This is a genomic window from Pseudomonas lini (genome assembly GCF_964063345.1).
GTDB classification, from domain to species: domain Bacteria; phylum Pseudomonadota; class Gammaproteobacteria; order Pseudomonadales; family Pseudomonadaceae; genus Aquipseudomonas; species Aquipseudomonas lini_B.
This window is the reverse complement of record NZ_OZ061318.1, coordinates 459,642-574,272: the sequence shown is the minus strand read 5'-3', so window position 1 is coordinate 574,272 and position 114,631 is coordinate 459,642. Positions and strand designations below refer to the sequence as shown.

The window sequence follows — 114,631 nt, the reverse complement described above, 5'->3', positions numbered from 1 at the left end:
GGCGGCGAAGACTGGCAGATGTGGATCGATGCCCTGCACGAAGCGGGTGTTTTGGCTGATGGGGCGAAAACGACCGCGTTCACTTACCTGGGCGAAAAACTGACTCATGACATCTACTGGAATGGCTCCATTGGTGCGGCCAAGAAGGACCTGGATCAGAAAGTCCTTGGTATCCGTGAACGGTTGGCTGTGCTGGGGGGCGATGCGCGGGTCTCGGTATTGAAAGCGGTGGTTACCCAGGCAAGTTCAGCTATCCCGATCATGCCGCTGTATCTGTCATTGTTGTTTAAAGTCATGAAAGCGCAGGGCACACACGAGGGGTGTATCGAGCAGGTCTACGCGCTCTACAAAGACAGCTTGTACGGCCATTCTCCAGTTATGGATCAAGAGGGTCGCCTGCGCGCGGACTACAAGGAGCTGGCTCCCGAAATCCAGAATCGCGTCAAGCAACTCTGGGATCAGGTCAGCAATGACAACCTTTATGAACTTACTGACTTTGTCGGTTACAAGACGGAGTTCCTGCGTCTCTTCGGTTTCGGGATCGAAGGGGTGGACTACGAGGCTGAGGTCGATCCGGACGTCAAGATCTCCAACCTGGTTCAGGCTTAGGTCGCAAGTGTGGAAAGCTGCCTCGACGCCTCTGAGGCAGTTGCTGTCGTGGAGGGCTGTAAATGGATGTCTGCTTCTGGCCGATTTCTGCCTGTCATGAAGGGCAGCTATCGAACCTATGGGGACATTGAGACTGAGCGACGGCGCTTGCCTATGCCCACCAGAAAACCATAGCGCCCAATGCTGTGGCGCAATGCCGACGCTTTCAGAGACTTCGAGATGATGGTCAGGGCAGAGGCTGGAGGCTGGTTTTGATGGTAGTGACCACGCGGTTACGGCCTTCGTGTTTAGCGTGATATAGGCGTTGATCGGCTGCACGCAGAATTGCCTCGATGGTGTCGCCGTCGCGACCAAATTGCGATACGCCGATGCTTACTGTGACCACGGTTAACCGCTGCAGGCCATGAAAAGAATTATTTGCAACGGTGCTTCGCAGACGCTCGGCAATTACGTGCGCGCCTTCAAGTGAAGTCTGAGGTAGCAGTATCATGAATTCTTCTCCGCCTACTCGGGCTACGCCGTCATACGGCCGGATGGAATCGAGGCATTTATCCACGAAACTCTTCAGGATGTCATCGCCAACCTGATGCCCGAAGCGATCGTTGATGGACTTGAAATTATCCAGATCGAGTGCCAACACGGAGAACGGCTCACCGCCGCGCTTGGCCCGACCAATTTCGATTTCGACCCGCTCCATGAACCGACGCCGATTATCAGCGCCAGTCAGTGGATCGGTCGCCGCAAGGTGCCCGAGTTCTTGATTGGTGCGCTGGAGCTCCTGCAGGGCGTTCTCGGTATACGCCATCGCTTCGGCAAGACGCACCATCAACTCCTCTTGGCTGTAAATCTTCGAGAACGACCGCGTGGTGAGGAACGCTTGCACTACCCCATAGCTCAACATGAAGAATCCACCGGCGAAGATCGCATGAGCGAGCCACCACATGTGGTTCCACGGACGGGCAAGGATGAAGGCAAGAGATGACAGCGCAAACGCAGTAACCGAGATGACAAAAATCATCATCAGCGGCGAACGGATACGACGCAGCAGGAGCATTGCCACGGTCAACGTGGAAAGAACGAGGGCACCACCTTCCATCGAGAGCCGCACCGCGAGGTTACCGGCGATCGGCGAATTTGCGACGTACGCCACTGCCACGTCAACCAGCAGGAATAGTCCTATCCAGGTCAGCCACGGGCGGGACTTCATTCGTTGGTCCGCGGCATCAGGTGGGCGGTGGTACGACAGCATTCCAACTAACAGCAGAGTCGCCATGACCAGTCGAGAGGCCGGACCATAAAGCAGGAAGAGCCAGATATTGTGGTGTGCGAGCCCGGTGAACACACCATGCAACGCGTAGATCAGCACAAAACCGAGAAAGCCAAGCGTCATCCAGCGCAGCAGCGGGTCTCCCGATGACTGATAGCAGCGCCACGTTACGTACGTCACAAACAATCCTTCCAAGGTGGCTGCCGCGATCGCAATGATATGGAACAGGTGGTTCTCGAATATAAGTGTGGGGTCTTGAAAGACGTATAAGTAGCCAATCAAAAAGGCCGGAACAAACGCAAATCCGACGAGCAGCAAGTAGGCGTAAACCTTGACCATGACGCGAACGGCTTCAGGTGGCTCGCCGCTGGCGATGAGATTGCTCATGGTTCCCTCCAAGTTCAAATCCATTTAGCCAACACCGGTCCGGTGTTGACTCCAAAGCCACCTACATGCCAACGGTCCCTCGCATCATTACGCAGATATGGGATGGAACCGATCTATGGCATTTCAATTTTAGACTCCCTACCAATTTCTGCTGCAGAAGCAGGTAAAAATGTTCACGCGAGCGCAACAAACGAATAACGAATGTCTCGTTATTCTCATCGACCAAGGGTTAGCTGTCCTTTCTCAAAATCAGGTGGACACCATGGCTGGACAGCGGAGTTAGCTAGATGACTTTGCCGGACGCATACAGGTAATTGCCCCAGTCTCGCTAGACATAGGAAGATGTCTGATGGGGCAGCTTTGGGTTGTGGATTTCGGTCAGTCGTGAGAGGCAGGAATTGGCCGATAGCGGTCTGTCAGGAAGAGCTGCAACCGACCCAAAGCTAACTGTCGCCACAAGGCTGAATCAGCTTAAACAGACGAGAAAAATGGTTGGGCTATATATTCCTTACGGGAATGCAATACATAAAATTAATGAATTTTTATTATTGCTGGGTATGACGTAGCTTGATTCAAGGACATGGAGAACCGCCTTGAAATCATACCCTCTCAACGCTGCTGAAAAATTTGATACCTCACGAGCCAATGAGTACGGACGACAGAGCCGTATTGCACTAGCCGGATATGACGCTTGCCAAGACTTGGCGGCGTGCATGCTGGCGGCAAGCCTTGGCAATACAAGCATGGCAAAAATACTGGTAGTTGGCGCTGGGGGCACGGCGCAGGAGATTATTGCTATGGCCAAGCTTGAGCCGGGTTGGCGCTTCACTGCCGTTGATCCATCCGAGCCGATGCTGGAGGCAGCAAAGCAGCAGTTAGAGGCGAACAACTTGCTTGAAAGAACGACCATGCATCTTGGGCATGTTGAAGACCTGGCAGCAGACGAATCATACGACGCAGCCACCTTGATCGGTGTACTCCATCATCTCGATGGGGATGATACCAAGCGACAAATTTTACGATCCATTCGGGCTCATCTAAAACCGGGTGCACCGCTGATTGTCGCGGGGAATCAATATGCTTATGCCAGCCAGCCGTTACTGCTTGCTGCCTGGGGGCAACGGTGGCGGCAGCATGGAGCCAGCCCGGATGAAGTGAAGGTCAAGCTTGGGAAAATCCTTCAAGGTGCGGACCCTCCACACTCCGAGGCGGCGGTTCAAAAGCTGTTGCATGACGCCGGATTTGGGGACGCCACCCGTTTCTTCAGCAGTCTTTTCTGGGGGGCGTGGTTGACGTGCAAAGCGGCCTGAACATGGAGGCTTTTTGGCCGATATCTGCCGGTTACAGTTTTTCAGTCCCGTACCCGGCTTCAGCACCGGCCACATCCGATAGGTCCAGCGCCTAACCCCAGGCACCGCTGGTTAACCCTTCAGAGCCGCTTCGATCGCAGCGATGTCGATCTTTATCATCCCCATCATGGCGTCGAACGCGCGCTTGGCCGCCGCTCGATCAGGATCGGTTATTGCAGCTGTCAGAACGCGTGGGGTGATTTGCCATGACAGTCCCCACTTGTCCTTGCACCAGCCGCATGCACTTTCCTGGCCGCCGTTTTTGACAATCGCGTTCCACAAGCGGTCTGTTTCGGCTTGGTCGTCGGTCGCAACCTGGAACGAGAAAGCCTCGTTGTGCTTGAACGCCGAACCCCCGTTCAGTCCAAGGCAAGGAATGCCCATCACCGTGAACTCGACCGTCAAGACATCGCCCTGTTTGCCCGCCGGATAATCGCCCGGTGCGTGAAAGACAGCTCCCACAGCGCTGTCCGGGAACGTCTCGGCATAGAACGTCGCAGCATCCAGCGCGGTGCCGTCGTACCAGAGACAAATCGTGTTTTTGCTGATCATCTCGGTTCTCCAAAATAGGGACTGATGCATACATTTTAGTAGCGTAGGCAACCGGGTTATTTTGGCAACTTGCGGAGGGTGGCTGGCCAGCGCAAATCAGTCCGCTGAACGGAGCCAAGGGCAGGCACAACACCGTCTAATCTGAGTAGTACACGAGCACAAACGTGGCTCATGCCTCTTGCTACAGGGGAAACGGGATGACCGGAACAACAGCGTGCCAATGCTCGTCATGGGTCCTACTCTCCCTGTTAGTCATCAACCTGGCGCTGACGGCGGGATGTTCAAGCAAGGCTGCCACGGCGCGTTATTCGGCCTCAAACACAGGTTCAAGCTGCTATGCAAAAGCGCTCCCCACCGCTGGCGAAGGTGGCCTGGCTTGGGGCTCTACCTTGAGCATGGCGCGCGAAAAATCCCTGGCTAATTGCATACGCTATGCCGGCCGATCCGGTGGCACGCCGGATACCTGCCACGTGGTTTTGTCGGAGTGCAAAAATTAGAAAATGGCTCGTTAGATGGAACGAGCGAGTAATGTCAGGCCCGATATCCGACACGCTCGGCCTGACACGCGGTTCAAGCGGAAACGACGCCGACGAAGGATAGATCGACCCAGTCTGAGCCGATCTATCAACGTTGGTCAGAAGTGCCAGTTCTCAGCGTGAACGACACGACAGAATGGGCCCGCCAGGGTTGCATTGTGATGAGCGACGATATTTTCGGCCGTCAACGCAGGGGTGTAGGTGCAGGTATGACCGTCGGCGATCAGCACTGCATCGAACCCAAGATCTCGTGCGGCGCGACAGGTGCTGTCGACACAATACTGGGTCTTCATTCCGGCAATAACCACACCTTGAGATCCACAAGCTTTTAACCGATCGGCCAGATCAGTCATGGCGAAAGCGTTGGGTCGGCTTTTTTCGAAGATCACTTCGTCGCCTTGTAGCAGCAGTTCCTGCACCAGTTGTGTCAACGGGCTCGCAGGCTCGATAGGCGAGCCAGGCGGACCCACATGGCGAGCCAGGAAAACTGGCGCGTCTGCCTTCCGGGCTTTGCTCAGCAGGCTATTCAAGGTATTTAACAGCGCTTCGCCAGCCCAGGGTTTATCCGGGCCATGAAACAATCCAACCTGCATATCGAGAATCAACAGTGCATGCATAGTGCTTTTCCTTGCGTTTGGACCAGTGACACAAGGGCAAAAGAAAAGGCCCTCTCCATCACTGGCGGGCCTTTGAAGTTCGTGCGTTATTGGCTCACGACACCTCTCACGACCCGCCCTGGGCGGTCGTGGTTGTGGTGGTCGAGGCAATGCGTGGTTGATTCATGAAGCTGACAGTATCTGCACGGTGCCTGGTTGGCAAGGGCGCGTATCCGTGCGCCAAACATCGTGATGCCACGGGTCGCTTTGAGGAGTAGGCCGCAACCGTTTGACGCTATTTATAATGCTGCTCAAACACCGCTACCTGCTCCGGCGTGATCAGCTGAAAGGGCACCCAGACATCCGTTTCGACCGGCTCCCCTTTGATCATTTTGATGGCCGCTTGCAGCGCGCTGGTCGCCTGCGCTTTGGGGTCTTGAAAGACCGAGGCTACGAGCATTCCGCGCTTGATGGCCGCGAGGCCGTCAGGCAGGCCGTCGATGCCGACAATTGCAATTTCGCCCTTGGCTTTGCCAGCTTGCTGCAGTGCCATGGCGGCGCCGATGGCCATCTCGTCATTGTTGGCAACGATGGCATCGAAGCCGGTGCCGGCCAGCAGCCAGTTGCTGGTCAGGTCCATCCCTTTATTGCGCTGCCACTCGGCACTTTGTTGTTCGACGATCTTGATCCCGGGATAGTCCTTGAGCACCTGTTTGACGCCTTCGGTGCGGTCGTGCGTGGAGTTTTGCGCCAGGTCGCCCATGATGATTGCGATGTTGCCTTTGCCCGCCATTTTGTCAGCCAGGTAGCGCATTTGCAGTTGCCCGGCCTCAACGTCGTTGGACGCCACCGTGACTACGCCTTTGGGCAAGACGCGTTCGTCCGGATGGCGGTTGACGTAGACCAGCGGTATTTTCGCTTCGACGGCGGCGCGCGTCATGTTGGCGGTGGCGGCGGTGTCCACGGGCAGGACGATGACGGCATCCACCTTCTGGCCGAGAAAGCCCTGAATCTGATTGAGCTGGCGAACCACATCGCCTTGGGCATCCTCGAACTGGATCTGGACGTTCTCCTTCTTGGCGGCATCTTCCAGGCCGCTGCGCACATAGGTCATGAAGTTGTCGTCAACCCTGGCAATGCTGACACCGATGCGATAGCTGGCGGCGGCCCATTGGCTGAAGAGGAATAACAGCGTGGCAAAAAGCAGTGTGCAGCGACGCATGATGGTTTTTCCTTTTTTGTTATGAGTTGAAATTCATCAAGATCAAACGTGAGGGTTTCTGGCGCTCTCTGAATCAAACCCGCCGAGAGCGCCAGCGTCATCAATCCAGCGTGAAGGCTTGCCGAAAGCGTTCAAGTGCCGCTTCGCTGTCGCCGCTGGCCCAGCCCTCCAGCCCGACGACACCGGTGTATCCCATGCGGAACAAGGCTTTGGCAATGGCCGGATAATGGATTTCGCCGGTGCCGGGTTCCATGCGGCCGGGGACATCAGCGACCTGGATTTCCCCGATGGCGCTGCCGGCGCGCTGGATCAGTTCGATCAGGTTTCCTTCGCCGATCTGGGCATGGTAAAGGTCCAGGTTCATCTTCAAATGAGGGCTGCCCACGGCCTCGATCAGCGCCAAGGTATCGTCGGCGCGAGCGAAGGGCGTGCCGGGGTGGTCCACCTCGGTATTGAGGTTTTCCAGCAAGAATACCCGGCCTGCGTCTTCTCCCAGGCGAGCGATTTTTTCCAGGGTCTTACAGGCGCTCAGCCACATGCGTCCGGTGGTGTGGGCCACGGGTTTGACCGGCAGGCCTTGGTCACCCAAACCGGTGCCATGCAGGTTGAGGCTCGGGCAATTCAGTTGTGCAGCGACGGCCAGCGATTCTCGTGCGCTGTCGAGCAGGTGCTGGATGTCTTCGGGGTCGGTCAGGTTGCCCGAGATGTAGCCGGTCATCGAGGTGAAGTCAGCGCCCGTGGCGACAAGGGCCGCAATGTCTTTCTTCGTCCAGTCCCAGAGTTCCGCGCTAAAACCCAGCGCGTGGATGCGTTTGACGCGCTCTGTGAACGGCAAGTCGAGGAAGACCATCTCGGCACTGATCGCCAGTTTGAACGGTGTGAAACTCATGAATGGGCTCCTTGCACGCGCACAGGTTTGCCCTGCTGAAAGGACTCGATACACGCGCGGGCAATGGCCAGTGCCGCCCGGGCATCTTCACCGCTGGCGAGTGGTTTTCCGCCGGTGCGCAGGCAGTCGACAAAGTGATTGAGCTCGGCCACATAGGCATCACGCAGCAGGTCGGTGTCCATGCGTTGGGTGTCGGCCTGGATGCCATTGGCCAGATAGCGCACCAGGTCAGAGTCATTGAGGCTGCCCATGGTCAGCATGCCGGCGCTGCCGAACACTTCCCCTCGAACATCGTAGCCATACACGGCCTGGAAATTGGCCTCGGCCGTCGCGATGGCACCGTTGTCGAAACGGATCGTGACCACTGCGGTGTCGAGGAAGCCCTTGGCCTTGTAGTCCGGTGCGATCAGGGCATCGGCCATGACAAAAACTTCGACCGCTTCTGCGCCGGGATTGAGGTAGCGCAGGGTATCGAAGTCATGGATCAGGGTTTCGAGGAAAATCACCCACTGCGGTGAGGCCGCCGGATTGTTCAACGCCGGGTCGCGGGTCAGCGAGCGCAGCAGTTGCGGCGTACCGATACGGCCGGCGACCACGTCCAGATGGGCAGCCCTGAAGCTTTTGGCAAAGCGGCGGTTGAAGCCGACCTGTAGCGGCACGCGCGCATCGGCAGCTGCGGCGATGGCGCGGTCGGCCTCGTCGAGGGTGATGGCCATGGGTTTTTCACAAAACACGCCTTTGCCGGCGCGGGCCGCACTGATCACCAGTTCGGCATGGCTGCGGGCGGGGGCGGCGATCAAGACAGCGTCGATTTCCGGGTCATCGAGCAGTTGCTGTGGATCGGTATAGACCCGTTGCACACCCAACTCTGCGGCCAGGCGGGCGGCTTGACCGGGTGTAGGGTCGGCGATGGCGGCCAGGCAGGCGCCGGGAATGTGTCTGGCGGCAGTCAGGCCGTGAAAGCTGCCCATGCGGCCGGCACCGATGAGACCCAGGCGGATGATCTTGGACGTACTCATGAAATGACTCCCTTTTATTGTTGTTCAATGACTCACAGCAGGAATGTCCTCGCTGGCGTCAATCAAGGGAGCAAGGGCTGTGCCAATATTTAAGTCATTGATATTTAAGGAGTTAATTAATACACATTGAAAAGTGTGTTCATTCGCATGACATGTCTACACTGACATGTCTAAAACGTGAACATAGAAGCGTATCGATGATGGTGAATCCACAGCTGACAGCCTTCAGCGCGCAAGACCTCGATTACATCACCGCGCTAGGGCCTGCATCGTTGAACGAAGGGCCGATCGCCGAGCTGGACCAGGCTTGGCTGGCTTGCCTGAAAGGGCGCATCGAGCGACCGGCCGGCGTCCGGCAGGTTATCTGGGACTCCTGGCTGCGCAGCGTCAGTGCCGGCCTCGATCCTGAGGATGGCGAATACCGGTTCGTCGCCCCGGCCGTTCTGACCGCAACGCTGGCGGCCAATCGCGCCTTGATCGCCGCGGCGGCGGAGGTCATGAAGGGATTGCTGGCTTACAACCCCAGGGGCCATATCAATCTGACCGATGCCGCAGGCACGACCCTGTATTTCTGTGGCCTGGACCTCACGCCTGTGGGCAGTCGGCTACTGGAGTCGGTGCAGGGCACCAACTGCACGGGGCTGGCGATTGCCGAAGATCGATTGGTGTATGTGCTGGCCGAGGAGAATTTCGGGATCGGCCTGCGTCGCCGGCGCATGCATTGTGCCGCCGCGCCGATCAGGGATGCGCAGGGCAGGACGCTGGCCATGCTGACCTTGACCGCCGAACCGGGCTGGTTTCATTTCCATACGCTGGGCACCGTCCAGGCGGCGGCCGAAGCGGTCTCGCGACAGATGGCGCTGCAAGCGCTGCTGGAGGAACAACAAACCGTCCTCGAAGTGCTCAACGAGGGTCTTGTGGTGCTGGATGAGCGGGGTTGCATCAAGGCGCTCAACCGCTATGCCCGCCAATTGTTCCGCGTCGGTCGGGACCTGTTGGGCAGCCCGTTCCAGCGTCTGGGTCAGAGCGAACTGACCGATGAGATTCTGCTGCGTGGCGGGGAAGGGCAGCCGTATGAAGGGATAAGGGATCTGGATTGCACCTTCGAGTTGCATGATCGCAGCCTCTTGGCGTGTCTGGTGTCGGTGTGCCCACTGGAGCAGGGTGGGCGCATTGTTTCGTTGCGCGAGAACCGGCGCATCCGGGAAATTACCCGGCGGATTATCGGCACTCAAGCCAGCTACACCTTCGAGACCATTCAAGGCAGTTCGCGAGCCATACAGGACGCGTTACACCTAGGGCGGATTGCTAGTCGCAGTGATTCGACCACGCTGATCCTGGGTGAAAGCGGTACCGGTAAGGAGCTGTTTGCCCAGGCAATCCATAACGCCAGCGATCGTTGCAGCGGTCCGTTTGTGGCCGTCAATTGCGGGGCCATTCCGCGAGATCTGGTGCAGAGCGAATTGTTTGGTCATGTCGAGGGCGCCTTCACTGGATCGGCCCGTGGAGGCTCTGCCGGGAAGTTCGAACTGGCCGATGGCGGAACGATCTTCCTCGACGAAATCGGTGACATGTCTTTCGATGCCCAGGTCAGCCTGCTGCGCGTCCTGCAAGAAGGCGAGGTGACTCGCGTGGGCGCGAAAAAATCGCAGCAAGTGGATGTACGCATCATCGCCGCCACCCACCGTAACCTGAGCCAGGCGGTTGCCGATGGCGCCTTCCGTGAGGATCTTTACTACCGGCTCAATGTGCTGAACCTGACGGTTCCGCCGCTGCGGATGCGCCGGGAAGATGTTCCATTGCTGGCGCGACATTTTCTAGATCGTTGCACCCGGTCGCTGCGCAAATCGGTGCAGGGCATCTCGCCAGAGGCGTTGGATATTCTTTCGGCCTACAGCTGGCCGGGTAATGTTCGTGAATTGGAAAACACCATCGAGCGCGCGACCAATCTGGCGGTGACCGAACTGATCCAGCCAGCTGATCTACCGCTTGAAATCAAGCAAAGGCTACGTCAGCCGGCGCCGGGAAGTGTGCCCGAACCCCGAGTTGCCCTGGACCTTGGCACCCATGAAATGAATGCGATCATCGCGGCCCTCAGGGATACCCGTGGCAACATCCGCCTGGCCGCGAGGCAGCTGAATGTTTCTCGCGGTGGGTTGTACAACAAGATGAATCGGTTCGGGCTGAGTGCCGATGTTTTCCGTTCGGAACCCGACCTCTGACAGGCTGAAAACGATCTTGTGGCGAGGGAGCTTGCTCCCGCTGGGTCGCGCAGCGGCCCCAATAAGGCTGCCGCAGTTTTTCAGAAAGAACTCACTGATTGGTTTTGGGGCTGCTGCGCAACCCAGCGGGAGCAAGCTCCCTCGCCACAGGTTTAGTGTGTCTGCGAAACTCGGTACCACTCACAGGTTCAGTGTCGGGCGTTCTCTGAGGTGATGATCTGCAATGGAATATGGATTCGATGCCGGATCGGATCGAAGTCCGGCGTGGTCTGTAGTTCGACCAGCAAATCGACCAGCGCGGTTGCCAGTAATTGCGGCTGGGAGTCGATCACCAGACTGATCAATCCCTGATCCAGGGCTTGTCGCGACAGCTCGGTCGACTCCTGCAGAATGCAGCACAGCGACGGCTGCTTCGGCAGTTGCGACAGGGCATTGATGACCCCGTCGCCGCCACCACCGACCACGCACAAACCGCGCAAGTCGTCATGCCGCGCCAGCAGGTCCAGCGTCGCCTCTTCGGTGATGTCGCAGTTGTCCAGATTGATCACCGCTTCCAGCAGCCGCAACCCTGGGGCGCGTTCCGCCAGGTAGCTGCGCAACCCCTCGACCCGCGCCTGATGGCCAAGAAAACGGTGACCGCCGAGCAACACCCCGACACAGCCTTTGCGGGCGCCACAGGTGTGCGCCATCAGCCAACCCATGGTACGTCCGACCTCGTGATTATCCTGGCCGACGTAAGGCTCATCCGCCGCCTCATGAATGTCGGACAGCAGGGCGATCACCGGCACGCCGGCCTCTCTGATCTGCGCGATGGCGGCATTGATCAGCGGATGCGCGAAGCTGACCACCGCCAGACCATCGCACTGCACCGCCAGTTGTTCGATCTGGGCAATGATCGCGCTGGGCGTGCGATCGAAAACGTACTCGAATTGAATGCTCAGGTTGGCGCCGGCCTGACGCTGCGCCGCCTCGGTGATGGCGGCGGCCACGTTGCCATAAAACGCCTGGGCGGTACCGAGCAGCAGGATGCCGAAACGATAGGTGGGACGCCGTTCGCGGATCCGTTGACCGATCAGCCGGGCGGCGAAATAACCGACCGCTTCGGCGGCCTGGAATACCTGCTCGGCAGTGTCCGGGTTGACCGGAGCCCTGGCGTTGAGTACGCGGTCCACGGTGGCGACACTCAGGCCAGCGTGTTCGGCAACAGTGGCTATGGTTGGGCGTTTAGTGTTGTTCATGGCGGGCCCCGCAAGCGCTTTGATAGAAAACTATCAAGCTTCAATGGGCCTGGATGATAGCTTGATAGGGAATGTATTCAAGGGCTTGAGGGTGATTTCTGCGCTCTCTATATTTTCTCCAGCGATGAGATCCCGCGTCGAAAAGTGCCTAAAACAATCAAGCTTGCGGAGAACAATAAAATGCCTGAACAAAACGCAGCCTTTGAAAACCCCGGTAAACCCATGCCTCGGGATTATCGATTGACCGGTCCCGAAGCCGCCCGAGCGGCGCAAAAAGGCCTGGTATCGGCAAGCTGGTACCAATCCCCCATTTCTCGTAAACGCATGAAGGAATTGATGCAGCGCCGCGATGGCCCGGCCTTGCTTGATACCGCGATCTGGCTGTCGGCGATGGTCGTCACCGGGTTCGGCGGTTACTGGTTCTGGGGCTCCTGGGCCTGCGTTCCGTTCTTCTTCGTCTACGGGATGCTCTACGGCACCGCGTCCAATGCCCGTTGGCACGAAGCGGGTCACGGTACAGCGTTCAAAACCCGCTGGATGAATGATGCGGTCTACCAGCTGTCGAGCTTCATGTTCATGTTCGAGCCCCAAGTCTGGCGCTGGAGCCATGCACGGCACCACACCGACACCGTTATCGTCGGCCGCGATCCGGAGATCGTCGAACCACGTCCGCCAAGCCTGATCAATATGATGCTGAGCCTGTTCAGAATGCCTTACGCGTTGAAGACGATGGGGTCAGTCTGCAAGCATGCGGTAGGGCGGATGGGTGAAGAAGAACAGACGTTCATCCCTGAGTCCGAGTGGCCTAAGGTTGTGAGGGACGCACGCGTCTGGCTAACGATTTATGCGCTTACCGTGGGCACTGCGCTTTATCTGCAGAGCTGGTTGCCGCTGATGTTTATTGGTCTGCCGACGCTCTATGGCGGTTGGTTGTCCTACCTGTTCGGCCTGTCGCAGCATGTTGGCCTGGCTGAGGACGTACTCGATCACCGCAGCAACTGTCGTACGATTTACATGGGCCCGGTGCTGCGGTTCATGTACCTCAACATGAACTATCACCTTGAGCACCACATGTATCCGATGGTGCCTTTTCACGCGCTGGCGCAGCTTCACGAGGAGATCCGCAACGACTGCCCGCCGCCTTACACCAGCCTGTTCGAGGCCTTCAAGGAAATCCTCCCGACCATCTGGAAGCAGCGCAAAGCCCCGACTTATTTCGTCTCTCGTCCTTTGCCACAAAGCACCAAACCCGCCGCAACCGTCCGGGCACAACCTGAAGCAATGCCCGGCTGACATCCAATAGGCGCAACCCCTGTGGGAGCGGGCTTGCTCCCACATGACACCTTCCTGTCTGCACCACTACAAGAGAAAACGCCATGACCGAGCAATGGATCGATGTATGTGCCGTGGGCGATATCGACGACGAAGATGTCATTCGTTTCGATCATGGCCAGCACACCTATGCCGTCTACCGCTCCGCCGACAGCGAGTTTTTCGCCACCGCGGGCCTGTGTACCCATGAGTCCATCCACCTGGCCGATGGCCTGGTGATGGAGCACGTCATCGAGTGCCCCAAGCACAACGGACGTTTCGACTACCGCTCCGGCAAAGCCCTTGGCGCACCGGTGTGCGTCAATCTCAAGACCTATGAAGTCCGGGTCGAGGCGGGGCGTGTGCTGCTCGCTATCACGGTTTAACTGAGCGGAGTCTGTGCCATGAATCCTGCCAATGCACCATTGATCATCGTCGGCGCCGGGCATGCGGGTGGCCGCGCGGCCCTGACCTTACGGGGCGAAGGTTATAGCGGTCGCCTGATTCTGATAGGCGATGAGTCCCATCCTCCCTATGAACGTCCGCCGCTGTCCAAGGGGCTGTTGCAGGGTACGGTCGATCTGGCGGGTTACAGCCTGTGCGACACCGCTCAGCTCGCTGATCTGGACATCGAACACCTGGCGGGTAACCCGGTGAAATGGCTGGATCCGCAGCAGCATCGTCTGCAGTTGGCCGACGGCAGCTGGCTACATTACGCCCGGCTGTTATTGGCGACGGGAGGGCGGTCGCGCAGACTCGCCTCGGTGCCCGAGTATCTGGGCAATGTGCTTTATCTGCGCACCCATGACGAGGCCTTGGCACTGCGCGCTTCGTTGCAGCCGGACGCGCGGGTGGTAATCATCGGCGGCGGCTTTATCGGACTCGAAGTTGCCGCCACCGCCCGGGCCTTGGGTTGCACCGTGACCTTGCTCGAGGCCGGGCCGCGTCTCGCGGGGCGGGTATTGCCGGAGCAACTGTCCAGTGTCCTGTTGGAACTGCATCGCAGTCAGGGCGTGGATGTCCGACTGAATGTGGCCATTGAGGCGGTGCAGGGCGCTACTCATGTTGAGTCCGTGCAACTGGTCAACGGCCAGTTGCTGCCCTGCGACTTGGTGGTGGTGGGTATCGGCATGCAACCCAACACTGAACTGGCCGCGGCCGCAGGACTCGAGGTCGGCCAGGGCATCCGCGTCGATGCCCAACTGCGCACCAGTGCGCCGGACATCTTTGCGGCGGGCGATGTCTGTGAGTTTCGGCTGCACCCGCAAGGCGTTTTCCAGCGTCAGGAAACCTGGCGCAACGCCGAGACCCAAGGTCGTCACGCCGCCCTGAATCTGTTGGGCGGCGAGTTGCCCTTCGAGGTCACTCCCGGTTTTTGGTCCGATCAATACGACTGGGGTTTGCAGACCGTGGGCGTGATCGCAAACACACAACCCACCGCGAGCCGGCCAACCCCCGGTGGCGGTTTCCTGTTGTTCTACCTTGATGCAGAGCAATGTCTGCAAGGCGCTTGCGGCTGGGGGCTGGGGAATAGCGTCGCCAAGGACATCAAGTTGTGCGAACGGCTGATCGCTCACCGTAACTTCCTTTCGGTGAACGCTCTGGCTGACGCCGATGTACCGCTCAAACAACTGCTGAGGAACTGACATGCGTGAATTCCTGGTCTTTCAGTCCCAGTGGGCCATGCAAGATCACCGCGGCCAATGCGACCTTCCCCTGGAAGCGCAAGTGGAGAAAATCGCCGCCGCCGGTTTCGACGGCATCACCGACCATTTCTGGGTCGCGCCACATGCCGCACGCCTGCATGCCGCCGCCAAGGCGCAGGGCCTGCAAATCGAAGGGCAGGTGTTCCCTCGCACCGTGGATGATCTGGCGGCAGCGATCGATATCGCGTCCCGCTACGGCTGCCACCACCTCACGCTGCAAGCAGACGTAAGGCCGCGCACGCTGAAGCATGCTATCGAACTGATCGAAGGCTGGCAGCGTCTGGCCGAGCAGGTGGACTTTCCCGTTCTGCTGGAAACCCACCGTTATCGCCTCACCAATGACCTGTTGTTCACCCTCGACATTCTCGCTGAAATGCCCGATCTCAAACTGTTGGCCGACTTGTCCCACTATGTCGTGGGCCGCGAACTGCCAGAGCCGGCCACCGCCGAGGACGACGAACAGATCCATACCATCCTGCGCCACAGTTGGGGTTTTCATGGTCGTGTCGCCAACAGCGAACAGGTCCAGGTGCCCCTGAGCTTTGCTCAGCATCGACCTTGGCTGGAGCGTTTCCTGGGCTGGTGGCGTTATGGGATCAAAGATTGGCTGGCCCGACCGAACACGCCCGACAGCCTGTCCTTCACCTGTGAACTTGGCCCGCCACCTTATGCCATTACGGGTGCCGACGGACGCGACATCACCGATCGGTGGGCGGAGGCGCTGATGCTTAAGGAGGTGATGCGTGAGGTTTGGAATGACTGTCGGGCAGGGTCAAACGATGAGGGTTGATTTAACGCAGGAGTGGTGTAGGGGCGGACAGCTTTCGGACCCATAGCTGGCGGTGGCGAAAGGCAGAAAACGGCCAAAAGCGGTCTTTCACGACGGCCATTTAAGACGTGCGGACGACCCATCAATGCCAGAGCTCACGATTGTTCCAGTAAGGCAAACCATCTATTGATAGTGCACCCAAAAATGTTTTGGTCACTTCAACATCACAAGTACCCGGAAATATCAGCTTACGCCTCCGCTTACATCCGGTGATGTTCCAGCAAGAAGTCCACGAACAATCGCACCCGCGCCGGCATTGTCGCCCCGCCGACGAACACCGCATGAATCGGTTCCTGGTCCCCGGGGTTCCAGGCTTCCAACAGCGGAATCAGGTCGCCGCGCTGCAGATCCTCGCTCACGCTGAACTCACCGATACGTGCAATGCCGGCACCTACTCGCGCGAGTTGTGCCAGCGCTTCACCACTGCTGCATTCGATGTTGCCGCTGACCTTTAGGGAAAACTCTTTTCCATCGCGGATGAACGGCCAGTTGGGTTCGGCACGCCGGAAGTTGAAGCGCAGGCAGTTGTGCTGTAACAGGTCTTCCGGTTCCTGGGGGATGCCGTGGCGCTGCAGATACTCGGGCGATGCCACCACTACCTGGCCGGTGTCGCCGATCCTGCGCGCGGTCAGCGGGCTGTCGGGCAGATGGCCAAAGCGGACCGCGACGTCGGCCTGCCCGCCGAGAATGTCGACCACTTCGTCGCCGAGGGTGAGGTCGACGACGATGTTCGGGTAACGGGCGCTGAATGCTGCAACCAAGGGAACGATGGCCAGCCGCCCATGGCCAAGGGCGGCACTGACCCGCAATCGCCCCCTGGGTACGCCCTGGTCGGCGATGGCTTCTTCGACCTCGTCCATGTCGGCCAGGATACGCCGGGCGCCGCGCAGGAACGCTTCGCCCTCGGCAGTGAAGGTGATCGCTCGGGTGGTGCGCAACAGCAGGCGGGTGCCAAGACGTTGCTCGGTACGCGCGATGATCCGACTGACTGCCGAGGGTGTCAGGCCCAGTGCACGCGCGGCGGCCGACAGGCTGCCTTCCTGTGCCACGGTGGTGAACACGCTCATTTCACCTGACCTGCCGTTGAAATCCACTTGTGCCTCCTGCGCAAAGGTGATTGCCGAAAATACTATCTACCGTCTGAAAAGACTGGATCGTAGCATTAGCGGCATAGATAAGGAGCCTTCCATGCGTATCAACCCACCACTTGTCGCGCTCGCCATCGGTGCCTTTGGCATCGGCGTAACAGAATTCGCCCCCATGGGCATGTTGCCGGGTATCGCTGCGGATCTGGGCGTTTCCATTCCCGCCGCCGGTTTGCTGATCAGTGCTTATGCGCTGGGCGTATTGCTCGGCGCACCGCTGATGACCCTGACCACCGGCAGGATTCCCCGGCGCTATCTGCTGATCGGGCTCATGGCGATTTTTACCCTGGGTAATCTGATGTCAGCCCTGGCCACCGATTACTACAGCCTCATGGTCGCCAGGGTGGTGACCTCACTGAACCATGGTGCATTTTTTGGCGTTGGCTCCATCGTCGCCGCCAGCGTGGTCGCCCCGGAGAAACGTGCCGGGGCGGTTGCGGCGATGTTCATGGGCCTGACCCTGGCGACCATCGGCGGTGTGCCGCTGGCCGCCTGGTTTGGTGAACTGTTCGGTTGGCGCACCGCTTTCTGGGGAATTACCGGCCTCGGCGTGGTGACCATGGCCGCGTTGTGGTTCGCCCTGCCTAACCTGAAGACGCCGCAAAGCGTCGGTGTAATGGCCGAAATTCGGGTACTGGGGCGTGGTCCGGTGCTGGGCGCGTTGGCCCTGACCGTAGTCGGATCGAGCGCAATGTTTACCGTCTTCACCTACATCGCGCCGATCCTCAGCAGCGAGACCAATAGTTCCACCGCCTACATCACCGCCATGCTGGTGCTTTTTGGTGTGGGGTTGACGCTGGGCAATATGTGGGGCGGCAAGGCCGCCGACCGCTCGATAGATCGCACCTTGATCGTCTCGCTAAGCGTTCTGATTCTCGTCTTGCTGGCGTTCACCCTGCTGATGCGTTGGACGGTGCCGGCTGCTCTGGCCATCCTGATATGGGGTATCGCCAGTTTCGCCCTGGTGCCGCCGCTACAGATGCGCGTCATGGAAGCAGCGAAGGACGCGCCCAATCTTGCCTCTGCGGTGAACATTGGCGCCTTCAATTTTGGCAACGCGATTGGCGCAGCGCTGGGCGGAGCGGTGATCAACGCTGGTCTGGGTTATCCGGCGATTTCCTTGGCCGGAGCGGCGATGGCTGCTCTGGGGCTGCTGATGGTGTTGGCTTATGCCTGGCGTTCCAGAACGATTGAAGCAGCAGTGGTGTGACGAAGATGAGGGGGAGTGGTTCGTTACCAACGATGAGTGGCGGCAAGTGGTCGAAAGCCGTCCTTCGGGATTGACTGCTTCTGGCCGTTTTCTGCCTGTCGAGACCGGCTGAAAACGACCCAAACCGGTCGGTCGTGGCGGGCAGGAATTGGCCGCTAGCGGGTCCTCAACCAAATGGCAAAACGGCCAATAACCTAGCTTTGACCGCACGTCGAACGCCTTCGCAATTGCGCTGGACTGACTCCAAGGCGTCGCTTGAAAGCGGTCGTCATGTGCGCTTGGGAGTTAAAGCCGCAGGTGAGTGCGATCTCCGACAGGCTGGCGGTTGAATCGCGCATCGATGCCCGGGCCTTGGCCAGGCGTCGGTCGATTAGATAGCTATGGGGGCTCTTGCCCGTCGCGTTCTTGAATGCGCGCATGAAATAACCTTCGGACAATTCAAGCAACCCCGCCATTGCCTGTATACCCAGTGGGCCGTCGAGGCCAGCATCTATGAATTCATCGAGCAGGCGCATCCGGCTGCCGGTTATAGAGCCTTGGGGCGGCGCCGACGACGCGTCGATGCCCTCCGCCTGTTCAGCCAATGCGAGTGCCCAGGCTTCACAGTCGTCCTCCACGGAAGCCTGCAACAGCGCGCGGCGCATTCGCAGGGCGAGGTTAACGGCTGGCTGATCAATGCGATTGTTGAATGCCCGGTCACCCAGCAATGAAATACCGTCGGTGCGCATGACCCGCAGGTATTCACCGCCCGTGGGTGACTCGGACAACACATCACAGCCAGCGGGGATGAACGCCAAGCCATTGGGCATGGCATCGAAGGGGCGCACTCGGTCGCTGCCGATGGCGTGCAAGCCTCGTTGGCTGTCGAAGGCAAAGCCGATCGCTGCCTGGGTCGCAACATATCGGGTCGCGTAGGCGGCGCCGGGTAGCAATTCGATCGCCCACGGCCCTGCCTCGACACGACGAATCGGTTCAGGTACGAGCGAGGGCGGCAGGCGGTTTCGAAGGCTCATGAACCATAGTAGTGAAGAGGGGGCGTAAAAGTCAGGTCAGTTTTTTGAAAGCCGGCGTGACCTGCCCATGCCTAGACTGGGAAAAGCCTCAGGAAGACAGTTCATGCACAAACTGACTCGCGATGATCTCGAACAAGCTGCCCGCCACGTGTACCAAGTCATGCCTGCCACCGCCCAATACCCTTGGCCATTGCTGGCTGAGCGGTTAGGTTGCACTGTCTGGGTCAAACACGAAAACCACACACCTACAGGTGCTTTCAAAGTGCGGGGTGGCATTACCTTCTTGCACTGGCTGCGGCGCGAACACCCGGGCGTGAAGGGCATTGTCTCCGCTACGCGCGGCAACCATGGTCAGAGCCTGGCGCTAGCGGCAAGCACGTTGGGTTTGAGGGCTTTGATTGTCGTGCCGGAAGGTAATTCGCTGGAAAAGAACAATGCCATGCGCGGCTTTGGCGGCGAAGTGGTTGAGTGTGGTCGCGATTTCGACGAAGCCCGTGAAGAGGCCGTGCGTCTGGCGCAGGTGCATGACCTCTACCTGGTGCCACCGTTCCACACCGAGTTGGTCAAAGGTGTGGCCACGTATGCGCTGGAGCTGTTCATCGCTGCGCCGGATCTGGATACCGTCTACGTGCCGATTGGCTGTGGATCGGGGATTTGCGGGGTGATCGCCGCCCGCGATGCGCTGGGCCTGAACACCCAAGTGGTGGGCGTGGTTTCCAAAGAGGCAGCGGCGGCGAAGTTATCGTTTGAAGCTGGGGCAATCTGCGAGACCGCTTCGGCAAACACCTTTGCTGATGGCTTGGCCGTGCGTAAGCCAGTTCCCGATGCGTTCGCCATCTACGGGGCCGCTTCGGCGCGAATCGTCTCTGTCAGCGAGGGCGAGATTGCCGAGGCCATGCGCGTGTATTACACCGATACCCACAACCTCGCTGAAGGGGCAGGTGCGGCAGCGCTGGCAGCGCTGATTCAGGAGCGTGAAATGATGCTGGGTAAAAAGGTGGGTGTGATTCTGTCCGGCGGGAATGTTGATCGGTCGGTGTATGCGAGCGTGATTGCGAGCTGATTACTCCGACCCGCCTCGCGACGTGGCCAGAGCTTCAACTCTGTTTCTGATCTGAACTAACGCTGACTGGAACAGCCTGTGACAGGGTTCAGGAAAATCAAGCTTGAGACCGACGCCATAAGCCCATCGATAAACGGTGCTTTCTGTGCCAGGTATTCACCTATGCCGCCGGTGTTGCTTGCTTCCAGTTCAAGTTTGAAGTCTTGATACTGCTGGCGAATCACAGGGGCGTCCCTGAGCAGGTCACGAAAACGGAGCATTCTTTCGATTTGATCGTGGCCGGTGATACAAACGTGGGCCTTATGTGTTCGCACAGGATTGATGAAGACGCGTTGAAGACGCTGATTCGTGCGGCGGTGGCGCTCAATACATCGACGTAAAAATTGTTCTGTACGGCTAACCGATCGTTTCCAGAGCTTTCGAATAAAAAATCAGCACTGTTTAGATCGATTATTTCTTTAGGTTCTTTATATAGCGCTGGGTCGAATATCCGTAACTGATAAAACCATGTCTTAATTTCGATTCTGTCTGCGATGAAGCCGATATCGCCGCTATAACAGGCAACGCCGTACCGACCGCGACACTAAAGCGGTTTCAACATCAAAACCTGCTGCTCGGCCATCATCTTGTCGTCCCTTCGCCAGTCCTTAGAATCCGCCCCCATCAGCTTCGTCCAACTATCGAATCGCTTAGGGAGTTACACCATGATGAACGCCATGCAGATGCCAATGCCGATGATGAACGCCAACATGCCGATGATGCCAATGATGGGCATGCCGATGATGATGGCGACCATGAGCTGCGAAATGATGGACGACGGCATGATGTGCAAAATGATGCCGGCCGCGGGCATGGACATGGCCATGTTCAAGAACAGCGCTGAAATGATGCAGATGATGATGAACTGCGGCATGCCGATGATGATGCATTGCGGCAACATGAGCATGATGTGCATGTCCCAGGCGAGCATGGCCATGCCGATGATGAACATGATGATGCCAATGCCGATGATGGGCATGCCGATGCCGTCGATGAAGTGCGTGATGGAATGCACGATGATGGCCGACTGCATGATGTGCAAAATCATGCCGATGGCCGGCATGAACATGGACATGATGAAAAGCTGCTGCGACTTGATGATGAAAATGATGAACGATTGCAGCATGCCGATGATGATGAGCTGCAATGGCATGCCGCTGATGTGCTGCACCTGCTGATCCCTGACAACACAAAAAAAGCCCCCGCGACCTTACGGTTGCGGGGGCTTTTTCATTCCGGCAGACACTGCAGTTCCCTGTAGGAGCGAGGCTTGCCCGCACATTGGATGTTCATTGCTCTTTCAGGCGATTAATCCAGGCGTTCCGGGTAAGTCACCACCAGATAAGCCACTGCCTCACTGTCGGCGGGGTTGCGGTAGCGGTGGGGCTGGTCGGCGTAGAACAGGATCGAGTCGCCGGTAGACAGCAGGTAACGTTCATCGTTGACGCTGATTTCCAGTACGCCCTGCGACACCACCAGGTTCTCCTGAACACCGGGGCCATGCCCCTCGCTGTGGTCTTCGCCCAAAGGGCTCAGGCGCAGTTCGTAAAATTCCGATTGGCGTGCCACATCAAACGGGAACAGGGCGCGGCTGACGAAGGCTCCGTTGGCGCTGACCAGACGTTTGCTCTCACGTGCCGACAGCACGGCTACACCTTCAAAGGCCCGATGCTCAAGAAAGGCGGCCACCGAGACCTTCAGGCCTTTGGCAATTTTGCACAACACTTTGATGGATGGCACGCTGCGTCCGGACTCGATCTGCGCCAGCATTGCCCGGCTCACACCGCATTGCCGGGCCAGCGCGTCGAGGGACAAGTGACGCTTGCCCCGCAACCGTTGCAGGTTCTGTGCGACTCGCTCGCAGATCGGGTCTTCTTCCAGTGGCTCCAGATTATTCAAGTCCGTCACGGGTTCGTCTGCGCTCGCCAGAAATCGCGAGGGTTGCTGCGCGTTCATGCGTGTCGGGTCTCAGTCGAATGGGTGGCCTGGACCCATTGATAAGCCTGTAAACCAGCGTTACGTGCATACATCTCCCACATGGCCCGTGCCCGTTGCTGAGCCTGTTTGCGTTTGCGGTAACTGGCGAAGTCGATGAGGTTGTCAGTCGGATTCATGGGGCACTTCACTGTGGTGATGAATGACGGGATGAGCTGAGAGTACTTGGATATTTTTATAACGATAAATACTGATTTTGTATTTATTAATTCTATTTTGTTCTTATTGATTGCGATGTCAAAGCTGCTATGTGCCTAGGCAAATGTCGACGCGTTGAGAGGATTTGTAGGGGCTATGGGCTAGGGCTTACGCCACAGAAGCAACAGCAGCGCCGCAGCCGCCAGCACCGCCCCGACGATGAAGGTGCTGGCCGAGCCCGAGGTCTCCCACAGCGCGCCAGCCAGTACACTGGCGATCAACAGGCACACGCCGCTGATCAGATTGAACAGGCCGAATGCCGTGCCCCTCAGATGCTCGGGCGCGGTGTCGGCAATCAGCGTTGCAAGAATCCCTTGGCTGAAGCCCATGTGCAGGCCCCACAGAGCCACGCCCGCCAGCAGGGTCATGATCGAATCCGCTTGCGCCAATAACAGGTCCGCCAGGATCAGCAGGACGATGCCGACACACAGCACTTTGGTGCGGCTGATCCGGTCGGATAACCAGCCGGCCGGGTAGGCAGACACGGCATAAAGCAGCGACATGACCACCATCACCATCGGCACCCAAGTGGCCGTCAGGCCTGTTTGTTGCGCCTTCAACACCAGAAAGGCCTCGCTGAAACGGGCCAGTGTGAAGAGCCCGCCGACGATCACCACCCACCAGTAATCACGGGAAAAATCCCGCAGAACCTTCCAGTGAATAGGTGAGCGAAAGGTGCGTTCACCAGCGGCAGCGGTCGGTTCTTTTACCCCGCCGACAATCAGCGCCACCGATATCACCGCCGGGATCACCGCAAACCACAACACCAGATGGATCTGCCCGAGCCAGAGCATCAGCACAATTGCCAGAACCGGACCCAGAATGGCGCCCACCGTGTCCATTGACTGGCGCAAGCCAAAGCAGGCACCACGGATTTCGGCGGGTGCGATATCGGCGACCAATGCATCTCGCGGCGCGCCACGAATACCTTTGCCAATGCGATCCAGAAAACGCGCGGTGAACACCACCTCCACCGAATGCGCGAGGGGAAACAGTGGTTTCGACAAGGCTGCCAGACCATAGCCCATCAACAGCAGGCCTTTGCGTCGGCCGATAAAGTCGCTGATGGCGCCGGAGAATATCCTGGTCAGCATCGCGGTCGCCTCGGCGATGCCCTCGATCACCCCGACAGTCAACGCGCTCGCGCCCAAGGTCGTGACCAGAAACACCGGCAGCAGGCTATGCACCAGCTCTGAAGACAGGTCCATGAACAGGCTGACAAAACCCAGGGCCCAGACCGTGGAGGGGATACGCAGTGATGCCGGTCTGGGTTTTGAGAGGTTGTCCATGCTGGTTTCCGGGATTGAATGCTCACCGATTGTTTATGTCGCCAACCCCGGCAATCAGGCCTTAAAGGTTCTGACTCAAAAAACACAACGTATTGCCATGCGCTTCAGCCGCCGCCCGTTGGTTGTAGCTGTCACGGTGCGAGCAGTTGAAGCCGTGTTCGGCTCCTGGATATACCTCGATATCGACGTCGTCGTTGAACTCGAAACGTTCGGCGATTTGCTTCACGGCGTCGATGGGGATGTGGCTGTCCTGTTCGCCGAAGTGCATCAACATCGGCACCTTGAGTTCACCGGCCCGATCCAGTTGGTTCTGAATGCCGCCGCCGTAGTAGGCGATCGCCACGTCGACGAAACCGTTGGCCGCGGTGTTGTACGACAGCATGCCGCCGAAGCAAAAACCGATCGAAGCGATCCTGCCATCCAGCGCCGGATGCGCCGGATGCGCCTTCAGGGCGTCGATGGCCAGTTTGATGTCGGCCTGGGCCTTGTAGCGGTCGGTGGCGTTCATCAACTCGACGGCACGTTTCCAGCCGGCTTCGTCGTAGCCCAGTTCGATACGGTGACCGTTGCGCCAGAACAGATCCGGCGCCACCACCAGGTAGCCGTCGGCGGCGTATTGCTCGGCGACCGAGCGGATGTGTTCGTTGACGCCGAAAATTTCCTGAATCAGCACAATTCCCGGACCTTTACGGGTGTGGGGAATGGCCAGGTAAGCGCCGAACGTGCCCTCGGCGCTGCTGATCTCGATCCATTGGGTGGTCACGCTCATGACGGCTCCTTTTTACACAAGTTGGGTGGGGTTACCGAGACGCTGGCGTATCAGCGGTGACTGCGCCGCCAGAAGAGTCGAGCCAACAACGCGTCCATGCTGAGTTTGCCGGCCCCCGAGAGCAACAACGGCATGAGGGCTGCGAGGTAGATCAGCGGCAGTTTGAAATTGCCATGGCCTTTATTGCTGATGGCATAACCCTGGGCAAGTTCACTCAATGTAGACCAATCGGCCGGCCAGTGAACGGCAGCGGTGGCGACGATCGTAACCACGATCAGCGTTATGGACGAAAGGCGCGTCCCAAGGCCTACCAGCAGGGCGAGGGCGCAGATCAGCTCGGCCCACATCGCCAGTTCCCAGTTCAACGTGGCCGGAACGTGGTTGAAGGGAAACGGGAAGGTGTTCTGGATGTCGGCGAACCAATTCTGGCCGTTCCATTTTTCCAGGCCCGACTCGAAAAATTCCCAGGCCAGAAACAATCTCAAGGTCAGGGGGGCGATCCAGCTGCCGGTACGGTCGAGGTTCAGGTGCAGGCTTTTGATGGCTGAGAAGAGAGAGGTATTCATGGATTTAACTCCGGGATTTGATCGACAGGCGCATTCATTGTGGGAGCGGGCTTGCTCGCGAAAGCGGCGTGTCAGGCGACATTAATGTTGACTGATACTCCCTCTTCGCGAGCAAGCCCGCTCCCACAGGGGAATTGTTGATGTTCTGGATATTTCATTCGGTCAAAAGAGTGCTTCTGACCGACCGTTTGTACTTCAACGCAATCTTGCCCAGCAGCCGAATGACGATTGCCGAAAACATCAGGCCGAATGGCAGGACGTACCAGGCACTCATGGGGATGCGTTTGAAGTTGGAATAAGTGAACACCGCCGCGAGCACCCACATACCGCTGACGTGCAGGGCTTTCCAGGCGTTGGGGCCGATCAGCCGCGCCGTGGTTTTGAACGAGGTCAGTGCCATGAGCAAAATAAACAGATAACCAACCGAGCCCGGGATGTTGCCGACCGTGGTGCGGCCGGGCCAGAACTCGGGGTTCAGTTGGCCGTAGCTGTAGATCAGGATGGCGTGCACCAGGTGGGAAAACGCAAAGGCCAGGCCGATGAAGCGTCGTTCGCGCACCAGCGATCGAGTGAAAGGCGAGGGCACCAGCACGGCCAAAGCGGACGCAGTGAACGCGGCGAGAAACAGCGCAAACGAAGTGCGTGCAGTGGCGCGAATGGCGCTGCGCGTGGCTTCCACCAGATCCGGGTTCAGCAGCAGAATCAGGCCGGCCATCAACAGCACCAGCAAGGACAGCAGGCCAAACAGCGACCAGCCGTGGTAACGGGGAACTTGAACTTGGGTCATCTGACAACACTCCTGAGCAAGGGCCGACCCGGTTTTGCCGGTGGTCAGCGGACGACAGAAGTATTTCAACCGGATGTATGGTCGGTATGTCTGAAAAGTCGCCCGATGCAAGTTGGTGTATCCCGGGCCGTGACAGATACATTCCCGTACAAAACTGTGATTTGTGATCCGGTGCCGACTTGGGGCGTCTAGCGACAGTGTCCCCGCAATCCCATGGGGCGAGACTTCGGAACCCGGCATGCAAGCGCTGTTGAACGAGATCCTTGACGCAGTCCGACCGTTGATCGGTCAGGGCAAAGTGGCTGACTACATTCCCGCGCTCGGCACCGTGCCGGCCAATCAGCTGGGCATTGCCGTGTATGGCAACGACGGCGAGTTGTTTTGCGTCGGGGACGCCGAGACGCCGTTCTCGGTGCAGAGTATTTCCAAGGTGTTCAGCCTGGTGCAGGCCATCGACCATTCCGGTGAAGCCATTTGGGAGCGCCTGGGCCACGAGCCGTCCGGCCAACCGTTCAACTCGCTGGTGCAGCTGGAATTCGAGCGCGGGCGCCCGCGCAATCCCTTCATCAACGCCGGTGCGCTGGTGATCTGCGACATCAACCAGTCACGTTTTGCCGCGCCGGCATTGTCGATGCGCGATTTTGTCCGGCGTTTGTCTGGCAACCCGAATGTCATGGTGGACGGCAAGGTCGCCGAGTCGGAATACCAGCACCGCGCGCGCAACGCGGCCATGGCTTATCTGATGCAATCGTTCGGCAATTTTCATAACGACGTCGAAGCCGTGCTGCGCAGCTACTTCAGCCATTGCGCGCTGCGCATGAGTTGCGTGGATCTGGCCCGGGCTTTCTGCTTCCTGGCCAACGACGGTTTCTGCAAACACAGCGGCGCACAGATCCTCAGCGCCCGCCAGACCCAGCAAGTCAACTCGATCATGGCCACCAGCGGGCTGTACGACGAAGCCGGCAACTTTGCCTATCGCGTCGGTCTGCCGGGCAAGAGTGGCGTGGGTGGGGGCATCGTTGCGGTGGTGCCGGGGCAATTCACGGTGTGCGTGTGGTCCCCGGAATTGAACGCCGCCGGCAACTCCCTCGCTGGCATGGCCGCGCTGGAATTGTTGAGTCAGCGGATCGGCTGGTCGGTGTTCTGATGGCATTTCTTGACTAGCGCTTGATGACCGCTACCGTGAAGCAGGCATTCTTTGACTCACCCGAACGGGTGAAGGGGCGGGTGACTTCATGGTGAGTTTCGGTTCCGCGCTTCTAGTCTTCAATGACCCGGACACTCATTTGCGCAAAGGGTTGTCTGCCGTGGTCCAGATAGGCGACACCCTGTGGGTCGCCAATGATGAATCCTTGAGCCTGGAGCGCTTCACCTTGCGTGAGCGCGTCGGTGCGGGCGAGTTTCTGTTTGACCAGCACAAACAATTCCCGTTGGCGTCCCTGTTGGCGCTGCCGGTCATCCCGACGATTGGCGAAGAATTCGTTGAGGCAGACCTGGAAGGCATGAGCTACGACCGCGACACGGGGTATCTCTGGATTGTGGGGTCTCACAGCCTGAAACGGAAAAAACCCGATAGCACCAAGTCCCTGAAGAAAAACGCCGAGCGTCTGGCAACTGTCAGCAGTGATGGCAATCGTTTTCTCCTGGCCCGGATTCCGGTGGTCGAAGAAAACGGGACGTTCACTTTGGTGAAGAGCACCGTTAGCGATGATCGAGTTGCCGCCCAATTGGCCGGTAATCAACAGGGTAACGAATTGCTCGATGAACTCAAGGACGACGAGCATGTGGGGGCATTTCTGCACATTCCCGGCAAGGACAACGGGTTCGATACCGAAGGTCTTGAGATCAACGGCAAGCGTGTTTTTATCGGGTTGCGAGGGCCGGTGTTGCGTGGCTGGGCAATCATTCTGGAGGTCGAACCCGAGGACCATCCCGAGGCTGCTCACACACTGAGGCTGAAAAAAATCGGGCCTAAGGGGCGCAAATATCGAAAGCATTTTCTCCAGCTGGATGGACTCGGCGTCAGGGACTTATGCATCGATGGTGACGACATGTTGATCCTGGCCGGGCCGACAATGAACCTCGACGGGCCTGTCAGCTTATTTCGATGGCACGACGGCGCCAGGCCAACAGACGAAAGTTTTGTCTTCAGCGAACAATTGACGCCGGTCCTGGAGGTTCCTTACGGGCAAGGAGAGGATAAAGGCTGCGATCATGCCGAAGGAATGACCTTTGTCAGCACTGCGGGCGTTGAAGATCCCTTGCTGCTGGTGGTCTATGACGCGAACGCCGCGTGGCGCAAACAGGGGAGCAATCGCCTGGAGCAAGATGTATTTCGACTGGCGAAAAAGTAACCGCCACTGCGCCCTCGGTGAATGACGCTCCACGGATTTTCCTATACATTTTCCGACCGCTCCCCTGCATGGTGAAACCGTTTCATGTCTCTTGCGCTCGAACGTCTAGTTGCTGGCACGCCAATCCCTTTTGCCGGCAATCGTGTCACTGTCGTCAGCCCCGAACTGGCGGCGCGCTTTCAGCCCGGCGACCATCTGTTGGTAGAGCAAGTCAGCGGCGAATTGCTGCTGATCCCGGTGGCGGACCAGCAAGCGGCGGCGGTCGCCATCGAGCGCGCTGAAGCGGCGTTCGCTGCAATGTCCAGCGTCTCGGATCACGCCATCAGCGAGTTTTTCGATCACTTTGCTAAACGCCTGGAAACCCCGGAATGCTGGGCCTTGATTGCGGCCGCCAACCAGGCCGACATCGAGCGGGCCAAGGCGCGCGGGCGATCCACCACGCGGCTGCTCGCCGATGAGCGCATGCGCGGCGACATGATCGCCGGCCTCAGGGCCTGGCGTGATGCACCGGCCACCCGCGGCAAGGTTGTGAGTTGCGTCGAGCACGACGGCTGGAAAGTCGAGCAAGTGGTGTCGCCGCTGGGCATCGTCGCGTTCGTGTTCGAAGGCCGGCCGAATGTCTTTGCCGACGCCGCCGGTGTATTGCGCACCGGTAACACCGCGGTGCTGCGCATTGGCAGCGATGCGTTGGGCACCGCCCAGGCCATCGTCACCCACGCATTGAATCCTGCATTGGCTGATGCCGGATTGCCGACCGGAGCAGTTTCGCTGGTGGAAAGCGTCAATCACGCCGCCGGTTGGGCGATGTTCGCCGACCGACGCCTGTCATTGGCTGTGGCCCGTGGTTCGGGACGTGCGGTCAGCCAGTTGGGCAGCATCGCGCAACAGGCCGGCACCGCCGTCAGCCTGCATGGCACCGGTGGCGCCTGGCTGATCGCCGACAAACACGCCGATGCCCGGCGCTTTGCCGCCGTGGTGCGCAACTCGCTGGACCGCAAAGTCTGCAACACCCTGAACGTTTGCCTGATCCACCGCGACCGCGCCGCCGAGCTGGTGCCGCTGTTTCTCGACGCCCTGCAACAGGCCGGCGCCGCTAGGGGCCAGGGCTGCAAGTTACATATCGTCGAGGGCAGCGAGCAGCATTTGCCAACTGATTGGCAAACCGCGAGCGTCGAGGTGTACCGCGCCGAAGGCTATCAAACCGAAGCGTTGGCCGAACCGCTGCCCGTGGATCAATTGGGTCGCGAGTGGGAGTGGGAAGAAACCCCGGAAGTCAGCCTGAAGATCGTCGACGACCTGGACCAGGCCATCGTCTTGTTCAACCGCTACAGCCCGCAATTCACCGTGTCGCTGATCAGTGAAGATGCCCCGGCGCAGGAGCGTTTCTACAACGCGGTCAACGCGCCTTTTGTCGGCAACGGGATTACCCGCTGGGTCGATGGACAGTACGCGTTGAACAAGCCGGAACTGGGGCTTTCGAACTGGGAGAGCGGGCGCCTGTTTGCGCGCAGCGCGATTCTCTCTGGCGATGGTGTGTTCACGATCCGTAGCCGCATGACGCAGACGGATCTGTCGGTCAAACGCTGAGACGGCACTCCGGAACAGCCGGTGAGGTGACAGCCCTGATGCCTAAGTTAAAACACAGAACCTGTGGGAGCGTGGCTTGCCCGCGAAGAACAATAACGCGTAATCCTTGAAAAACCGCGGTGCATTTTTCGCGGGCAAGCCACGCTCCCACAGGATTTTCGTCGCTCAAATTTCTTAACTTCCCGACATCAGGGCTGTCCCCCGACCCCAGACAACGGCACGCACTATACTTAATGTGTGTCCGTGTCTGCGTGGGGACGGACAGCGCTCATCTGACTACGTGAGGGAGGGTTGCGCCATGAAACTTCATTCCTTTCAACATTACTCTCATGATCTGGAATCGGTCGTTCACGACGCGTGGATTACCACCAGAGTGAAATCGGCCCTGGCATTGGCCGACTCAACCCTTGGCCTGCATGTCCATGTCAAAACCCATGCGGGCAGGGTGGCATTGAGCGGCCGCGTCAACACTCACAGGCAGTGTGAGCATGCTGTTGCTCTGGCCCGCTCGGTTCATGGAGTCGCCGACATCGACGCCAGCGAATTGCTCACTCACGTGTTCACGCCGGGCAGTTTTTCAGAAGCGCCCAATGCCGAAGAGACCACTGAACGTCGGTCACAATCGTCTACAAAGATTGACGATAAATGACAGTGGCGATCTTGTGAGTGTCACATTCCCGGTCGGGAACTGAGGACGGGGGTAGTCGCGCGCGTGCGCACTTTGTAACGCTGCGCCAAGCCTGGCGCAGCTCGGGCGGACGAGGCCTTCAGGCGGCTTGGACCGCTTGACCATACACCGCACAGGTGTCCGGGTGCTCGGCCAGCGACACGAAGTTGCGACGGCTGGCATCCAGAGCATCGACCGAACCGGTCTCGATGTCATAAACCCAACCATGCAGATTCAGCAGGCCTTTTTCCTGGGCTAGACGCACGCTCGGGTGAGTCTGGATATTTGCCAGTTGGGCGATGACGTTTTCCCGGACCATCGAACTCACCTTGGCGGCGTCGCTGGCATGAGGGCGGGAGTCGTTGATCACCTTGGCCGACTCGGCGTGTTGCAACCAGCCACTGACGGCGGGCAAGTGATCCATGCATTTGCACTGGGCGATGGCGGTCATGGCGCCACAGTCCGAATGCCCGCAGATCACGATGTCAGTCACACCCAATACCGCGACCGCATATTCGACCGTTGCCGACACGCCGCCGGGGTGCGGACTGTAAGAGGGCACGATATTGCCGGCATTGCGCACCACGAACAGTTCGCCGGGCTCTTGCTGAGTCAGCAGTTCCGGCACCACGCGGCTGTCGGAACAGGTGATGAACAAAGTGCCGGGATGCTGGGTGGTGGCCAGGTGTTTGAATAGGTCGGTACGTTGGATAAAGGCTTCGTTCTGGAACTTCAATAAACCTTCGATGAGCGCTTTCATGGTGGACTTCCTTGCAATGAATGAGGGACGGGCTAATGCCTAATTCCGGTGAATTAAGACGCGGAACCTGTGGGAGCGTGGCTTGCCCGCGAAGAATGCACCGCGATTTTTCAGGTATTACGCGTCATCGTTCTTCGCGGGCAAGCCACGCTCCCACAGGTTCCGCGTGTTGTTTTAGAAAGGACGCAGCGGCAGAAATTTACCGTCCAGAGTAATCACTGCGCGGGAACCACCTTCCGGGTCTTCAACTTTCTTCATGTCCAGCTTGAAGTTGATCGCGCTGATAATGCCGTCGCCGAATTGCTCATGAACCAAGGCTTTGAGCGTAGTGCCGTAGATCTGGATCATTTCGTAGAAACGGTAGATGGTCGGATCGGTCGGGACACCCGAGAGGCTGCCGCGCAGCGGGATGATCTGCAGGCGAGCCACGGCGTCGGCGTCCAGTTCGAGTTTCTCGCCAATCACCTTGGCGGCGGCTTCCGGCAGCGGATGCTGGCCGAGCAGGGCGGCGGTGACATAGGCCAGGCCCAGACCGGTGCCGTCAGTCAAATCCTGCCAGGACAGATTCTTGCGCGCCTTGGCATCGAGAATCGAAGTGGTCAGGGCCAGACTCGGATCCTGGTAAGCGTGGGACTGTTGCATGGTGTGACTCCTATCGGTTGTGGCTGGAAAGTGGAGCCATCTTCGGACGATTGATTCATAGCGTCCAAGACCGATATACAATGCATCGCATAAGTCTTGCCTATAGATGATGTGCCCCATGCTGCTCCGACATTTACGTTACTTGCTGGCAGTCGCCGACCACGGCAGCTTCACCCGCGCCGCCGAGGCGTTGCACGTCTCTCAACCGACGCTGTCTCAGCAGATCCGGCAACTGGAGGAAACCCTGGGCGTGAGCCTGTTCGACCGCACCTCACGCACGGTCAAACCGACCGATGCGGGGCTGGCCTATATCGAAAGTGCCCGTCGGGTACTGGTGGAACTTGAAGCAGGGAAACGCGCGCTGCATGACGTGAAGGACTTGTCTCGCGGCTCCTTGCGACTGGCCATGACGCCAACGTTCATGGCATATCTGGTGGGGCCGTTGGTGCGCGACTACGTGGCGAAGTTTCCCAACATCCATCTGCAAATTTTCGAGCTATCGATGGATGACATCGAGGCCGGGTTGCTTGATGACTCGCTGGACATCGCCATCGCCTTTACCCCGGTGAGGAGCCCCGACATCGAGTGCGTGCCGGCGTTTGTCGAGACGTTGGGCGTGATGGTCGGGCGCAGCCACCCGTTGTACGAGCGCCAGAACCCGCTATCGCCAAAGGAGGTGGCGCAGCTGGAGTTCGCGTTGCTGACGCCGGGCTTCATCACCCGATCCTCCATCGACGGGTATTTTCGGCAACAGAACATCACGCCCAACGTGGCGATCGAGGTGAACTCGGTGAGTACGTTGCTGGAGGTCATTCGTCACGCGCCGATGGCCACCATCCTCCCGGAGCCCATCGCCACTGCGGAACGGGCATTGCGCAAAATTCCGCTGCAGGGGGAGGCGCCCAACCGAGGGGCCGCGCTGCTTCGGCGCAAAAACAACTATCACAGTGCGGCGTCGGTGGCCTTTATGGATCTGGTATTGGGCGCGGCTGCGGTCGAGTCGGCGAACAGTCAGTCATCCACTGATTGACACACCCCATTGGGAGCCTTGCCGGTGGAGGACACGGTCACCGAGTCGTCATCGGCGAGGATGATCGTAATCGTGATCCCCGAACCCCTGGCTTCGAAGTGGCTATCGTTGATGGCTTTGGTTACCGCCTCTTTGCTGTTGATCAATACCGGACCGTCCTGATCCGCATGGACGACGACTTTACCGGGGCAGTCCACATCGAATGAGGGAATACCAGGGAGGGTGTTCGCATGGGCAGCATTCGCCATCGCCAACACTATGAATATCAGGATTTTGTTCATCGCAAGCCTCCAGAGATCCAGCAGGGCATACGGTTAACCATAGCTTTGTTTGGTGCGCACGAGACAAACGAAAAGGCCCCGCTCGATATTCCGAGCGGGGCCCTTCTTTCATTACTGAGGGGGGATATCAATACAACCGATCAATCACCCGAACTTCGTTCTGGTTCTGCATCGATGCCCACGCCTGTTTCAGCGTTTGCAGCACATTACCGATGAAGTCCTTGTCGGCTGCGGCTTTTTTGCCGACATAACCCTGGCCACGACGGTACATCTTCAGTCGGGCGAGCAGGTTCTGGTTGTTCTTGTCGAACGCTTCTTCGTGGGCATGGGGCGACAGGCAGTCGATATGAACCTGGCCCGATTTGCTGATCCACAGAATATGGCTGTCCTGACTGTCTTTTTGCGCAGCGAACAAGCGAGCCAGTTCATCGATAGTAGGTTGATTGTTCAGATTCATTGTAAGCCCCTTGACCATTTGGTGATCTTTCAAAGTTGATTCGCTAATACAAGTAGCCCATCGGTTAGTTGATCCCTGGCACCGAAACCAGGACGTCAGCGGTCAGCCGTCAATACGACGGGGTCCCGCATCTGTTGCATGTAGTCGTGTTGAATAACTGCTACGCAATAGCGTCACAACGAAGAGAAGCAGCGAAAACCTGGAGGCCACTGCCGACATTTTCAGGGTCGGCCACAAGCTTCATGAGGATTGATCGCTAGCGCTTCTCGTCCTTTGTACTGGACGTTCAGGCCAGGTCAGCTTCTTCAATCTGCCTTGTGGGCAGCGTGTATCCGGGGAAAACAGCTCGGCGGTCAGACGAGCTTGCTCAAACGTGTTGCCTGTACTCCCGATCGGGGAGATGTCTGCATCATGCAAGGGCAAATCGGAGGCGTCAACGGTTTTGTAGTGATTATTTTTGTTCACTACATATTGTCGGACAAAGTGGTTTTGGAATTAGAAAGGCGGGTGTGGCTAGCACACCGACCCCGTAGGAGCGAGGCTTGCCCGCGAAGAACGATGACGCGGTCCTGCCGTTTGTCCGCGTGATGGCTTTCGCGGGCAAGCCTCGCTCCTACGGGGTTTGTGCGGTTTTCGGGTGCAGGCGTTTTGGCGTTGCAACTTACTCGCAGAGCGCCTGACGCTTAACCCGTAGGCGATCTTTCAAAGCCGTAAACGGTGCACGGATAACCATCAATTGGCATGCGATGCAGGGTGAAATCACCGCCCGTGAGATCAGGCATCACCTTGGCCCAGAACAGCCGTGCAGGCTGGTTGGCATCGATGTGGAAAATCTGCCATTGACCGGGGAACCGGTTCAAGAGGGCAGAGACGACAAACTTCGCGACGCCTTGGCCACGAAAGCGTCGACTGACAAAAAAGTAGCCGATGTTGTGTTCCGCGCCGACGATATGGGTTTCGTTATCCACGGTCACGAAACCGGCAAGCTCGCCGTCAACCTTGATCAGAAACGGCCTGGTTGCCGGGTTGCGCCAGTAATCAAGCTTGGGCTGGATGTTGAAGAAGCCATGATCCCCGAGTTTCAGCGGCAGCCATTCACTGAAGTCGTAGATGTAGAACTGCATCAGGTTTTCGATGGTTTCCAGTTCGTCGCGCTGGGCGGCGTGCAGTTCGATTGAGGGCTGGCTTCTGATTGTCGTCATGGTCATACCTTTTCAGAAAGCAGGGCTGATGCCTGGCGCGCAATCCATGTGAGAACGGGCTTACCCTAATGCCGGTAAGTTAAGACGCAGAACCTGTGGGAGCGTGGCTTGCCCGCGAAGAATGCACCGCGGTTTTCAGGTATTACGCGTCATCGTTCTTCGCGGGCAAGCCACGCTCCCACAGGTTCTGCGCCTGACGTTGAAGAACACTAGACCATTTCGATTCGTTCCAAGTGACCTCAACCCTTGCTTGCCGGTTTCGCCGCGCGCTTGGTGCCGGTCGAGGGCTTGCGTTTGGCGGGTTTGCGTTTGTTTTTCCACGGTGTGGCGCCACGCCCGGCCGGGCTTGCCGGCCCGCTGATGGTCAGGTTCAGGCCGGCGCAACGGGCCACTTGCTTGCTCATCCACGCAGCCTGTTTGGTGACGAATTCTTCCAGGCTCATTTCACCGCTCTGCACCATGTCCAGGGCCTGTTCCCAGATCGCCGTGGTTCCGGGGTCGGCAATGGCGCGCGGCACGGCATCGATCAGGCTGAACGCTGCCGGCGTCGCGGCCAGGGCCTTGCCGTTCTTGATCAGGTAGCCACGGTCCAGCAGGCCCTGGATGATCGAGGCGCGGGTGGCTTCGGTGCCGATCCCGGTAGTGTCCTTGAGCTTTTGCTTGAGCAGCGGATCTTCCACCAGTTTGGCGACGTTCTTCATCGCTTTGATCAGGTCGCCTTCGGTGAACGGCTTGGGCGGCTGGGTCCAGAGGTCCTTGAACTTCACGTCGACCACTGCGCAGTCACGCCCCTCGGCCAATGCCGGCAGTGTTTGGGGCGCCGGTGCTTCGCGGCCCTTGGCAGGCGCGAGGGCTTCGGGCAAGGCGCGTTTCCAGCCGGGTTCGACAATCTGCTTGCCCACGGCGCGCAAGGCTTCACCGGCACAGTCGAAGTCGGCCTGGGTCCGGTCGTACTCATGGTTGGGCAGGAACTGCGCCAGATAACGCGCACGAATCAGGGTGTAGACCGCCCGTTGCTTGCCTACCAGTCGGTCGAGGTTTTTCGCGGCAGCAGTGGGAATGATGCCGTGGTGAGCGCTGACCTTGGCGTCGTTCCAGGCCCGTGAGCGGCGCTGGGGCTCCAAATGATCGTGCAACGCGTTCAATGCCGGGTCGGCCTGCCTCAGCGCAGCAAGAATACTCGGGGCTTCGCTGTGCTGACTCAGCGGCAGGTAGCCGCAATCGCTGCGCGGGTAGGTGATGACTTTGTGGGTTTCGTACAGCGCCTGGGCAATGTCGAGGGTTTCCTGAGCCCCGAGTCCGAGCTTCTTCGAGCAAACTTCCTGCAACGTGCCCAGATCGAACGGCAAAGGCGCGACTTCGCGCATCCGCTCGGTGCGCAGTTTGATCACCCGAGCGCTCGCCGCACCACCCATGGCCGTAGCCGCTTTCTGAGCCAGCGCTTGATTCAGGCAGCGGTCCTGATCGTCGCAAGCGTCGGAGGCCGCACGCCACCGGGCGGTGAACGCGGTGCCGTCGTGCAGCAGTTGCACATCGATAGCCCAATAAGCGACCGGGACGAAATCGGCAATGCTGCGGTCGCGATCCACCACCAGGCGCAAGGTCGGCGTCTGCACCCGACCGACTGGCAACACACCCTGATACCCGGACTGACGCCCCAGCAGGGTGAACAGCCGACTCATGTTCATCCCGATCAACCAGTCGGCCCGAGAGCGCCCCAATGCCGAATGATAAAGGCTGAACGTCTCGGCCCCGGGCTTGAGCGCCGCCAGAGCCTTGCGGATCGACGCATCGTCCAGCGCCGACAGCCACAGCCGCCGGATCGGCCCGCGATAACGGCAATGCTCCACCAGTTCCCGGGCGATCATTTCGCCCTCGCGGTCGGCGTCGGTGGCAATCACCAGTTCACTGGCCTCGCCGAGCAAGCGTTTGACCGCCTTGTACTGGTTGGCCGTGCGCGGTTTGACGGTCATCTTCCATTTTTCGGGAATGATCGGCAGATCCGCCAGCACCCAACGCTTGTAACGCGCGTCATAGGCATCCGGCGGTGCGGTTTCCAGCAGATGGCCGATGCACCAGGTTACCGTGACGCCCGTTCCCAGCCAGCAGCCGTCGCCCCGGCGCTTGGCGCCGAGCACGGCCGCGATGTCTTTGGCCTGGGAGGGTTTTTCACAGAGGTACAGCTGCATAACCACCATCATCAATCAGTGTTCGAGAGGTGCACAGAATGGCGGCTGATGAGCGATGGAGCAATCTTTATCTGTATGGATGTACAGCTTAAGCTGTTGCGGGTGATGACAGCAGGTTGGGGCATGCTTTTTGGGGACCTCACTGTAGCGCAAGCAAGCTCCGTTCGGCTGTGAAGCAGTCGCGATGCCGAAACATGAGGTATACCTGTCGGAGCGCGGATACAGCACAGCAGCGACAGAGGATCCTACTCCATGAAAGCCCCCGGACCCGGTAATCCCATCGCCATCAGCCCTCAACCCGGCTGCGTGGTGGTGAAGTTCCATGGCATTCAAGTGGCGTCATCCACTCGGGCGCTGGTCATGCATGAGGCCAATTATCCTCCGGTGTACTACATCCCCCGCGAGGACATCGCCGAACAATATTTCGCCCGCACCGACCACACCAGCTATTGCCCGTACAAGGGCGATGCGAGCTATTTCAGCCTGCAAATCCCCGGGCATGAAGGTGCCAATGCGGTATGGAGTTATGAGCATCCGAAGGTGTCAGTCGCGCAGATTCGCGGATATGTGGCGTTTTACCCTGAAGAGGTGACGTTTGAGGTGCTTGATACCTGAGGTGCAAAAAGCCTTGTGGTGAGGGGCTTGGCCTAATGCCAGCCAGTTAACAGCAATTCAGAGTCTCGCGAACCATTGTGGCGAGGGAGCTTGCTCCCGCTCGGCTGCGAAGCAGTCGCAAGATGGACACCATGCTCTATCTGAATCCCGCGCGCGACAGGTTTTAGGGCCGCTTCGCGACCCAACGGGGGCGAGCCCCCTCGCCACAGGAAGCCTGCTCCCACAGGTAAGCCTCCGCTAGAGATGCATACCGTCAGTTCTTGTCCAGATCCACATTCTTCGTCTCACGCAAACAGATCATTCCCACCACCAGGCTCACCCCGGTAATCACCACCGGGTACCACAGCCCATAGAAAATATCCCCGGTGTACACCACCAGGGCAAACGACACCGTCGGCAGGAAACCACCGAACCAGCCGTTGCCGATGTGGTAGGGCAGGGACATGGACGTGTAGCGAATGCGGGTCGGAAACAGTTCGACCATCAGCGCCGCCAGCGGGCCGTAGCACATGGCGGAGATGATGATCAGCGCGACAATCAGCGCCACGATCATTGGTTTGTTGATCTGTTGGGTGTCGGCTTGTGACGGATACCCGGCCAGGGCGACTGCGCCGCGCAGGGCCGCTTCATCGTAGCCATCGATTTTCACCTCGCCGATGCTGACCTGCACGGCGCTGCCGGCCGGAGCCGCTTCGCTGTTGTAGGGCAGGCCTTGTTTGACCAGGAAGGTTTTGACCTTGTCGCACGGGCTATCAAATTTAGCCTTGCCCACCGGGTCGAACTGGAAGGTGCAGGTGGCCGGGTCGGCCAGCACGGTGATTGGTGCCTGGCGGCTGGCCTGGTCGATGGCCGGGTTGGCGTAATGGGCCAGGGTCTTGAAGATCGGGAAGTACAGCGCGGTGGCCAGCAACAGGCCGATCATCAGCACCGGTTTGCGCCCGACCTTGTCCGACAGCCAGCCAAAAAAGATGAAGAACGGTGCGCCGATGATCACGCTGACGATCAGCAGACTGTTGGCCAGCGCCGGGTCCATTTTCAGGAACTGGGTGAGGAAGAACAGCACATAGAACTGTGCCGCGTAGAAGGTCACCGCTTGCCCGGCGTTGATGCTGAACAGCGCAATCAGCACTACTTTCAGGTTGTCCCATTTGCCGAAGGAATCGCGCAGCGGCGACTTGCAGAGCTTACCTTCTTCTTTCATTTTCACGAACGCAGGCGACTCATGCAGACTCAAGCGAATCCAGGTCGAGATGCCCAGCAGCACGATTGAAAACAGAAACGGAATGCGCCAGCCCCAGACTTCGAACTGGTCGCCGGTGAAGTAGCGGCAGCCGAGCACCACCAGCAGCGACAGCAGTAAGCCGAGGGTGGCGGTGGACTGAATCCAGCTGGTGTGGAAACCGCGTTTGCCCATCGGTGCGTGTTCGGCGACGTAAGTGGCAGCGCCGCCGTATTCACCGCCCAGCGCCAGGCCCTGGAGCATGCGCAGCACCACAAGAATGATCGGCGCGGCAATGCCGATGCTCGCGTAAGTCGGCAGCAAACCGACGCAGAACGTCGCCAGGCCCATGAGGACGATGGTTGCGAGGAACGTGTATTTGCGCCCGATCATGTCCCCCAAGCGGCCGAACACCAGCGCACCGAATGGCCGCACGATGAAGCCGGCGGCGAAGGCCATCAGCGCGAAGATGAACGCCGTGGTGTCGTTGACCCCGGCGAAGAATTGTTTGCTGATGACCGCCGCGAGGGCGCCGTAAAGGAAAAAGTCATACCACTCGAACACCGTCCCGAGGGACGAAGCGAAGATGACTTTCTGGGTTTCCTGACTGGTGCCGGCGCTGCGGACGGCTTCCAGGGGCTGAACATGTTCTGACATATCGGTATCCCTCACAGTGATTGTTTTTGTTGTTCCACTGGTGTTGCGTGTTCCTTGCAGGGGTAATGCTCGATGTCCGTGAATCTAATGCAATCCCTGTGGGAGCGGCGGTGCGGCGATCCGACTTGCCCGCGATGGCGGTGGTTCAGTCAACAGTAATGTTGAATGTCACACCGTCATCGCGGGCAAGCCCGCTCCCACAGGGTTGGTGTTTACAACAGGGTTGAGAATCAACTGCGCAGCTTTCTCAGCAATCATCAGCGTCGGCGAACAGGTGTTGCCCGAGGTGATGCGCGGCATGATCGAGGCGTCGGCGATGCGCAGACCGGGAATGCCGTGGACGCGCAGCTCGGCGTCGACCACCGCGTCCGCATCGTTGCCCATCCGGCAGGTGCCCACCGGGTGGAAAATCGTGGTGCCGATCCGGGCGGCGGCTTCGTGCAATTGCTCTTCGCTCTGCAAGCTGTCGCCGGGCAGGTACTCGACCGGTTTGAACGCTTGCAACGCGGGTGCAGAGACGATGCGACGAGTCAGGCGGATGGCATCGGCCGCCACTCGCAAGTCTTCGGGATGGCTCAGGTAGTTGGGCTGAATCAGCGGCGCTTCCCGCGGATCGGCGGAGCGAATGTCTATCCGGCCACGGCTTTGCGGGCGCAGATCGCAGACCGATGCAGTGAAGGCGGGGAAGGCGTGCAGCGGCTCGCCAAAACGCTCCAGCGACAGAGGTTGCACGTGATATTCGAGGTTCGCCGAGGTCTGCTCCGGCCCCGAACGGGCGAAGGCGCCGAGTTGGCTCGGGGCCATGGACAGCGGGCCGCTGCGGTCATACAGATAACGCAGGCCCATGCCCATCTTGCCCCACAGCGTGCCGGCGATCTGGTTCAGGGTGCGGGCGTTTTCCAGTTTGTAGATCAGCCGCAGTTGCAGATGGTCCTGCAGGTTGCCGCCCACGCCGGGCAATTCATGGGCAACGCTGATGCCCAGTTTCTGCAGCAGCGGGCGAGGGCCGATACCGGAACGTTGGAGGATGCCCGGTGAGCCGACGGAACCGGCGCACAGGACGATTTCCTTACGCGCCTTGAAGGTTTTCGCCTGGCCTTGCCAACGTGCGCTGACCGCTGAGGCCCGGCCGTTTTCCAGCAGCACGCGGTCCACTTCGACGTCAGTCAGCACCGTCAGATTGGCGCGCTGGCGGATCGGTTTGAGAAACGCCTTGGCCGCGTTCCAGCGGATCCCGGCTTTCTGATTGACCTGGAAATAGCCGCAGCCTTCGTTGTCGCCCTGATTGAAGTCATCGATGCTCGCGATGCCGCTTTGCTCGGCTGCCGTGCGGAAGGCATCGAGAATCGGCCACGACAGGCGCTGCCGTTCGATCCGCCATTCGCCGCCAGCGCCGTGAAATTCCGAGTCGCCGGCAAAGTGGTTTTCGCTTTGTTTGAACAGGGGCAGCACGTCTTGCCAGCTCCAGCCGGCATTGCCCTCGGCTGCCCAATCGTCGTAATCGCCAGCCTGGCCGCGCATGTAGATCATGCCGTTAATCGAGGAACAGCCGCCGAGCACCTTGCCGCGCGGGTAGCTCAGGGCGCGACCTTGCAGGCCCGGTTGCGCTTCGGTCTTGAAGCACCAGTCGGTGCGCGGGTTGCCGATGCAGAACAGGTAACCGACGGGAATGTGAATCCACGGGTAGTTATCGCGGCCGCCGGCTTCGAGCAGCAACACGCGATGCTGCGGGTTGGCTGACAGTCGATTGGCCAGCAAACAACCGGCCGGCCCGGCACCGACCACGATGTAGTCGTATTCATCAAGGGAAGTCTGCATCCCTGACCTCGTATTGTTGTTCTTGTTGTCGGTCATCCTAGTTGTTAGCTTTCGTTAAAAGAATGTTAGTTTTTACGCAGCTGCTGTGCGTTTTTAAACAGCGTCATTCACACGGCATAACGACAAGGAGGGTTCATGTTCGACTGGAATGACCTGCGGTTTTTTCTCGAATTGCAACGCAGCGGCCGCTTGCTCACCGCCGCTCGCCGTTTGAACACCACTCACGCCACCGTGGCCCGGCACATCGAAGCCATCGAAAAAAGCCTCGGCACCGCGCTATTCGTTCAGCATGCCCAAGGCTACGAATTGACCCCGGCCGGCGAAGCGCTGCTCAAACATGCCGAAGCCATGGAAAACGTCGCGCTGCTGGCTCAGGAAGAAATCACTCAATCATCCGCGCCGCTGGGCAAGATCCGCGTCGGGGTGACGGAAGGGCTGGGCATCATGTTCCTCGCCAGCCGCATGAACGGGTTGTTCGAACGTTATCCAGGACTGGAAGTTGAGTTGGTGGCGGTGCCGCGTTTCGTCAGCATCCTCAACCGTGAAGCCGAGATCAGCATTCATCTGGAGCGCCCGGCCGCCGATATGCTGGTCACCCGCAAACTCACCGATTACCGATTGGCGCTCTACGCCAGCCAGGCCTATCTGGATCGCTCGCCACCACTGCGCAGCCGCGAAGACCTCGGTCGCCATGCGTGGATTGGCTACGTCGACGACTTGTTGTTCAGCCAGGAACTGATGTTCCTCAACAGCTTCTGCCGCAACCCACAGGTGGTTTTTCACAGCACCAGCGTCATCGCCCAGCAACAGGCCGCACGCTCGGGGTTGGGGATCGCCGTGTTGCCGTGCTACATGGCCAGTGCCGATCCGGACTTGGTGCCGTTGCTGCCGGATGAAAGCATCCAGCGCAGTTATTGGATCAGCACGCGGCGCGAATTGCATAAATCGGTGCGGCTGCGGGTGCTGTGGGATTACGTGGTGGAGTTGTGTGAGCGTGAGCAGGGGTTGTTGATGGGATAACAAAGATCAAAAGATCGCAGCCTTCGGCAGCTCCTACAGGGATTGGTGTAGGCGCTGCCGAAGGCTGCGATCTTTTGATCTTGGGAAAGTGTCGTATTCATTTCTAGCTTACAGCCCATTTAAACAAGAAAAATCGCGAGCGTTTAAATGAAGCTTGCCGTTACCACCTAAGGGCTACAACGCCTTGCGCCACCCCCTACACGTAAGACAGAATCCGCCGGCTTGTGCGTCTAGGGCCCGCTCGGTAACTTGATTCCTGTCACTGCTCATCAGTGATCGGGTTTAGTAGCCCGTGGTTAAATCTAAGACGTACGACGCTTCTATCAGTCGGGCTTTGCGCCTGCATTTTGATGGTAGCTGTACGTAGGGCGTCCTTGGGCGCGCCGGCTTCTTAGATTCCCCGGTCTACTAACCTGCGTACAGCTGCCACCCTTCTTTAGTAGAGAAGTGATGGGAGCCCACATCAGGAATCTAAGATATGTTCAAAGTTACGCCAAATCCGCCGGACACCGATCCGGTTTCCCCCTACGAACCCGATTCAAAAGAACTCAATGAGGCCGCCAAACGCGCCCTCGACTTTCACTTTCCATCGAATGCCGACATCAAAGCCACCGTGCGTAAACCCAGCAAGCTGTTTACCGTGGCCCCAGAGGCGACTACCGAAACTCTGGCGGTTGTTTTGGTCGAGACGCTGGCCTCGGTCGATGTGATGGTCCATCAGTTGGTCGATCATCTAGAAGGTGAGTCGCGGCACGCCCTGTTGGGTATTTCGAACAGCATCATGATGGCGGAGATCACCGCGAACCGGGTTCTGGATAACATTGATACGCCTGAGTAAAGGCGCAAATCCCCCGTAGGAGCTGCCGAAGGCTGCGATCTTTTGATCTTGATCTTCAGCGGTCTTGAAACCGCCAAAAGATCGCAGGCTTCGCCAGCTCCTACGGGGACCGTATTTCACTTCAGGCGAGGATTTCGAATGCCGTGCTGGCCAGCCGTTCGCCGTTGACCAGAACGTGCACGGCGTGCAGGCCAAGGTAGTGCTTTCGGGTGGTGAGTTCCTTGATGTGCTGGCTACGTGCAATGGATTCGCTAGCCTTGCCGGGCAGCGTCATCGTCTTGAGTTTGAACACCTTCGCCGACGTGCTGCCGTTGGCTTTGACGTAATCAATCGCGTAGTCGATCACCAGTCGCTGACTGTCCGGGACCGTGGATTTCACCGTGAAGGACAGGGTGATTTTCTCCCCCAGACGAATCACCGCTGGTTCGACTTTCACCTCAACGATTTCAACCTCAGGCTTGCCACCCGCGCCAATGATCGCCAGCGCCCGCTGGTTGCCCTGTTTGATCAAGCTGCGCAGGGCGTGTCTGGCGATCCACGCTGTGTGCTTGTTTTCCAGTGACCAACCCTCGATCAGATCCAGCACCCATTCGGGATGATCCTTGGTGATGTCGTTGAGGTGGTTGGCCACGGATTTGCGTACGTACAGGCTGTCGTCGGCCTTGAGATTGTCGAGAATCGCAGCCGCCAGTGTCGGGTTGGCCTGGACCTGTTCCAGGCGGAACGACCAGGGCAGGCGCGGTCGGCTGCCTTCGCTGGCCAGGCGCCGGACGTGTTCGTTTTCATCCAGTGACCAGTCGTGCATCAGCGCCAACGAGCGTTCGATATCGCTGCGCAGAAAGTGCCGAATCGCGAATTCCGATGAGCCGAAGGCCGTGAAATATTTGAGCGTGTCCATCGACAGATCGAACGTGTGAGCGCCGTAGGTTGCGACGTAATGCGGCAAAAACATACTGACGAAGGGGCTGTTGAGGCGCGGGGCGAGGGCGCGCAGGACGTCGAGGGATCCTTCATAATCCAGCGGCAACACCGTGTGCAGGCATTCGCTGACGCGGGCCATGCGTTGCATGACTGACAATTCCGCCAAGCCGGTTTTGGCCAGTTTCAGGAAGGCCTTGGCATCGAAGCCGGGATAGACCGCGGTCATTTCGGCGGCGATATGCGCGAGGCGTTCGGCGTTGAAGATTTCCTTCAGGGCGGGGGAGGTTTGGTCAGCCATCGTGGGTTCCTTGCCAAGTGATCGTTCCCACGCTCTGCGTGGGAATGCATCCCGTGACGCTCTGCGTCACATTTCAGGAGCGGACGAAGAGCGTCCATGGCGGCGTTCCCACGCAGAGCGTGGGAACGATCTGGATCAAACCTTACCCGCTTCCTCCTCCAACTGATCCGACTCAAACAGTTTTGCCAATTCCGCCCGCGATTCCTGAGCGGTCTGCATCACCTTGGCCGCATCGTCATACACCGCATGCTGGGCCTCCAGCACCTGTTCATCGTGATGGGTAAAGCGCTTGATCCGCGCATCCGCCTGGGCCTGCGTCAACCCTAGTCCAACCAGAGTCCGCCGGGTCATTTCCAGGCTGGAATAATAGGTTTCCCGCACCGCCTGAGCCCCGACATCCACCAACCGGTGCACGTGCTGACGGTTACGGGCGCGGGCAATGATTTTGATGTGCGGATAGAGCTTGTGCACCACCTCGGCGGTCTTGATGTTGGTGTCTGGATCATCGGTGGCAATCACGAAAAACTCCGCTTGCTCGACCTTGGCCGCGCTGAGGATTTCCGGGCGCATCGGGTCGCCGTAGAACACTGGCACGCCGCCGAAACTGCGGGACAGTTCGATGGTTTCCACCGACGTGTCGAGGGCGACGAACTTGATGTTCTGCGCCCGCAGAATCCGCGCCACGATCTGCCCCATACGGCCCATGCCGGCGATCACCACGCGCGGTGTGTCGGTGTCGATTTCGCGGAACTTCTGCGGCACTTCCACCGGTTGAACTTTCGGCTTGACCAGTCGTGCGCAGGCCAGCAGCAACAGCGGTGTCAGCGCCATCGACAGGGTGATGGTCAGCACCAGCAAGTCGTACAGACGCGGCTCGAACAAACCCTGATCCCGGCCGATCTTGAACACCACAAAGGCAAACTCACCACCGGCTGCCAGCACGATGCCCAAACGAATCGCATTGACCTTGCCCAGGCCTCCAGCCAGTCGGCCGACCACAAACAGCAACGGCAGCTTGATCGCGATCAGCAGCACGGTCAGCCCCAGCACCACGACCGGCGCACTGAGCAACAAACTCAGATTGGCGCCCATGCCGACACTGATGAAAAACAACCCCAGCAACAGGCCCTTGAACGGCTCGATCTGCGCTTCCAGTTCGTGGCGGTATTCGGAATCCGCCAACAGCAAACCGGCAAGGAATGCGCCGAGTGCCATGGACACGCCGACCAGGTCCATCAACCACGCTGTACCGATCACCACCAGCAATGCGGTCGCCGTGGACACCTCCGGCAAGCCAGTCTTGGCCACCACGCGAAACACCGGGCGCAACAGATAACGCCCGCCAATCACCACCACTGCAATACTGCCCAGCACCCGCAAGCCATGGTTCAAATCTTCGGCGGCGCTGGTGGTGTGATCGCCGCCGGCCAGCAGCGGCACCATGGCGATCAAGGGGATCGCGGCGATGTCCTGAAACAGCAAAATCGCAAATGCCAACCGACCATGAGGGCTGGTCAGCTCCTTGCGCTCGGCCAGGCTTTGCAAACCAAATGCGGTGGACGACAATGCCAGGCCCAGGCCCAATACGATGGCGCTGTTCAGGGATTGGCCGAACACGAACAGTGCCAGCACACCAATCACCGACCCGGTCAGCAGCACCTGCGCCAGGCCCACGCCGAACACCGATTTGCGCATCACCCACAAACGTCGCGGCGACAGCTCAAGGCCAATGATGAAGAGCAGCAACACCACCCCGAGTTCGGAGATGTGGCTGACGCTTTGCGGGTTACCGATCAAGCCCAGCACCGACGGCCCGATGATCACCCCGGCAAACAGATAGCCGAGCACCGCCCCCAATTGCAGGCGCTTGGCCAAGGGCACGGTGAGCACCGCCGCGAATAAAAATACGACAGCGGCTTGCAACAGGTTGCCTTCGTGGGGCATGGGGAAACTCCAGGGACTCGGTACGACGGGGGGGCATAGGATAAAGGCTGGGATGAGACACGTCAGCCATGAAGGTACAACGTTGTTGGCTGATACACCGCTATCGCGCTGACGCTACTTCACGCCGTCTGAAACAATTGGCCGCGGCGGGCTGATTGATATTGTCCACCGTTCGAGTAAAACGCATAGGGTGTTTGATTGACTGGATGTCAGGAGCTACTCGTTGGAAAAGAAACCCCTCTACCGCAAGATCAACACTCGTACCAGGGGTGTTCGGCTGAATGATTACTCGGGTGAGTACCGGCATCAGCGCCATACCAAAGCCGAAATCCACAATGAGTCGTCACGCGGTTCGATGCATGGAACCCGCCGCCACGGCCTGGATTACACACCGTTGTTCCGATTCCTGCTGTCCCGCGTTGGAGGACCGTGGGATGAGGTTTTCAGCGAAGCGGTGGCTCGCCTCGATCGAGCAGAACCTGTGTTCTGGATGGTTGCCCTTCATGAAAGCGAAAGGCAGGAACAGGTGCGACTGGGGGAGTCGAGCTATTTCAGTGGCTTGTATGTCGATGATCAGAGGCGTCTGCGGATCGTCAATCCTGAGCTGACGGCCGAGCAAATGACGCCTGACTGCCATTGCTGCACTTATACCTTCAACGGCATTCCTTTCGGTCAAAGCAACGACTGAGCGTGTCATTCGACCTGGTTATGGCTAAACGTCTGCTCGCCCAACCGATTTTGTTCATGGACACTGCCGGAGACAGACCGAAAGGTTGCCAAAAGCCCACATTTCTGGGAAAACGGCGCCCATGACGCCTGTTCGGGCAAGCGCACACTAGAGTGAATGTAATGAATGATGAATTGCATGTAATCGACCTTGAAGTGGGCGCCGGCAATGCCGCTGTCAAAGGCGCGCTGATCACCACTCAATATCGGGGTTGGCTGGAGGACGGCACGGAATTCGATTCTTCCTACCGCCGGGGTAAACCTTTTCAGTGCGTGATTGGCACAGGGCGGGTGATTAAAGGTTGGGATCAGGGAATCATGGGCATGCAGGTTGGCGGTAAACGCAAGCTGCTGGTGCCGGCGCATCTGGCTTATGGCGAGAGGACGATGGGCGCGATTACACCGAATTCGAATCTGATTTTCGAGATTGAATTGCTGGAAGTGCTGACGCGGGATGATTGATTTGTTGGGTGTGGGCTGAAATGGCGAACCCCACCATCTCTGTTAGAAGAAATGGTGGGGTTTTTATGTGTTGGGAGGGTGATTTCTGGTTTTGATTTAGCGAGTCAGGTGAACATTTCAATATCGTCGAGCGTGTCAGCAACTGTGGCTTCAAGTGCTGGGAATTTTCCTTTTACGGAATCAAGGGCGGGCATCACGGCTTGCATTTCAAGCTCACCGAATCTGCGGGCTACATGGCCGAGTGCGGTGATTGCTGCCGCAGCCACCGACTGAGTACCACTCTCGAGATGTTTCAGGCAAATGGTCTGAGCCCAGGCACTGTCTTGCTCATTTAATCCGATGGAAATCAGCGCGGTGACAATGTTCCTTTCTAAGCCGCTATCAAAGAGACTGATTGCTTCGTCATGGCTAATCGACGGATCGTGGTAGATAAGACTCACTGTTTAGCTCCCAGGATGTTTCCCTTGGTGTCGGCTTTTTTTGCCTTGATCAATACATTTTTCATATCTTGATGGAGTTTATTCCATGCTCTGACATGTCCGTGGTAGTCGTCCCCTCCCGTATGATCAAAGACGACAAACTCGTTGGTTTTGGGATCAATACCAATCCTGCGTTCCGATGTAGGTTTTACCTGTACCGAATTACCCAAAGCTTCCTGGCCATTCTCGGGACCCTTACTTTTAACTGGTGTATCCGTCTTTCCATGGTACCTGGCAGCAACGAATCGCAGGGAAAAGACAATGTAAAGAGGCTTGATGCCGGAATCAGCCGGAAAAACAAGGATGAAGTCCTTGTACTCAGGCGGGTAGATGGGGTTAACAATGATGTTGTCAGCCGCTGGTGTAGGCGGATAAATCCAGATTTGCGGAGCTTGTGGAGCTCCTTCTAGCGGCGGGATTCCCGAAGTGCTCAACGGATCTACGGCTGGTGTCCATATCAGCGTTACCCCGTTACCAAAGTCAGCCACTTGCTGAGAGCCTTGAGCTACGAACTGCACGACAGGAATCATTTCCCAGTCGCTGCGCTTTTGAGTGTTGTATCCGTATGCCTTCAAGGTGCCATTGGCCTGTTGTTCAATATGCAGGCGAACTCGGGTGCGACCTTCTTTGAGTGATTTGAGCTGTTCTTCCGAATACAGGGAACTGTCCCCGAGCGTCGATGGCCAGAGCAACGCAACGATTCCCGCCAAAGCGCCAGCAACAACACCAGTCGTCACTACCCCCGCACCGCTTGCAGCCGCCCCGGAGCCAGCAGCTCCTGCGCCACCTAAAATCAGTGTTCCGAATGAGTGAGGTAATGCGCTACCACTGATTTTTTTGAGAGGTATGTTTCCTGCTTCATCCCTTTCACGGCCACCTAAAAGCGAGAACTTTCCGTAGTCGGCCAATTTCTCGATCGGGATAAACCCGGCTGGGTTGTCGTGGTTGATTACTCCGTCGGGGAGGTTGCAGCTTTTGGCGAACACGCAACCCATTGAGCTGGATTGACCCAGCTGTTGAGGCAGCCTGACAAAACGGTCTTCATAGGCCTGCTGTCGGGCCAACATGTCGTCATAGGATTTTTGTCTGGCGTCGCGCTCTGCCAGTTCGGTGGCGGTCATGTAGCGGCTGGTGATGTGGTGCCCGTCGCCCGATGGTGGGTTTTGAATCCGAGGTATATCTGTTTTGCGAGCCATGAGCGTCCTTGTTTCATCTTTTGAAAACGATGCGGACGCTATATCAAAGGGCATTTGATAGATGTAGGACTGGTCTGAAACTCTGGCCATCGTTACAAATTAGGCTTGTCGCTATAAACGGAAGAAACCCGCTATCTATGTAAATAGAAATGGCGGGTTTTTCGTTATCCGTGGCGAGGGGCTTGCCCCCGCTCGGGTGCGCAGCGACCGTAAATCCGGTCATCGGGGTTCTTCATGCATGACTGCATGCGCCAGTTTTACGACTGCTGCGCACCTGAGCGGGAGCAAGCTCCCTCGTCACAGTTCAGTGTTCGGCTCGCGGTCAAATGTTTGGGATCGACACAAATCCCCTGTGGGAGCGGGCTTGCTCGCGAAGAACGATGACGCGGTCTGTCAGGTATTCGGCAGGTCGGTGAACAAAGGAATGCGCCCATTCAGGGAAGGGCGGTAGTGCCAGGTCAAACAGCCCAAAGCAGGTTTCATCGTCAGGATCTCAGTCAGCGTCGCGCTGGCAATGCTCATGGCCAGCACCTGCCCTGGACATTGATGACGCCCCGCGCCGAAAGTAAAACTGCGACGGTTCGGGCGGTCGAGCTGAAACGTGTCGGGATCATCATTAAGCTGCGGATCGCGATTGGCCGAGGCCAGCAGCACCAGGATGACGTCGCCGGGGTTCAGGCTCACGCCGTCGATTTCACACGGCACGACGACGAAGCGGCGGGTGTTTTGCACCGACGGGTCTAAGCGCTGGACTTCAGCGATCAAGTCATCAACTTGAGCCGAATCCAACTGTGGGTTTCGGATCAACGCCAATAGCGCATTGCCGATCAGCCCGGCGGTGGCTTCATAGGTCTGGGAGAACAGGCCGATCAGGTTGGCGATCAAGGTTTCAGAATCGGTCGATGTTGCAGTGAAACGCTGCCGGATACCGGCGAGCAGGGCGCTTCGGTTGCTCGGGTCGTCCAGAAGCTCGATGACATAACCCCTCAGCTGTTCCGCCGCGACATGGGCGGTGTCCAGTTGCGCCTGATCGCTGAGAGGCGACAGGCAGGCGACGAAGTCGGCGGTGAGCTCGCTGATGGCCCGACCCTGCGCCGGAGAAAACCCCAGCAACGCCGCTACCACACAGACTGGCCCGCGAAACATCGCCGTGTACAACCCGTCGGCGCCCGGGGTAATCAACCGAGCGCCGACCAACGCATTGACTTCGTTCACGTCAATCAGCGCAAGCCCTGGCTCAATCGCCGACCTCGGGCAATGCTGCCGTTCGCCCTCGTTCATCCGCATCAACTGACCAAACACCTTGCCGGCGATGCCTTGAGCAATGGCCTTGGGCACCGGCTCATGGGACGGCCGCACATGACAATCCGGATGCGCCAGCACGGCAGCAACGGCTCGGGCGCTGCTGGCCACCCACAGTTTCAGTCCTTGATGAAAAACCAGGCCACCCTCGGCACGCAGTTGCGCGTAGTAAGGGTAGGGATCGGCGTGAGTCGCAGCGATGATCGGATCCATGGGGTCGCAGCCTTGTCGGTCGGGAAAGTGTTGCTACTATCTCCAGCTCGAAAGGACCTTGATTCGTCCGGGAGCGAAATATGAACGCAGAACAACACGACATCGGCGTCTCTCAAGTGGCGGCCGCGATTGCTGAGCCTGCGCGGACGAAAATCCTCTGCTCGCTGATGGACGGCCACGCTCGCACCAGCACTGAGCTGGCGGCGGTTGCCGAAGTCAGCGCCTCGACCGCCAGTGCTCACTTGGCCAAACTCAAGGAACTGGCGCTGGTGCGTTTGCACGTTCAGGGCCGTCACCGCTATTACAGCCTCGCGGACAAGCGCGTGGCCCAGGCCCTGGAAGCACTGATGGTGATCGGCCAGAACGCCGCGCCGACGTTCAACCCGCGCACCCCCGACCGCCTGCAATTCGCTCGCACCTGCTACGACCATATGGCCGGTACGTTGGCGGTGTTGCTGCATGACCGGATGATCGATGCGGGGTGGTTGCTGGAAACTGATGAGCAGGTCTATCGACTGAGCGACAGCGGCGAAGCGTTGTTCGAAGCATTGGGAGTCGACGTCAAAGAACTAAGCACCTTGCGCCGCCGCTTCGCCTGTCCGTGCCTGGACTGGAGCATGCGTCGGCCGCACCTGGGCGGCGCGTTGGGCGCGGCGTTGCTGCAAACGGCGATCAAACGCAAATGGGTGACGCAGGATCTGGACAGCCGGGCGCTGGCGTTGACGGCGGTGGGGCACAAGGAACTCAGTAGCCGGTTCGCCGTTGAACTGCCGGTTCAGGTGACGACCGCACAACCCACGGCCACCGAGAACAGGCGCCGCGCGATCGCAAGGCCCGTGGCTTAGCGACTCGACGAGGCCATGAGCACGCCAAAGCCTGTGAAGGTCACGCCTGAGACTTTCGCCGCCAGCCAGGAACCCTTCGGGCTCGACAACCAGCCTTTGGCGGCATTGGCGAGCAAGGCATAGCTGCCATGCACCAGGATTACCAGTACGCAGTAGGAGGCAACCAGCTTGAAAAACTGGCTGGAGAAGTGCGCCGAGGTGTCGATGAATTGCGGGAACACCGCCAGAAAGAAAAACACGGCCTTGGGGTTCAAAAACTGGATCGAAGCCGCTTCAAGGAAGCGATAGCCAGGGCTTGAGGGGCGCGTTTCAAGCAGCGTACTGAAACGATCCGAGCGCCAGCTTTTGTAGCCCAGGTACAACAAATAGGCGGCCCCTGCGTACTTCAACGCGGTAAAGGCGTTCGCCGAGGTGCTGAGTATCAGGCCAACACTGGTGGCGCTGATGGCGGCGACGACAAACGCCCCCGAGGCGATCCCCAAAATGCCCGGCACGGCCCCCGTCCAACCGTGTCGCACCGCGTTGGACAAGGTCAGGACCACGCCAGGCCCCGGGCTCAAAATGGTCAGGGTGGCGAAAAGTACAAAGAGTCCATAGCTGTTCATGTCGTGCTCCGTCAGGTGGCGCTGGCTGCGTGCTGGCAGAGTGGCGTGACGTCGAGAGCGTGACAAACGCTTTAATTAAAGCGCATAGGTGACTAAATTAGACGCATGATAAATCAACTACCGCCGCTTAATGCTGTTCGCGCCTTCGCCGTTGCGGCTCGTCATCAGAGCTTCAGCCTGGCGGCCGAAGAGCTGCATGTCAGCCACAGTGCCGTCAGCCGGCACATCAAATTGCTTGAGGAATACCTGGGTGTGCTGCTGTTCGAGCGGCGTATCCGGCAATCGGTGCTGACGCCGGCCGGCCAGCGCTTTTATGAGCAGGTCAGCGCCGGGCTGGCGCAGATCGCCAACGCTGCCGCTGTGCTCAAGCAACATGCCTCGCTGCCTACCGTGAAGATCAATGTCCGTCCGTCCTTTGCCGTGCTTTGGCTGACGCCCAGGCTGGAGGATTTCATTGCCCAGCACCCGGACATCAAGCCGCAGGTGATCACGCAAACCCAGGCGCCCGATCAGGCACGCGATGGGTTCGATATTGTCATTCGTCGTGGTCGTGACGATTGGGCACCGGCGATTGAGGCGCGAGCGCTGTTCGAAGACGAACTCGTGCTGGTCGCGGCGCCATCGCTGATCGAACGCCTGCCCCTTGAAGACCTCACTTCGCTGAGCCGGCACACGTTACTGACCGCCAAGGCACGCCGCGAAGACTGGCACCATTGGGCGATGCACTTTGGTCAAAGTCTGTCAGCCACTCAGGTCACCCGGCAGTTTGATCATATGCACCTGGTGCTTGAGGCCGCCGTGGAAGGACAGGGCATAGCCTTGTGCCCGACCTCTTTGCTGGGCACTCATCTTTTGAGTGGACAACTGATCTGCCCGTTGCCCGAGTTGCGTATGCCGTTACCGCGTTATTACTACGGTGTTGCACCGGACGTGACGGCTCAGACACGGGTGTTTGTGGAATGGTTGTTTGCCCGGATTGCTCAGGATGAGTTGCGTTGGCAAACACCTCGTGCTGTGACTGCTACGCCCTGAAAACCCAGACAATCTCCACCACGCGCACTGCCAAAACCAGGTAAATCAGAAACAAAATAATCTGAAACGCCGTGTGATACGGCAACTTGGACAGTCGGCGCAGGCCGTCACTGACACTCAGCAACATCAGCATCGCTGACACCAGAATCAGCCCCCAACCCGCCAGATTCGAAGCGAGTAACCCCATGAACAGGTGATGCTCGCGATCCAGTACGTTGGTGCCCGCCGCGAACAGCAGGGCGCACACCAGCAGGTTTTTGATGTTGTCGAACACTTGCGTGGTGAAGTCGGTGTCGAGTAAGGCCAGATACTTTCGCCAGAGTTTTCCCATGGTTTTGATGGCACCTTTTGATGGCTGTTGCACGCGTGGCAAGTTTAGTGACGTTTTCCACGATACGCGGACGAAAAAAAGCCCGGCCTTCAATGTGATGGCCGGGCTTTTATGTTCAAACGGTCAGTCGCGTCAAACTTTGACGATCCAGCTCGCTGGCGCTTCGACGTCGCCGGTCTGTACACCGGTCAGCTCTTTGTAGAGCTTCTGGGTGACCGGGCCGACTTCGGTTTCGCTGTGGAACACGTGCAGCTTGTCGTTGTAGCTGATGCCGCCGATCGGGGTGATTACTGCAGCGGTACCGCAAGCACCGGCTTCCTTGAAGTCGGACAGCTTGTCGATGAACACGTCACCTTCGACCACTTCCAGACCCAGACGGGTTTTGGCCAGCTCGATCAACGACAGACGAGTGATGCCTGGCAACACCGAAGGGGAGTTCGGGGTGACGAACTTGTTGTCGTGGGTGATCCCGAAGAAGTTGGCCGAGCCGACTTCTTCGATTTTGGTGTGGGTCAGTGGATCCAGGTAGATGCAGTCGGCGAAATGCGCCTTCTTGGCTTGGGAGCCCGGCATCAGGCTGGCGGCGTAGTTGCCACCGACCTTGGCCGCGCCGGTGCCTTGTGGGGCGGCACGGTCGTAGCTGGAGATCAGGAAGTTGTGCGGGGTCAGGCCGCCCTTGAAATAAGCGCCGACCGGGATGCAGAAGATCGAGAAGATGAACTCGGGCGCGGTACGCACGCCGATGTTGTCACCCACGCCGATCACGAACGGGCGCAGGTACAGCGCGCCGCCGGTGCCGTAAGGCGGGATGAAACGCTCGTTGGCGCGCACCACGTCCTTGCAGGCTTCGATGAACTGTTCGGTGGACACCTGCGGCATCAGCAGGCGACCGCAGCTGCGTTGCATGCGTGCGGCGTTCTGGTCCGGGCGGAACAGGTTGATCGAACCGTCCTTGCAGCGGTAGGCCTTCAGGCCTTCGAAGCACTGCTGGCCATAGTGAAGGGCAGTGGAGCCTTCGCTGATGTGCAGCACGTTGTCTTCGGTCAGGGTGCCTTTGTCCCACTCGCCATTACGCCAGTGCGACAGATAGCGCTTGTCTGTCTTGATGTAGTCAAAACCCAGCTTGTCCCAATTGATGCTTTCGTTACCCATGACACCCTCTATCACTTAACAACCGCCGAAACGGTTCAAGGCTTCTGACATTTTTCTGGATGGGGACAACAATACTTCATTCCGGGCCCATTTCGCAGCCCGGACTATCGGGTGATTGGCATATTTCTTAGCCTGCTCATGAAATACGCTGTCGATCCCGCATTATTCGAAACTTTGTGGCGAGGGAGCTTGCTCCCGCTCGGCTGCGAAGCAGTCGTAAATCCAGACAACGCGGTGTGCCTGAAAGTCAGCAAGGGGCCGCTTCGCAGCCCAGCGGGAGCAAGCTCCCTCGCCACAGTTGATCGCGTTTACAGGTGCAACGCGTGGCCCAACGCCCGTAACGCCGCTTCCTGCACCGCCTCACCGAGCGTCGGATGCGCATGGATGGTGCCGGCGATGTCTTCCAGCCGAGCGCCCATTTCCAGGCTTTGACCGAATGCCGTCGACAACTCCGAAACGCCTACACCCACCGCCTGCCAGCCAACAATCACATGATTGTCACGGCGCGCCACGACCCGCACGAAGCCGCTTTTCGACTCCAGCGTCATCGCCCGGCCATTGGCGGCGAACGGGAAGCTGGACACGATGCAGTCCAGCCCCGCAGCCTTGGCCTCGTCCGGGGTCTTGCCGACCACCACCAGTTCCGGGTCGGTGAAGCACACGGCGGCGATGGCGGTCGGGTTGAATTCGCGGTGTTTGCCGCTGATCAGTTCGGCAACCATTTCACCCTGAGCCATGGCCCGGTGGGCGAGCATCGGTTCGCCGCTCAAATCGCCGATGGCATAGACGTTGCGCATGCTGGTCTGGCAACGGTTATCGATCTTGATCGCCGAACCGTTCATTTCCAGATTCAAGGCTTCGAGGTTCCAGCCTTGAGTGTTGGGTTTGCGACCGACGGCTACCAGTACCTGATCGGTTTCCAGGTTCAAGGTGTCGCCGTTCGGATCACGAACTTGCAGCGTATTGCCTTGTGAATCAAAGCCTTCAACGCTGTGCTTCAAGTAAAGCTTCACGTCGAGTTGCTTGAGCGCTTCGTACACCGGATGGGTCAGTTCGGCGTCGTAGGCCGGCAGGATGCGATCCTGGGCCTCGACCACACTGACCTCGGCGCCGAGTTTGCGATAGGCAATCCCCAGTTCCAGACCGATGTAACCGCCACCGACCACGACCAACCGTTTCGGCATGCTTTTCGGCGCCAGCGCTTCGGTGGAGGAAATGATCGGCCCGCCAATCGGCAGCATCGGCAGGTTCACGCTTTTCGAACCGGTGGCCAGCACCAGGTGTTCGCACTGAATGCGCGTGTCGCCGACTTCGACGGTTTTGCCGTCAATCACTTTCGCCCAGCCTTGAATGACCTGGACCTTGTGCTTCTTCAACAGCGCCGAGACGCCGGTGGTCAGGCGATCAACGATGCCGTCCTTCCACTCGACGCTCTTGCTGATGTCCAGGGTCGGCGCCGAGACGCTGATGCCCAGCGCCGAGTATTGGCTGTGGTGCTGTGTCTGATGGAACTGTTCGGCGACGTGGATCAACGCCTTCGACGGAATGCAGCCGATGTTCAGGCAGGTGCCGCCCAACGATTGGCCTTCCACCAGAATGGTCGAAATGCCCAACTGACCGGCACGGATCGCCGTCACATAGCCGCCAGGGCCGCCGCCGATGATCAGCAGTGTGGTATTGAGGGTCTGCATGACTTACTCCACAAATAGGGTGGCGGGTTGTTCGAGCAAGCCACGAATGGCCTGGATGAATTGCGCCGCGTCCATGCCATCGACCACGCGGTGATCGAAGGAGCTGGAGAGGTTCATCATCTTGCGGATCACGATCTGGCCTTTGACGACCATCGGCCGTTCGACAATTTTGTTCACGCCGACGATCGCCACTTCCGGCAGGTTCAGCACCGGGGTGCTGACGATGCCGCCCAGGGCGCCGAGACTGGTCAGGGTGATGGTCGAGCCGGACAGCTCATCGCGGCTGGCCTTGCCTGTGCGCGCGGCAGTCGCCAAACGCGAGATTTCCGCGGCGCTGTCCCACAGGCTGCGGGTTTCGGCGTGACGCACCACCGGCACCATCAAACCGATGTCGGCTTGCGTGGCGACGCCCACATGCACCGCACCGAGACGGGTGATGACCTGCGCTTCGTCGTCGTAACGGGCGTTGATCTGCGGGAAATCGCGCAGAGCCACGACCAGCGCGCGGACCAGGAACGGCAGCAATGTCAGCTTGCCGCGGGTCGCGCCGTGTTTTTCGTTCAGGTGTGCGCGCAGTTCTTCCACGGCAGTGACGTCGATTTCTTCGACGTAGCTGAAGTGGGCAGCGCGCTGGGTGGCGTCCTGCATGCGCTGGGCGATCTTGCGGCGCATGCCGATCACCGGGATTTGCTGTTCATCATTGCGCTGGGCGTAAGCGGCGGTGGCGGTCGATGCGTTCGACTGACCCTGACCCAGATACGCTTCGAGGTCTTCATGCAGCACCCGACCGGCAGGGCCGCTGCCACGCACCAGACGCAATTGAATGCCGAGGTCCAGCGCATGCTTGCGCACAGCCGGGGAGGCCAGCGGACGCTCATCGGCTTCACGGGCAACCATCGGACCTTGGCAGGCAGCGGCCGGGCGAGGCGCCGCAACCGGTTTGCTTTCAACAACGGCTTCAACGTTAGGCGCTGCAACGGGTGTTTCTTTAACTGCGGCAGGCTGAGCCGACTCTTTAACGTTGCCCGCGCCTTCAACTTCAATACTGATCAGGACGCTGCCAACCGCCATGACTTCGCCAGGCTGTCCGCCCAGCGCAATCACCTTGCCATGCACCGGGGATGGAATGTCGACCATCGCCTTGTCGGTCATCACATCGGCCAGCACCTGATCTTCGACGACCATGTCGCCAACCTTGACGTGCCACTGCGACAGTTCAACTTCTGCAATGCCTTCGCCAATGTCCGGCATTTTAATAACGTGCGTGCCCATTCAGACCTCCATGACCCGTTTCAAAGCCGCGCCCACTCGGGACGGACCAGGGAAATACGCCCACTCTTGCGCGTGCGGGTAGGGAGTGTCCCAACCGGTGACGCGCTCGATTGGCGCTTCCAGGTGATGGAAGCAATGTTCCTGCACCAGCGACACCAGTTCGGCGCCGAACCCGCAGGTGCGAGTGGCTTCGTGAACCACTACGCAGCGCCCGGTTTTTTTCACCGACTTGACGATGGTGTCCAGGTCCAATGGCCACAGGCTGCGCAGGTCGATCACTTCGGCGTCGATACCGGTTTCTTCAGCCGCCACTTGCGACACATAAACCGTGGTGCCGTAGGTCAGGATGGTCACGTCTTTGCCCGGACGAGCAATGGCGGCGACGTCCAGCGGCACGGTGTAGTAACCGTCCGGTACTTGTGCGGCGGGGTGTTTTGACCACGGGGTTACCGGACGGTCGTGGTGGCCGTCGAACGGGCCGTTGTACAGGCGTTTTGGCTCGAGGAAGATCACCGGGTCATCGTTTTCGATGGAGGCGATCAGCAGGCCTTTGGCGTCATAAGGGTTGGACGGCATGACCGTGCGCAAACCGCAAACCTGGGTGAACATCGCCTCGATGCTCTGGCTGTGGGTCTGGCCACCGTAGATGCCGCCGCCGCATGGCATGCGCAGGGTCATCGGTGCAGTGAACTCGCCGGCCGAGCGATAGCGCAAGCGTGCTGCTTCGGAAATGATCTGGTCCGACGCCGGGTAAACATAATCGGCGAACTGGATCTCGGCCACCGGCCGCAAACCGTAAGCGCCCATGCCCACGGCGACGCCAACGATCCCGCTTTCGGAGATCGGTGCGTCGAAAACGCGGGAGGTGCCGTACTTGTTCTGCAGGCCTTCGGTGCAACGGAACACGCCACCGAAGTAGCCCACGTCCTGGCCGAACACCACGACATTGTCGTCACGCTCAAGCATCACATCCATGGCCGAGCGCAGGGCCTGGATCATGGTCATGGTGGTCGTGGTCATGGCGGTTTCCAACTCGATTTTATTGTTGTGATCGTTCATGTCAGATCCCCAACTCTTGACGCTGGCGCTTCAAGTGCTCCGGCATCTCTTTGTAAACGTCTTCGAACATGGTCGCGGCGCTCGGAATCTGGCCGCCGGCGAGGGTGCCGTACTGCTCGGCTTCTTTCTGCGCGGCGATCACTTCGGCTTCCAGTTCGGCGCTGACGACGACGTGCTCCTCTTCGGACCACTGACCGATTTTGATCAAGTGCTGCTTGAGACGGGCAATCGGGTCGCCCAACGGGAAGTGGCTCCAGTCGTCGGCAGGACGGTATTTGGATGGATCATCGGAGGTCGAGTGCGGGCCGGCGCGGTAGGTGACCCATTCGATCATGGTCGGGCCGAGGTTGCGGCGCGCACGTTCGGCGGCCCAGGCGGAGGCGGCGTAGACCGCGACAAAATCGTTGCCATCGACCCGCAGGGAGGCGATGCCGCAACCGACGCCGCGTCCGGCAAAGGTAGTGGCTTCACCGCCGGCAATCGCCTGGAACGTCGAGATTGCCCATTGGTTGTTGACCACGTTGAGGATCACCGGCGCACGGTAGACGTGGGCGAAGGTGAGGGCGGTGTGGAAGTCCGATTCAGCAGTAGCGCCGTCGCCGATCCAGGCCGAGGCGATTTTGGTGTCGCCCTTGATCGCCGAGGCCATGCCCCAGCCAACGCCCTGAACGAATTGAGTGGCGAGGTTGCCGGAAATGGTGAAGAAACCGGCATCCTTGACCGAGTACATGATCGGCAGCTGACGGCCCTTGAGCGGATCACGCTCGTTGGACAACAGTTGGCAGATCAGGTCCACCAATGGCACTTCGCGGGCCATCAGGATGCTTTGTTGACGGTAGGTGGGGAAGCACATGTCGTCGATGTTCAAGGCCAGGGCCTGGGCGCTGCCGATGGCTTCTTCGCCAAGGCTTTGCATGTAGAACGACATTTTTTTCTGACGCTGGGCGACCACCATGCGGTTGTCGAAAATCCGTGTCTTGAGCATGGCGCGCATGCCTTTTCGCAGGATCTCGACTGGCACGCCTTCGGCCCACGGGCCGAGGGCATTGCCCTGGTCGTCGAGCACGCGAATCAGGCCTTTGGCCAGATCAGCCGTGTCGGCCGGTTCAACGTCGATTGGGGGTTTGCGCACCAAGCCTGCGTCGGTCAGATGCAGGTAGGAGAAGTCGGTTTTGCAGCCGGGGCGGCCCGAAGGTTCGGGAACGTGCAGGCGCAGCGGTTCGTACGCTTGGTTCATGGCTTCTACGCTCGATCTTGTGAATTTCTTGTAGTGAGCTGGCAGTCATTCTTCGGTAAAAGAATTCTTGTCCTACAACAATCATAGGCCGGCCCAAGAAGAATATTTCTCTCTGTTTCGTTGCGCTTGAGGTCATTTGAGGATAAAAAATCTGCATAAACATAAAAAACAGGTGGTTTTGTCTCATGCGCAAACTGGACCGTACCGATATCGGCATTCTCAACAGCCTTCAGGAGAACGCGCGCATCACCAACGCCGACCTCGCACGTTCGGTGAACCTGTCGCCGACGCCGTGCTTTAACCGGGTCAAGGCGATGGAAGAATTAGGGCTGATTCGTGAGCAAGTGACCCTGCTGGATGCCGACCTGTTGGGGCTGCATGTGAATGTGTTCATTCACGTCAGCCTGGAGAAACAGGTGGAGGAGGCGTTGCAGCATTTCGAAGAGGCGATCTCGGATCGCCCGGAAGTGATGGAATGTTATTTGATGGCCGGCGACCCGGACTACCTGATCCGCGTGCTGGTGCCGACCATTCAGTCGCTGGAACGCTTCATGATGGACTTTTTGACCAAAGTGCCGGGGGTGGCGAACATCCGTTCCAGCTTTGCGCTCAAGCAGGTGAGGTATAAGACGGCGCTGCCGTTGCCGGCGAATGGGTTGACCCTGACCAACTGAAGAAACCCCGCTCGATGATCGTTCCCACGCTCTGCGTGGGAATGCATCCCGTGACGCTCCGCGTCACATCCGCAAGCGGAACGCGGAGCGTCCCTGGCGGCATTCCCACGCGGAGCGTGGGAACGATCGAAAGTCAAAGTTGATTCAGGGGGATCTTCAGATAAGTCACACCATTCTCTTCCGCCGGCGGCAAATTCCCGGCCCGCACATTCACTTGAATCGCTGGCAGCAACAACGTCGGCATGCACAACCCGGCATCGCGCCGGGTGCGCATGGCGACGAAGGCAGCCTCATCAATGCCATCGTGAATATGAATATTGCTTTTGCGCTGCTCGCCAACCGTGCTCTGGCATTGCGGGGCGCGGCCGGCCGGCGGGTAATCGTGGCAGACGTAAAGGCGCACGCTGGCGGGGAAGGCCAACAGTTTCTGGATCGAGGCAAACATCTGGTTGGCGTTGCCGCCGGGGAAGTCGCAGCGCGCGGTGCCGACGTCCGGCATGAACAACGTATCGCCCACCAGAATCACATCGCCGTCGATCAAATAGGCCATGTCCGCCGGGGTATGCCCGGGCACATGCAGGGCCGTGGCCTTGAGGTTGCCGATCCGGAATGACTCGTCTGGCGCAAACAGGTGATCGAACTGTGAACCATCGACGCTAAATCCAGGTTCGAGGTTGAACAGTGCCTTGAACACGTCCTGAACCTTGCTGATCGACTCACCAATCGCAATCTTGCCGCCCAGTTCCCGACGCAAATAAGGCGCGGCCGACAGGTGATCGGCATGGGCGTGGGTTTCCAACAGCCATTGCACCTGTAACTGATGTTCGCGCACGAAGGCGATGATTTTGTCGGCCTGGACGGTCGCGGTGCGTCCGGCGGCGGGGTCGTAATCCAGCACCGGGTCGACAATCGCGCACTGCCCGCCATCGTGTTCGTAGATCACGTAGCTGTAGGTCGACGAGGCGGGGTCAAGAAAGGCTTCAATCAACGCAGACATGGGTACGAACCTGTGGAAAGGGGCGGGAGAACAATAACCGGTTGCAACACTTTATGTTTAAACATAATGTCCGCAGCTTAAGTGACGTCGAAGGCATCCTGCAAATGCAATCCAGTCTGACCGAATGTGAAGTCGCCCAGCTCCGGGCCTCGGCCTCCAAGGCTTGCGCGCTGCTCAAGGCTTTGGCCAACGAGGACCGCTTGCTGATTCTCTGCCAATTGACCCAGGGCGAGCGCAACGTCGGCGAACTGGAAAAAATGACCGGCGTGCGCCAGCCCACACTGTCCCAACAGCTGGGCATCCTGCGTGACGAGGGATTGGTGGTCACCCGCCGTGAAGGCAAGTACATATTCTATGGTTTAGCCAGTCACGAAGTGATTCAGGTGATGAAGACACTGTCCGGCCTGTACTGCGGAGCGGTGCTGAAAAGCTGGGGCTGAGCCTGATGCCAAGCGCAATCCCATGTGGGAGCGGGCTTGCTCGCGAAAGCGGTGTGTCAGGCGACATTGATGTTAGCTGTGCCGCCGTCTTCGCGAGCAAGCCCGCTCCCACATGTATTGCGCTTAACTGACAGGCATCAGGACTGAACCCTGAGCCATGCGTGCAATAACAAGGAATGAATGATGAACGATCAACACTGGGGCCCATCCATCAGTGCCGACATCGTGGTAATAGGCGGCGGGACCGCCGGCATTGGTTTGGTTGCCAGCCTGCTGAAACGCGATCCGGGTTTAAACATCACCGTCATCGAACCCGACAGCCAGCATTACTACCAACCGGCGTGGACGCTGGTGGGCGGTGGTGCTTACGCGGTGAAAAACACCGCGCGCCCGATGTCCTCGGTGATGCCGCGCCAGGCCACCTGGTTGCAGGCGTCCGTGACTGACATCGCCCCCGACAGCAAACAGCTGACCCTCGACGATGGCCGCACCGTCAGTTACCAGAACCTCGTCGTCTGCCCCGGTTTGCGCCTGGCCTGGGAGAAAATCGAAGGCTTGCAGGACACCCTCGGCCAGAACGGCGTGACCTCCAATTACAGCTATCGGCACGCGGCCTACACCTGGGAACTGGTCCAGGGATTGCGCGGCGGAAAAGCGATCTTCACCCAGCCAGCGATACCGATCAAATGCGCCGGTGCGCCGCAGAAAGCCTTGTACTTGTCCTGCGATCACTGGCGTAAAACCGGTGTTCTGAACAAATTCGACGTCGAGTTCAATCTGGCCGGCGCTGCGTTATTCGGCGTGGCGATATTCGTGCCGCCGTTGATGAAGTACATCGAAAAGTACAACGCCCGGCTGGCCTTCAATTCCAATCTGGTCAAGGTTGACGGGCCGTCGAAAACCGCGTGGTTTGAGGTCAAGGACGCTGCGGGTGTCGTGACCGTAGAAGAAAAAACCTTCGACCTGCTGCACGTCGTGCCGCCTCAGGTCTCGCCGGATTTCATCCGCCAAAGCCCGCTGGCCGACGCCGCTGGCTGGTGCGAAGTGAACCCGCACAGCCTGCAACACGCACGCTATACAGACGTTTTTGCCTTGGGCGATGTCTGTTCCACTAGCAACGCGAAAACTGCCGCCGCCGTGCGCAAGCAGATCGTGGTGGTAGCGCAAAACCTGCTGGCCCTGCGCAAGCAACAGCCGTTGCCACTCAAGTACGACGGCTACGGTTCCTGCCCGCTGACGGTGGAGAAGGGCAAGGTGATTCTCGCCGAGTTCGGTTACGCCGGTAAGTTGCTGCCGACCTTTCCCCTCGACCCGACAGTGCCGCGTCGTTCAGCCTGGTTTCTCAAGGCGACCCTGCTGCCGTGGTTCTACTGGAATGGCCTGCTCAAGGGCCGTGAATGGCTGACCCATCTGTCCAAGGTTGACTGAGAGAACCCTATGTTGCTGGCCAGTTTTTTCGGTGTGGTCATGGGGCTGGTGCTCGGTTTGACCGGTGCTGGTGGCGGTATTCTCGCGGTGCCGGCCTTGGTGCTGGGGCTGGGTTTGACCATGACCCAAGCGGCGCCCGTTGCCTTGTTCGCGGTGGGCAGTGCGGCGGCGATCGGTGCGATTGACGGTTTGCGCCATGGCCTGGTGCGCTATCGGGCGGCGTTGTTGATTGCATTGCTGGGCGCGGTGTTTTCGCCGGTGGGCATCTACTTCGCCCATCAGTTGCCGGAAAAGATCCTGATGATTCTGTTCAGTCTACTGATGGTCATGGTGGCCTGGCGGATGCTGCGCCGGGAAAAGCCCGACGATGGCCCGAGCGATCACGGGCATGCCAACTGGGGCCAGAAGAACTGCATGCTCGATCAGCAGACCGGGCGTTTTTCCTGGACCGCCAAATGCACCGCAACCCTGGCGGCACTCGGCGCGGTGACCGGTGTGGTCTCGGGGCTGCTCGGGGTCGGTGGCGGCTTTCTGATCGTGCCGGCGTTCAAGCAACTGACCGATGTGCAGATGCGCGGCATCGTTGCCACGTCGTTGATGGTGATCAGCCTGATCTCGGTAATCGGCGTGATCGGCGCGTTTCATGCCGGGGTGCGGATCGATGGTTTGGGCGTGTCGTTCATTGCCGCCAGCATCGTCGGGATGATCCTCGGTCGAAAACTCTGCGCACGGGTGCCGGCCCGAGGGTTGCAGATCAGCTTTGCCAGCGTCTGCGTGGTGATCGCCGTATACATGCTGTTTAGAGCGCTCGCCTAGCCGGCACCGGGTCCTGTGGACGCCAGTCGGGTCCACAGGCTTACACCCTAAGTTCCGGGCCTGTCCGGCGGGCGGTCTTACACCGAATTTGCCGCGCTACACCGGCCACCCCAAAGCACCTGACAACCGCCCCCAAGGCAGCGTATGACGCCGCCGGTCCACTTTCGATAATCGCCTCCGACATCAAGTCCCCCGTTGCGGAGCGCGTCATGCACAACAATAAGAACTTCAAGCATCGTTTCTTGCCGGCCTTCATCGCCAGCCTGTCCTCCCTTGGCCTGAGCTCGATGGCCGAGGCCGAGATCATGCTGTACGACAAGGACCAGACCACGTTCTCCACGGATGGCTACATCAACGCCTTCTACGTGAACAGCGACGTGGACCGGGCCGGCGAGCAGTACGACCGGCGCCAGGCGCGGGTGAAGATGGGATTTCTGCCCAACTACCTGGGCTTCAACATGGGCAAGCAGGTCGATGACCTCAAGCTCGGCGCCCGGGCCTCGTTCTGGGTGACCATCAACGACAGCGAAACCAACGGCACCGACACCGCCATCGACGTGCGGCAGTTCTACGGCACGGTGGCCAATCCAGAGTGGGGCGAGGTGCTGATCGGCAAGGATTTCGGCCTGTTTGCCCGCTCCAACATCCTGCTCGACGAATTGCTCGCCGGTTATGGTCAGGTCAGCGATACGTTGGGCCTGGTGGACGGCGGCGGGGTGTCGTTCGGCAACATCGGCAGCGGCTATCCATACCCGTTCCCGACGTCGCAGATTACCTATCGCACCCCGGTGATGGACGGTTTGCGGGTGGCGGTCGGGATCATGGACCCGGTCGACACCAACGACAGCAGCGCGACGGGCAAGGCGTATCAGGAGAACCCGCGCACCGAGAGCGAGATCACCTATCAGTTCGACGTCGGCGGGGCGAAGATTTACAGCTGGCTCAACGGCAGCTACCAGACTTCGGACAACACCGACGCAAGCGTCGAGTCCGTCACCTCCAAAGGCGTCGGCTACGGCGTGCAGGCGAAGATGGGCGGGCTGTCGCTGACCGGCTCCGGTTTCCAGGCCAAGGGCATCAACCCGTTCTTCACCAACAACGCCGGCGAACCGACCCTGCGCAATGTCGACAGCGACGGTTACCTGTTGCAGGGCTCCTACAAACTGGGCAAGAACCGCCTGGCCCTGTCTTACGGCAAGACCGAGGACGATGGCAACGGCGTGGTCGGCAGCGGCGCTGATTACGAGACCCGCAGCATTGCGCTGTTCCATGACGTCAACGACAACCTGAAGTTGGTGGCCGAATACAACCAGTTCGAAATCAATGGCCACGACACCAGCGCCCAGAATGAAGACACCGATACGTTTGCGGTGGGGGCGGTGTTGACCTGGTAACTGGCTGACTAACCATTACTTGTGGCGAGAGGGCTTGCCTGTGGCGAGGGAGCTTGCTCCCGCTGGGTCGCGAAGCGCCCCCCGATTCTGCTCGCGCATCGGCCAGGATTTGGGGGACTGCTTCGCAGTCCAGCGGGAGCAAGCTCCCTCGCCACAAAAGTGTCAGCCACCAAACTTTCAATCCCCGGCTCTCATCCCATCGAACCACCCACCCGCTACCCAAGTAGCATTCGCCGCCGCCCGCAGGCTTCGTACACTCGTGCCTCATACAGGCGCACCGGCGAGGGGCGAGGATGGAGCAGGTTCAGAACGACGGTGTGGTCAGTGCGATGTCCCAGGCCACCGATGCCCAGCAAGCGGCCCAGGATCTGGCGCGACAACTCTTGCACCCCCACTTGGGCTTCGTGCTGTTCTTCTGTTCCGCCGAGTACGACTTGCAGGCGCTAGGGCAGGCGTTGCAACAGAGCTTCGGCGGCATTCGTCTGGTGGGCTGCACCAGCGCCGGGGAAATCACCCCCCAAGGTTATGGCCGCAGCTGCGTGACGGCGGTGGGCTTCGATCATCGGCACTTTTCCATCTCCACCGAACTGATCGATGAGATGGAACATTTCAGCCTGATCGACGCCCAGCAAATGGTCGAGCGACTGGTCAGTGGCTGTCGCAGCAATACCTTGGCGCCGATCAAGGGCAACAGCTTTGCCCTGACCCTGCTCGATGGCCTGTCCAGCCGTGAAGAAATGGTGCTCGCGGCTTTGAGTGCGGCGTTGGGCGACATTCCGCATTTCGGCGGTTCGGCCGGCGACGACAACTACCTGACCCACACCCACGTGTATTTCGGCGGCGAGTTTCACAGCGGCGCGGCGGTGGTGGTGCTGGTCAATACCTGGCTGGACTTCGAAGTTTTCACCACCCACCACATCCTGCCCAGGGCCGAGAAACTGGTGGTCACCGCTGCCGACAGCGCCTCGCGCCGGGTGTTCGAGCTCAACGCCGAACCGGCCGCCGAGGAATACGCCCGGCACATTGGCGTGGCGGTGGCTGATCTCGATTATCGAATCTTTGCCGCGCATCCGTTAGCGGTGCGAATCAACGATCAGTATTACGTGCGGGCGATCCAGCAGGTTCATCCAGACCTGAGCCTGAGTTTCTACTGTGCGGTGGAAAACGGCATCGTCCTCACCGTCATGACCCCCGGCCCCATGCTGCCGAATCTGCAAAACCTGTTCGACGGTTTGCAGGAGCGTCTCGGGGACCTGTTGCTGACCATTGGCTGCGACTGCTTTCTCAGGCGTCTGGAACTGGAAGACGGCGGCAATCTGGAGCAGATAGGCGCGTTTCTGCGGGATCAGCGGGTGATGGGTTTCAACACCTACGGAGAACAGTTCAATGGCATGCACATCAACCAGACCTTCACCGGGGTTGCCATTGCCCGAGGCCGCTCCCCTGGACAGCGCTGATCTTCAGGCGCAGATCGCCAGCCTGCGCCACGAAAACCACAAACTGCAGCGCATCAATGGCGCGCTGATCGAGCGCATCGAATCCGGTATCACCCGGGGCAACGATCCGTATGCGGCGTTCCAGCATTCGGTGGTGCTGGCCGAACAGGTGCGTGAGCGCACCGACGCCCTGAACCAGGCCATGGCCGAACTCAAGGCCGGCAATCATTTGCTCAGCGAAGCACGGCTGCGAGCCGAAACCGCTCATCAACACTTGATCGACGCCATCGAAAGCATTTCCGACGCCTTTGTATTGTTCGATGCCGAGCAGCGGATCGTGCTGTTCAACAGCCGCTTCAAGGCGTTTTGGGGCAACAGTCGGGTGCGGATCACCGCCGGCATGCGCCTGAGCGAGGTCAAACGGTTGATGACCTCGACCGGGCTGTTCAGCGAAGAACCTCGCGGGCATGCCGACGAAAACCTGCTCTATCGCCTGCACAACGGGCGCTGGCTGCAAGTCAGCGAACGGCCGACCCAGGAAGGCGGGCGGGTGATCCTGTTCACTGACATTACTGACGTCAAACTCAGCGAAACCCTGCGCCGCGAGCAGGCCGTGGCGCAGAAGTCGCACTTGCTGCAACGAGCGGTCGACAACCTGTCCCAAGGGGTGGCGATGGTCAATGCCGAGGGCATTCTGGAACTGTGGAACCGACGCTTCCTGGAGCTCAGCGGCCTGGCCCCGGTGGCGGCCCATCGGCCATTCGCCGAAGTGATCGCCGACAGCGAACTGAACCTGCTGACCCCAGCCAGTCGCGACCCGAACGGGCGGCACGTGCAGGAATGCGAGCAACGCCTCTACGATGGCCGGGTGCTGGAAATCCGCACCCATCCGTTGCCCACCGGCGGCTTCGTCAACACTTTCACCGACATCACTGAACGCTACCAGCACGCCGAAGCGCTCAGCGAAAGCGAGCGCTGGATTCGCCTGATCACGGACCATGTGCCGGCGCTGATCGCGTACCTGAATGCCGATCTGGTCTATGAATTCACCAACAAAGTCTACGAAGAATGGTACTGCTGGCCACGGGGCGTGATGCTCGGGCAGAGCCTGCGCGAAGTTCACAGCGAACAGCATTATCAGCGCCTGGAAGCCTACGTGGCCCGGGCCCTGGCCGGGGAGAGCGTGACGTTCGAGTTTGCCGAAACCAACATCAATAATCAGGAGCGCTACATGCTGCGCTCCTACGTGCCCAATCGCCTGGCCACCGGGGAAGTGGTGGGGATTTTCGTGTTGATCCGCGACATCACCGAGCGCCGCCGTACCGCCGAGGCGCTGCATCAGGCCTATCAGAACCTTGAGTTGCGGGTGCGCGAACGCACCACCGAACTGACCACCCTCAACGACCAATTGTTGCGCGAAATCGACGAGCGCCGCCGGGTGGAGTCACGTTTGCGCGAGGCCAAGCTCGAGGCCGAGCAAGCCAACCTGTCGAAGACAAAATTTCTCGCCGCCGTCAGTCACGATCTGCTGCAACCGCTGAATGCCGCGCGGCTGTTTACCAGCGCCTTGCTGGAACGCCGGGAGCCGGTGGCCAACGAGATTCTGGTGCGCAACGTCAGCAACTCTCTGGAAGACGTGGAAAACCTGCTCGGCACCCTGGTGGACATATCCAAACTCGATGCCGGGGTGATCAAGGCCGACATTGCGCCGTTCGCCCTGAGCGAATTGCTGGAAAACCTCGCCGCCGAATACACCCAAGTGGCCCGCAGCGAAGGGCTTGAGCTGCATTTCATCCCGTGTTCGGCGCTGGTGCGCAGCGACATTCAGTTGCTCGCGCGGATCCTGCGTAATCTGCTGAGCAATGCCATTCGCTACACCTACAGCGGGCGCGTGGTGCTCGGCTGCCGGCGTCATCATCAGCGGCTGACCATCGAAGTCTGGGACAGCGGCATGGGCATTGCCGAAAACCGTCTGGAGGAGATTTTCCAAGAGTTCAAACGCGGTGACGTGCAGCGCCCGGATCAGGATCGCGGCTTGGGGCTGGGTCTGGCGATTGTGGAGAAAATCGCGCGTATTCTCGGCCACCGGATTCATGTGCGTTCATGGCCGGGCAAGGGTTCGATGTTTTCCGTCGAAGTGCCGTTGAGTGCCACGGCGCCGAAGGCGTTGCCGAACCTGCTGATGAGCGAACCGATGCTCGAGCGCCTGCGCGGTGCACGGGTGTGGGTGCTGGATAACGACGCGGCCATTTGTGCCGGGATGCGCACCTTGCTCGAAGGTTGGGGCTGCCGGGTGATTACGGCACTGTCGGAGGAGGACCTGGCGCGGCAAGTGGATAATTATCACGACGAAGCCGACCTGCTGATTGCCGACTATCACCTGGATGACGAGAAGAATGGTGTCGACGCCGTGGCCCGGATCAACGCCCGTCGCGCTTCAGCGATCCCGGCGATGATGATTACCGCCAACTACAGCAATGAACTCAAACAGCAGATCCGCGAACTGGGCCACACCCTGATGCACAAACCGGTGCGGCCGATGAAACTCAAGACGGCGATGAGTCATTTGCTTGCCCGGCCTTGAGGCTTCTGGTGTGTTCACTGGCGCCATCGCGGGCAAGCCCGCTCCCACAGGATCTCCACAAACCTGTGGGAGCGGGCTTGCCCGCGATGGGGGCGATTCGGTCTAACTGTTGCCCCCAGAATCAACGCCGCAAATACGACCCGAAATCAATATCCCCGGCACTCAAAATCGCCTGCACCCGATTGTGCACATTAAGTTTGCGCAATATCGCCGAGACATGAGCCTTGACCGTGGTTTCGGCGATTTCCAGGGTGTAGGCGATCTGTTTGTTCGATTCGCCCTTGGTCATGCGCTCAAGTACCAGCAACTGCTTGCGGGTCAGTGCCTGTAGCAGTTCCGGCGGGAAGCTCGGGGTGTCATTCATCCGGCGATGAGTGCCGCTTTTCTGCGTGCGGATGATGTCCGGCGGCAGGTACACATTGCCGTTGAGAATCTGCTGGATCGCTTCGGTCATCTGCACCCGCGGCGACGACTTGGTGATGAACCCCACCGCGCCATAGGTGATGGCTTGCAACACGATTTGTTTGTCCTGCTCGGCCGAGACGATCACCACCGGAATGGTCGGCGCCTCGTTGCGCAGGTTGATCAGGCCATTGAGGCCGTGCATGCCGGGCATGTTCAGGTCGAGCAGGATCAGGTCCAGGTCGTCGTGTTCCTGAGTCAGGGCCAGGGCACTGTCGAGGTCGGCGGTTTCCATGACCTCACTGCCGGGGAAACCGTCGCTGATGACGTTATGAATGGCTTCGCGAAACAGCGGGTGATCGTCGGCAATCAGAATTTTGTACATGGCCTTTCACCTCATTATTTTTTTGATCAGGGTGTGGCAACAACTCGCAAGCGCTCACGTCAGGGAAAGGGCTCGGGCCGGGCCGGCATCACGGGCAGATTCGCCGCTTGCCACGCATCCAGTCCGTCGCGGTACCAATACAGTGTTTTATAGCCCATGGAAGCGGCGCGTTTTACCGCGTTCCAGCTCAACCAACAATCGGAGCGGCAGTAAAAGACCAACGGTCGCGTCAGGTCGCCTGCCGTCAATTGCTGCAGGTGACGCGCGAAATAATCCTGCCACGGGGGCGTCAGGTCGCCGTCACCGGTATTGGCCAGCCAATGGCTGCCGGGCAGGTTTTCGTGGGGCTCGTCTTCGATGAAACGACCTTGCAGCCATTGCCGGCGGTAGACATCGATCAGCAGCGGCTGCGGCGTGTGCTTGAGCAGATTTTGCAGGGCTGGCGTATCGATGATACTCGCACCCTGGAGCTGAGTCGGGGTCGGGCTGCGGTATAAACCGGTGCGATAACCTTCGGCGGAGAACAGCGCAGTTTCAGCCTGCGCGGCGCCCAGCAACAGGCTCAGCGACAGCGCGGCGAGAGAAGGGCACAGCAGAACACGTCGTGCACGCGGCATGGGGTTCAGTCCTTATAGTTATGAACCCATTACATGCCAGTAGCGGTGCGTTGTGAATGCGACGATAGACAGGTAAACCAGTACTAAAGTAGTAATTTGTCTAGTTTATGGAGCCCGCGTCGTACACCAATGCTGTGTTCAATGAAGATCCCTGTGGGAGCGGGCTTGCCCGCGATGAGGCCGTCACATCCAGCATTGATGTTGACTGACACACCGCCATCGCGGGCAAGCCCGCTCCCACAGGGTGATGTGTTGTCAGCTGGATTTGCGCAAGGCCGCTTGCTCCCACACTGAATAGTGTGTGAACACAAATATGTGGAACACTTCAGAACTGTGGGAGCTGGCTTGCCTGCGATGAGGCCATAACATCCAGCATTGATGTTGACTGACACACCGCCATCGCGGGCAAGCCCGCTCCCACAGGGTGATGTGTTGTCAGCTGGATTTGCGCAAGGCCGCTTGCTCCCACACTGAATAGTGTGTGAACACAAATATGTGGAACACCTCAGAACTGTGGGAGCGGGCTTGCCCGCGATGAGGCCATAACATCCAGCATTGATGTTGACTGACACACCGCCATCGCGGGCAAGCCCGCTCCCACAGGGTGATGTGTTGTCAGCTGGATTTGCGCAAGGCCGCTTGCTCCCACACTGAATAGTGTGTGAACACAAATATGTGGAACACCTCAGAACTGTGGGAGCTGGCTTGCCTGCGATGAGGCCGTCACATCCAGTACTGATGTTGGCTGACACACCGCCATCGCGGGCAAGCCCGCTCCCACAGGGTGATGTGTTGTCAGCTGGATTTGCGCAAGGCCGCTTGCTCCCACACTGAATAGTGTGTGAACACAAATATGTGGAACACTTCAGAACTGTGGGAGCTGGCTTGCCTGCGATGAGGCCATAACATCCAGCATTGATGTTGACTGACACACCGCCATCGCGGGCAAGCCCGCTCCCACAGGGTGATGTGTTGTCAGCTGGATTTGCGCAAGGCCGCTTGCTCCCACACTGAATAGTGTGTGAACACAAATATGTGGAACACTTCAGAACTGTGGGAGCTGGCTTGCCTGCGATGAGGCCATAACATCCAGCATTGATGTTGACTGACACACCGCCATCGCGGGCAAGCCCGCTCCCACAGGGTGATGTGTTGTCAGCTGGATTTGCGCAAGGCCGCTTGCTCCCACACTGAATAGTGTGTGAACACAAATATGTGGAACACCTCAGAACTGTGGGAGCTGGCTTGCCTGCGATGAGGCCATAACATCCAGCATTGATGTTGACTGACACACCGCCATCGCGGGCAAGCCCGCTCCCACAGGGATCAGTGTTGTCAGTTGGTTTTGCGCAGGGCCGCATGCTGCGGGTTGAAGGTGAGTACCGCCAGCAGGGCGAACACCAGCGTCAGCCCCACGCACACCGCCAGCGCCAATGGATTGAAACGTTCATACAGCGCAAACCGCACCAGTTCCACCGCATGGGTGAACGGGTTCAAGGCGCACAGCCAATACAACCACTCGCTGGATTCGCGCATCTTCCATAGTGGATACAGCGCCGACGAAAGGAAAAACAGCGGGAAGATCACGAAGTTCATCACCCCGGCAAAGTTCTCCAACTGACGGATGGCGTTGGACAGCAACAGCCCCAGCGCACTGAGCATCAACGCCACCAGCAGCAACGCCGGCAACGCCAGCAACAAACCCATGGCCGGCGGTTGCACGCCGTACAGCCAGGCAATCGCCAGAAAGGCATACACCTGCAACAGCGAAATCAGCGATGTCGCCAGCAATTTGCTGCACAGCAGGAAAGTCCGGGGCAGGGGGCTGGTCAACAGCACGCGCATGCTGCCCATCTCCCGGTCGTAGACCATCGACAGCGAACCTTGCATGCCGTTGAACAACAGGATCATGCAGGCCAGGCCCGGGATGATGTAAACCTCATAGGGAATGTAGGTGTCGTAGGGCTCGATGATGGCGATGCCGAGTGCCGCGCGAAAACCGGCGGCGAACACCAGCAGCCACAGCAACGGCCGCACCAACGCACTGAGAAAACGCGTGCGCTGCAACACAAAACGCAGCCATTCGCGCAGCACGATACCGCTGAAACATTGCCAGTAAGCGTTCATCTGACGACTGCTCCTGAAGAGGGCGAGGTGGTCAGGCGAGCGAAGGCCGAACCGAGGTCGCCGCCGTGTTCAAGGCTTAGGGCGTCGGCCTGTCCGCTGGCCACCAAACGGCCTTGATGCAGGATCAGCAAGTCGTCGCTGGGCTGCACTTCATCCAGCAAATGAGTGGTCCAGAGCACACTGATGTTGTGCTCGCGGCACAGGCTGCGGATGTGTTGGTTGAGCGCCAGGCGACTGGCCGGATCGAGGCCGACGCTCGCCTCGTCGAGCAGCAACAGGCTTGGCTCGTGCAACAATGCCCGGGCGATTTCCACCCGCCGGCGATGACCTCCATTGAGTTCACGCACCCGCTCGCGACGGCGCTCGGTCAGGGCCTGGCGCGTCAGTTCGGCGTCGACCCGAAGGCCGGTCTGGCGTCGAGATAATCCATGCAGCGCGGCGTGGTAACGCAAGTTCTGCTCGACGCTAAGGTCCAGATCCAAAGTGCTTTGCTGGAACACCACACCCAATTGCTTCAACGCCGGACGTGCCGAGGTGCGCAAGGAGCAGCCACCGACCCGAATATCACCGCGCTGCACATCATAAAGGCGCGTGAGCAGGGCGATCAGCGTCGACTTGCCCGCGCCGTTCGGTCCCAGCAGCGCGGCAAAACGCCCGGGTGCCAGGCTGAAACTCACCTGACGCAAGGCCTCGCGCTGGCCGTAAGCGAAACTCAGGTCGCTGACTTCAAGAGCGTTCATGGCGTCACCACCACGCCCCACGGATAGCGCCCGACCTTCACCGATTTAGTGACCTTGAGGCTGTCCACGTCGATCACCGATACATCGCCGCTGACGCCATTAGTGGCCAGCAATTGCCGTTGATCCGGGGTGAACGACATCTGCCAGACCCGTCGGCCCACCAGCAGGTAATCAAGGATCTCGAAGGTCTTGGCGTCGATCACTGCCACATGGTTGGCCGGGCCGAGCGCGACGAAACCGTACTTGCCGTCGGCGCTGAGTTTGATCCCCACCGGTTGGACTTTGTCCGGATGTACGCCTTTGATTTGGAAGGTCAGGGTCTTGAGGATCTTGCGGCTGGCGACGTCGAGAATCGTCACCGTGCCGCCGATTTCCGCCGAGGCCCAAAGCTGCGAGCCATCGGGATTGAATTCGACGAAACGCGGCCGCTGATCGACCAGGGTGTTGTCGGCCAAGGTCTGGGTGCCGGTGTCGATCCAGTGCAGCATGTTGGTGGTTTCACTGGTGTTCACCGCCCACTTGCCGTCGGGGCTGACGGCCATGCCTTCAGGCTCGACGCCGACATTGATCTGGCCGAGCACCTTGGAAGTTTCGGTGTCGATCACCGTCACCAGTGCATCGTCCTCGTTGGAGACATACAGCCAACGATTGTTGGGGTGCAGGGCGAATTGCTCAGGGTCCTTGCCCGAGGGCAGTTCCTTGATGATCTTGCGCGTGGCGACGTCCATCACCTGGACCCGATCCGAATCGCTGGCGCAGATGTACAGCAGCTTATTGTCGTGGGAAAGCAACAGGCCGCGCGGGCGCTGGCCGACGGGCAGGGTCTCGGTGACTTTCAGGGTCTGCAGATCGATCAGGCTCAGGCTGTTGTCCTTTTCGTTGGAGACCCAGGCGGTGCTGGCAGCGGCGTGCCCGGCGGCGAGCAGCAGGGCGCAGGAAAGCAGGGTGCGGCGCATGGCAGATTCCTTATTGTTGTTGTCGTGAAAAAAGGATCAGAGAAAGCGGCAGCTGACCTCGGCTTTGTCGTAACCCAAGCTGTCCATTTCGTTGACAGGGTGCAGGAAACCGTCTTGCGGCGAGGTGCTTACCAGCGCCCGGGGTTGCACGATGGGGATCGGCTGGCGCAACTGACCGTTCCACGGCCGATAACTGAGCTTGCGGCCCTTGAAACCGTCCAGCGGCAATTGATCACTGATTGCAAGCGTACGAATCGCCATGGCATCGGCCTCACGCAATTTGCCCACGGCACTGGCAATGCTGCGTACGGCCATCCAGGCAGCAAAATCCCGGTCGTTCATCCAGCGCCCGGCCAGGGCTTCGAAGCGTTTCTGCAACTGCGCGGCGCCGTAGGTTTCTACGGTCTTGTGCCAGCCCACCGGGGTCAGGCCTTGAGTGCCGGCAACCGGCCGTGGATACCAGGTCTGGTAGGGCACGTATTCGCCGAAGTCACCGCGCTCATCGGCCACCAGCACCACGTCGTACTCGGCGGTCTGGGTGAACAGCGGCATGTCGGCCTGGGCGCTGCGGCGCTGGTCGTTATCGAAACTCCAGGCTTTCTCCGCCACCAGTTGCAAGCCGAAGCGTTTGGCCGCGCGACGCAGGGCGGCGGCATAGGCTTGATCGTCTGCGGTCGGGCCGACGATCAGCAGCGCCCGTTGCCATTTGCGCAGCACCAGAAATTGCGCCAGCGCATCGGCCAGCATCACGCGGCTTGGCAGGCTGTGCAGCACGTTCGGCAAGCAATCGGTGCTGCGCAGGCTGTCATCGGGGCTGCCGGCATTGAACAGCAGGCTGTCGGGTAGCACGGCGCTGAGTCTGCGCAGGGTTTGCACCGGTGCATTCACCACAAACAAACGCAGGCCTTGTTCGTGTTGGGCTTTGGCCGCTTCGATCAGCGCATCCGGATTGTCGACGCTGGCGCTGACCAGGCTGTAGCTGTGATTGAGAAAGTGCCCGGTACTGTTGCTGTCGGTGATCGCCAGTTCGGCGCCGCGCAGGCCGGCATCGGTCGGTTCGGGGATGACATTCGACAGCACTGGCCCAGGATCGGGGCGATAACCGAGGTAGCCGATCCGCACCTGCAACGGCGCATCCGCCGCCTGAACCTGGGTCGCCACCCCGGCGGCGCAGGCAATCGCCAGCAAGTAGATCAAGGCATAAGGGGCGAGCTGGCGCATAAAGGCACTCCATCACAGGTAGCGTCAGCATAGGAACCCTGGGAGGGTGGGGAAATATGCAGAAAGTACCGATGAGCCAGTACCAAGGTAGTAACTCACCCCGGGCGGCGCGGTTTTAGCATGGGCTACAACGGCCATCACTCAAGGGGGGAGATTGACCATGCGAATTCTCAAAGCACTGCTCCTGCCGTTTTTGCTGATCCTGACCCTGATCGGCGTCGACAAGCTTCACGGCGCCCGACCGGTACTGGTTGGGCCTGCGCCACAAGCCCTACTACCAAGGGAGTAGGCCTCGGCCACCAAAGCAGCATGGGGTTGGCGCAAAGCCGTTCCTAAGATGGGTGCCATAGCCTCTTCAAAGAGGTTTTGCGTGCAATCTTGAGGGCAGAACAATGACAACAAAACGCAACGCCTTGCTCGTTGCCGGACTGCTGGCCGGTTTCATCAACGCAGGTTCCGTCTGGGCCCACGGCAACGTGGTACCCCAAGCCGTCGAAACCCAGGGACTGACCCCGATCAAGGATGCCGGCGTGCAGGTCGATGCCGATGGTTGGGCGGCGGCGAACCCTTACCGCTCCTCCCCTGAGCGCGATAAGGCTTTGGAAATCGGTTCTTCGGCCTACAACCAGAACTGCGCGGCCTGTCATGGCCTGGAAGCCAAGTCTGGCGGCATCGCGCCCGACTTGCGCATGCTCGACGTCGGCGAGGCCGGTGATGAATGGTTCGTCGAACGCGTGCGCCATGGCGCCGTGCGTGACGGCCGGGTGTACATGCCGAAGATGGCCGACTACCTGAGTCAGGAAGCCTTGTGGGCGGTGCGCACCTACCTGGACAGCGTGCACGTCGAGGAGTGACCCATGCGTTTGCTCGCGGTGTTGGTCAGCGCTGTGTGGCTGTGTTGCCAGACAGCGCAGGCGCAGGTCCGTACCTATGACGAAATGATCGCCGCCGCGGAGCTGAAAGTCGCGGTGTACAAGGACTTCGCGCCCTACAGCTTTGAAGACGCTGGCGAGGCTCGCGGGGTCGATGTCGAACTTGCCCAGGCCTTGGCCAAGGCCATGGGGGTACGCCTGAAACTGATCTGGGCACCCGCCGGGGAAAAGCTCGATGACGACCTGCGCGATTACATCTGGCGGGCCAGTCAGTTGCACAACCAGCAACTGGCCGACCTGATGATGCGCGTGCCCTACGATCGCGATTACTCACAGAAACGCAATGAACTGGGTGAGCTGGAAAACGGCCATGTGGTGATGTTCGGGCCGTACCAGACCGAACAATGGCAAGTGGCTTACGACCGTCGTCGACTGGACTCGGTGGCGAGTGTCGCGGTGTTCCAGCAACACCCGATCGGCGTCGAAGTCGACAGCGTGCCGTCGTTTTACCTGACCTCGGTGTTCAACGGCATGCTCGCCGCAAAGACCCGCCATTATCCAGGTGTACCTCAGGCGTTTGCCGCGATGAAGGCCGGTGAAGTCGATGCGGTGATGGCCATGCGCGGCGAGATCGACTGGCAAGTCCATCAGGCCGCCGACCCGCAAGTGGCGCTGGCGGAAAACGCCTACCCGAACATGGGCAAACAGCTCTGGGAGATCGGCATGGCGGTGCATGAAAGCAATCGGCAACTGGCCTACGCCGTGGAAGAGGCGCTGGAAACGTTGATTCGCGAGGGTTCGGTGAAAGCCATTTATGCCCGTTACGGCCTGCGGTATGACGTGCCCGAGATGTATCAATAGTGAACTGGCGAGCGAGTTGTCTGTTGGCCTGCTGGTTACCCCTGGCCGCGCACGCGGCGGATGTCGATCCGGTGCCGTCGGTGATGTGGGGGTTTTATCACAAGCAGATGCTCGGCGACGCGCCGTTCGTGTTCGACGAGCGGGTCAAGTTGCTCGCGCCGCCATTTGCCGAAGACGCCCGACAAGTTCCGCTGGAAATTGACGCCCGGGCGTTCAAGGATGAAGTGGTGCGAATCCTCGCCTGGGCCGAACTCAATCCGCTGCCGAAAATCGTCGACTTCGAACCCTTGACCGGGGTGCTGCCGTGGCTGTCGATCCGCATCCGCGTTGAACAGGCCACGCCATTGCGCGCGGCGGTACTGACCCGCGACGGGCTGTGGCACGTCGGCTCGACCCTGATTGACGCGGCAGGCGGCGGCTGCACGGCACCGAGCGTGGTGCGCACTCAGCCGGGTTGGGAGGAACACATCGGCGAAGTGCTGGGTGGTCGCTATCCCCGTGGCGAGTTCAGTCGCGTGCGTTTGCAGGTGGCGCACCCGATGGACAACGGCATGGTCAGCGGCATCCCGGAATTCTTCATCAATCAGGCCGAGCTGCGCGATCAAAACGATCAACTGCTGGCGCGTCTGGAGTTGTTCCCGGCGGTCAACGAAAACCCCAATTTGGCCTTCGATATTGAAGGAGCAGGGCAGACGCGCCTGGTGTTGCGCGACAACAGCGGCAATCAATTCGATGCGGCCATTCCCTGACCCAAGGAGCGAGTGATGCGCTGGATGCTGCTGTTGTTCATCAGTTTGAGCCTGCCGGCCCTGGCCGATCCCGATTACGCACTCAAGCCCCGGCAGATCGCCGAAGACACCTGGTTGCTGGAAGGCAGCACCGATAACTTCGCCAAGAGCAACGGCGGCAACATCGTCAACACCGCGTTCATCGTCACCGAACAGGGCGTGGTGGTAATCGACACCGGGCCATCGAAACGCTATGGCGAGGCCCTGCGCAAAGCGATTGCGGCGACCACCGATAAACCGGTGATTCAGGTGCTGCTGACCCATCACCATCCTGATCATGTGCTGGGCAACCAGGCTTTCACCGACGTGCCGATCGGCGCCTTGGCCGGTACCACTGAACTGTTGCGTCAACAGGGTGATGCCATGGCTGAAAACATGTATCGGCTGGTGGGCGACTGGATGCGCGGCACCGAGGTGGTGTTGCCGACGCAGACGCTGATGCCAGGCGTGAAAAGTTTTGGGAATCACGATTTGCGCCTACTGAGTCTGGGTGGGCACACCGGCGCGGATCTGGCTATTCTCGACCAGAAAACCGGCGTGCTGTTTGCCGGGGACCTGGTGTTTTATCAACGCGCCCTGACCACGCCTAACAGCCCGGGGCTGTCGGTGTGGCTGGCGGATATCGCGACCCTGCAGGGTTTGCCGTGGACGCTGATCGTCCCCGGCCATGGACCGGTGGCCACGGACACAAAACCGTTCGAGCAGATGTGCGATTACCTGGCCTGGCTGGACCAGCTGATGCGCGATGGCGCGGCCAATGGCAGCGACATGGCCGAGATGATCCGCAGCCCCATTCCCGACCGTTTTGCCGGGATCAGCCTGAGCCGCTATGAGCTGATTCGCAGCGTAAGTCATTTGTACCCGCGTTACGAACGGGGGCAGATGAGGCGGGTGGATTCCGCCAAAGATTTGTGAGCAACACCGGCCCCTGTGGGAGCGGGCTTGCCCGCGATAGCGGAATGTCAGTCAACGAATGTGTTGAATGTGACGCCGTCATCGCGGGCAAGCCCGCTCCCACAGGGATCGGTGTCAGGCATACGGTTCGGTACTCATCTCCTCCGACCCGGTACTAAGGAACTAGCAATCTCCGCACTGCGGGCAATTGTTGCAAGGGCGGCGGCGCCCAAGAATCTGCACCAGACCGGGAAAATTTCCCGGGTATAACAAAAACCGCAGAGGCAGCCGTCATGACCCAACCCGCACGTCGCCAACCCTTCGTTTTGAGCATGCTGCTCAGTGCCATGCTGTTGTCTGGCCAGGCATTGGCCGCAGTCTCCGATCAAGACATCCTCCAGGATCCGAAGAACCCGGAGCAGGTCGTCACCAATGGCTTGGGCGTCCAGGGTCAGCGCTACAGCCCGCTGGACACCCTCAATGTCGACAACGTGAAGGATCTGCGCCCGGTCTGGGCCTTTTCGTTCGGCGGGGAAAAACAGCGCGGTCAGCAAGCACAGCCGATGATCAAGGACGGCGTGATGTACATGACCGGCTCCTACTCGCGGGTGTTCGCGGTGGATGCGCGCACCGGTCGCAAGCTCTGGCAATACGACGCGCGCCTGCCCGATGACATCCGTCCGTGCTGCGACGTGATCAACCGTGGTGTCGCGCTGTATGGCGATCTGGTGATTTTCGGCACCCTCGACGCCAAGCTCGTGGCCCTGAACAAGGACACCGGTAAAGTCGTCTGGAGCAAGAAAGTCGCCGACCACAAGGAAGGCTATTCCATCAGCGCGGCACCGTTGGTGATCAACGGCAAATTGATCACCGGCGTGGCCGGTGGCGAGTTCGGGGTGGTGGGCAAAATCGAAGCCTACGATCCGAAAAACGGCGACCTGCTGTGGACTCGTCCCACCGTCGAAGGCCACATGGGCTATGTCTACAAGGACGGCAAAGCGGTAGAAAACGGCATCTCTGGTGGCGAAGCGGGCAAGACCTGGCCGGGCGATCTATGGAAAACCGGCGGCGCGGCACCTTGGCTGGGCGGCTACTACGACCCGGAAACCAATCTGTTGCTGTTCGGCACCGGCAACCCGGCACCGTGGAACTCGCACCTGCGTCCTGGCGACAACCTTTACTCGTCGTCGCGCCTGGCGCTGAACCCGGATGACGGTACGATCAAATGGCACTTCCAGAGCACGCCCCACGACGGTTGGGACTATGACGGCGTGAACGAGCTGGTGTCGTTCAACTACAACGAAGGCGGCAAAGAAATCAAAGCCGCGGCCACGGCGGACCGTAACGGTTTCTTCTACGTGCTAGATCGCACCAACGGCAAGTTCATCCGCGGCTTCCCGTTCGTGGATAAAATCACCTGGGCCAGCGGCCTGGATAAAAACGGTCGGCCGATCTACAACGACGCGAGTCGTCCGGGGGCGCCGGGCTCCGAAGCCAAAGGCAGTTCGGTGTTCGTCGCGCCAGCGTTCCTCGGGGCGAAAAACTGGATGCCGATGGCCTACAACCGCGACACCGGCCTGTTCTATGTACCGTCCAACGAGTGGGGCATGGACATCTGGAACGAAGGCATCGCCTACAAGAAAGGCGCGGCGTTCCTCGGCGCCGGTTTCACCATCAAACCGTTGAACGAAGACTACATCGGCGTGCTGCGCGCCATCGACCCGAAAACCGGCAAGGAAGTCTGGCGCCACAAGAACTTCGCGCCGCTGTGGGGCGGAGTGCTGACCACCAAGGGCAACCTGGTGTTCACCGGTACGCCGGAAGGTTTCCTGCAGGCATTCAATGCCAAGACTGGCGAGAAAGTCTGGGAATTCCAGACCGGTTCCGGCGTACTCGGCTCGCCCATCACCTGGGAAATGGACGGGGAACAATACGTCTCCGTGCTCTCCGGCTGGGGCGGCGCGGTACCGCTGTGGGGCGGCGAAGTGGCCAAGCGCGTCAAGGACTTCAACCAGGGCGGCATGCTCTGGACGTTCAAGTTGCCTAAAGATCTGGTAGCCAAGCACTAACCCCGGCGACCACAACTTTGTGGTGATGAATTACCTGTGGCGAGGGAACTTGCTCCCGCTGGGCTGCGAAGCAGCCCCCTACGTTCTCGGCCGCAACCGAGTCGTTTGGATTTACGACTGCTTCGCAGCCGAGCGGGAGCAAGCTCCCTCGCCACAAAAGCCTGCTGATACCGCAGCGCCTTCTACTACCAAATAACGAGAATCCCCCTGCCAACGGCGCATTCGTCTGGCAGGCGGGGCTCTCTACTATCGGTTCATCGCCTGTTGGCCTGACAGGCATCGACCCAGACAGAGGCCCACCATGATCTACGCACAACCCGGAACACCCGGCGCCGTCGTTTCCTTCAAACCGCGCTACGGCAATTTCATCGGCGGCGAGTTCGTTGCCCCAATCAACGGCGAGTACTTCACCAACACCTCACCGGTCACCGGTGAAGTGATCGCCGAGTTCCCGCGCTCCAGCGCCGCCGACATCGAAAAAGCCCTCGACGCCGCCCATGCCGCCGCCGATGCCTGGGGAAAAACCTCGGCGCAGGACCGCTCGCTGGTGCTGCTGAAAATCGCCGATCGCATCGAACAGAACCTGGAAATCCTCGCCGTCACCGAAACCTGGGACAACGGCAAGGCCGTGCGCGAAACCCTCAACGCCGACGTGCCTTTGGCTGCCGACCACTTCCGTTATTTCGCCGGTTGCATCCGCGCTCAGGAAGGTGGCGCCGCCGAGATCAACGAACTGACCACCGCCTATCATTTCCACGAACCATTGGGCGTGGTCGGGCAGATCATTCCGTGGAACTTTCCGCTGCTGATGGCCGCCTGGAAACTCGCCCCGGCCCTGGCTGCCGGCAACTGCATCGTGCTCAAACCCGCCGAACAAACGCCGCTGTCGATCATGGTGTTTGCCGAGCTGATCGCCGACTTGCTGCCGGCCGGTGTGCTGAACATCGTCCAGGGTTTCGGTCGCGAAGCCGGTGAGGCGCTGGCCACCAGCAAGCGCATCGCCAAGATCGCCTTCACCGGCTCAACCCCGGTTGGCGCGCACATCATGCATTGCGCCGCCGAGAACATCATTCCAAGCACCGTCGAGCTGGGCGGCAAGTCGCCGAACATTTTCTTCGAAGACATCATGAACGCCGAGCCGCAGTTCATCGAGAAAGCCGCCGAAGGCCTGGTGCTGGCGTTCTTCAACCAGGGCGAAGTCTGCACCTGTCCGTCCCGGGCGCTGGTGCAGGAATCGATCTACGAGCCGTTCATGGCCGAGGTGATGAAGAAGATCGTCAAGATCAAGCGCGGCAACCCGCTGGACACCGAAACCATGGTCGGCGCCCAGGCGTCCGAGCAGCAATACGACAAGATCCTCTCGTACCTGAAAATTGCTCAGGAGGAGGGCGCCGAACTGCTCACCGGCGGCGCGGCCGAGCGCCTTGAAGGCGATTTGTCGACCGGCTATTACATCCAGCCGACCCTGCTCAAGGGCCACAACAAAATGCGTGTGTTCCAGGAAGAAATCTTCGGCCCGGTGGTGGGTATCACCACCTTCAAGGACGAAGCCGAAGCCCTGGCTATTGCCAACGACAGCGAGTTCGGCCTCGGCGCCGGCCTCTGGACCCGCGACATCAACCGTGCCTACCGCATGGGCCGGGCGATCAAGGCCGGTCGCGTCTGGACCAACTGCTACCACCTGTACCCGGCCCACGCCGCGTTCGGTGGCTACAAGAAGTCCGGTGTCGGCCGTGAGAACCACAAGATGATGCTCGACCATTACCAACAGACCAAAAACCTGCTGGTGAGCTACGACATCAATCCGCTGGGGTTCTTCTAACCCGCCAGAACACCATTGAAACCTGTGGGAGCGAGCTTGCCCGCGATAGCGACCTGACATTCAACATCAATATTGAATGTGCTGGCCTCATCGCGGGCAAGCCCGCTCCCACAGGGTTTTGTGTGGTGCTAAAGATCTGCGTAACACCCCCTACCAACGCACCCCACAACCTCCTTCGAAAGTAGCATTCGGTCATCTCATCCCCCGTGCATTAATGGCTTTACCGGAATCGTCCGGCACAAGAAGAGGATTGACCCATGTGGAATAAACCCGCGTTTACCGATCTGCGCATTGGCTTCGAAGTGACGATGTATTTCGCCAACCGTTGATTGATCGCCCGGTCAGCCGTCGCGTTGGCCGGGCCTGCCTTCTGGAGGCATCCCATGCACATCCGCGTTCTCGGTTCCGCCGCTGGCGGCGGTTTTCCGCAATGGAACTGCAACTGCCGTCAATGCGCCGCTATGCGCAACGGCAACCTGCGCGCGCAACGCCGCACGCAGTCGTCCATTGCCCTGAGCGACGACGGTGTGGAGTGGGTGCTTTGCAATGCTTCCCCGGATATTCGCGCGCAACTCGAAAGCTTTCCGGCGATGCAACCGGCCCGACGCTTGCGAGACACGGCGATTGCCGGCGTCGTTCTGCTGGACAGTCAAATCGACCATTGCACCGGGCTGTTGAGCCTGCGCGAAGGCTGCCCGCATGCGGTCTGGTGCACCGAGCGGGTTCACGAAGACCTGAGCAGCGGCTTTCCCTTGTTCACCATGCTCAAGCACTGGAACGGTGGCTTGCAGTGGCAACCCATCGAACTGGATCGCGAGCCGTTCAGTATCGCTGCCTGCCCACACCTGCAATTTCGCGCGATTCCGTTGGTCAGCAATGCACCGCCGTACTCGCCCAATCGCGGCAATCCGCAGCCAGGCGACACCATCGGCCTGTTCATCGAAGACCTGCGCAGCGGTGCATCGGTTTTCTATGCCCCGGGACTGGGGCAGGTCGATGCCGAGGTGTTGAGCTGGATGCAGCGCGCCGACTGCCTGATGCTGGACGGTACGCTGTGGCGCGACGATGAAATGCGCGTGTGCGAAGTCGGCCAGAGCCTGGGCAGCGAAATGGGTCACCTGCCGCAAAGCGGCCCCGGCGGCATGCTCGACGTGCTAGAGGGCTTCAATCGCCAGCGCAAGGTGCTGATCCACATCAACAACACCAACCCGATCCTCGATGAAGACTCGGCCGAGCGCGCCTTGCTGGAGCGGCGCGGGATAGAAGTGGCTTTTGACGGCATGGACATTGTGTTGTAGCTGAAGGCCCTATCGCGGGCAAGCCCGCTCCCACAGGGATCACCCAAATCCTGTGGGAGCGGGCTTGCCCGCGATAGGGCCCGACCAAACACCGCAGAACCCATCGGTTATTCCCCGGAGAACCGCAATGACTGACACTCCCATGACCCCCGCCGAATTCGAAGCAGCCCTGCGCGCCAAGGGTGCCTATTACCACATCCATCACCCATTCCACCAAGCCATGTACGCCGGGCGCGCCACCCGCGAGCAGATTCAGGGCTGGGTCGCCAATCGCTTCTATTACCAGGTGAACATCCCGCTCAAGGATGCCGCCATCCTCGCCAACTGTCCGGACCGCGACGTGCGCCGGGAGTGGCTGCAACGGATCCTCGACCATGACGGCGTGCCGGGCAGTGAAGGCGGCATTGAAGCGTGGCTACGATTGGGCGAAGCAGTGGGGCTGGATCGCGAGCAAATCCTCTCGCAAGAACTGGTGCTGCCGGGCGTACGTTTTGCCGTGGATGCCTACGTCAATTTCGCCCGCCGCGCTCGCTGGCAAGAAGCGGCCAGCAGCTCGCTGACCGAACTGTTCGCGCCACAAATCCACCAGTCCCGGCTCGACGCCTGGCCCACCCATTACCCATGGATCGACCCGGCCGGCTACGACTATTTCCGTACGCGTCTGAGCCAGGCCCGGCGCGATGTCGAGCATGGTTTGCGCATCACCCTGGCGCACTACGTCACGGTCGAAGGCCAGCAACGCATGCTGGAGATTCTGCAGTTCAAGCTCGATGTGCTTTGGAGCATGCTCGACGCGATGAGCATGGCCTATGAGCTGGATCGCCCGCCGTATCACACCGTCACCACCGAGCGGGTCTGGCACCGGGGGATCACCCTGTGAGCCAGATCGAACAGCAACCCGGCCCACCGCTGTGGTTGCTGGCAGAGCTGACCTATCGCTGCCCGCTGCAATGCCCGTATTGCTCCAACCCGCTGGACTTCGCCCAACAGGGCGAGGAGTTGAGCACAGCAGAATGGATTCGGGTGTTCCGCGAGGCGCGGGAAATGGGCGCTGCGCAACTGGGTTTTTCCGGTGGCGAGCCGTTGGTGCGCCAGGACCTGGCCGAGCTGATCAAGGCCGCGCGGGACATGGGTTACTACACCAACCTGATCACCTCGGGTATCGGCCTGACCGAACGGAAGGTCCGCGACTTCAAGATCGCCGGGCTGGACCATATCCAGATCAGTTTTCAGGCCGCCGACGAAGAGGTGAACAATCTGCTCGCCGGCTCGCGCAAGGCCTTCGCCCAGAAACTGGCCATGGCTCGGGCGGTGAAGGCCCAGGGCTACCCGATGGTGCTGAACTTCGTCACCCATCGGCACAACATCGACCAGATCGCGCAGATCATCGAACTGTGCCTGGAGCTGGAGGCTGATTTCGTCGAGTTGGCGACGTGCCAGTTCTACGGTTGGGCTGAACTCAACCGCGTCGGCCTGTTGCCGACCCGCGAACAGTTGCAGCGCGCTGAGCGCATTACCAATGAATACCGCCAGCGGCTTGAGGCCGAGGGCCACCCGTGCAAGCTGATTTTCGTCACCCCGGATTACTACGAAGAACGCCCAAAAACCTGCATGAATGGCTGGGCCAACCTGTTTCTCGACATCACTCCGGACGGCACGGCCTTGCCTTGTCATAGCGCCCGCCAGTTGCCGGTGCAGTTTCCCAACGTGCGCGAGCACAGCATCGCGCACATCTGGAACGACTCCTTCGGTTTCAACCGTTTTCGCGGCGATGACTGGATGAAAGAGCCGTGCCGTTCCTGCGATGAAAAGCACAAGGACCTCGGCGGCTGCCGCTGCCAGGCGTTCATGCTCACGGGGGATGCCAGCAACGCCGACCCGGTGTGCAGCAAGTCGCCGCACCACGACGTTATTCTCAAGGCCCGGGACGAAGCCGATGCGCCGACGCAGGGCATGGAGCACCTGACCTTGCGCAATGAAAAGGCTTCGCGACTGATTTATCGTGGATGAATCGAAAAGGTGCATCCGACGCAGATCCCTGTGGGAGCGGGCTTGCCCGCGATGAGGTCAGCACATTCAACATTGATGTTGACTGTGAAACAGCTATCGCGGGCAAGCCCGCTCCCACAGGGATCTTCGGTGAATCTGAAATCGGAGTGCATCCCCGCGCTGGCTCGCTATCCATTGGTCTGATTGCATTCGCAGCCGGATGCTTTAGTGTGTTCTTTACCTTCAAAACAATAAAAAACAGGCTTTCCAATGAGCCAGAATCTCAGCCAGCTGCGTAAATTCGTTTCGCCTGAAATCATCTTCGGTGCCGGCTGTCGGCATAACGTCGGCAACTACGCCAAGACCTTCGGCGCCCGCAAGGTGCTGGTGGTCAGCGACCCCGGTGTGATTGCCGCCGGTTGGGTCGCCGATGTCGAGGCCAGCCTGCAAGCCCAGGGCATCGATTACTTTCTATATAGCGACGTTTCGCCCAACCCGCGGATCGAAGAGGTCATGCTCGGCGCCGAGCTGTACCGGGAGAATCACTGCGATGTGATCGTGGCGATCGGCGGCGGCAGCCCGATGGACTGCGGCAAAGGCATCGGCATTGTCGTCGCCCACGGGCGCAATATCCTCGAATTCGAGGGCGTGGACATGTTGCGCATGCCCAGCCCGCCGCTGATCCTGATCCCGACCACCGCCGGCACTTCGGCCGACGTGTCGCAGTTCGTGATCATCTCCAATCAGCAAGAACGCATGAAATTCTCCATCGTCAGCAAGGCTGCGGTGCCCGATGTGTCGCTGATCGATCCGGAAACCACCCTGAGCATGGATCCGTTCCTGTCGGCCTGTACCGGTATCGACGCGTTGGTCCATGCCATCGAAGCCTTCGTCTCCACCGGTCACGGGCCGCTCACCGACCCTCATGCGCTGGAAGCGATGCGGCTGATCAACGGCAATCTGGTGCAAATGATCGCCAACCCCAGCGACATCGCTCTGCGGGAAAAAATCATGCTCGGCAGCATGCAGGCCGGGCTGGCGTTTTCCAACGCGATTCTTGGCGCGGTGCACGCCATGTCCCACAGCCTCGGCGGCTTTCTCGATCTGCCTCATGGCCTGTGCAACGCGGTGTTGGTGGAACACGTGGTGGCGTTCAACTACAGCTCGGCGCCGGAGCGCTTCAAGGTGATTGCCGAGACGTTCGGTATTGATTGCCGTGGCCTCAATCACCGGCAGATTTGCGGGCGGCTGGTCGAACACCTGATCGCCCTCAAACATGCCATCGGCTTCCACGAAACCCTGGGCCTGCACGGGGTGAGTACCGCGGACATTCCGTTCCTGTCGCAACACGCCATGCACGACCCGTGCATCCTTACCAACCCGCGCGAATCCAGTCAGCGCGACGTCGAGGTCGTCTATGGCGAAGCCCTCTGACGAGCAACAACGGGCGCTGGCCGGGTTACTTGGCTTAGGCAACCACTCGGCGCGCAAGAGTCATTACCCGGAACTGGCCGCGCGCCTGGATGAACTGGAAACCGAACGCAACCGCTACAAATGGCTGTTCGAAAACGCGGTACACGGGATCTTCCAGGCCAGCCTGCTGGAGGGCATGCGCGCCGCCAACCCGGCACTGGCGCGGATGCTCGGCTATCAGAACCCGCAGGAGGTGCTGTTTTCCCTGACGGACCTGGCGGGCACGCTGTTCGTCGGCGGGGCGCAAGAGCTGGAAAGCATCGGCGAGATCCTCCAGCGCGAGCGCAGCCTGCTGGGCTATGAAACTCAGCTGCGGCGCAAGGACGGCAGCGTCCTCGATGTGTTGATGAACTTGCTGCTCAAACCGGATCAGGAAGGTTTGGTGGAGGGCTTTGTCGCCGACATCACCGAACGAAAACTCGCTCAACAGCGCCTGCAACAACTCAATGACGAACTGGAGCAGCGGGTCACCGCGCGCACCAACGAGTTGCTGGACGCCAACCGCAATCTACAAACACAGATCACCCAGCGTAAACAGATCGCAGAAGCCTTGCGCGACGCCCGTGATGCCGCCGAGGCGGCCAATCGCAGCAAGGATAAATACCTCGCCGCCGCCAGTCACGACTTGCTGCAACCGCTCAACGCCGCGCGTTTGCTGATCTCGACCTTGCGCGAACGCAAACTGCCCGACGTCGAACAGGTGCTGGTGGAGCGCACGCATCAGGCGCTGGAAGGGGCTGAAGATTTGCTCACCGATCTGCTGGATATTTCCCGGCTCGATCAGGCCGCGGTGAAGCCGGACATTGCCCTCTACCGCCTCGACGAATTGTTCGCGCCACTGGTCTCGGAGTTTCAGTCGGTGGCCGCGGCAGCCGGGTTGAACCTGCGGGTACACATGGGCGATTACGCTATTCATACCGACTTGCGCCTGATGACTCGTATCCTGCGCAACTTCCTCAGCAATGCCTGCCGATACACCGACGAGGGCTGCATTTTGCTGGGGGCACGGCGTCGGGGCGATGCGCTGCGTGTCGAAGTCTGGGACACCGGGCGCGGGATTCCTGCGGATCGTCTTGACTCGATCTTCCTCGAATTCAACCAACTGGACGTCGGGCGCGCCGCCGATCGCAAGGGCGTAGGCCTGGGACTGGCGATTGTCGAACGCATCGCGAAGATCCTCGACTACAGGATTCAGGTTCATTCGCTGCCGGGGCGCGGTTCGATGTTCAGCATCGAAGTACCGATTTCCAATGAGATTCCACTGCCGATCAGCCTTGCCGCGCCGCAGCCGAGTACCGGCAACCCGTTGCCGGGCCGGCGTCTGTTGGTGCTGGACAATGAAGTCAGCATTCTTGAAAGCATGAGCGCGCTGCTCGGGCAGTGGGGCTGCGAGGTGGTTACCGCCACCGACGAGGCCACCGCACTGGTGGCTTTGCAGGGACAGCCGCCGGAACTGATTCTGGCGGACTATCACCTGGACCACGGGGTGGTGGGCTGCGAAGTGGTTCGGCATTTGCGCGAGCATTTCAGCCAGGTGATTCCGGCGGTGATCATCACCGCCGACCGCACCGACCAGTGTCGGCGCTCATTGCAGCGCCTCGACGCGCCGCTGCTGAACAAACCCGTGAAGCCCGGCAAGTTACGCGCAGTGCTGACTCAGCTGTTGGCGTAGCGATAGTGCAGGCTGAAACCGAGCTCGGTAGATTGGCCTTGTTCCAGCAATCGCAACCCTGGCCGGCCCGGCAAGTGATGGGCGTTGACCGGATGGCTCACCGGTTCGATACAGAAAAAATCCAGGCCCACGGGGCAGTAGAGCAGGTAGTAGTCGCTGCCGGTGGCCTGGCATTCCAGTTCATAACCTAAGTCGGGTTGCTGGATCAGGCAGTGGCCGTCCCATTCGCAAAAGCCGTTGTCCACCAGCGTTTCGGGTAATACCCGGGGCTGGCTGAAGTCCCAATCCTTGGGTATCGAAGTGAGTTGTATTGGCAGTTTTGTGCTGTCGCACAACCAGACCTGTCGCGCCTGCGCCTGCAACCGAGTCCCTGTAGTGCGCGGAAAATAAGGGTGCAAACCGAGCCCATGCCACGCGGTGTGTTCGGCGAGATGAGTGACCTGTAAACCGATGCTCAACTTGCCCTCGCTCAGATGGAAACGTTGCCTTGCGCGATAAGCGAAGGGCGTGGTGCTGCCGAGTTGCAGGACGATTTCATCGCGGGTGTGCGAGACGATTTGCCACGGCTGTTGCCAGGCGCTGCCATGGATCGGCAGGGGATCGGTGAGGCTGTTGGGCGTCAGCGCGAGCCAGCCGTCGGGGCAGTCGAAACCGCCTTCGGCGATGCGGTTCGACCACGGCGCCAGGGGATAGCAGGCGAGTTTACCGGGCAGGCCGGTGTTCAAGGCGTGCTGATCGCTGTGGCGCAACAGCGGTTGGCCGGTGCTGCGTACCGTCCAGTTGACGATGCTCGCGCCGAGTTCCGGGGCGAGGGTGAGGCGGGTGAGTTCGTCTTCGAGTTCCAGGAGTGTTGGCGTCATGGTGATCTTCATTGGCTGCATGAGGTTTTTTGTGGCGAGGGAGCTTGCTCCCGTTCGGCTGCGAAGCAGTCGTAAATCCAGGTAACTCGGTCCCTCTGGAAGATTGCTGGGGCCCGCTGCGCGAGCCAACGGGAGCAAGCTCCCTCGCCACAGGGAGATTTGCCAGCCGTTGTTACAACACCAAATGCGGCAACCACAGCGAAATGGCGGGAATGTAGGTCACGGCCATCAGCACCAGGAACAGCACGCCGTAGAACGGCAGCAGCGCTTTCACGGTGCTTTCGATGCTGACCTTGCCCACCGCCGAACCGACAAACAGCACCGCGCCCACTGGCGGCGTGATCAATCCGATCCCCAGGTTTACCAGCATGATCATGCCGAACTGCACCGGGTCCACGCCAATGCCCAGAATCACCGGCATCAGAATCGGCGTGAGGATCAGGATCAGCGGCGCCATGTCCATCACCGTGCCGAGCAACAGCAGCATCACGTTGATGCACATCAGGATCACGTAACGGTTGTCCGACAGGGTCAGGAACATCGTGGTGATCTTCGCCGGGATCTGCATCAGCGTCATGATGTAGCCGAAGCTGGCGGCGAAGCCGATCAGGATCATCACGATCGAGATGGTGCGCACCGTGCGGTGCATCAACTTGGGCAGCTCACTCCACTTGTAGTCGCGATAAATGAACATGGTGACGAAGAACGACCACAGCACCGCGATCGCCGCCGATTCAGTGGCGGTGAAGATGCCCGAGAGAATGCCGCCGAGAATGATGACCATCGCCATCAGGCCCCACATCGCTTCACCGCAGATTTTCAGCGCTTGGCGCAGGGGGATGACTTCTCCCTTGGGGTAGTTGCGCTTTCTGGCGAAGATCAGGCACAGCACCATCAGGCACGCGCTCATCAGCAGGCCCGGCACCACGCCGGCCATGAACAGCGAGGCAATCGAAACGGTCCCGCCAGCGGCCAGCGAGTAGAGCACCGAGTTGTGGCTTGGCGGCGTCAGCAGGGCTTGCACCGAACCGCTGACCGTCACTGCGGTGGAGAAATCCCGCGGGTAGCCGCGACGTTCCATTTCCGGAATCAGTACTGAACCGACCGACGCTGTGTCCGCCACCGAAGAGCCGGAAATCGCGCCGAAGAAGGTCGAGGCCATGATGTTCACCAGCGACAACCCACCGCGCACGAACCCCACCAGCACCCCGGCAAAAGCCACCAGTCGCCGGGACATGCCGCCCTCGGCCATGATCGCGCCGGCGAGTACGAAGAACGGAATCGCCAGCAACGAGAATTTGTTAACGCCACCCGCTACCTGAATCATCAGCGCCTGGAACGGGATGTCGATCCACCACGCTCCGATCAGGGCAGAAAGCCCCAAGGCGTAGGCGACCGGCATGCCGATAAGGATCAAAGCGATAAAACTGCCGAGCAGAATCAGAGCGTCCATTTATGCGGCACCTTCGCTTTCTTCAACCAGGTCGAAACGCACGACCCGACGGTTGCTCTGGTCACCGAGCAAGAGTTTTTCCAGCACGAAAATCAGCGTCAACACACCGCCCACGGGAATCGGCATGTAGGTGATGCCAACGCGCAGAGTGGGCAGAGAGCTCATGAACTGGTTCCAGGTGGACAGGCAGAGTTTGGTGCCCCAGATGGCCATGAACAGGCAAATGGTCGCCATCAGCAGCTGCGAAACGATGCTCATGGTCTTGCGCAGTTCGGGGGCCATGCGGTCGGTGAGCATGGCCACGGCCATGTGCGCACCGGCGCGATAACTGGCGGCGGCGCCGATGAAGGTGAAGACCATCATCAGCAAAATCGCGGTGGGCTCCGGCCAACTGGAACCGGTGCCGAGGACGTAACGGGCGAAGACGCCCCAGGGAATGATCAGAGCAATGGTCAGGACCGACAGGCCGGCGACCCAGATGCAGGTCATGTAAATCCTGTCGTTGATGCGCAGCAGCAGATTCTTCATCGGGTTTCACCGTAACCGGGCGCCGCTGACGATCGACTCGTCAACGGTGCCGGGCCTTTCATGAATGCAGGGAGGGTTACTGAACGGCTTCGATGCGCTTGATCAGGTCGGCGTAAGGCGCGCCGTATTTTTCCCGGACCGAAGCCGTGGCTTCATAGAAAGGTTTCTTGTCGACGGTGATGAACTCGACGCCGGCAGCCTTGAGTTTTTCTTCACTGCTGGCCGACTTCGCATCCCACAGCGTGCGCTCCTGGGCCTGTGCGGCTTTGGCGGCTTTTTTCACCAGCACTTGCTGGTCGGGGCTGAGTTTTTCCCAAGTGATTTTCGACATCACGATCGGCTCTGGCAAAATCAGATGCCCGGTCAGGCTGTAGAATTTGGCGTTCTGGTAGTGGTTGTGTTCGAGCAGGGTCGGCGGGTTGTTTTCCGCGCCGTCGATCACCCCGGTCTGCAATGCACTGAAGATCTCGCCGGTGTCCATGGCAATACCGTTGCCACCCATGGCGTTGATGGTATCGATGAACATCGGGTTGCCTTGTACGCGGATCTTCATGCCTTTGAGGTCGGCGAGGCTGCGTACCGGTTTTTTGGTGTAGATATTGCGCGTGCCGCCGTCCATCCAGGCCAGGGCGACCAGGTTGAATTCGGAGTTAGTGATCTTGTCGAGGATCTCATCACCCACCTCACCGTCGATGACTTTGCGCATGTGCGCCTGGTCGCGGAACACGAACGGCATGTTGAACACGTTCACGTCCGGCACCACCGGCCCGACGATGCCGAGGCTGACCCGGGCCATCTGAATAGCGCCGACCTGGGCCTGCTCGATGACCTCTTTTTCCGAGCCGAGCACACCGCCGGCGAACATCTTGAACGTCAGTTTGCCGTTGCTGTCGGCCACCAGGGTTTTACCCAGCTGCTCCTCGGCGACCACAGTCGGGTAACCGGCGGGGTGAATGTCGGCGAATTTGATTTCCAGCGCCTGGGCGGCGCTGCTGAGGGTGAAGGTGAGTGCTGCAGTGATGGGAAGTGCGGCGGCGAGCAAGGTGCGTTTGAAGTCCATGAGGTGCGTCTCCAGTCTTGTTGTTTTTTTTATTCAAGGCACAGCGATGCAGCAGAGGGGGTTAAAGCCATTCGTTGAAAACGGGTTCCGGCAAGCCTTTGACGCCGGGGTTGAGGGCGAACACGCCGCCGGCCAGCGACTGCAGGTCATGGTCGTCAGCGGGGCGAATCGAGGTCACAAACAGGGTGTCGAGCTGGCTGCCACCGAAGGCGCACATGGTCGGTTTCTTCACCGGCACGGGGAGCGAACGATCCAGTCGGCCGTCAGGGGTGAAGCGATGAATCAGCCCGGCGTCGTTGGCGCAGATCCAATAGCAACCTTCGGCATCCACTGCCGCGCCATCGGGGCGGCCAAGGAAGTGATGCATGTCGACGAACAGCCGGCGGTTGGACGGCGTGCCGCTGTCGATGTCGTAATCGAAGGCCCAGATCTGCTGCACGTTCGGGTGCGAATCCGAGAGGTACATCGTCTTGCCGTCCGGGCTGAAGCCCAGGCCGTTAGGCACGATGAAACCGCTGAGCCAGGCGTCGAGCGGCCCGCGTTGCCCGGCGCTGTATCGATAGAGCGTGCCGTCGGCGGCGTTGGCGCCCATGTTCAACACCATGCTGCCAGCCCAGAAACGGCCCTGTCGATCACAGCGGCCATCGTTCAGGCGCATGTCGGGGCGGGCGTGATCGACGTGGGCCAGCAGTTCGCTGTCGAGGCTGCCATCGTTGTGCGGGTGCAGATGAAAGAATCCGCTTTCCATGCCGGCGACCCAGCCACCCGCGCTGTGACGAGCGATACAGGCGAGCATTTGCGGGGCTTTCCAGGCATGAACGTGCCCGCTGTCGGCATTCCAGCGCTGTAATCCACCGGTCGGAATGTCGACCCAGTACAGGGCGTTTTCCTCGGGGACCCATACCGGGCTTTCACCGACCGCATTGCGGGCATCGACAATCAATTCGACTTGCATGGCAACGCATTCCCTTGGCTTTGTTATGTGGAGATTGGCGAGGGCTCAGTCGCCGAACGGCCCGGCCGCGACAAAGGCACCACCCTGATAAACCCGAGCCGGATCATCCTCGGCTGGCATTGGTTGGGCTTCGACTTTTTCGCGGAAGACTTCGGACGTGTCCTGTGGCGCATAACCCAAGTGCGCCGCGAATCGGTTATCCCACCAGATGCTCTTGTTGTCGGACATGCCGTACACCACGGTGTGGCCGACATTGGGGGTGTACAGCGCGCGTTCGAGCAGTTGGGTCATGTCGTCGAAGCTCAGCCAGGTGCTCATCATTCGACGGTTCTGTGGTTCCGGGAACGAGGAGCCAATGCGGATGCTGACGGTTTCGATGCCATAGCGATCGAAGTAGAAACTGGCCATGTCTTCGCCGTAGGACTTGGACAAGCCGTAGTAGCTGTCCGGGCGGCGAGGGGAGTGGGCGTCGAGGGTTTCGTCCTGCTTGTGAAAGCCGATGACGTGGTTGGAACTGGCGAAAATCACCCGCTTCACGCCGTGGCGGCGGGCGGCTTCGTAGATATGGAACACGCCGCAGATGTTGGCGCCTAGGATCTCTTCGAACGGACGCTCCACCGACACGCCGCCGAAATGCAGGATCGCATCCACGCCTTCGACCAGTTGATGTACTGCTTGCTTGTCGGCGAGGTCGCACGGCACGACTTCTTCGCGATCATCAATGGCTGGCGCCATGTCGGCGATGTCCGAAAGGCGGAGTACGTTGGCGTAAGGTCGCAGGCGTTCGCGCAGGACTTTACCGAGGCCACCGGCGGCGCCGGTCAGGAGCAGGCGATTGAATGGGGATGTGGTCGTCATGTAAATCCCTGAACAGAAAATTGTAGTTGTTGGGTTTGTTGTAGGTTGTCGTATGACTTGGTCGAAGTATTGTTAGGCTTTCCGGTGCTTGTCAACGCGACTTTGGTTGAAATTGACGGAGGGTCATGTTCGTCCAATGAGTTCACTGACCTGTGGCGAGGGAGCTTGCTCCCGCTGGAGTGCGAAGCGCTCCCAATCCGATCACTGAATGTTCCTGAACTTCTGGATTGGGGGCTGCTTCGTAGCCCAACGGGAGCAAGCTCCCTCGCCACAGGGTTCTATGCAGCCAGCAATGTCCGCCTTACAACAACGAAATCGGGTAACTGATAAAGATGCGGTTTTCATCAAATTCGTTGGTGCTGAAATCGCGGCGGATGGTCGCGTTGCGCCATTTGACGTTGAGGCTCTTCAGTGCGCCGCTTTGCACGGTGTAGGCCAGTTCCGATTCGCGCCCCCACTCTTTGCCATCGGTGATCGCTGCGGTGTGCACGTTATCGCCGCTGATGTAGCGGTTCATCAGCGTCAGGCCAGGAATGCCGAGGGCGACAAAGTTGTAGTCGTGGCGCACCTGCCAGGAGCGTTCCTTGGCGTTGTCATAGCTGGCGTTGTAGCTGTCGTTGGCCAGCGTGCCGCCGCTGGTGCCGTTGACGCGCATCCAGGCGCTGTCGCCGCTGAGTTTTTGCAGGCCGACATAGAAGGTGTTGCCGCCGTATTTGGCCGAGAGCAGGGCGAACGCGGTTTTGTTGTCGAGGTCGCCGGCCAGCGCGCTGCCGTCTTCCTTGCCGATGAAGTAACCGAGGTTGGCCCCCAGGGTCCAGTCGCCCATGGGCTGGCTATGGCTCAGGTTGAAATACTGCTGCTGATAAATGTCGCTGAGTTGCGCGTACCAGACGCCGACCTGAGTGCGCTTTTCATTGAACGCATACTCGCCGCCGCCGAAGTTGAAACGGTCAGAGGTAAACGCGCCTCTGCCGTTCATTGACATGTCTTCCATGCTCGCGTCATTGCGCGGGCTGTTACCGCGGAACTGGCCGCCGTAGAGCGTCAGGCCGCTGAGCTCGGTGGAGGTGACCTGGCCGCCGCGAAAGGTTTGCGGCAGCGAGCGACCATCATCGGAGCGCAGGATAGGCAGCACCGGCATCCATTCGCCGACCTTCAATTCGGTTTTCGACACCTTGGCTTTCAGCGCCACACCCAGACGACCGAAATTGTCCGCAGGGCGACCGTCATCATGAATCGGCAGCAGTTGCGTGCCGCCCGTGCCCTTACCGCCGTCGAGCTTCTGTGAGTACATACCGAGCACATCCACGCCGAAACCGATGGGGCCTTGGGTGAACCCGGATTTGGCGTCGAGGATGAAGTTTTGCGTCCACTCTTCAGCCTTGCCCTGAGCATTGTTCGGGTTGGTGAAGTTGCGATTGATGTAGGCGTTACGCAGGTTCAGCGTGGCCTTGGCGTCATCGACGAAACCTTCGGCTTGGCTGGTCATGGGCAGGACGAAGGCCAGGCTGCTGCAACCGATCAGGCTGAGGGTATGGCGACGGGCGAAGGTGGGGCGAGGGGTGCTGGTGAAGGAATTGCGGGCGAGTCTGCTCACAGTAACGCTCCCTGGTTTTTGTTATTTTTATTTTTGTTATACGTCGTCGTACAACATTGGCGGCGATTATTTGCGAGGCTTTGCAGGAATGTCAATCACAAGTTGTACGATCACATCGTCCCCTTGTGGGAGCTAGCCTGCTCGCGATAGCGGTCTGACATTCAACATTGATATCAGCTGACAATCCGTCATCGCGAGCAGGCTCGCTCCCACAGGGGAGATGTGTTCAGGCGGTAATCATCGGGGGCATGGTGCCCAGTAGCGAAACCGCGGCCACCGCGCCGATTCCCAGTAACCATTCCAGTACGACGCTGGTACGCAACTGTCCCAAATACTGCTGGCAATCCTTGACCCGCCGCCGATTGAACAGCGCCAACCCCAACATCCCGATCACCAGCACAACCTTGATCAACAGGATCAGCGCAAACCCGGACAGCAACGGTGTCGGCCAGAACACGCCGGTCAATACCCGCACGTTGATCAGCCCGGTCATCACCAGTCCCGCCACCAAGGCGTAACCGATGCCGCTGAAGCGTTGCAGGATTGCACTCAATGAATGAGTTGCCGGTTGACGCAGGATCATCACCAGCAACATCAACCCACCAAGCCAGGCGCCGACGCAGGCCAGATGAATGATCTGGTTAAGAATCAGCAACTGGCCTTGCAGGCCATCGAGCATGGCGCCATGACCGACCGGGGCCAGGGTCGCCAGCAGCAGGCTGGAAAGGCTGATGCGCCAAAGCGAACTGGAACGCCAGGGCATCAGCAGCAGGGCCATGAGCAATAGATTGAGCAGCAGATGCCAACGCCAGACCTGACCGAAAAAGGTATTGCTCAGCACCAGGCCTAGCGTCGCCGGATCGAATGCCGCGTCCGCGGAGCCGGCCATGCTGGCGGTAATCAGCAGCAACCAGCCGACACCACTGATTAACGCTATAGCGGTAAGCCAGAGGGTCACTCGCGGCAGGGATGGATCCAGCAAAACTGTTTCACGGCCCAACAGCAGAGGCCTGAACACCCAGGCTCCGAACAGCATCAGCACCACGGTGAAATGCAGAAAGCGGCACAGCACCAGCGCATCGGTCATGAATTACTGACCGACCTTGAAGCGATAGGCGCCTTCGCTTTTATGGGTGTCGACCGACACGGCGTGCCATTCGACTTTGTAATCGCCAGCGGCCAACGGCGCGGCGGGGGTGACAATCAGGGTTTTCTTGTCGCTGCCTTCGGTGGCGAGGTTTTTTACCGGGACGTCGGCGCCGTCCTTGCTGATCGTTACTTTGGTGAACGTCGCTTCAACCCCTTCGGAAAACTTCAGGCGCAGTTCCGCAGGTGCGTTGACGGTACTGTCGGCCGCCGGGGTCTGGTTTTTCAGATGCGCGTGGGCAAACACTGACGAGGCGGTGAGCATCGAGCCGAGGAGGGCGGTGGCAATCAGGGTGTTCTTGAGCAGCATCGTGAAGACCTCAGGGGCATGTTCAAAGAGGCGCCAGTTTACCTGCCACAAGACCACCGTATGAAGTTTCGTTTTCCCCTGTCGCCCGATCCAGAGCGGATGCTAGTCTTGATCAACGCTGTTGTCAGGGAGCCCTCATGGGCAATCACAAGATCGAGATTCGTCGCAGTAACGTCGAAAAAATTCTGCTGGGGGCCGAAAAAGTCTTCGCCGAAAAAGGTTTCGGCAGCACCGCCATGGCCGACATCGCCGCCGAAGTGCAACTGCCGCGTTCCAACCTGCATTACTACTTCAGCACTAAGAGCGAGCTATACAGCGCGGTGCTGCTGGGTTTGCTGGAGGTCTGGAAGCAGGATGCCCTGTGCTTTGAGATGTTCGACGACCCGCGAGTGGTGCTCAGCAGCTACATCCGCGCCAAGATGAACCATTCCCGCAGCCGGCCATACGGCTCGAAAGTCTGGGCCAACGAAATCATCCACGGCGCGCCGACACTGGGTGAGAAACTGGACGCGAGCCTGTACGACTGGGCCAAGATGAAAGAAGCGAAAATTCGCCAGTGGGTGGAAGACAAACGCATCCTGCCGGTGGAGCCTTCCAGCCTGCTGTACATGATCTGGGCCTCGACCCAGCATTACGCCGACTTTGATCACCAGGTGAATATTCTTAACGATCACCAGCCGCTGTCGGACATGCAGTTCGAGCGGGCGGTGCAGACGGTGACGAGTGTGATATTGCGTGGGATCGGGTTGGAGCCTTGAGGTCTTCGTTGTTGCGGCTGGCCTCATCGCGGGCAAGCCCGCTCCCACAGGGTTCTCGGTAAACACGGAATTTGTGTACGACATAAATCACTGTGGGAGCGGGCTTGCCCGCGATGGCGTCAGTTCAGGCGCCGCTGTGTTCAGACCGCGACGTGATACGGATTCCTCGGATCATGGTTCCAATCCAGAAACGGCTTCCCAGTATCCATCGGCACCATCTCGATGCAATCCTGCACCGGACACGTGATCTGGCACAGGTTGCACCCCACGCACTCATCATCGATCACTTCATATTTATGCGTCCCGTCCGCCTGCTTAAGGCTCGCAATCGCCTGGTGCGAGGTATCTTCGCAAGCAATGTGACAACGACCGCAACCGATGCACGCCTCCTGATCAATCTTTGCAATCACCTGATAGTTGATGTCCAGGTACTTCCAGTCTGTGGTATTGCCCACCGCACGCCCGGAAAACTCCGAGACACTGGCGTAGCCCTGACTGTCCATCCAGCGTGACAAACCGTCCTTCATCTCCTCGACAATCCGGAAACCATGCAGCATCGCCGCCGTGCACACCTGCACCGCGCCGCTGCCCAGCGCGATGAACTCCGCGGCATCGCGCCAACTGCCAATGCCGCCAATGCCACAGATCGGCAAGCCTTGGGTCTGAGGATCGCGGGCGATCTCGGCGACCATGTTCAACGCAATCGGCTTCACCGCCGAGCCGCAATAGCCGCCATGAGTGCTTTGGCTGCCGACGGCGGGATTGGCGACCATGCGTTCCAGGTTGACGCTGGTGATCGAGTTGATGGTATTGATCAGCGACACCGCATCAGCCCCGCCCCGGTAAGCGGCACGTGCGGCGACGCGGATGTCGGTGATGTTCGGCGTAAGTTTGACGATCACTGGCAGCGAGCAATAAGTCTTGCACCAGCGGGTGACCTGTTCGACGTATTCCGGCACCTGGCCGACCGCCGCGCCCATGCCCCGTTCCGGCATGCCGTGGGGGCAGCCGAAATTCAGCTCGATGCCATCGGCCCCGGTGGCTTCCACCAGTGGCAGGATGTTTTTCCACGACTCTTCGACACAGGGCACCATCAGCGACACGATCAGCGCGCGGTCCGGCCAGTCCTTTTTGACCTGGGTGATTTCCCGCAGGTTAATTTCCAGTGAACGGTCGGTGATCAACTCGATGTTGTTGAAGCCCATCACTTCACGGTTGGGCCCGAAGTGCGCCGAGTAACGCGACGACACGTTGACCGCCGCCGGGTCTTCACCCAGGGTTTTCCAGACCACGCCGCCCCAGCCAGCCTCGAACGCACGAACCACGTTGTAGGCCTTGTCGGTCGGTGGCGCGGAAGCCAGCCAGAACGGATTGGGGGCCTTGATGCCGGCGAAAACAATCGAGAGATCGGCCATTTACGCAGCCTCCACGTTGAGCATGAGTTGAGCGTTGATGGCCTCGGCGGCCAGCTTGCCGTGCTGCACGGCTTGCACGGTGAGGTCCTGATCGAGGCTGGTGCAGTCGCCGCCGGCATACACGCCGGGAATGCTGGTGCGCAGCTGTTCGTCGACGAGGATGCGGTCGCCCTGACGCTTGAGTTCACGGGCCAGCGGATCGGCGAGGGCGCTGCCGTCGAAAGCCTGGCCGATGGCTTTGAAGATCGCGTCGGCGGCCAGTTCAAAGGTTTCGCCAGTGGTTTGCAGGCGACCTTCCACCAACCGGGTGCGAGCGAAGCGCATGCCGCGTACGTTGCCCTTATCGTCGAGCAGCACTTCTTGCGGTTGCGCCCAGGTCAGCAGCCGCACCTGATTGGCCTTGGCGATGTCCTGTTCATGACCGGTTGCGCCCATGTCCGGGGCGCCACGGCGGTACACCAGATTCACATCGCGAGCGCCGAGGCGAGCCATTTGCACGGCCATGTCGATGGCGGTGTTGCCGGCACCGAGGACAATGCAGTGCTCGGCCAGCGGCAGTTGCGTCAGGTCATCGGCCTGACGCAGTTCGCGGATGTAGTCGGTGGCGGCGAGCAGGCCGGGGGCATCCTCGTGAGCAAGACCTAATTGTTTGCTGGCGGCCAGGCCTAGACCGAGGAACACCGCGTCGAATTGCTGATGCAGTTCACTGAGGGTCAGGTTATCGCCGAGTTTCTGCCCGTGGCGAATCTCGATCCCGCCAATCCCCATCAGGAATTCAAGCTCTTTCTGTGCGTAATCGTCCACCAGTTTGTACTTGGCGATCCCGTATTCGTTGAGGCCGCCAGCCTTTTCCCGGGCCTCGAAAATCACCACGTCATGGCCGTGCATCGCGCTGCGGTGCGCGCAGGACAAACCCGCCGGGCCGGCACCGACCACGGCGATGCGCTTGCCGGTTGCGGCGGCGCGCTGAAACGGGTGTTCGCTGAAGTGCGCGTTGTCCACGGCGTAGCGTTGCAACAGGCCGATCAGCACCGGCGCGCATTCCTGGGCGTTGTTACGCACGCAGGCTTGCTGGCACAGGATTTCCGTGGGGCAGACCCGGGCGCAACTGCCGCCGAGGATGTTCGCCGAGAGGATTTTCTGTGCGGCGCCCTGAACGTTTTCCTGATGGATATTGCGGATGAACGACGGAATGTCGATGTCGCTCGGACAGGCATTCACGCACGGCGCGTCGTAGCAATACAGGCAGCGCGAGGCTTCCAGATGCGCCTGGCGGTCGTTGAGCGGCGGTGCCAGATCGGTGAAATGGCCGGCGAGGGCGGCCGCGTCCTCATGGGGATGCGGGAGGTGGTTCAGGGTCTTGATCACGGTGTTGGCCTCACGGTTATTTGAGGTACTGCCTCTGGTGGGCATTGGTTTTTTTGTTGCCTGACCGGGCCTCATCGCGGGCAAGCCCGCTCCCACAGGGTTTTATGAACACTGAAGATCCCTGTGGGAGCCGGGCTTGCCCGCGATAGGCCGAAGGCCGCTTTCAGCGTTTCACAGCAACCGGCCTATGCAGCTCAGCCCGCTTGCTCAGCAAATCAAACACCGCCGGATACGCCGGCCGTTCGACATACCGACCGGCACCACGCTCGGCCCGCAAATCTCCATCGGCCCACACCACTCGGCCCTGGCTGACGGTGTGGCTCGGCACGCCGCGCACGGTCTTGCCTTCAAAGATGTTGAAGTCGACTTGCTGGTGATGGGTCTTGGCTGAAATCGTCCGAGTGCCTTCCGGGTCCCACAGCACCAGATCGGCATCGGCGCCAACGCGGATCGCACCCTTGCGTGGATAGAGGTTGAAGATCTTCGCGGTGTTGGTGGAGGTGAGCGCAACGAAGTGCTGCATCGACAAGCGACCGGTGTTCACCCCTTCATCCCAAAGCACCGCCATGCGGTCTTCGATACCGGCGGTGCCGTTGGGGATCTTGCTGAAGTCGTCACGGCCGGCGGCTTTTTGCTCGGCGCAGAAGCAACAATGGTCGGTGGCGGTGGTGTGCAGGTTGCCCGCTTGCAGGCCATGCCAAAGGGCTTCCTGATGGCCGCGAGGACGGAAGGGCGGGCTCATCACGTAACCGGCGGCGGTCTGCCAGTCCGGGTGTTGGTAAACGCTGTCGTCCAGCAGCAGATGCCCGGCCAGCACTTCGCCGTAGACCTGTTGGCCCTTGCTGCGGGCGTAGGTGATTTCGTCGAGGGCTTCCTTGGTCGAGACGTGGACCAGGTACAGCGGCGTGCCTAGGGTTTCGGCAATGCGGATCGCCCGGCTCGCCGCTTCACCTTCCACCTGCGAAGGCCGTGACAGTGGGTGCGCTTCCGGCCCGGTCATGCCCTGGGCCATCAACTTGCGTTGCAGGTGATAGACCAGCTCGCCGTTTTCCGCATGCACGGTCGGTACCGCGCCCAATTCCAGGCAACGCTCGAAACTCGCCACCAGCGTATCGTCGGCGGCCATGATCGCGTTCTTGTAGGCCATGAAATGCTTGAAGCTGTTGACCCCGTGGTGGCTGACCAACTCAGCCATTTCTTCGCGGACCTGCTCGCTCCACCAGGTAATGGCGACGTGGAAACCGTAGTCCGACGCCGACTTCTCGGCCCAGCCGCGCCATTGATGAAACGCCTCCATCAACGATTGCTGCGGGTTGGGAATCACGAAGTCGATGATCGAGGTGGTGCCGCCGGCAAGCCCTGCCGCGGTGCCGCTGAAAAAGTCTTCGCTGGCCACTGTGCCCATGAAGGGCAGCTGCATATGAGTGTGCGGGTCGATGCCGCCGGGCATCAGGTATTGGCCGCTGCCATCGAGCACTTCGGCGTCGGCGGGAACATCGAGGTTTTCACCGATGGCTTTGATCACGCCCTCGGCGCAATAGACGTCGGCGCGATAACTTTCATCATGGGTAATAACGGTGGCGCCACGGATCAACAGAGACATTCCGAGTTCCTCGCAGGCATGACCGACTGATGCCGGTTCTAGATGTTTTTATATGAAGCAGACGCCAATCGGTGTATTCCTGTCAGCGCTGTCAAGAATAGACGCTAGCTGCAGTTTGTCGATTGAGCAAGAATATTTTTTATAAGCTTATGACTGTTTTAACTGATTGATAAATAACGATAAAAACTGCAAATCACCAAAATGGTGAGACCTCTCACCATTTTGACGCACTTGACAGGTTCCAAAAATAGACGAGATTTTCTATGAGAAATCAGCCGCTTGAGGATGGTCTATGGTTGATGCGCGGTCTTTCAAAAAAAGATCGACGCACCAGATTGAGTCCTGACTGTTCGGACAACTTGCCTGACATTCGGCCTGAGTGGCATGGCAACTCACCGCGGATTCAATAGTTGGATAAATAAAGCTGATTAACATCAGTTGGTTAGCGAAGTTTTATGGCACTGCCCGATGTGTAAGCGGGGCACCCGGCACGTTTATTGATGCCGCCGCTGACACCTTGGCCGGTCCGTAAAAGTTGTCAGTTTCTCCGGCCATCGTCCGGCTCGCGCGCGTTGCGCCAGCCGCTGATGAGCAAAAATAATTAAAAAAACAGTGGAGCGGCCATGCAACAGATTAGATCGCAAGTGACCGAGCGCGACGGCTTGTTTGAGCTCGAAGCCGGCAGCGATGTCCTCGACAGTCCCCGTTACAACCACGACATGGCACCAACCAAGGTGCACGAACGAACCTGGAATAAATGGCACATCACCGCCTTATGGGTCGGCATGGCGATCTGCGTGCCGACTTACACCCTCGGCGGCGTGCTCACCGCTTATTTCGGCCTGAGCGTAGGCGAAGCGCTGCTGGCGATTCTGTTCGCCAACATCATCGTGCTGATTCCGCTGACCCTGAACGCCTTCCCCGGTACCAAGTACGGCATTCCATTTCCGGTGTTGCTGCGCTCATCCTTCGGCATCCTCGGTTCCAACATTCCGTGCCTGATCCGTGCCCTGGTGGCGTGCGGCTGGTTCGGCATCCAGACCCTGTTCGGCGGGCTGGCGATTCACCTGTTTCTCGGTTCGGTGTTCGATGACTGGAAAGCCCTCGGCGGCACCGGTGAAGTGATCGGCTTCATGCTGTTCTGGGCCTTGAACCTGTGGGTGGTGATTCGCGGCGCGGACTCGATCAAATGGCTGGAAACCCTCTCGGCACCGTTGTTGGTGCTGGTGGGCGTGGGGCTGCTGGTGTGGGCGATGCCGAACGTATCGATGACTGAATTGATGGCGATCCCGGCCAAGCGTCCGGAAGGGGCCAGCGTGGTCAGTTACTTTGCCGCCGGGCTGACTGCGATGGTCGGATTCTGGGCCACCCTGTCGCTGAATATTCCGGACTTCAGCCGCTACGCGAAAAGCCAGAAGGATCAGATCGTCGGGCAGATTATCGGCTTGCCCCTGACCATGTTCCTGTTCGCCTCCCTCGGCGTGGTGATGACGGCCGCTTCGGTAAAACTGGTGGGCGTCACTGTCTCTGATCCGGTCACATTGATCGGCCATATCCAGAGCCCGGTCTGGGTCGCCCTGGCCATGGCGCTGATCATCATCGCCACGTTGTCCACCAACACTGCGGCCAACATTGTTTCACCGACCAACGACTTCCAGAATGTTGCGCCCAAGATCATTAACCGCACCAAAGCGGTGATCCTCACGGGGCTGGTCGGCTTGGCGCTGATGGCCCATGAACTGCTGAAAAAGCTCGGGCTGATCGTCTCGGATTTAAGCCTGGAGACGGTGTATTCCAACTGGTTGCTGGGCTATTCCAGTCTGCTGGGCCCGATCGCCGGGATCATGGTGGTGGACTATTTCCTGATCAAGAAACAGCAACTGGACCTGGCCGGTCTCTACCGCGACGACGTTTACCCGGCGTGGAACTGGTTCGGTTTTATCGCGTTCGGCGTGCCGGTGGCGTTGACACTGCTGTCGCTGGGCAGCGATGCGTTCAGCTGGTTCTACAGTTACGGCTGGTTCACCGGCTCAGTCCTTGGTGGGCTGATTTATTACGGGTTGAGCGTGATGCGGCCTAGTCCTACTGCCGTAAAAACTGCGGTGTGAGGGATGGCCTCATCGCGGGCAAGCCCGCTCCCACATGGATTTTGTAAACACTGAAAATCCCTGTGGGAGCGGGCTTGCCCGCGATGACGGCCTCACAGTCACCACAAATTTTCATGAAGAAACCTATAACAACTGCCTGAGGAGATCACCATGAACGCTGCCATAGACGTTCTGCAGTCCACCCATCAGCACATCAATCGCGACCGTCTGTGGCAGTCGCTCATGGACCTGGCCAAACTCGGCGCGACGGTCAAGGGGGGCGTCTGCAGGCTGGCCCTGACCGACCTCGACCGCCAGGCCCGGGACATCTTCGTGAACTGGTGCGAGGAGGCCGGCTGCACCGTCAGCATCGACGCTGTCGGCAACATTTTCGCTCGCCGTCCGGGGCGCAATCCGAACCTGCCGCCGGTGATGACCGGCAGCCACATCGACACTCAACCCACCGGCGGCAAGTTCGACGGCTGCTTCGGCGTGCTGGCGGGCGTCGAAGTGCTGCGCACCCTCAATGACCTGGGCGTGGAAACCGAAGCGCCGCTGGAAGTGGTGGTCTGGACCAACGAAGAAGGCTCGCGCTTCGCCCCGTGCATGATGGGCTCTGGCGTGTTCGCGGAAAAATTCACCCTCGAAGAAACCCTGGCCAAGGTCGATGCCGAAGGCGTGACCGTCGGCGAAGCCCTGAACGCCATTGGCTATGCCGGGCCGCGCACGGTCAGCGGCCACGCCGTGGGCGCCTATTTTGAAGCCCACATCGAACAAGGCCCGATTCTTGAGGACGAACACAAAACCATCGGCGTGGTAATGGGCGCCCTCGGGCAGAAATGGTTCGACCTGAAACTGCGCGGCGTCGAAGCCCACGCCGGCCCGACACCGATGCACCTGCGCAAGGATGCACTGGTCGGCGCCTCAGTGATCGTCGGCGCGGTCAATCGTGCTGCCCTCGGCCATCAACCCCACGCCTGCGGCACCGTCGGCTGCCTGCAAGCCTACCCTGGCTCGCGCAACGTGATTCCCGGCGAAGTGCGCATGACCCTGGACTTCCGTCATCTGGAACCGGCGCGACTCGATTCAATGATCGCCGAAGTTCGCGAAGTCATCGAAACCACCTGCGAGGAACACGGCCTGACCTTCGAACTGACCCCCACCGCCGACTTCCCGCCGCTGTACTTCGACAAGGGTTGCGTCGAAGCAGTACGCGGCGCCGCTCAAGGGTTGGGTTTGTCGCACATGGACATCGTCAGCGGGGCGGGGCATGACGCGATCTTCCTCGCCGAACTCGGCCCGGCCGGGATGATTTTCGTGCCCTGCGAAGGCGGCATCAGCCACAACGAAATCGAAAACGCCGCGCCCGATGACTTGGCCGCAGGGTGTGCGGTGTTGTTGCGGGCGATGCTGGCGGCTTCGGATGCGATTGCCAGCGGAGAACTTGCGGCCTGAAGATCAAAAGATCGCAGGCTTCGCCAGCTCCTACATTGAGCGTATACACCCATGGATGTACGCAACCCCTGCAGGAGCTGCCGAAGGCTGCGATCTTTTGCTATTTACGTATTAAAAAATTGCCCCGCGTCACAAAACCGAATCGTAAACCCACTAACGCGCAGTACCTGAAACAACGCGGTGACGTAAGCGTACGGGGAATACGCCTTGTGCAGGGTATGCGTGTGGTGAAGGCCGTACTCAAGTTAGGCCAGTGGCATGGACGTTAGCCCCAGGAGAGCAATGGCGTGCACTAGAGCTGGAGATTGGTAGATCGCGTTAGCTGGGCGGCTTGCCTTGAAGGGGAAGCGTTGCAGATTGGTAGCGACATCCCTACCCCAAACACATTTGCAGTGGCACGCGAACTCTATTTATTCAGTTACCCAATTTAGCTCATGACTTAGGCCCGCCACGGTGGAAGAGCCCCTTCGAAAAGTGAAAAGGCTCGATGCAGGAAACTGTTGAAGCGAGCGGCATCGCGCCGCAGCCCTGCCTGTTGACCACCAATCAGGCACAGATGGGCCACCTGACCAATCACTTCTGCTTCGCCTGGCATAGGGACCAAGCGGCGGCACGTCCGGATCGCGAAGTCCAGCCGTCTTGTGTCAACACGCTGCTGAAACTCGCCTACCAACGGATCGTGCAGCGACCAGGCTCGGATGGAAACTTCCCGCCCAGGTTGTTTCTCAGCGGCAATACTCAAGTAGCGTTTCAAGGTTTCGCCCGCGCTACGACCCTGCGCCGCATAAGCGAGCATGCGCTCCGTGTAGTCTTCTTCCCAAGCGGCCAGCAAGGTGCGGACAAAGTCTTCGCGATTGCGGAAATGGTGATAGAACGATCCGCGGGTCACATTCAATCGGCGCGATAGACTCTCGGCCGAAACGCCAATATGCCCTATTTGGTCGAGGGCCTCAAAACCAGCCGCGATCCAATGGTTACGAGTTAGTTTTCTCACCCGTTATTTCGCTCCATATTTAGCGCCATACAGACTGTGTATGGTGCGCAACCGATTGATACGCTGCGAACACCAGCAAAGATGGCCGTTGCGTTTTGCACGCCAGCACTTTTCATGGAGCTCGCCTTGAAGAAAATCGTTCTGGTTGCTTTCGACCAATTCACTGATATCGACCTATTCCTGATGTGGGACATTCTAGGCCGCAACACTGAGGACTGGCACGTTCGAATATTGGGTTCTAGCTCTATCGTGCGATCGGCGCACGGCCTGCCTGTTTCGGTGCACGGTCCACTTTCCGAGGCCAATAGTGCCGACGCGGTATTGTTCCTCAGCGGCAAGGAAGGGATACCCGCTGCACTTGCCGCCCCAGATTTCCTGCCATCGTTTGAACTTGACTCCAGACGCCAGCGAATCGGCTCCATATGCGCCGGAGCTTTCATTCTCGAACGACTTGGGCTGCTCAGCGGCCAAGCAACTACACACCCGGATGCACGATCGAGCTTGCAAGCTCTGGGACTTGAGCCCGTGGACCAGCCTCTTGTATGCCAGGGGAACGTTGCAACCGCTGGCGGATGCCTTTCGGCGCTCTATCTGGTGGGATGGTTGGTTGAATCCTGGTTCGATGTCGACAAGCGCCGTGCGACATTGCTCCCTGTTCTGCCAGCTGGGCAGCAAGAGCTCTATGATGCCTTGATCGGGCTCAGTATCCGACAAGGAGAAGTTGGCGCCTCAACAACCTCCAGTTAATCCATGCTCGCTCAGCGAGGCTCTGGACCTCATCAAGGCGTGGACATTGGTTATCCGGATGGCATCGCCACGACCCATGCGAGCTCCGCTCCTGGTGCGCTACTGCGCCTGGAACCTGAAGTTGCCGTGAACCCCACACTTGATACGTACCTGATAGCCCAAGCAGGCACGCCGCAATATGGAAAAAGAGCCGCTTGTACAGCGAGATTCCTCCACTATGCAGATACCTCGTGTGCTTGGGAATGAGCAGTGAGCGCGGTTGTCCCTGTCCGGCTTGAAAGTCGGTAACCGTCACTTCTAAGCCAGACAAGCACTTACAGGGCGACAAGGAGCGTTATACGACAAACCATCGCAACAAGAAACGCGACATGCATGTCGTCTAATTAGTAGTTAGAACTCAGGAGAGATCCCCGATGCCCCGAGAATTTGAGCTCATTATGTCCGTGCCAGTCCCCTCGAGGTCCGGCATCACCCACCTTTACAAGTCGATGAACCTGGCGGACGCTTTTGCGATTCGGCTCCCTGCGGGCACATCTGGCAATCCAGATTTGCTAGCTCGATTCATCCTTTCCCACCAGCCATCCTGGATCGGATGGCTCATGAAAGTCCGAGACACTATCGTTGCCTGTTTTGGTCTCAAGACAGCCAAACATTTGGCATCACTTGCTAATCGGGTTGGAATCTTCAAGGTCTACAGCACGAACCAGACTGAAATCGTGTTGGGAGAGGACGACAAGCACCTCGACTTCCGGATATCGATCCTATGTTCTGGAGAGGCAGAGCCAGAAGGCAGTCGCCAACTCGTTTTTTCAACCGTGGTCCAGTGCCACAACCGTCTAGGCCGGGCCTACATCTTCGTTATTGCCCCATTTCACCGCTTGGTTGTTAAGGCCAGCCTCCTGCGTGCAGCGCGCATCGGTTGGCCTCTGGCTACCTGCCCCTAAGGCTGAGAGCGCTGTGTGCCCCCAGAGGTCTAACCCTTCCATCGAAAGGCTGTTCTGGTAAGCCTGGCCAAGTCTCTCATGGCAAACGTCAGGCCTCTAGATTCATTGCGGTGACAGGATTTGGGACCGTTTCGCGCTCCAGCGGGAGCAAGCTCCCTCGCCACAAAGGTTGTGTTGGCAATTGGAGGAGGTGGCAGGCTATCTGCACTATCGCAAACGCTCGCGGTCGTAATCTTCACAGGGCCGCGCGTAACGGCGCCGCCGCAATTGTGGAGATCCAATGAGCCAGGACGTCCTGACCACCGAAACCAATCGCCGCCAGTTGCAGCAGATCATCGCCGGCCTGGCCGACGGGGTGATTCTGCTGGAACTCGACCAGACGATCCTCTGGGCCAATGACGCAGCGCTGACCATGCACGGTGTCAGTCGGATCGGTGATCTTGGGGCCAATGCCAGGGAGTACGCGAAGCGGTTTGCCTTGCGCTATCGCAACAATCACCCGGTAGCGACGGAGAATTATCCAATCAGCCGCGTTGCCCGCGGTGAGATGTTCAGTGATGTGCTGGTCGAATTGACGCCGGTCGAAAACGACGAACGCACCTGGGTTCACAGCGTGCGCAGCATGGTGCTGGCCGACCACGCCGGCGAGCCGGAGTCGTTGGTGCTGATCATGAACGACTTCACCGAATGGGCCAGCGCCGAGCAGCGTTTCGAAAAGACCTTCAATGCCAACCCGGCCCCGGCGGTGATCTGTCGCCTCAGTGATTTGCGCTTCATCAAAGTCAACCAAGGCTTCCTGGAAATGACCGGCTATACCCGTGATCAGGTGATCGGCGCTTCGACCTATGAGCTGGATGTGCTGGAGCGCGCTGAAAACAAGGACCTGGCCAAGCAGCGTTTACGTGACGGGGCAACCATTCCGCAGATGCAGGCCGAACTGCAATTGCCCGACGGTGGCAGCAAGCAAGTGATCGTTGCCGGGCAACCGCTGGAGCTCAACGACGAAGCTTGCATGCTGTTTTCCTTCGTCGACATGGAGCTGCGACACAAGGCCGAAATTGCCCTGCGCCAGAGCGAGGAACGGTTCGCCAAAGCCTTTCGCCTCACCCCGGTGCCGATCCTGGTGTGCAGCGCCGACGATCAGGTGGTGATGGACGTTAACGAAGCCTTTCTCGAGACCCTCGCGTGCCCCAGTGAAGAGGTGCTCGGCAAGACCGTGGCTCAACTCGGGTTCATCGACGATGCGGGCACTCGCACGCGACTGTTTGCGGCCCTGGAGAAAACCGGGCGCGTGGATCGCGTCGATGTCAGGGTGCGCGGGCAGGATGCCGAGGTGATCGATTGCGCCGTCTCGGCGGACACTGTGAACATTCAGGACGGTACTTGCTATCTGCTGGTGTTGATGGACATCACGGAGCGCAAACGCACCGAGCTGGAGTTGGTGTCGGCAATTGAAGAGGTGATGAAAGATGCCTCCTGGTTCAGCCGCACGCTGATCGAAAAACTCGCCGATGTGAAAAGCTTCAACTCGCCGCAATTGCCCAGTGCTTCGTTTACCGAACTGACTGCCAGGGAGCGCGATGTGCTCGGCCTGATTTGTGAAGGCCTGGCTGACAAGGAAATCGCCGCGCGGCTGAAACTGGCCCCCAATACGGTGCGCAATCATGTTTCGACGGTGTATTCCAAACTCGACGTGCACAGCCGCAGTGAGGCGATTGTCTGGGCTCGCGAACGGGGTCTGTTCTCCAGTGAGAGGCGGCCCAAGGGGCAACGTTAAGATGCAAATGCACTAGTTGGGATGGTGCAATTTGATGTTCTGCGCAGAGGCTGGTTTTTCTAGGCTGTAAGGGTGCGATACGTGGCTTCAGGTCGGTATCGCGTCCTCTACGATGCAGCTAAAGGAACAGCCACATGAATGCGAACAGATCAAGCGTGGGGTCGATTTTTAATCGTCGCCAAGGTGAATCGGGATGATTCATCTGGTGCAATTGCGTATGCAACTGGAGCGAAATTTTTCGCCGTTGGCCTGTGAATGTGCGCTCACGGGGGATAATTCGTTGACGGTGAAGCTTTATCACCCGGCGACGGGGCAGGTGGATCTGGTGGTCAGTGGGTTGAACGTGGTGAAACTCAGGACACCAGAGGCGGTGGCGGCGTTGATTGAAGAGTTGCGGTATGAGCTTGAGAGCATTGGTCTGCATCGGTCCAGTGCTTGGTAGGCGCTGGCTTGTCTCTCGCAGATGTACGCCGATCCACTGTGGGAGCGGGCTTGCTCGCGAAGACGACCTTATAGTCTATAAATTTCTCGTTGATGTACGCCGTTCAAACTGTGGGAGCGAGCCTGCTCGCGATAGCTATTGGTCAGGCAACCGGGATTTTCGGTGGTGGACATATCCATTTCTGCGGTAACGGCGGCTTATGGTTTCGCCCTTACGGCGACTCCCTTTTTTACAAGCGCCTAAAAAAGGAAGCAAAAAACGCTCGCCCCAAGCGTCCGGCCCCTCGCTAATGCTCGGCGTTCCTTCGCTCCGGTATCCATCTGGGGGCATCGCCCTACGGTCTGCTTCGCTACGACCTACATGCGATGGGTTCGACTGCGTCGAACGGCGCTGCGCGCCAATCCCCAGATGAACACCTCCACTCAGCCTCCCGAAGGGGCGGGTGGATCAAGATCAAGATCAAAAGCCAAAGCCAAAGCCAAAGCCAACCCCAGTCTATCCGGTGTTTTTCTGGCAATGGCGGGTGGCTGGGCTATAAGGAATGCGAGGGTATTCTTTTTCTGTGACGGGGCCGCGGGTGTGCGGTGTGGTTTTTGTGTCGCGGAAAATGTCGATTACTTACCGCGGGTCAGCCTATGAACAGTTTTGGAATACGTATTTTTTCGCCACTGTCGCTCGCACTCTGCGTGGCGATTCTGGGTGGTTGCGCCAGTCCGCCGCCTCCACCACCCGCTGCGCCGCCACCGCCACCGGTTCGTACCTGTCAGACTTCCGAAAACACCGATGTGCAGGGTGATATGAGGGTTGAAGGGCAGGTGACCCGGACCACCACCTTGACCCGTTGCGTCACTCAGTAAGCAATGGTGTGTACCGCCAGTTGCCTTCTGCGCGACTGGCGGGTGTGGCCTGAGTAGCGGGTCAGACTTCCTCGACCCTGACCCACCGCGACTCTTGTGCCGCTAAACGAATTGCCGTCGCCAGGCGTTCGACTTCCCATGCCTGCTCGAAATCTGTCCCGTCCTGACCGAGGCCGGCCAGCGCCATCACCAACTCGTGCACTTCAAGGGTCTTGAGTTCGTTGTAACCCAACTGATGCCCCGGTGCCGGGCTGAAAGCGGCATAACCTGGTAAATCCGGCCCTGCCAGAAGCCGTTGGAAACCACCTTGCCCAGCGCGATACATCCGCAGTTCATTCAAGCGTTCCTGATCGAACGCCAAGGTGCCGAGGGTGCCGCTGATTTCAAAACTCAGGTGATTCTTGTAACCGTGTTTGAGCCAGCTACTGCTGAACGTCCCGCGCGCGCCGTTGGCGAACCGCAGCAACGCGTGGACCTGATCGTCGACCGCGACCTCGCGCCGTTCCTGACTACCTAACGTTACGGGGCGTTGCGCATGTACGGTCTGGGTGTCCGCGCACACCGCCTCGATGTCGCCCAGCAGATGGCGAGCCATGGCCAGCAAATGACTGCCCAGGTCCGCCAAGGCACCACCAGCGTAATCTGCGTCGCAGCGCCAGGACCAGGGTGAAACGGGGTCGGCCATGAAGTCTTCGCTGAATTCGCCCTGGAAACTGATGATCTGCCCCAGCGCGCCGCTTTGAATCAGATCGCGAGCCAGGCCGATGATCGGGTTGTGTTGATAGTTGTAACCGACCCGCGTTACCACGCCCGCAGCTTTTGCAGCCAGGCGCATGGCACTGGCCTGTTCGAGGTTCACCGCCAGCGGTTTTTCGCAGTACACCGGTTTGCCGGCGGCGAGGGCGGCCATGGCCATTGGGTAGTGCAGATGATTAGGGGTAGTGATGGCGATCAGGTTGACCTTGGGGTCATTGATCAGCTGTTGCCAGTCGCTGTGAGCCGCATCGAAGCCCCAGGCGTCGGCGCAATGTCGACCGCGTTGCGGATCGGCGTCGGCGAGGGCGGCGAGTTTGAGCTTCAGCGGTAATTCAAAAACGGCGCTGACATTGCGAAAGGCCAAGGCGTGGGCACGGCCCATGAAACCTGTGCCGATGAGTCCGATACCGAGTTCGCGCATAGCCGGGTCCTTTGGGTTTTTATTTTCAGGAGGGCTATTTATGGAATAAATATTCCCAACATGCAAATGGTGGAATAAATATTCTTATGCTGGGTCCGATACGGCTGCGATCTGATCGTTCCCACACTCCGCGTGGGAACGATCAGTGGTGAGTACTGAAAACTAAAAAGGCAGCCCTGAGGCTGCCTTTTGTGTATCTAGCGAGTCGGATCAGGACAGAAAACCACCATCCACATTCAACGAAACCCCAGTCGTGTAGCTCGACGCATCACTCGCCAGATACAACACCGCACCGGCCATTTCACTCGGGTCCGCCACACGCTTGAGCGGAATCTGCTGCAGCGCGGTTTTCAGGATGGCGTCGTTCTTCACCAATGC

General features: G+C 59.4%; 107 protein-coding genes and 2 pseudogenes (2 of these 109 only partly in view). 51 read left to right on the top strand and 58 right to left on the bottom strand.

Going from position 1 to position 114,631, the window contains the following annotated elements; translation table 11 throughout:
• A protein-coding gene (gene fabV / locus AB3226_RS02570) for an enoyl-ACP reductase FabV (RefSeq protein WP_367371885.1) crosses the window boundary here: on the top strand, positions 1–609 show its 3' portion. 588 nt of this gene lie to the left of the window's left edge; 609 of the gene's 1,197 nt are visible here — the last part of the coding sequence; its start codon lies off the left edge, out of view; the stop codon is at positions 607–609.
• Positions 610–835: 226 nt separating this feature from the next.
• On the opposite strand, the gene AB3226_RS02565 is transcribed toward fabV, so the two are convergent.
• Positions 836–2,263, bottom strand: a complete 1,428-nt coding sequence (locus AB3226_RS02565; RefSeq protein WP_367371884.1) for a GGDEF domain-containing protein — start codon at positions 2,261–2,263, stop codon at positions 836–838.
• Between the two features lie 593 nt (positions 2,264–2,856).
• On the opposite strand from AB3226_RS02565, the gene AB3226_RS02560 reads away from it, so the two are divergent.
• Positions 2,857–3,573: a class I SAM-dependent methyltransferase gene (locus AB3226_RS02560; protein ID WP_367371883.1), complete on the top strand. Its 717-nt coding sequence runs from the start codon at positions 2,857–2,859 to the stop codon at positions 3,571–3,573.
• A 111-nt stretch (positions 3,574–3,684) separates the two neighbouring features.
• Here AB3226_RS02560 and AB3226_RS02555 read toward each other — a convergent pair whose 3' ends face one another.
• On the bottom strand, positions 3,685–4,164 hold the full coding sequence (locus tag AB3226_RS02555) for a VOC family protein (protein WP_123359826.1): 480 nt from the start codon (positions 4,162–4,164) through the stop codon (positions 3,685–3,687).
• 197 nt (positions 4,165–4,361) lie between these two features.
• On the opposite strand from AB3226_RS02555, the gene AB3226_RS02550 reads away from it, so the two are divergent.
• The gene (locus tag AB3226_RS02550) at positions 4,362–4,661 is read left to right on the top strand and encodes a hypothetical protein (protein WP_367371882.1); all 300 of its coding nucleotides are present in this window, start codon (positions 4,362–4,364) and stop codon (positions 4,659–4,661) included.
• Between the two features lie 137 nt (positions 4,662–4,798).
• Here AB3226_RS02550 and AB3226_RS02545 read toward each other — a convergent pair whose 3' ends face one another.
• From AB3226_RS02545 to AB3226_RS02530, 4 genes are all read right to left on the bottom strand, one after another.
• Positions 4,799–5,317 carry an isochorismatase family protein gene (locus AB3226_RS02545; protein WP_367371881.1) on the bottom strand — a complete coding sequence of 173 codons (519 nt, stop codon included), beginning with the start codon at positions 5,315–5,317 and terminating at the stop codon, positions 4,799–4,801.
• A gap of 274 nt (positions 5,318–5,591) precedes the next feature.
• On the bottom strand, positions 5,592–6,518 hold the full coding sequence (locus AB3226_RS02540; protein WP_201060193.1) for a sugar ABC transporter substrate-binding protein: 927 nt from the start codon (positions 6,516–6,518) through the stop codon (positions 5,592–5,594).
• Positions 6,519–6,618: 100 nt separating this feature from the next.
• Positions 6,619–7,407, bottom strand: a complete 789-nt coding sequence (locus AB3226_RS02535; protein WP_123359822.1) for a TIM barrel protein — start codon at positions 7,405–7,407, stop codon at positions 6,619–6,621.
• Entirely contained in the window at positions 7,404–8,426 is a 1,023-nt protein-coding gene (locus AB3226_RS02530; protein WP_367371880.1) for a Gfo/Idh/MocA family oxidoreductase, read from the bottom strand. Before AB3226_RS02530 ends, AB3226_RS02535 begins: the two co-directional genes overlap by 4 nt.
• A 200-nt stretch (positions 8,427–8,626) precedes the next feature.
• Between AB3226_RS02530 and AB3226_RS02525 the strand changes: the two genes are divergently transcribed.
• Complete coding sequence (locus tag AB3226_RS02525; RefSeq protein WP_367375736.1) at positions 8,627–10,648, top strand: sigma-54 interaction domain-containing protein; 2,022 nt, start codon at positions 8,627–8,629, stop codon at positions 10,646–10,648.
• Between the two features lie 188 nt (positions 10,649–10,836).
• Here AB3226_RS02525 and AB3226_RS02520 read toward each other — a convergent pair whose 3' ends face one another.
• Entirely contained in the window at positions 10,837–11,886 is a 1,050-nt protein-coding gene (locus AB3226_RS02520; protein WP_367371879.1) for a LacI family DNA-binding transcriptional regulator, read from the bottom strand.
• 180 nt (positions 11,887–12,066) lie between these two features.
• Here AB3226_RS02520 and AB3226_RS02515 point away from each other — a divergent pair, with 180 nt between their 5' ends.
• The 4 genes from AB3226_RS02515 (at position 12,067) to AB3226_RS02500 (ending at position 15,693) form a co-directional block, all read left to right on the top strand.
• Positions 12,067–13,179 (top strand): fatty acid desaturase family protein, encoded by a 1,113-nt coding sequence (locus tag AB3226_RS02515; protein WP_367371878.1) that lies wholly within the window; start codon positions 12,067–12,069, stop codon positions 13,177–13,179.
• A gap of 83 nt (positions 13,180–13,262) precedes the next feature.
• Positions 13,263–13,583: a MocE family 2Fe-2S type ferredoxin gene (locus AB3226_RS02510; RefSeq protein ID WP_367371877.1), complete on the top strand. Its 321-nt coding sequence runs from the start codon at positions 13,263–13,265 to the stop codon at positions 13,581–13,583.
• Between the two features lie 18 nt (positions 13,584–13,601).
• Complete coding sequence (locus AB3226_RS02505) at positions 13,602–14,843, top strand: NAD(P)/FAD-dependent oxidoreductase (protein ID WP_367371876.1); 1,242 nt, start codon at positions 13,602–13,604, stop codon at positions 14,841–14,843.
• 1 nt (position 14,844) lies between these two features.
• Entirely contained in the window at positions 14,845–15,693 is an 849-nt protein-coding gene (locus tag AB3226_RS02500) for a sugar phosphate isomerase/epimerase family protein (protein ID WP_367371875.1), read from the top strand.
• A gap of 239 nt (positions 15,694–15,932) precedes the next feature.
• On the opposite strand, the gene AB3226_RS02495 is transcribed toward AB3226_RS02500, so the two are convergent.
• Entirely contained in the window at positions 15,933–16,826 is an 894-nt protein-coding gene (locus AB3226_RS02495) for a LysR family transcriptional regulator (RefSeq protein WP_367371874.1), read from the bottom strand.
• Between the two features lie 94 nt (positions 16,827–16,920).
• On the opposite strand from AB3226_RS02495, the gene AB3226_RS02490 reads away from it, so the two are divergent.
• Positions 16,921–18,087 (top strand): MFS transporter, encoded by a 1,167-nt coding sequence (locus tag AB3226_RS02490; protein WP_367371873.1) that lies wholly within the window; start codon positions 16,921–16,923, stop codon positions 18,085–18,087.
• A 194-nt stretch (positions 18,088–18,281) separates the two neighbouring features.
• Here AB3226_RS02490 and AB3226_RS02485 read toward each other — a convergent pair whose 3' ends face one another.
• Positions 18,282–19,100, bottom strand: a complete 819-nt coding sequence (locus AB3226_RS02485) for a helix-turn-helix transcriptional regulator (protein ID WP_367371872.1) — start codon at positions 19,098–19,100, stop codon at positions 18,282–18,284.
• Between the two features lie 103 nt (positions 19,101–19,203).
• Here AB3226_RS02485 and AB3226_RS02480 point away from each other — a divergent pair, with 103 nt between their 5' ends.
• Complete coding sequence (locus AB3226_RS02480; RefSeq protein WP_367371871.1) at positions 19,204–20,163, top strand: threonine dehydratase; 960 nt, start codon at positions 19,204–19,206, stop codon at positions 20,161–20,163.
• Between the two features lie 56 nt (positions 20,164–20,219).
• Here AB3226_RS02480 and AB3226_RS02475 read toward each other — a convergent pair.
• Positions 20,220–20,477 (bottom strand): annotated as a pseudogene (locus AB3226_RS02475) (GrpB family protein); the annotation flags it as partial.
• Between the two features lie 390 nt (positions 20,478–20,867).
• On the opposite strand from AB3226_RS02475, the gene AB3226_RS02470 reads away from it, so the two are divergent.
• The gene (locus tag AB3226_RS02470; RefSeq protein WP_367371870.1) at positions 20,868–21,380 is read left to right on the top strand and encodes a hypothetical protein; all 513 of its coding nucleotides are present in this window, start codon (positions 20,868–20,870) and stop codon (positions 21,378–21,380) included.
• 130 nt (positions 21,381–21,510) lie between these two features.
• Here AB3226_RS02470 and AB3226_RS02465 read toward each other — a convergent pair whose 3' ends face one another.
• The 6 genes from AB3226_RS02465 to AB3226_RS02440 form a co-directional block, all read right to left on the bottom strand.
• Positions 21,511–22,158 carry a helix-turn-helix domain-containing protein gene (locus tag AB3226_RS02465; RefSeq protein ID WP_367371869.1) on the bottom strand — a complete coding sequence of 216 codons (648 nt, stop codon included), beginning with the start codon at positions 22,156–22,158 and terminating at the stop codon, positions 21,511–21,513.
• Positions 22,155–22,316: a hypothetical protein gene (locus AB3226_RS02460; RefSeq protein WP_008071985.1), complete on the bottom strand. Its 162-nt coding sequence runs from the start codon at positions 22,314–22,316 to the stop codon at positions 22,155–22,157. Before AB3226_RS02460 ends, AB3226_RS02465 begins: the two co-directional genes overlap by 4 nt.
• 180 nt (positions 22,317–22,496) lie before the next feature.
• Positions 22,497–23,684 (bottom strand): MFS transporter, encoded by a 1,188-nt coding sequence (locus tag AB3226_RS02455; RefSeq protein WP_367371868.1) that lies wholly within the window; start codon positions 23,682–23,684, stop codon positions 22,497–22,499.
• A gap of 61 nt (positions 23,685–23,745) precedes the next feature.
• Positions 23,746–24,453: a dienelactone hydrolase family protein gene (locus AB3226_RS02450; protein ID WP_367371867.1), complete on the bottom strand. Its 708-nt coding sequence runs from the start codon at positions 24,451–24,453 to the stop codon at positions 23,746–23,748.
• 50 nt (positions 24,454–24,503) lie between these two features.
• Entirely contained in the window at positions 24,504–25,019 is a 516-nt protein-coding gene (locus AB3226_RS02445) for a DoxX family protein (RefSeq protein ID WP_367371866.1), read from the bottom strand.
• A 154-nt stretch (positions 25,020–25,173) separates the two neighbouring features.
• Entirely contained in the window at positions 25,174–25,806 is a 633-nt protein-coding gene (locus AB3226_RS02440; RefSeq protein ID WP_367371865.1) for a ferric reductase-like transmembrane domain-containing protein, read from the bottom strand.
• Between the two features lie 238 nt (positions 25,807–26,044).
• On the opposite strand from AB3226_RS02440, the gene glsB reads away from it, so the two are divergent.
• The 4 genes from glsB to AB3226_RS02420 all read left to right on the top strand — a co-directional run bounded on the left by glsB (position 26,045) and on the right by AB3226_RS02420 (position 30,396).
• Positions 26,045–26,953 carry a glutaminase B gene (glsB, locus tag AB3226_RS02435; RefSeq protein ID WP_258621718.1) on the top strand — a complete coding sequence of 303 codons (909 nt, stop codon included), beginning with the start codon at positions 26,045–26,047 and terminating at the stop codon, positions 26,951–26,953.
• An 88-nt stretch (positions 26,954–27,041) separates the two neighbouring features.
• Positions 27,042–28,160 carry a DUF3616 domain-containing protein gene (locus tag AB3226_RS02430; protein WP_367371864.1) on the top strand — a complete coding sequence of 373 codons (1,119 nt, stop codon included), beginning with the start codon at positions 27,042–27,044 and terminating at the stop codon, positions 28,158–28,160.
• An 84-nt stretch (positions 28,161–28,244) separates the two neighbouring features.
• Positions 28,245–29,747, top strand: coding sequence for an aldehyde dehydrogenase family protein (locus tag AB3226_RS02425; protein ID WP_367371863.1), 1,503 nt, complete (start codon positions 28,245–28,247; stop codon positions 29,745–29,747).
• A gap of 298 nt (positions 29,748–30,045) precedes the next feature.
• Positions 30,046–30,396: a BON domain-containing protein gene (locus AB3226_RS02420; RefSeq protein ID WP_367371862.1), complete on the top strand. Its 351-nt coding sequence runs from the start codon at positions 30,046–30,048 to the stop codon at positions 30,394–30,396.
• A gap of 118 nt (positions 30,397–30,514) precedes the next feature.
• On the opposite strand, the gene AB3226_RS02415 is transcribed toward AB3226_RS02420, so the two are convergent.
• Together AB3226_RS02415 and cynS are read right to left on the bottom strand one after the other, a co-directional pair.
• On the bottom strand, positions 30,515–31,174 hold the full coding sequence (locus tag AB3226_RS02415; protein WP_367371861.1) for a carbonic anhydrase: 660 nt from the start codon (positions 31,172–31,174) through the stop codon (positions 30,515–30,517).
• A gap of 174 nt (positions 31,175–31,348) precedes the next feature.
• Positions 31,349–31,816: a cyanase gene (gene cynS / locus AB3226_RS02410; RefSeq protein WP_030130783.1), complete on the bottom strand. Its 468-nt coding sequence runs from the start codon at positions 31,814–31,816 to the stop codon at positions 31,349–31,351.
• Positions 31,817–31,934: 118 nt separating this feature from the next.
• Here cynS and cynR point away from each other — a divergent pair, with 118 nt between their 5' ends.
• Positions 31,935–32,846 (top strand): transcriptional regulator CynR, encoded by a 912-nt coding sequence (gene cynR, locus AB3226_RS02405; protein WP_367371860.1) that lies wholly within the window; start codon positions 31,935–31,937, stop codon positions 32,844–32,846.
• On the opposite strand, the gene AB3226_RS02400 is transcribed toward cynR, so the two are convergent.
• The 4 genes from AB3226_RS02400 to AB3226_RS02385 all read right to left on the bottom strand — a co-directional run bounded on the left by AB3226_RS02400 (position 32,828) and on the right by AB3226_RS02385 (position 36,975).
• Positions 32,828–33,127, bottom strand: a complete 300-nt coding sequence (locus AB3226_RS02400; protein ID WP_367371859.1) for a hypothetical protein — start codon at positions 33,125–33,127, stop codon at positions 32,828–32,830. The genes cynR and AB3226_RS02400 overlap by 19 nt on opposite strands.
• 127 nt (positions 33,128–33,254) lie before the next feature.
• Entirely contained in the window at positions 33,255–33,584 is a 330-nt protein-coding gene (locus tag AB3226_RS02395; protein ID WP_367371858.1) for a hypothetical protein, read from the bottom strand.
• Between the two features lie 683 nt (positions 33,585–34,267).
• Complete coding sequence (locus AB3226_RS02390) at positions 34,268–34,786, bottom strand: GNAT family N-acetyltransferase (protein ID WP_367371857.1); 519 nt, start codon at positions 34,784–34,786, stop codon at positions 34,268–34,270.
• Positions 34,787–35,025: 239 nt separating this feature from the next.
• Entirely contained in the window at positions 35,026–36,975 is a 1,950-nt protein-coding gene (locus AB3226_RS02385; protein WP_367371856.1) for a DNA topoisomerase III, read from the bottom strand.
• Between the two features lie 252 nt (positions 36,976–37,227).
• Between AB3226_RS02385 and AB3226_RS02380 the strand changes: the two genes are divergently transcribed.
• Positions 37,228–37,590 carry a DUF427 domain-containing protein gene (locus AB3226_RS02380; protein WP_367371855.1) on the top strand — a complete coding sequence of 121 codons (363 nt, stop codon included), beginning with the start codon at positions 37,228–37,230 and terminating at the stop codon, positions 37,588–37,590.
• Between the two features lie 253 nt (positions 37,591–37,843).
• Here the strand turns inward: AB3226_RS02380 and AB3226_RS02375 are convergent, their stop codons facing one another.
• Together AB3226_RS02375 and AB3226_RS02370 are read right to left on the bottom strand one after the other, a co-directional pair.
• Complete coding sequence (locus AB3226_RS02375; RefSeq protein ID WP_367371854.1) at positions 37,844–39,466, bottom strand: MFS transporter; 1,623 nt, start codon at positions 39,464–39,466, stop codon at positions 37,844–37,846.
• A 168-nt stretch (positions 39,467–39,634) separates the two neighbouring features.
• On the bottom strand, positions 39,635–41,284 hold the full coding sequence (locus tag AB3226_RS02370) for a GMC family oxidoreductase (RefSeq protein WP_367371853.1): 1,650 nt from the start codon (positions 41,282–41,284) through the stop codon (positions 39,635–39,637).
• Between the two features lie 135 nt (positions 41,285–41,419).
• Here AB3226_RS02370 and AB3226_RS02365 point away from each other — a divergent pair, with 135 nt between their 5' ends.
• Positions 41,420–42,304, top strand: coding sequence for a LysR family transcriptional regulator (locus AB3226_RS02365; RefSeq protein ID WP_367371852.1), 885 nt, complete (start codon positions 41,420–41,422; stop codon positions 42,302–42,304).
• A gap of 478 nt (positions 42,305–42,782) precedes the next feature.
• Positions 42,783–43,142, top strand: coding sequence for a DUF6124 family protein (locus tag AB3226_RS02360; protein WP_367371851.1), 360 nt, complete (start codon positions 42,783–42,785; stop codon positions 43,140–43,142).
• A 121-nt stretch (positions 43,143–43,263) separates the two neighbouring features.
• Here AB3226_RS02360 and AB3226_RS02355 read toward each other — a convergent pair whose 3' ends face one another.
• Both AB3226_RS02355 and AB3226_RS02350 read right to left on the bottom strand, forming a co-directional pair.
• Positions 43,264–44,361: a DNA alkylation repair protein gene (locus AB3226_RS02355; protein WP_367371850.1), complete on the bottom strand. Its 1,098-nt coding sequence runs from the start codon at positions 44,359–44,361 to the stop codon at positions 43,264–43,266.
• A 135-nt stretch (positions 44,362–44,496) separates the two neighbouring features.
• Entirely contained in the window at positions 44,497–46,305 is a 1,809-nt protein-coding gene (locus tag AB3226_RS02350) for a monovalent cation:proton antiporter-2 (CPA2) family protein (protein WP_367371849.1), read from the bottom strand.
• A gap of 223 nt (positions 46,306–46,528) precedes the next feature.
• Between AB3226_RS02350 and AB3226_RS02345 the strand changes: the two genes are divergently transcribed.
• The gene (locus AB3226_RS02345; RefSeq protein WP_367371848.1) at positions 46,529–46,993 is read left to right on the top strand and encodes a hypothetical protein; all 465 of its coding nucleotides are present in this window, start codon (positions 46,529–46,531) and stop codon (positions 46,991–46,993) included.
• 161 nt (positions 46,994–47,154) lie between these two features.
• Entirely contained in the window at positions 47,155–47,493 is a 339-nt protein-coding gene (locus tag AB3226_RS02340) for an FKBP-type peptidyl-prolyl cis-trans isomerase (protein ID WP_367371847.1), read from the top strand.
• Between the two features lie 104 nt (positions 47,494–47,597).
• On the opposite strand, the gene AB3226_RS02335 is transcribed toward AB3226_RS02340, so the two are convergent.
• From AB3226_RS02335 to AB3226_RS02325, 3 genes are all read right to left on the bottom strand, one after another.
• Positions 47,598–47,933: a hypothetical protein gene (locus AB3226_RS02335; protein ID WP_195840088.1), complete on the bottom strand. Its 336-nt coding sequence runs from the start codon at positions 47,931–47,933 to the stop codon at positions 47,598–47,600.
• Positions 47,930–49,168, bottom strand: a complete 1,239-nt coding sequence (locus AB3226_RS02330; RefSeq protein WP_367371846.1) for an S-type pyocin domain-containing protein — start codon at positions 49,166–49,168, stop codon at positions 47,930–47,932. Before AB3226_RS02330 ends, AB3226_RS02335 begins: the two co-directional genes overlap by 4 nt.
• 393 nt (positions 49,169–49,561) lie before the next feature.
• Positions 49,562–50,683: a cytochrome P450 gene (locus AB3226_RS02325; RefSeq protein ID WP_367371845.1), complete on the bottom strand. Its 1,122-nt coding sequence runs from the start codon at positions 50,681–50,683 to the stop codon at positions 49,562–49,564.
• Between the two features lie 80 nt (positions 50,684–50,763).
• Here AB3226_RS02325 and AB3226_RS02320 point away from each other — a divergent pair, with 80 nt between their 5' ends.
• Positions 50,764–51,528, top strand: a complete 765-nt coding sequence (locus tag AB3226_RS02320; RefSeq protein WP_367371844.1) for an ArsR/SmtB family transcription factor — start codon at positions 50,764–50,766, stop codon at positions 51,526–51,528.
• Here the strand turns inward: AB3226_RS02320 and AB3226_RS02315 are convergent.
• Positions 51,525–52,133 (bottom strand): LysE family translocator, encoded by a 609-nt coding sequence (locus AB3226_RS02315; protein WP_367371843.1) that lies wholly within the window; start codon positions 52,131–52,133, stop codon positions 51,525–51,527. The genes AB3226_RS02320 and AB3226_RS02315 overlap by 4 nt on opposite strands.
• Before the next feature lie 105 nt (positions 52,134–52,238).
• On the opposite strand from AB3226_RS02315, the gene AB3226_RS02310 reads away from it, so the two are divergent.
• Positions 52,239–53,165 (top strand): LysR substrate-binding domain-containing protein, encoded by a 927-nt coding sequence (locus tag AB3226_RS02310; RefSeq protein ID WP_367371842.1) that lies wholly within the window; start codon positions 52,239–52,241, stop codon positions 53,163–53,165.
• Here the strand turns inward: AB3226_RS02310 and AB3226_RS02305 are convergent.
• From AB3226_RS02305 to AB3226_RS02280, 6 genes are all read right to left on the bottom strand, one after another.
• A complete protein-coding gene (locus tag AB3226_RS02305) occupies positions 53,155–53,496 on the bottom strand; it encodes a hypothetical protein (protein WP_367371841.1) in 342 nt (113 codons plus the stop codon). The two genes, AB3226_RS02310 and AB3226_RS02305, sit on opposite strands and share 11 nt — an antisense overlap.
• Positions 53,497–53,628: 132 nt before the next feature.
• Positions 53,629–54,648 carry a branched-chain amino acid aminotransferase gene (locus tag AB3226_RS02300; protein WP_367371840.1) on the bottom strand — a complete coding sequence of 340 codons (1,020 nt, stop codon included), beginning with the start codon at positions 54,646–54,648 and terminating at the stop codon, positions 53,629–53,631.
• A gap of 308 nt (positions 54,649–54,956) precedes the next feature.
• Positions 54,957–56,339 (bottom strand): dihydrolipoyl dehydrogenase, encoded by a 1,383-nt coding sequence (gene lpdA / locus AB3226_RS02295; protein ID WP_367371839.1) that lies wholly within the window; start codon positions 56,337–56,339, stop codon positions 54,957–54,959.
• Positions 56,340–56,342: 3 nt separating this feature from the next.
• The gene (locus AB3226_RS02290) at positions 56,343–57,611 is read right to left on the bottom strand and encodes a dihydrolipoamide acetyltransferase family protein (RefSeq protein WP_367371838.1); all 1,269 of its coding nucleotides are present in this window, start codon (positions 57,609–57,611) and stop codon (positions 56,343–56,345) included.
• Positions 57,612–58,670, bottom strand: coding sequence for an alpha-ketoacid dehydrogenase subunit beta (locus tag AB3226_RS02285; RefSeq protein WP_367371837.1), 1,059 nt, complete (start codon positions 58,668–58,670; stop codon positions 57,612–57,614). It abuts the gene before it with no gap.
• 1 nt (position 58,671) lies between these two features.
• Entirely contained in the window at positions 58,672–59,907 is a 1,236-nt protein-coding gene (locus tag AB3226_RS02280; RefSeq protein WP_367371836.1) for a 3-methyl-2-oxobutanoate dehydrogenase (2-methylpropanoyl-transferring) subunit alpha, read from the bottom strand.
• Positions 59,908–60,092: 185 nt separating this feature from the next.
• On the opposite strand from AB3226_RS02280, the gene bkdR reads away from it, so the two are divergent.
• Entirely contained in the window at positions 60,093–60,581 is a 489-nt protein-coding gene (gene bkdR, locus AB3226_RS02275) for a Bkd operon transcriptional regulator BkdR (RefSeq protein ID WP_008034067.1), read from the top strand.
• A 133-nt stretch (positions 60,582–60,714) separates the two neighbouring features.
• Here bkdR and AB3226_RS02270 read toward each other — a convergent pair whose 3' ends face one another.
• Positions 60,715–61,578, bottom strand: a complete 864-nt coding sequence (locus AB3226_RS02270; protein WP_367371835.1) for an MBL fold metallo-hydrolase — start codon at positions 61,576–61,578, stop codon at positions 60,715–60,717.
• Between the two features lie 104 nt (positions 61,579–61,682).
• Here AB3226_RS02270 and AB3226_RS02265 point away from each other — a divergent pair, with 104 nt between their 5' ends.
• The 6 genes from AB3226_RS02265 to nahK all read left to right on the top strand — a co-directional run bounded on the left by AB3226_RS02265 (position 61,683) and on the right by nahK (position 69,676).
• Positions 61,683–62,018 (top strand): helix-turn-helix transcriptional regulator, encoded by a 336-nt coding sequence (locus AB3226_RS02265; protein WP_032830345.1) that lies wholly within the window; start codon positions 61,683–61,685, stop codon positions 62,016–62,018.
• A gap of 183 nt (positions 62,019–62,201) precedes the next feature.
• Positions 62,202–63,446 carry an FAD-dependent oxidoreductase gene (locus AB3226_RS02260; RefSeq protein ID WP_367371834.1) on the top strand — a complete coding sequence of 415 codons (1,245 nt, stop codon included), beginning with the start codon at positions 62,202–62,204 and terminating at the stop codon, positions 63,444–63,446.
• 9 nt (positions 63,447–63,455) lie between these two features.
• Positions 63,456–64,262, top strand: coding sequence for a sulfite exporter TauE/SafE family protein (locus tag AB3226_RS02255; protein ID WP_367371833.1), 807 nt, complete (start codon positions 63,456–63,458; stop codon positions 64,260–64,262).
• Between the two features lie 209 nt (positions 64,263–64,471).
• Positions 64,472–65,656 carry a porin gene (locus AB3226_RS02250; RefSeq protein ID WP_367371832.1) on the top strand — a complete coding sequence of 395 codons (1,185 nt, stop codon included), beginning with the start codon at positions 64,472–64,474 and terminating at the stop codon, positions 65,654–65,656.
• Positions 65,657–65,949: 293 nt separating this feature from the next.
• Positions 65,950–67,113 (top strand): nitric oxide-sensing protein NosP, encoded by a 1,164-nt coding sequence (nosP, locus tag AB3226_RS02245; RefSeq protein WP_123719185.1) that lies wholly within the window; start codon positions 65,950–65,952, stop codon positions 67,111–67,113.
• The gene (nahK, locus tag AB3226_RS02240; protein ID WP_367375735.1) at positions 67,082–69,676 is read left to right on the top strand and encodes a hybrid sensor histidine kinase/response regulator NahK/ErcS'; all 2,595 of its coding nucleotides are present in this window, start codon (positions 67,082–67,084) and stop codon (positions 69,674–69,676) included. Before nosP ends, nahK begins: the two co-directional genes overlap by 32 nt.
• A 121-nt stretch (positions 69,677–69,797) precedes the next feature.
• Here the strand turns inward: nahK and AB3226_RS02235 are convergent, their stop codons facing one another.
• From AB3226_RS02235 to AB3226_RS02210, 6 genes are all read right to left on the bottom strand, one after another.
• The gene (locus tag AB3226_RS02235) at positions 69,798–70,463 is read right to left on the bottom strand and encodes a response regulator transcription factor (protein ID WP_008005351.1); all 666 of its coding nucleotides are present in this window, start codon (positions 70,461–70,463) and stop codon (positions 69,798–69,800) included.
• A gap of 59 nt (positions 70,464–70,522) precedes the next feature.
• The gene (locus AB3226_RS02230; RefSeq protein ID WP_367371831.1) at positions 70,523–71,080 is read right to left on the bottom strand and encodes a PQQ-dependent catabolism-associated CXXCW motif protein; all 558 of its coding nucleotides are present in this window, start codon (positions 71,078–71,080) and stop codon (positions 70,523–70,525) included.
• A 1,335-nt stretch (positions 71,081–72,415) separates the two neighbouring features.
• The gene (locus AB3226_RS02225; protein WP_007907045.1) at positions 72,416–73,207 is read right to left on the bottom strand and encodes an ABC transporter permease; all 792 of its coding nucleotides are present in this window, start codon (positions 73,205–73,207) and stop codon (positions 72,416–72,418) included.
• Positions 73,204–73,947, bottom strand: coding sequence for an ABC transporter ATP-binding protein (locus AB3226_RS02220; protein ID WP_367371830.1), 744 nt, complete (start codon positions 73,945–73,947; stop codon positions 73,204–73,206). The genes AB3226_RS02225 and AB3226_RS02220 overlap by 4 nt, the downstream gene beginning before the upstream one ends.
• Positions 73,944–74,903 carry a YVTN family beta-propeller repeat protein gene (locus tag AB3226_RS02215; RefSeq protein ID WP_367371829.1) on the bottom strand — a complete coding sequence of 320 codons (960 nt, stop codon included), beginning with the start codon at positions 74,901–74,903 and terminating at the stop codon, positions 73,944–73,946. The genes AB3226_RS02220 and AB3226_RS02215 overlap by 4 nt, the downstream gene beginning before the upstream one ends.
• Before the next feature lie 36 nt (positions 74,904–74,939).
• Positions 74,940–76,124, bottom strand: coding sequence for an ABC transporter substrate-binding protein (locus AB3226_RS02210; RefSeq protein ID WP_367371828.1), 1,185 nt, complete (start codon positions 76,122–76,124; stop codon positions 74,940–74,942).
• 160 nt (positions 76,125–76,284) lie between these two features.
• On the opposite strand from AB3226_RS02210, the gene AB3226_RS02205 reads away from it, so the two are divergent.
• The 13 genes from AB3226_RS02205 to AB3226_RS02145 all read left to right on the top strand — a co-directional run bounded on the left by AB3226_RS02205 (position 76,285) and on the right by AB3226_RS02145 (position 89,862).
• On the top strand, positions 76,285–76,413 hold the full coding sequence (locus AB3226_RS02205) for a hypothetical protein (protein WP_007907038.1): 129 nt from the start codon (positions 76,285–76,287) through the stop codon (positions 76,411–76,413).
• Between the two features lie 103 nt (positions 76,414–76,516).
• The gene (gene pedF, locus AB3226_RS02200; protein ID WP_123719192.1) at positions 76,517–76,978 is read left to right on the top strand and encodes a cytochrome c-550 PedF; all 462 of its coding nucleotides are present in this window, start codon (positions 76,517–76,519) and stop codon (positions 76,976–76,978) included.
• A 3-nt stretch (positions 76,979–76,981) separates the two neighbouring features.
• A complete protein-coding gene (locus tag AB3226_RS02195; protein ID WP_367371827.1) occupies positions 76,982–77,857 on the top strand; it encodes a substrate-binding periplasmic protein in 876 nt (291 codons plus the stop codon).
• Positions 77,857–78,606: a quinoprotein dehydrogenase-associated SoxYZ-like carrier gene (locus tag AB3226_RS02190; RefSeq protein WP_367371826.1), complete on the top strand. Its 750-nt coding sequence runs from the start codon at positions 77,857–77,859 to the stop codon at positions 78,604–78,606. The genes AB3226_RS02195 and AB3226_RS02190 overlap by 1 nt, the downstream gene beginning before the upstream one ends.
• Positions 78,607–78,621: 15 nt before the next feature.
• A complete protein-coding gene (locus tag AB3226_RS02185; RefSeq protein ID WP_367371825.1) occupies positions 78,622–79,560 on the top strand; it encodes a quinoprotein relay system zinc metallohydrolase 1 in 939 nt (312 codons plus the stop codon).
• 272 nt (positions 79,561–79,832) lie between these two features.
• Positions 79,833–81,608, top strand: coding sequence for a PQQ-dependent methanol/ethanol family dehydrogenase (locus tag AB3226_RS02180; protein WP_367371824.1), 1,776 nt, complete (start codon positions 79,833–79,835; stop codon positions 81,606–81,608).
• 301 nt (positions 81,609–81,909) lie between these two features.
• The gene (locus AB3226_RS02175) at positions 81,910–83,430 is read left to right on the top strand and encodes an aldehyde dehydrogenase family protein (protein ID WP_038984180.1); all 1,521 of its coding nucleotides are present in this window, start codon (positions 81,910–81,912) and stop codon (positions 83,428–83,430) included.
• 257 nt (positions 83,431–83,687) lie between these two features.
• Entirely contained in the window at positions 83,688–83,759 is a 72-nt protein-coding gene (gene pqqA, locus AB3226_RS02170) for a pyrroloquinoline quinone precursor peptide PqqA (protein ID WP_010455123.1), read from the top strand.
• Positions 83,760–83,813: 54 nt separating this feature from the next.
• Complete coding sequence (pqqB, locus tag AB3226_RS02165; protein ID WP_367371823.1) at positions 83,814–84,728, top strand: pyrroloquinoline quinone biosynthesis protein PqqB; 915 nt, start codon at positions 83,814–83,816, stop codon at positions 84,726–84,728.
• A gap of 127 nt (positions 84,729–84,855) precedes the next feature.
• Positions 84,856–85,608, top strand: a complete 753-nt coding sequence (gene pqqC / locus AB3226_RS02160) for a pyrroloquinoline-quinone synthase PqqC (RefSeq protein WP_367371822.1) — start codon at positions 84,856–84,858, stop codon at positions 85,606–85,608.
• Positions 85,605–86,738, top strand: coding sequence for a pyrroloquinoline quinone biosynthesis protein PqqE (pqqE, locus tag AB3226_RS02155; RefSeq protein WP_367371821.1), 1,134 nt, complete (start codon positions 85,605–85,607; stop codon positions 86,736–86,738). Before pqqC ends, pqqE begins: the two co-directional genes overlap by 4 nt.
• Before the next feature lie 249 nt (positions 86,739–86,987).
• Positions 86,988–88,151 carry an alcohol dehydrogenase-like regulatory protein ErcA gene (gene ercA, locus AB3226_RS02150; protein ID WP_038984176.1) on the top strand — a complete coding sequence of 388 codons (1,164 nt, stop codon included), beginning with the start codon at positions 86,988–86,990 and terminating at the stop codon, positions 88,149–88,151.
• Positions 88,135–89,862, top strand: coding sequence for a NahK/ErcS family hybrid sensor histidine kinase/response regulator (locus AB3226_RS02145; protein ID WP_367371820.1), 1,728 nt, complete (start codon positions 88,135–88,137; stop codon positions 89,860–89,862). The genes ercA and AB3226_RS02145 overlap by 17 nt, the downstream gene beginning before the upstream one ends.
• Here AB3226_RS02145 and AB3226_RS02140 read toward each other — a convergent pair.
• The 9 genes from AB3226_RS02140 to copC all read right to left on the bottom strand — a co-directional run bounded on the left by AB3226_RS02140 (position 89,847) and on the right by copC (position 98,629).
• Positions 89,847–90,722: an aldose 1-epimerase gene (locus tag AB3226_RS02140; protein WP_367371819.1), complete on the bottom strand. Its 876-nt coding sequence runs from the start codon at positions 90,720–90,722 to the stop codon at positions 89,847–89,849. The two genes, AB3226_RS02145 and AB3226_RS02140, sit on opposite strands and share 16 nt — an antisense overlap.
• A gap of 172 nt (positions 90,723–90,894) precedes the next feature.
• Positions 90,895–92,175: a TRAP transporter large permease gene (locus tag AB3226_RS02135; RefSeq protein WP_367371818.1), complete on the bottom strand. Its 1,281-nt coding sequence runs from the start codon at positions 92,173–92,175 to the stop codon at positions 90,895–90,897.
• Positions 92,176–92,703 (bottom strand): TRAP transporter small permease, encoded by a 528-nt coding sequence (locus tag AB3226_RS02130; protein WP_367371817.1) that lies wholly within the window; start codon positions 92,701–92,703, stop codon positions 92,176–92,178.
• Between the two features lie 76 nt (positions 92,704–92,779).
• Positions 92,780–93,763, bottom strand: a complete 984-nt coding sequence (locus AB3226_RS02125; protein WP_367371816.1) for a TRAP transporter substrate-binding protein — start codon at positions 93,761–93,763, stop codon at positions 92,780–92,782.
• 61 nt (positions 93,764–93,824) lie between these two features.
• Positions 93,825–94,718, bottom strand: a complete 894-nt coding sequence (locus AB3226_RS02120; protein WP_367371815.1) for an SMP-30/gluconolactonase/LRE family protein — start codon at positions 94,716–94,718, stop codon at positions 93,825–93,827.
• 45 nt (positions 94,719–94,763) lie between these two features.
• Positions 94,764–95,576: an NAD-dependent epimerase/dehydratase family protein gene (locus AB3226_RS02115; RefSeq protein ID WP_367371814.1), complete on the bottom strand. Its 813-nt coding sequence runs from the start codon at positions 95,574–95,576 to the stop codon at positions 94,764–94,766.
• Between the two features lie 301 nt (positions 95,577–95,877).
• Positions 95,878–97,173, bottom strand: a complete 1,296-nt coding sequence (locus AB3226_RS02110; RefSeq protein ID WP_367371813.1) for an OprD family porin — start codon at positions 97,171–97,173, stop codon at positions 95,878–95,880.
• A gap of 226 nt (positions 97,174–97,399) precedes the next feature.
• Positions 97,400–98,260: a copper homeostasis membrane protein CopD gene (copD, locus tag AB3226_RS02105; RefSeq protein WP_367371812.1), complete on the bottom strand. Its 861-nt coding sequence runs from the start codon at positions 98,258–98,260 to the stop codon at positions 97,400–97,402.
• 3 nt (positions 98,261–98,263) lie between these two features.
• Positions 98,264–98,629: a copper homeostasis periplasmic binding protein CopC gene (gene copC / locus AB3226_RS02100; RefSeq protein WP_367371811.1), complete on the bottom strand. Its 366-nt coding sequence runs from the start codon at positions 98,627–98,629 to the stop codon at positions 98,264–98,266.
• Between the two features lie 137 nt (positions 98,630–98,766).
• Between copC and AB3226_RS02095 the strand changes: the two genes are divergently transcribed.
• A complete protein-coding gene (locus AB3226_RS02095; protein WP_007899508.1) occupies positions 98,767–99,387 on the top strand; it encodes a TetR/AcrR family transcriptional regulator in 621 nt (206 codons plus the stop codon).
• A 140-nt stretch (positions 99,388–99,527) separates the two neighbouring features.
• Here the strand turns inward: AB3226_RS02095 and preA are convergent, their stop codons facing one another.
• The 3 genes from preA to hydA form a co-directional block, all read right to left on the bottom strand.
• Positions 99,528–100,802, bottom strand: a complete 1,275-nt coding sequence (gene preA / locus AB3226_RS02090) for an NAD-dependent dihydropyrimidine dehydrogenase subunit PreA (protein WP_367371810.1) — start codon at positions 100,800–100,802, stop codon at positions 99,528–99,530.
• A complete protein-coding gene (locus AB3226_RS02085) occupies positions 100,803–102,170 on the bottom strand; it encodes an NAD(P)-dependent oxidoreductase (protein WP_367375734.1) in 1,368 nt (455 codons plus the stop codon).
• 163 nt (positions 102,171–102,333) lie between these two features.
• On the bottom strand, positions 102,334–103,773 hold the full coding sequence (gene hydA / locus AB3226_RS02080) for a dihydropyrimidinase (protein WP_367371809.1): 1,440 nt from the start codon (positions 103,771–103,773) through the stop codon (positions 102,334–102,336).
• A 623-nt stretch (positions 103,774–104,396) separates the two neighbouring features.
• Between hydA and AB3226_RS02075 the strand changes: the two genes are divergently transcribed.
• Both AB3226_RS02075 and AB3226_RS02070 read left to right on the top strand, forming a co-directional pair.
• On the top strand, positions 104,397–105,881 hold the full coding sequence (locus AB3226_RS02075; protein ID WP_367371808.1) for an NCS1 family nucleobase:cation symporter-1: 1,485 nt from the start codon (positions 104,397–104,399) through the stop codon (positions 105,879–105,881).
• Positions 105,882–106,031: 150 nt separating this feature from the next.
• Complete coding sequence (locus tag AB3226_RS02070; protein ID WP_367371807.1) at positions 106,032–107,315, top strand: Zn-dependent hydrolase; 1,284 nt, start codon at positions 106,032–106,034, stop codon at positions 107,313–107,315.
• A 439-nt stretch (positions 107,316–107,754) separates the two neighbouring features.
• On the opposite strand, the gene AB3226_RS02065 is transcribed toward AB3226_RS02070, so the two are convergent.
• The gene (locus tag AB3226_RS02065; protein WP_367371806.1) at positions 107,755–108,309 is read right to left on the bottom strand and encodes a TetR/AcrR family transcriptional regulator; all 555 of its coding nucleotides are present in this window, start codon (positions 108,307–108,309) and stop codon (positions 107,755–107,757) included.
• Between the two features lie 126 nt (positions 108,310–108,435).
• Between AB3226_RS02065 and AB3226_RS02060 the strand changes: the two genes are divergently transcribed.
• The 5 genes and pseudogenes from AB3226_RS02060 (at position 108,436) to AB3226_RS02040 (ending at position 112,219) form a co-directional block, all read left to right on the top strand.
• Positions 108,436–109,056, top strand: coding sequence for a DJ-1/PfpI family protein (locus tag AB3226_RS02060; RefSeq protein ID WP_367371805.1), 621 nt, complete (start codon positions 108,436–108,438; stop codon positions 109,054–109,056).
• Positions 109,057–109,072: 16 nt separating this feature from the next.
• Positions 109,073–109,221 (top strand): annotated as a pseudogene (locus AB3226_RS02055) (P-type conjugative transfer ATPase TrbB); the annotation flags it as partial.
• Positions 109,222–109,469: 248 nt separating this feature from the next.
• Entirely contained in the window at positions 109,470–110,000 is a 531-nt protein-coding gene (locus tag AB3226_RS02050) for a DUF2867 domain-containing protein (RefSeq protein ID WP_367371804.1), read from the top strand.
• A 280-nt stretch (positions 110,001–110,280) separates the two neighbouring features.
• Positions 110,281–111,777, top strand: a complete 1,497-nt coding sequence (locus AB3226_RS02045) for a PAS domain S-box protein (RefSeq protein ID WP_367371803.1) — start codon at positions 110,281–110,283, stop codon at positions 111,775–111,777.
• 193 nt (positions 111,778–111,970) lie between these two features.
• Complete coding sequence (locus tag AB3226_RS02040; RefSeq protein WP_367371802.1) at positions 111,971–112,219, top strand: DUF1652 domain-containing protein; 249 nt, start codon at positions 111,971–111,973, stop codon at positions 112,217–112,219.
• Positions 112,220–113,137: 918 nt separating this feature from the next.
• On the opposite strand, the gene AB3226_RS02035 is transcribed toward AB3226_RS02040, so the two are convergent.
• Together AB3226_RS02035 and AB3226_RS02030 are read right to left on the bottom strand one after the other, a co-directional pair.
• Entirely contained in the window at positions 113,138–114,253 is a 1,116-nt protein-coding gene (locus tag AB3226_RS02035) for a Gfo/Idh/MocA family protein (protein WP_367371801.1), read from the bottom strand.
• 210 nt (positions 114,254–114,463) lie between these two features.
• Positions 114,464–114,631 carry the end of an SDR family oxidoreductase gene (locus AB3226_RS02030; protein ID WP_030130434.1) on the bottom strand. It continues 600 nt past the right edge of the window, so only the last 168 of its 768 coding nucleotides appear in the window; the start codon falls outside the window, past its right edge; its stop codon occupies positions 114,464–114,466.

Coding starts and splice junctions, on each gene's coding strand:
- AB3226_RS02395 (WP_367371858.1), bottom strand. CDS start 33,584: ATGAATCTGAACAATCAACCTACTATCGATGAACTGGCTCGCTTGTTC.
- AB3226_RS02040 (WP_367371802.1), top strand. CDS start 111,971: ATGATTCATCTGGTGCAATTGCGTATGCAACTGGAGCGAAATTTTTCG.
- AB3226_RS02530 (WP_367371880.1), bottom strand. CDS start 8,426: ATGAGTACGTCCAAGATCATCCGCCTGGGTCTCATCGGTGCCGGCCGC.
- AB3226_RS02555 (WP_123359826.1), bottom strand. CDS start 4,164: ATGATCAGCAAAAACACGATTTGTCTCTGGTACGACGGCACCGCGCTG.
- AB3226_RS02370 (WP_367371853.1), bottom strand. CDS start 41,284: ATGCAGACTTCCCTTGATGAATACGACTACATCGTGGTCGGTGCCGGG.
- AB3226_RS02340 (WP_367371847.1), top strand. CDS start 47,155: ATGAATGATGAATTGCATGTAATCGACCTTGAAGTGGGCGCCGGCAAT.
- AB3226_RS02500 (WP_367371875.1), top strand. CDS start 14,845: ATGCGTGAATTCCTGGTCTTTCAGTCCCAGTGGGCCATGCAAGATCAC.
- preA (WP_367371810.1), bottom strand. CDS start 100,802: ATGGCCGATCTCTCGATTGTTTTCGCCGGCATCAAGGCCCCCAATCCG.
- AB3226_RS02220 (WP_367371830.1), bottom strand. CDS start 73,947: ATGAACGCTCTTGAAGTCAGCGACCTGAGTTTCGCTTACGGCCAGCGC.
- AB3226_RS02380 (WP_367371855.1), top strand. CDS start 37,228: ATGAAAGCCCCCGGACCCGGTAATCCCATCGCCATCAGCCCTCAACCC.
- AB3226_RS02315 (WP_367371843.1), bottom strand. CDS start 52,133: ATGAACAGCTATGGACTCTTTGTACTTTTCGCCACCCTGACCATTTTG.
- hydA (WP_367371809.1), bottom strand. CDS start 103,773: ATGTCTCTGTTGATCCGTGGCGCCACCGTTATTACCCATGATGAAAGT.
- AB3226_RS02465 (WP_367371869.1), bottom strand. CDS start 22,158: ATGAACGCGCAGCAACCCTCGCGATTTCTGGCGAGCGCAGACGAACCC.
- AB3226_RS02215 (WP_367371829.1), bottom strand. CDS start 74,903: ATGCGCCGCACCCTGCTTTCCTGCGCCCTGCTGCTCGCCGCCGGGCAC.
- AB3226_RS02325 (WP_367371845.1), bottom strand. CDS start 50,683: ATGGATCCGATCATCGCTGCGACTCACGCCGATCCCTACCCTTACTAC.
- pqqB (WP_367371823.1), top strand. CDS start 83,814: ATGCACATCCGCGTTCTCGGTTCCGCCGCTGGCGGCGGTTTTCCGCAA.
- AB3226_RS02310 (WP_367371842.1), top strand. CDS start 52,239: ATGATAAATCAACTACCGCCGCTTAATGCTGTTCGCGCCTTCGCCGTT.
- AB3226_RS02565 (WP_367371884.1), bottom strand. CDS start 2,263: ATGAGCAATCTCATCGCCAGCGGCGAGCCACCTGAAGCCGTTCGCGTC.
- AB3226_RS02035 (WP_367371801.1), bottom strand. CDS start 114,253: ATGCGCGAACTCGGTATCGGACTCATCGGCACAGGTTTCATGGGCCGT.
- AB3226_RS02450 (WP_367371867.1), bottom strand. CDS start 24,453: ATGAGCGTGACCACCCAATGGATCGAGATCAGCAGCGCCGAGGGCACG.
- AB3226_RS02115 (WP_367371814.1), bottom strand. CDS start 95,576: ATGACGACCACATCCCCATTCAATCGCCTGCTCCTGACCGGCGCCGCC.
- AB3226_RS02185 (WP_367371825.1), top strand. CDS start 78,622: ATGCGCTGGATGCTGCTGTTGTTCATCAGTTTGAGCCTGCCGGCCCTG.
- AB3226_RS02095 (WP_007899508.1), top strand. CDS start 98,767: ATGGGCAATCACAAGATCGAGATTCGTCGCAGTAACGTCGAAAAAATT.
- AB3226_RS02265 (WP_032830345.1), top strand. CDS start 61,683: ATGCAATCCAGTCTGACCGAATGTGAAGTCGCCCAGCTCCGGGCCTCG.
- AB3226_RS02145 (WP_367371820.1), top strand. CDS start 88,135: ATGGCGAAGCCCTCTGACGAGCAACAACGGGCGCTGGCCGGGTTACTT.
- AB3226_RS02505 (WP_367371876.1), top strand. CDS start 13,602: ATGAATCCTGCCAATGCACCATTGATCATCGTCGGCGCCGGGCATGCG.
- AB3226_RS02250 (WP_367371832.1), top strand. CDS start 64,472: ATGCACAACAATAAGAACTTCAAGCATCGTTTCTTGCCGGCCTTCATC.
- copD (WP_367371812.1), bottom strand. CDS start 98,260: ATGACCGATGCGCTGGTGCTGTGCCGCTTTCTGCATTTCACCGTGGTG.
- AB3226_RS02375 (WP_367371854.1), bottom strand. CDS start 39,466: ATGTCAGAACATGTTCAGCCCCTGGAAGCCGTCCGCAGCGCCGGCACC.
- AB3226_RS02350 (WP_367371849.1), bottom strand. CDS start 46,305: ATGCCCCACGAAGGCAACCTGTTGCAAGCCGCTGTCGTATTTTTATTC.
- AB3226_RS02545 (WP_367371881.1), bottom strand. CDS start 5,317: ATGCATGCACTGTTGATTCTCGATATGCAGGTTGGATTGTTTCATGGC.
- AB3226_RS02365 (WP_367371852.1), top strand. CDS start 41,420: ATGTTCGACTGGAATGACCTGCGGTTTTTTCTCGAATTGCAACGCAGC.
- AB3226_RS02320 (WP_367371844.1), top strand. CDS start 50,764: ATGAACGCAGAACAACACGACATCGGCGTCTCTCAAGTGGCGGCCGCG.
- copC (WP_367371811.1), bottom strand. CDS start 98,629: ATGCTGCTCAAGAACACCCTGATTGCCACCGCCCTCCTCGGCTCGATG.
- AB3226_RS02445 (WP_367371866.1), bottom strand. CDS start 25,019: ATGAATACCTCTCTCTTCTCAGCCATCAAAAGCCTGCACCTGAACCTC.
- AB3226_RS02550 (WP_367371882.1), top strand. CDS start 4,362: ATGACCGGAACAACAGCGTGCCAATGCTCGTCATGGGTCCTACTCTCC.
- AB3226_RS02470 (WP_367371870.1), top strand. CDS start 20,868: ATGATGAACGCCATGCAGATGCCAATGCCGATGATGAACGCCAACATG.
- AB3226_RS02400 (WP_367371859.1), bottom strand. CDS start 33,127: ATGAACAAAATCCTGATATTCATAGTGTTGGCGATGGCGAATGCTGCC.
- AB3226_RS02050 (WP_367371804.1), top strand. CDS start 109,470: ATGCCCCGAGAATTTGAGCTCATTATGTCCGTGCCAGTCCCCTCGAGG.
- AB3226_RS02120 (WP_367371815.1), bottom strand. CDS start 94,718: ATGCAAGTCGAATTGATTGTCGATGCCCGCAATGCGGTCGGTGAAAGC.
- bkdR (WP_008034067.1), top strand. CDS start 60,093: ATGCGCAAACTGGACCGTACCGATATCGGCATTCTCAACAGCCTTCAG.
- AB3226_RS02225 (WP_007907045.1), bottom strand. CDS start 73,207: ATGAACGCTTACTGGCAATGTTTCAGCGGTATCGTGCTGCGCGAATGG.
- ercA (WP_038984176.1), top strand. CDS start 86,988: ATGAGCCAGAATCTCAGCCAGCTGCGTAAATTCGTTTCGCCTGAAATC.
- AB3226_RS02230 (WP_367371831.1), bottom strand. CDS start 71,080: ATGCCGCGTGCACGACGTGTTCTGCTGTGCCCTTCTCTCGCCGCGCTG.
- AB3226_RS02135 (WP_367371818.1), bottom strand. CDS start 92,175: ATGGACGCTCTGATTCTGCTCGGCAGTTTTATCGCTTTGATCCTTATC.
- AB3226_RS02125 (WP_367371816.1), bottom strand. CDS start 93,763: ATGGACTTCAAACGCACCTTGCTCGCCGCCGCACTTCCCATCACTGCA.
- AB3226_RS02490 (WP_367371873.1), top strand. CDS start 16,921: ATGCGTATCAACCCACCACTTGTCGCGCTCGCCATCGGTGCCTTTGGC.
- AB3226_RS02130 (WP_367371817.1), bottom strand. CDS start 92,703: ATGAAGAATCTGCTGCTGCGCATCAACGACAGGATTTACATGACCTGC.
- AB3226_RS02525 (WP_367375736.1), top strand. CDS start 8,627: ATGGTGAATCCACAGCTGACAGCCTTCAGCGCGCAAGACCTCGATTAC.
- cynS (WP_030130783.1), bottom strand. CDS start 31,816: ATGCAACAGTCCCACGCTTACCAGGATCCGAGTCTGGCCCTGACCACT.
- AB3226_RS02075 (WP_367371808.1), top strand. CDS start 104,397: ATGCAACAGATTAGATCGCAAGTGACCGAGCGCGACGGCTTGTTTGAG.
- AB3226_RS02305 (WP_367371841.1), bottom strand. CDS start 53,496: ATGGGAAAACTCTGGCGAAAGTATCTGGCCTTACTCGACACCGACTTC.
- AB3226_RS02045 (WP_367371803.1), top strand. CDS start 110,281: ATGAGCCAGGACGTCCTGACCACCGAAACCAATCGCCGCCAGTTGCAG.
- AB3226_RS02510 (WP_367371877.1), top strand. CDS start 13,263: ATGACCGAGCAATGGATCGATGTATGTGCCGTGGGCGATATCGACGAC.
- AB3226_RS02285 (WP_367371837.1), bottom strand. CDS start 58,670: ATGAACGATCACAACAATAAAATCGAGTTGGAAACCGCCATGACCACG.
- AB3226_RS02485 (WP_367371872.1), bottom strand. CDS start 19,100: ATGAGCCTTCGAAACCGCCTGCCGCCCTCGCTCGTACCTGAACCGATT.
- AB3226_RS02535 (WP_123359822.1), bottom strand. CDS start 7,407: ATGAGTTTCACACCGTTCAAACTGGCGATCAGTGCCGAGATGGTCTTC.
- AB3226_RS02355 (WP_367371850.1), bottom strand. CDS start 44,361: ATGGCTGACCAAACCTCCCCCGCCCTGAAGGAAATCTTCAACGCCGAA.
- AB3226_RS02425 (WP_367371863.1), top strand. CDS start 28,245: ATGTCTCTTGCGCTCGAACGTCTAGTTGCTGGCACGCCAATCCCTTTT.
- AB3226_RS02235 (WP_008005351.1), bottom strand. CDS start 70,463: ATGTACAAAATTCTGATTGCCGACGATCACCCGCTGTTTCGCGAAGCC.
- pqqC (WP_367371822.1), top strand. CDS start 84,856: ATGACTGACACTCCCATGACCCCCGCCGAATTCGAAGCAGCCCTGCGC.
- AB3226_RS02290 (WP_367371838.1), bottom strand. CDS start 57,611: ATGGGCACGCACGTTATTAAAATGCCGGACATTGGCGAAGGCATTGCA.
- AB3226_RS02175 (WP_038984180.1), top strand. CDS start 81,910: ATGATCTACGCACAACCCGGAACACCCGGCGCCGTCGTTTCCTTCAAA.
- AB3226_RS02515 (WP_367371878.1), top strand. CDS start 12,067: ATGCCTGAACAAAACGCAGCCTTTGAAAACCCCGGTAAACCCATGCCT.
- AB3226_RS02255 (WP_367371833.1), top strand. CDS start 63,456: ATGTTGCTGGCCAGTTTTTTCGGTGTGGTCATGGGGCTGGTGCTCGGT.
- AB3226_RS02480 (WP_367371871.1), top strand. CDS start 19,204: ATGCACAAACTGACTCGCGATGATCTCGAACAAGCTGCCCGCCACGTG.
- AB3226_RS02330 (WP_367371846.1), bottom strand. CDS start 49,168: ATGGCTCGCAAAACAGATATACCTCGGATTCAAAACCCACCATCGGGC.
- AB3226_RS02415 (WP_367371861.1), bottom strand. CDS start 31,174: ATGAAAGCGCTCATCGAAGGTTTATTGAAGTTCCAGAACGAAGCCTTT.
- AB3226_RS02420 (WP_367371862.1), top strand. CDS start 30,046: ATGAAACTTCATTCCTTTCAACATTACTCTCATGATCTGGAATCGGTC.
- AB3226_RS02210 (WP_367371828.1), bottom strand. CDS start 76,124: ATGCGCCAGCTCGCCCCTTATGCCTTGATCTACTTGCTGGCGATTGCC.
- AB3226_RS02280 (WP_367371836.1), bottom strand. CDS start 59,907: ATGAACCAAGCGTACGAACCGCTGCGCCTGCACGTTCCCGAACCTTCG.
- AB3226_RS02195 (WP_367371827.1), top strand. CDS start 76,982: ATGCGTTTGCTCGCGGTGTTGGTCAGCGCTGTGTGGCTGTGTTGCCAG.
- AB3226_RS02540 (WP_201060193.1), bottom strand. CDS start 6,518: ATGCGTCGCTGCACACTGCTTTTTGCCACGCTGTTATTCCTCTTCAGC.
- AB3226_RS02070 (WP_367371807.1), top strand. CDS start 106,032: ATGAACGCTGCCATAGACGTTCTGCAGTCCACCCATCAGCACATCAAT.
- AB3226_RS02180 (WP_367371824.1), top strand. CDS start 79,833: ATGACCCAACCCGCACGTCGCCAACCCTTCGTTTTGAGCATGCTGCTC.
- AB3226_RS02430 (WP_367371864.1), top strand. CDS start 27,042: ATGGTGAGTTTCGGTTCCGCGCTTCTAGTCTTCAATGACCCGGACACT.
- AB3226_RS02520 (WP_367371879.1), bottom strand. CDS start 11,886: ATGAACAACACTAAACGCCCAACCATAGCCACTGTTGCCGAACACGCT.
- pedF (WP_123719192.1), top strand. CDS start 76,517: ATGACAACAAAACGCAACGCCTTGCTCGTTGCCGGACTGCTGGCCGGT.
- AB3226_RS02140 (WP_367371819.1), bottom strand. CDS start 90,722: ATGACGCCAACACTCCTGGAACTCGAAGACGAACTCACCCGCCTCACC.
- AB3226_RS02460 (WP_008071985.1), bottom strand. CDS start 22,316: ATGAATCCGACTGACAACCTCATCGACTTCGCCAGTTACCGCAAACGC.
- AB3226_RS02300 (WP_367371840.1), bottom strand. CDS start 54,648: ATGGGTAACGAAAGCATCAATTGGGACAAGCTGGGTTTTGACTACATC.
- AB3226_RS02440 (WP_367371865.1), bottom strand. CDS start 25,806: ATGACCCAAGTTCAAGTTCCCCGTTACCACGGCTGGTCGCTGTTTGGC.
- AB3226_RS02360 (WP_367371851.1), top strand. CDS start 42,783: ATGTTCAAAGTTACGCCAAATCCGCCGGACACCGATCCGGTTTCCCCC.
- AB3226_RS02205 (WP_007907038.1), top strand. CDS start 76,285: ATGCGAATTCTCAAAGCACTGCTCCTGCCGTTTTTGCTGATCCTGACC.
- glsB (WP_258621718.1), top strand. CDS start 26,045: ATGCAAGCGCTGTTGAACGAGATCCTTGACGCAGTCCGACCGTTGATC.
- AB3226_RS02390 (WP_367371857.1), bottom strand. CDS start 34,786: ATGACGACAATCAGAAGCCAGCCCTCAATCGAACTGCACGCCGCCCAG.
- AB3226_RS02270 (WP_367371835.1), bottom strand. CDS start 61,578: ATGTCTGCGTTGATTGAAGCCTTTCTTGACCCCGCCTCGTCGACCTAC.
- cynR (WP_367371860.1), top strand. CDS start 31,935: ATGCTGCTCCGACATTTACGTTACTTGCTGGCAGTCGCCGACCACGGC.
- AB3226_RS02260 (WP_367371834.1), top strand. CDS start 62,202: ATGAACGATCAACACTGGGGCCCATCCATCAGTGCCGACATCGTGGTA.
- lpdA (WP_367371839.1), bottom strand. CDS start 56,339: ATGCAGACCCTCAATACCACACTGCTGATCATCGGCGGCGGCCCTGGC.
- AB3226_RS02385 (WP_367371856.1), bottom strand. CDS start 36,975: ATGCAGCTGTACCTCTGTGAAAAACCCTCCCAGGCCAAAGACATCGCG.
- nosP (WP_123719185.1), top strand. CDS start 65,950: ATGGAGCAGGTTCAGAACGACGGTGTGGTCAGTGCGATGTCCCAGGCC.
- AB3226_RS02455 (WP_367371868.1), bottom strand. CDS start 23,684: ATGGACAACCTCTCAAAACCCAGACCGGCATCACTGCGTATCCCCTCC.